This is a genomic window from Aeromonas sp. S11(2024) (assembly GCF_041402345.1).
Lineage (GTDB): Bacteria > Pseudomonadota > Gammaproteobacteria > Enterobacterales > Aeromonadaceae > Aeromonas > Aeromonas veronii.
The window spans coordinates 1-114,356 of sequence record NZ_JBGLRC010000012.1 but is presented as its reverse complement, the minus strand read 5'-3'; the positions used below and the strand labels follow the sequence as shown (position 1 = coordinate 114,356).

Here is a 114,356-nt window from a genome sequence, read left to right as displayed (position 1 = left end):
AGGGATCTCCCACCATGGCAGTGAAGTCACCGATCAGCAGGATCACTTCATGGCCCAGATCCTGGAAGGTCTTCAGCTTGTTGAGGATCACTGTATGACCCAGGTGAATGTCGGGGGCGGTCGGGTCCATGCCCAACTTGATGCGCAGCGGGCGCCCTTCCTTCAACTTGGCGACAAGTTCTTCTTCAACCAGAATTTCTTCCGCTCCGCGCTTGATCTCGGCTAGCGCCACCTCGAGCTGGGACATTTTTTGACTCTCCATCACGATTCCACAGGGCCAAACATATTACTGGAATGGCGGGCCAATTGGAAAGGCTGTAAAATCCGTCCATTCTGCCCGACTTCATCTGCTTCTCATGGTTATTTGGCACGCCTTCAACGCACTCCCCCACTGGCACCGCAAGATGGTGCTGATCTTGAGCATCATGATCATGATGCTGGCTGCCTGGCCAAGTGAACAGGCAGTGGCAACACGGGTCGATGAAAACGGCAACGAGATTGCCCTGCGGGAACCGGCCAACGACAACGTACTGAACGACGAGCTGCCGGCCGAGGCCGCCCAGCCCGTTACCCCGCCCAAGCCGCGCTATATCACCAAGCAGGTGAAGGTACGCCGTGGCGACAACATGGGAGTCATCTTCCAGCGCATTGGCCTGAGCACCACGGATCTGCACCTGATCGATCAGCTCGAGGGCAGCGATCCCCTGCGGATGCTGCAACCGGGACAGGAGCTCACCTTCAAGCTCACCGAGAACGGCGAGCTGCACAGCCTCTATTACCCCCACAGTCTGGAGCAGGCGCTCAAGGTGAGCCGCAAGGAGGAGACCTTTGTCGCCCGCAACGTCAAGATCGCCCTCGACACCCGCGAACAGGTGAGCAAGGGCGAGATCCGCTCCAGCTTCTGGGGCGCCGCGGTGGATGCGGGGATGACCGAAGATCAGATCATGGACTTGGCCGCCATCTTCGGCTGGGACATCGACTTTGCCCAGGACTTGCAGCCGGGGGACAGCTTCCGGGTGGTCTATGAAGACAAGTTCCGCGACGACGAGCGGGTCGCCTCCGGCGATATTCTGGCGGCGGAGTTCGTCAACCAGGGCACCGCCTACCGCGCCGTGCTCAATGAAGATGGCAACTACTACACCCCGGAAGGGAAGGCGATGCGCAAGAGCTTCCTGCGTGCACCGGTCAACTTCAAATACATCAGCTCCAACTTCAACCCGCGCCGCCTCCATCCTGTGACCGGCAAGATCCGCCCCCACAACGGCATCGACTATGTGGCGCCGGTGGGTACCCCCATCATGGCGGCGGGCTCAGGCAGCGTGGTGGCCGCCGGTTACAACCAGTTCAACGGCAACTACGTCTTTATCAAGCATGCCGGCAACTATGTGACCAAGTACCTGCACCTCTCCAAACGCACCGTCAACAAGGGACAGCGGGTGAAGCAGGGGCAGACCATCGGCACTCTGGGTGGCACCGGCCGCGTCACCGGCCCGCACCTGCACTACGAATTCGTGGTGGGCGGCATTCACAAGAACCCGCGCAACCTCACCCTGCCGCAGGCAGAGACCCTGAGCGGACGCGAGCTGGCCAACTTCAAAAAGCTGGCGATGCCGCAACTGGCCAAGCTCGACAACCCCGAGCTGCAGCTGGCCCAGAACAAGCGGGATGGTCGCGGCAACTAAGCCATCAGGGCTGGCAGGGTGAAGGCCCTGCCAGCCCATTTTATTGAGCTCGCGCTAGGTAACCAGATTGAAATGAGTCCGACTTCAGGCATAAGATGAGATGGAACACCGGGAGCGGCATGTGGCACAGGCGTAAGGGCTTATCTATCCTGTCTCTCTCACTCTTTTTCCGGTCCGCATTGAGGATGCCCCATGGTTGAGCGTTATATCGGTCTGATGTCAAAGACCACGCCATGTGGCATGGGATGAAAGCCGTTCCCCTCTTAACCCTCTCTGCACACCGCATTTTCAAGCAGCAATGTAAGGAGACACATGGCTGAACGCTATATCGGTCTGATGTCGGGAACCAGCATGGACGGCATTGATGCCGTGCTGGTGATGATCGCCGGGGATGAACTGCGGGTCGAAGCGGCGCTTTGTCACCCCTGGCCGCAAGAGACCGCCCGCACGCTGCATGCCCTCTGCACCCCGGGCGACAACGAAATCGACCGCATGGGGGTGGCCGATAATCTGGTGGCGCGAGAGTTTGCCGCCGCCACCCACGCGCTGCTGACCAAGGCGAAGCTTGAGCCCAAAGATATTCGCGCCATCGGCAGCCACGGCCAGACCATCCGCCATCGCCCCCAGCTTGGCTTTACCCTGCAGATCGGCAACGCCGCCCTGCTGGCCGCCCAGACCGGCATCGACGTTATCGCCGATTTTCGCACCATGGACATGGCCCTCGGTGGTCAGGGGGCGCCGCTGGTACCCGCCTTCCATCAGGCGCTGTTTGCCAAACCCGGCGCCCTGCGGGTGGTACTGAACCTCGGCGGCATCGCCAATATCTCGGTGCTGCCAGGCAATCCGGGCGGTGTCTATGGTTTTGATACCGGCCCGGCCAATACCCTGCTCGATGGCTGGTATCGCCGCCATCAGCCCCACGGCGGCAGCTATGACGCCGGTGGCAAATGGGCCGCCAGTGGCAAGCCCATCCCGGCCCTGCTGGAGAAACTACTGGCTCACCCCTATTTCGCCGCCCCCGCCCCCAAGAGCACCGGACGGGAGATGTTTACCCTCGATTGGCTCGATGGGGAGCTGGCAGGCACTTCATACGCCCCCGTGGATGTGCAGCGCACCCTGCAGGCGCTCACCTGCCACAGCATCGCCCGCCAACTGCCCGCCCGGCCCGAATCAGTCGGTGCCAGCCAGCCGAAAGCCGAGCTGTTTGTCTGCGGCGGCGGTGCCCATAACGCCCCCTTGCTGAAGGAGCTGGCCAGCCTGCTGCCTGCATGGCGCATCGCCAGCACCGCCGAGCTGGGCCTTGCCCCCGACTGGGTGGAAGGCGCAGCCTTTGCCTGGCTGGCCATGTGCTTTGTTCACCGCAAGCCGGGCAACCTGCCCGCCGTCACCGGTGCCAGCCGTCCGGCTGTGCTGGGGGCACTTTATCCCGCCTGAGTGATGACAAGGGGGCAGCGGATCAGTGTGCCCCCTTGAACAGACGCACAACCTGTTGCCGGATCGGTGCAAACAGCGGGGGCTTTGGCGGCTCCAGATTGATATGGCGCCGCCCGGCACGGGTTTCACAGCGAAGCAGATTCTGGATGTAGTGGTGGTGGGAGCGATGGATCAGCTGTGAAGCCTGATACGCCCACTGTCTGGGAACGCCCCACAGAGTGCTGGCAATCGCCCCGACGATGCAGAAGAAAGCAGGCTCCTGAATTCCCATCCGGCTGGCGTTCTCCAGCGCCTCCTTGAGCGAGTTGGAGTGAGCAATACAGGTCATGATATTGACCATGAAGGCGTCGTAATCATCCTCCCCACCCTTGCCAACACGCGCCGTCAGGGTCGCCGCGGGTTGATAACCAAACTGATGGCCGATATTTTCCAACACCGTATTCCGCTGGCGGATCACCTTGCCATAAAACATCAGCATCACCATGCAGTCGATCGCCTTGCACAGCGCCTCGTAGTGGGGATGGCTCTTCTTGGGACGCGGCGCCGTGGCGAGGGCCAGCTCTTCAGAGATGGCCAGCAGGCCCACAGGTACGGCGGTGCTGACAAACGAGAGATCAATCGACAGCTCCAGCCCCTCCTCCCCTTCCATGCGGGCCACAATCACATGTTCGCCAAACAGCCGACGCTGGCGCTCGATAAAGGCGCCAAAGACCAGATCACGAAACTGCTTTTGCGGATAAGGGGTATCGAGCAGGCTCTCGATGGTCATGATGGCGGCGGATACCCGGCCGCGCAGTCGGTAATCGGCAGGAATGGGAAAGCTCTTTCCCAGGCGAGGAGGTAACCGCTGCCCAGATGTTTGACAATACATATCGCCCAGAACGAAACCCAGCATAAATCCTCCACAGTCAGGTAATGATGATCGCGACGCGATCTCGCTTGCCAATCCTGGGCAATGGCCTGCCGGTGCATCGATGCTCTCCGTCAGGGCTCCTTGACCACCTTATTAATCATACGATTAATAACGATTGAAAAAAGCGACCTGACTCGCAATCACGCCACTAATTAACAGTTTCACCAAGAAACCATAAAAAGCGGTCGATAAATCCATTTTTTTACGCATTTCCTTTTAAAAACAGTACATTAAACTTTATACATGCGAAATCACCTGAGCTGTTTCCGAGCCCTGAAAACCATCCCAATCATCACAACCAGCCACAGATAAGAGGGAGATCAGACAAAGCCGCAAAAAGTGGAAAAACCTATGACGCGGGGCAACCCCACCCATCTAGGGATACAACCGGCGGGAAGAGACGCGGATTGCCACCACCTCCCCTCCCTCATCCAGCGCCACATCTCATCTATCGCCATCTCTTATCGAGCGCCCCCGCTCCTGCACACCGTCACGCCAACACCAACACCAACACCAACACCAACACCAACACCATGCTCCGCACTCCTGTGCAGCCGGGGCAGATCCGCCGTGCAAATTCATGGCATAGAATTTTATGGCGTTAATAACAGATCCCGGCTGCCAGCAAGGTGTCATCGAGTATGCCGGAATCAGCATTAACAGAGAGGAATGCAAAAGCCGTGAATTATATTCCAGAGGTATCTTTAATAAGGTGGATATGCATATCCACGGGAATTTTCATAGCCCCTTAAAAGAGCTGAAAACAGATATCCATGCACCATAATATGTATTATTTGCACATCGGCGCATAATATTAACCCTTTATTCACACTCCAATATCCCGAAGAGGGGGAGAGCAAACCCAGTCAGGGCAAGGCTGTCTGCCGGTTCGGCACCATTTGAGAACAAATTGGCTACGATTTCGGGTGAATTGAATAGCAATATGATTAAATTTGCGCCCATTGAGCCATCTCATAGAAATGCAATCCGCGGTTTGCAACCCCTGATAGCCACTCATAGAATCGCAGCGTCTGAAATATCTACCCTGTCCTCTCTTCCCTTATTCCTCTCAGTAATTGAGTGGATCGCAAATAATAACCGGGGATGCCGCCGCTGGCGCAGTGCCGTGGCGCACAACAAGATGGGGTAAACCTGTACCTGAATGAACAACAAATATTAAAAAGAGGCATATCTATGAGTGGCACCATCATCAAGTCGGCAAGAAATACCCCCCATGCACCCCAGGATCTGGGCCCCTGCACCCAAACGGTGGCGTTTTCTCATTACAACAATATCTCGGCCCAGTTGCCGGTCGATCCCGCCACCGGCAAGATGGTGAGCGGCGATGTCACCGCGCAGGCAAGACAGTGCCTGAGCAACCTCAAGGCAATCATCGAGAGCATCGGCCATGTGATGGACGATATGGTCAAAGCGACCATCTTCCTGAAAGAGATGGCGGATCTGGAGGCGGTCAACGCCGTCTATCGCGAATTCTTCCCGGGCTATCTGCCGACCCGCACCACCCTCGCCGTCGCCGCCCTGCCGCTGGGCGCACTGGTGCAGATCGATGCCATCATCTCCAACGGCGAAGGCACCTTCCCGCAAGATCCTTGCCCGCTGGTGAAGCTCGCCCGCAACAGTGACAAGGCGCCGCACAATCCGCTCTCCACCCATACCGTGGCCTTCTCCCACTACAACAATATCGGCGCCCAGCTGCCGGTCGAGGCCACCTCGGGCCAACTGGTCGCCGGTGGCATCAAGGAGCAGGCGGGCCAGTGCCTGCGCAATATCAAGGCGGTGCTGGAGAGCATCGACGTGCCGTTTGACGATATCGTCAAGGTCACCGTCTATCTGACCGATCTGGCCGATCTGGAGGCCGTCAACGAGGTCTACACCACCTTCTTCCCCGACTCCGCCATCGCCCGCGCCGTCGCCTATCTGCCCGCCCGCTCGGTAGTCAGTGCCGCCGCTCTGCCCATGGGTGCACGGGTGCAGATGGATGCGGTCATCTCCCACGGTGACGGCACCCCGCCGCAACGGGTGGAAGATCGTCACAATCTGGTGATCCGTGCCCGCAATACCGACAAGGCACCGCGCAGCCCGCTCCATTGCCAGACCGTCGCCTTCTCCCACTACAACCATCTCTCTGCGCAGTTACCGATTGACCCCGCCACCGGCAAGATCCTGGCTGGCTGCATCAAGGAGCAGACCGCCCAGTGCCTGAGCAATATCAAAGCGATTGTGGAGAGCATCGGCCATGTGATGGACGATATCGTCAAGGTCAATATCCAGCTCGGTAATATCGCCGATCTGGATGCGGTCAACGCCGTCTACACCAAATATTTCCCGGGTTATCTGCCTGCCCGCAGCGTATTCGGGGTAAGCGAACTGCCCGCTGGCGCCCTGGTGCAAATTGATGCGGTGATGTCCAATGCGGAAAGCACCCCGCCGCAGGCGTAAGGGTTGCGATAAATAAAAAGAGACCGGCTGATAGCCGGTCTCTTTTTATGTAACATGTAGGGCATTATTTTTATGGCATCGTCTTAAAGAACGCGAACGTCCGATTACGCTTCGCTAATCGAACCTACAAGCTCATGCATATAATTGATGTCACTACAGATACTTGGGGATGGTTAGTGATGAGTAAAATTTCAGAAAGAGTAAGACATGTAAAAATCAGAGATGGATATTGTTTGATTTGTGGAGAGTTTGGCACACTCTCGATAGATCATGTTCCTCCGCAGGGTTCAATTACTGTAACTAAGGTTGAACAACGTCATATTATGGAAATGATGGGAGCAGGTGCAAAATCAATAAAAGGCGTACCATCAACCAATGGAAGCAAATTCAGAACGATCTGCAGCAACTGTAACAGTAATATCTTAGGAGGCAATGATGGCGAGGTTGCAGATACAAATAAAAAGCTGACAAGTAAAATTCGTAATTATTTTCAGAATCCAATCTCCCCATATAATACCGTATCTATTGACATAAACCCTATCAAATATGCCAGAGCGATGATAGGTCATATTCTATCTGCAACATCAGTTACCGAGTGTAAAGAGCCACCACAAAAATCACCGTACTTTGACCCACTAAAGAAATTTGTACTAGGGGATGACCATGCTATTACAAAAACCCATGATATATATTATTGGTTTTATCCTTACGATCGTCACTTGAGCGCAAAGTGTGTGAGCTTTTTCAATCAAGGGCATTCGACAGTACTAAGTTTATTGTCATTTTTTCCAATCGCATTTCTCGTAACCCCAAAAGATGAAGGCATATACCCAACGCATGCCGCGCGATTTGATTTCAATTCTAGTAAATTAGTTCTAGATTTATCCAGTTACAACATTCATTTTTCTGACTTTCCTTTTTCAGAACTAAAAGGAAATCAGATGTGTTTACTAAACGATTGTCAGACAATAATAAGTTATCCAATTAAGAACCAAGATATATAGTATATTTCCCGTAACTGTTTTTATTACAATAAAAAAGCGCCTCCCAAGGGAGGCGCTTTTCAGTTCTATACAAAGCAATCAGCTATTACAGGGACTCTGCGGTCGCAACCACGTTTTCCACGGTAAAGCCGAATTCCTTGAACAGCAGCTCGGCCGGTGCGGACTCACCAAAGGTGGTCATACCGATGATCTTGCCGCCGAAACCGACGTACTTGTACCAGTAGTCAGCGATGCCGGCTTCGATGGCCACACGCTTGGTGACGGAGGACGGCAGGACGGACTCTTTGTACTCGGCAGACTGGGCGTCGAACACGTCGGTAGACGGCAGAGAGACCACGCGCACGGCACGGCCCTTGGCAGTCAGCTGCTCATAGGCGGCAACAGCCAGTTCCACTTCGGAACCGGTGGCGATCAGGATCAGCTCCGGAGTACCGGCGCAATCCTTCAGCACGTAGCCACCCTTGGCGGTGTCGGCCAGCTGCTGGGCAGTACGGTCCATCTGGGCCAGGTTCTGACGAGAGAAGATCAGAGAGGTCGGGCCGTCGGTACGCTCGATGGCGTGTTTCCAGGCGATGGCAGATTCAACCTGGTCACACGGACGCCAGGTGCTCATGTTCGGAGTCAGGCGCAGGGAGGCGATCTGCTCAACCGGCTGGTGAGTCGGGCCATCTTCACCCAGACCGATGGAGTCGTGGGTGTAAACGAAGATGGCGCGCTGCTTCATCAGGGCGGCCATGCGCAAGGCGTTGCGAGCGTACTCCATGAACATCAGGAAGGTAGCGCCGTAGGGGATGAAACCACCGTGCAGGGCGATACCGTTCATGATGGCAGACATGCCGAACTCGCGGACACCGTAGTGGATGTAGTTGCCGGAGGCATCGTCGTTGGTCAGAGACTTGGAGCCGGACCACATGGTCAGGTTGGAAGGCGCCAGGTCAGCAGAGCCGCCCATGAACTCCGGCAGCAGCTTGCCGAAGGCTTCCAGAGAGTTCTGGGACGCTTTACGGGTAGCAATCTTGGCCGGGTTGGCTTGCAGGGTTTCGATGATCTTGGCGGATTCGGCAGCCCAGTTGGCCGGCAGTTCGCCAGCGGTACGGCGCTTGAATTCGGCAGCCAGCGTCGGGTGAGCGGCTTCATAGGCAGCGAACTTGGCAGCCCAGTCGGCTTCCAGTGCAGCGCCCTTCTCCTGAGCGTTCCACTCGGCAGCGATATCGGCCGGGATAACGAACGGAGCGTGGTCCCACTTCAGGAATGCGCGAGCCGCGGCGATCTCGTCGTTGCCCAGCGGTGAGCCGTGGCAGTCGTGAGAACCGGATTTGTTCGGGGAGCCGTAACCGATGATGGTGCGGCAGCAAATCAGAGTCGGCTTGCCGGTCTCGGCCTTGGCGGCTTCGATGGCGGCATTGATGGCTTCCGGGTTGTGGCCGTCAACAGCCGGGATAACGTGCCAGCCGTAGGCTTCGAAGCGCTTGACGGTGTCGTCGGTGAACCAGCCTTCTACGTGACCGTCGATGGAGATGCCGTTGTCATCCCAGAACGCGATCAGTTTGCCCAGTTGCAGGGTACCTGCCAGGGAACACGCTTCGTGGGAGATACCTTCCATCAGGCAGCCGTCGCCCATAAAGGCGTAGGTGTAGTGGTCAACGATGTCGTGGCCCGGCTGGTTGAACTGCTCAGCCATGGCTTTCTCGGCGATCGCCATACCAACGGCGTTGGTGATGCCCTGACCCAGCGGGCCAGTGGTGGTTTCAACGCCCGGTGCATAGCCGTACTCCGGGTGACCCGGGGTGCGAGAGTGCAGTTGGCGGAAGTTTTTCAGATCGTCGATGGAGAGGTCATAACCGGAGAGGTGCAGCAGGGAGTACAGCAGCATGGAGCCGTGGCCGTTGGAGAGAATGAAACGGTCGCGGTCGGCCCACTTGGGGTTGTTCGGGTTATGTCTGAGGTGGCTACGCCACAGCACTTCGGCGATATCCGCCATTCCCATGGGGGCGCCCGGGTGACCGGAGTTGGCTTTTTGAACGGCATCCATACTCAATGCACGAATGGCATTGGCAAGCTCTTTACGAGAAGGCATCTGAATCTCCTGCGATTGCTTCATTTGATGGCCAAGATTAAGGCGCGTTATTGTCCCAGCAGGGCGCGCGGCGTGCAAATATTATCTGGATGAATAAAGTGGCTTTGGGAGGACAATCGCTTTTCTTGCCCTCTATTGACCAAAGCAACCAGAGAAAAACGTTTGATTTCCATCCCTTTCGGGATAGGAGAGCACCGCTTGTGACCCATTGGACACTGCGCGACAAAATAGTGCTGGCAATCGGGGGGGGCGCTAATTAAAATAGACGTCCAGATGTAGATACCTCTACACCATCCTATTCATCCGGTTATTGCCGTGGCGATAACCCAGACAAGCTGAGACTCTTATCATGGCAAAGCTGTTTACTTCCGAGTCGGTCTCCGAAGGCCATCCCGACAAGATTGCGGACCAGATCTCCGATGCGGTACTGGACGCCATCCTCAAGCAAGATACCAAGGCACGCGTTGCCTGCGAGACCCTGGTCAAGACCGGTATGGTCATGGTGGCCGGTGAAGTAACCACCTCTGCCTGGGTTGATATCGAAGAGATCGTGCGTGATACCGTACGTGAAATCGGCTACACCCACTCCGACATGGGCTTCGATGCTGACTCCTGCGCCGTGCTGAACGCCATCGGCAAGCAGTCCCCGGATATCAACCAGGGTGTTGACCGCAGCGATCCGCTGGAGCAGGGCGCTGGCGACCAGGGCCTGATGTTCGGCTATGCCACCAACGAAACCGACGTGCTGATGCCGGCCCCCATCACCTACTCTCACCTGCTGGTGAAGCGTCAGGCTGAAGTGCGCAAGAACGGCACCCTGCCGTGGCTGCGTCCGGATGCCAAGAGCCAGCTGACCTTCGCCTACGACGACGCAGGCAAGATCATCGGTGTGGATGCCGTGGTGCTGTCTACCCAGCACGCCGAATCCATCAGCCACAAGGATCTGGTTGAAGCGGTACGCGAAGAGATCATCAAGCCGGTGCTGCCGGCCGAGTGGGTCAACAAGGACACCAAATACTTCATCAACCCGACCGGCCGTTTCGTTATCGGCGGCCCGATGGGTGACTGCGGTCTTACCGGTCGCAAGATCATCGTCGACACCTACGGCGGCATGGCCCGTCACGGTGGTGGCGCCTTCTCCGGCAAGGATCCGTCCAAGGTTGACCGCTCCGCTGCCTACGCCGCCCGCTACGTTGCCAAGAACATCGTTGCCGCCGGTCTGGCCGATCGCTGTGAAATCCAGATCTCCTACGCCATCGGCGTGGCCGAGCCGACCTCCATCAGCGTTGAAACCTTCGGTACTGCCAAGGTCGCCGAGGAGCTGCTGGTCAAGCTGGTTCGCGAGCACTTCGAACTGCGCCCGTATGGTCTGATCGAAATGCTGGATCTGAAGCGCCCGATCTACCAGGCTACCGCTGCCTACGGTCACTTCGGTCGCGACGAGTTCCCTTGGGAGCAGACCGACAAGGCCGAACTGCTGCGTTCCGCCGCTGGCCTGTAAGGCTCGCTGTTGTGATAAAAGGGGAGCCTGGCTCCCCTTTTGCTTATCCGCTATCTGACGAGATGTTGATGTCTGCCACCCCAGCCCAGCTTGTCGCCCTGCTGCAACAACGCGTAGAAGCCTGTTTTGTGCAGGCCGAGGCGCGCCTTGGCCGTACCTTCTCCCGCCCGCAAGTCCATTGCAATATGCGGGGCCGGGCGGCGGGATCGGCGCGGCTGCAAACCTGGGAGCTGCGCTTCAATCCCGCCCTCTATCAGGCCAACCAGCAGGCGTTTCTGGATGAGGTGGTGCCCCACGAGGTGGCCCATCTGCTGGTTTACGCCCTGTGGGGTGACGGGCGCGGCAAAAACCGGGTCTTGCCTCACGGCAGCCAGTGGCAATCGGTGATGCGGGAGGTGTTCGGCCTTGAGCCCAGAACTACCCACAGCTTCGATCTGGCGGTACTGGCCCAGCGCACCGTGCCCTATCGCTGTCACTGCCAGCAGCATCAACTCTCTATTCGCCGCCACAACAAGGTGGTGCGCGGCGAGGCCCGCTATCACTGTCGTCGCTGCAAGCAGCCGCTGGAGCGGGAACGGCCGGAGCCAGAGCAGTAAGCCAACTTGTGTCGCACCCCTGTGGTAGGGTGCCCGCCATCGTTCGTCAATCATCCCGTTTGCAAGGAATTCCATGCGTTTCATCTCCTCCCTCGCCCTGACCCTGCTGGCCGGTTTGCCGCTGCTCAGCGCGCCTCTGCACGCCCAGACCTTTCGCGAAGCCAAGCAGGATCTGGTGAAGCTCTATCGCAGCCAGCCTGCGGTCACCACCTTCTACTGCGGCTGCGACATCGACTATCAGGGCAAGAAAATGAGCCCGGATCTCGCCAGTTGCGGCTATGAGCCGCGCAAGCAGGCCAAGCGTGCCGCCCGCATCGAGTGGGAACACGTGGTCCCCGCCTGGGAGTTCGGCCACCAGCTGCAGTGCTGGCAGGATGGCGGCCGCAAAAACTGCGAGAAGGTGAGCCCCGAGTTCAACAAGATGGAGGGGGACATGCACAACCTCTTCCCCGCCATTGGCGAGGTGAACGGCGATCGGGCCAACTACCGCTTCTCCGACTGGAACGGCAAGCCGGATCAGTACGGTCAGTGCCAGATGCTGGTGGATTTCAAGGATCGTCGGGTGCAGCCGCCCAAGGGCTCGGTACGGGGTCAGATTGCCCGCGCCTACCTCTACATGAGCCAGCAGTATGGGCTGCGTCTGGCAGCGCAACAGCGTAAACTGTTTGAAGCTTGGGACAGGCAGTACCCGGCAGAAGGCTGGGAGTGCGAGCGCAATCGCCGCATCGGCAAGCTGCAGGGCAATACCAATCCCTTTATTGAAAAGCAGTGCCAATAACCCCATTTGAACTGGGAGGGGGATTGCCCCTCCTATCATGAAGCCCTTACCCACTGCCGCGTGAGCCTTGCTCGCCGCAGGATATAAAGGGTTTCCAAGCAAGAGACTGACAATCAGCCATGCGCATTCCACGTATCTATGAACCGGCCACCCTGCAAGTTGGCCAGACCATCGCCCTGTCGGAAGACGGCGCCAACCATATCGGCCGGGTACTGCGCATGCAGCCGGGCCAGCAGCTCGAGCTATTCAACGGCGATGGCAATCAATATCCCGCCACCATCACCAGCGTCGGCAAGAAGTCGGTGGAAGTGACCATCGACAGCTGTGACGCCCAATCGGTGGAGTCACCGCTGGCCATCCACCTCGGTCAGGTGATCAGCCGCGGCGACAAGATGGACTTCACCATCCAGAAATCGGTGGAGCTGGGCGTCACCTGCATCACCCCGCTCTTCTCCGAGCGCTGCGGCGTCAAGCTGCCGGCAGACCGCTTGGAGAAGAAGCGCGAGCAGTGGCAGAAGGTGGTGATCAGCGCCTGCGAACAGTGCGGCCGCAACGTGGTGCCAGAGGTACGCATGCCGATGGAGTTGGACGCCTGGCTGGCGGAAGAGACCAAAGAGCTCAAGCTCAACCTGCACCCGCGCGCCGAGTACAGCATCAACACCCTGCCCGTTCCCGAGCACGGCGTGCGCCTGCTGATTGGCCCGGAAGGGGGCTTGTCGAGCGACGAGATCGCCCGTACCGTGCAGGAAGATTTCAAAGAGATGCTGCTGGGGCCGCGGGTGCTGCGTACCGAAACCGCCGCCCTGACTGCGATAACTGCGCTGCAGTGCCGCTTTGGCGATCTCGCTTGATACTATCGGCCGCATCAATCAGCCCCATGGCTGCATCGACGCAGCCGCAAGCGGCCGATTACGCTGCGCTAATCGACCCTACAACCCTATCGAGCCATTAAAAAGGAACAGCGGATGACCATTAAACTCGGCATCGTGATGGACCCCATCTCGGCCATCAACATCAAGAAAGATTCCAGCTTTGCCATGCTCGAAGAGGCGCAAAAGCGCGGCTATGAGCTCTTCTATCTGGAGATGAAGGATCTCTACATGGAAGCCGGTCGCGCCTTTGGCACCATGCGCCCGCTCACTGTCAAATATGACTATGCCGACTGGTACACGCTGGGCGAGGTGGTGGACCAGCCCCTCTCCAACCTCGATGTGATCCTGATGCGCAAGGATCCGCCGTTCGACACCGAATTTATCTACGCCACCTACATGCTGGAGCGGGCCGAGGATGAGGGTTGCCTCATCGTCAACAAGCCGCAGAGCCTGCGCGACGCCAACGAGAAGCTCTACACCGCCTGGTTTGCCGAGCACACCCCGACCACGCTGGTGACCCGCCGCGCCGACAAGCTGCGCGCCTTCCACGCGAAGCACAAAGACGTGATCTTGAAGCCCTTGGACGGCATGGGCGGCGCCTCCATCTTCCGCATGAAGGAAGATGACGCCAACGTCGGCGTGATTATCGAGACTCTGACCGCCCACGGCAGCCAGTACTGCATGGCGCAGACCTATCTGCCCGCCATCAAGGATGGCGACAAGCGGGTACTGGTAGTGGACGGTGAGCCGGTTCCCTACTGTCTGGCCCGTATTCCGGCGCAGGGGGAAACCCGTGGCAATCTGGCGGCCGGTGGCCGTGGTGAAGCACGTCCCCTGAGCGAAGCCGACTGGACCATCGCCCGCGCAGTGGGCCCGACGTTGAAAGAGAAGGGGCTTATCTTCGTTGGCCTCGATATCATCGGCGACCGCCTGACCGAGATTAACGTCACCAGCCCGACCTGCATTCGCGAGATTGAAGCCGCCTTCGACGTGCACATCACCGGTATGCTGATGGATGCCATCGAGCGTCGGCTGGGCAAATAATCGCCTGGCAGGCTAACCGGCCTGTTCAGGGGTAACCCGCCCCTGACAAGCCCGGAAACAGAGAGGGTGGCCCGGCGCCACCCTCTCTGTTTCAAGGCAATCCGGAAAGGGGCAGGATCTCGCCCAGCCCAAAAAGCGGTTTTTCCCATGGGGATCAACTGCCATAATTGACCTCAAATACCTTTGCACTATTTGGCCTCTATGCAAACACTGCAAAATCACTTCCTGCTTGCCATGCCAAGTCTGACGGATCCCTACTTCGAACGCTCGCTGGTCTATCTGTGCGAGCACAACGAAGAGGGCGCCATGGGCTTGGTCGTCAACATTCCGGTGGAGATGTCGCTGGAAACCATGCTGACCCAGCTCCAGCTCAACCCGCCCAACAACCCGGAGCTCAAACAACCGGTACTGCAAGGGGGGCCGGTTCACGCCGATCGCGGCTTCGTGCTGCACAGCTTCCGCCCCGGCTTCAACTCCACCCTGCAGGTGGGGGATGAGATGATGGTGACCACCTCCAAGGATATTCTGGAAACTCTGGGTACGAGCGAGGCCCCTGCCCATTGGCTGGTGGCCCTTGGCTATGCCGGCTGGAGCGCCGGGCAGCTGGAGCAGGAGCTGGTGGATGGCGCCTGGCTGGTGATCCCTCCCAATCCGGCTCTGGTGTTCAAGACCCCCATTCACAAACGTTGGCAGCAAGCTGCCGCCAGCATAGGGGTGAACCCGGTTCACCTCTCCAGCGATATCGGCCACAGCTGATCGGCTGGCCCGCTCCGCTCTCTATTTCGAGGATTTATCAGTTATGTCATCACGCAGCATCATGGGCTTTGACTATGGCACCAAGAGCATTGGCGTCGCCATCGGTCAGGAGCTGACTGGCACAGCCCAGCCTCTGCGCGCCCTCAAGGCCAACGACGGCATCCCCAACTGGGACGAGATTGAGAAGCTGCTCAAGGAGTGGCAACCGGACCTGCTGGTTGTCGGTCTGCCGCTGAACATGGATGGCACAGATCAGGAGATCACGGTACGGGCCCGCAAATTCGGCAACCGGCTGCATGGCCGTTTCGGCAAGCCGGTGGAGTTCAAGGATGAACGACTCACCACCACAGATGCCCGCGCCCGGCTGTTTGAGCGAGGCGGCTATCGCGCGCTGGAGAAAGGCAGTGTAGACGGGGTATCGGCGCAGCTGATCGTCGAAGCCTGGATGGAAGAGCAGTACAACTAAGCCATCAACAGCAAGGCAAGGGTCGCCGCCCTTGCCCTGTCTCGCACTATCCCCTCATTACGCCTGTGATTGTCCCGCTACCAGCCCTTCGGCCTCTGTCGGGTTCGCATTCATCATCCGGTTCAGCCAGGGCACCATCAGCCCCATCACCACCGCAATCAGCAAGGTCGCCATCCCGATCTTGCCAAATACGCCGGTGTAAATGGGCAAAGTTTGCAGCGGATCCGTCATCCCTTGCGGCACGGCGGTAAAGGTCGCCACATAGCCCCCCAGCAGGGACGCCATCGCCTGAGTCAGGAACCACATTCCGAGAATGAAGCCCATCAGCCGTTGCGGCACCAGCGCAGCCACCATCGCCAGTCCCAGCGCACTGATCATCAGCTCTCCCAGACTCTGGAACAGGTAGATCAGCACCATAAACCAGGGGGAGGTCAGCCCCTGCTCATCGGCAAACCACCAGCCGGATGCCGCCGCCGTCAAAAAGCCCAGCGAGCAGAAGAACATCCCGAGGGTGAACTTGAGCGGCATGGTGAGATCCCGCCCCTTGCTGCCCATTCGGGTATAGATCATCGCGAGTACCGGGCTACCCACCACCACCCAGAAGGGGTTGAGCGCCTGGAAGCTGACCGGGTTGACGCTCATGCCCAGCATCTCGTGGTGCATGTTGTTGATGGCAAAGAAGTTCAGAGACGTCGGCATCTGGGCGTACAGCACATAGAAGAGCACCGCCTCCAGCATCAGCACGAAGGCCACATACATCTTGTTGCGGCCCACTGTGTCGAGCCTGAATGCCTCGCGAAAAAAGAAGACCACCACGGCGATGGTCACCGTCATCAGCACCATGTTGGCGATCACCACGTGGTGCATCAGCCAGGCGCAAAAGAAGACCATGGCTACCGAGCCCAATATAACCAGCAGCAGCTTGCTGTAATTAAGTGGCAGGTGATCCGGCGCGGAGCCAATATCCTTGACCATATTGCGGCAGGCAAAGAAGGTGAACAGCGCAATAATCAGCCCCACCCCACACAGGTTATAGGTCACGGTATAGCCGTAGTGATCGGCAATCACCGGAGCGAGCGAGAGGGAAATAAGGGAGCCAATATTGATCGACATATAGAACAGGGTAAACGCCCCATCCAGCCGCGGATCTTTTGGCTGGTAGCATTTTGACAGCAGGCTGGCCGGATTGGCCTTGAACAGGCAGTTACCGACCGCGATGGTGCCCAGCGCATAGAAAATCAGGTCGGGATTGTAGATAGAGAGGCCGGTCATAAAGTAGCCTATCACCAGCACCACGGCCCCCAGCACCATGGTGCGCTTGGTGCCGAGCACATGGTCGCCGACATAGCCACCAACCGAGATCAGGCCATATACCAGCGCCGAGAAGGCACCGAAGGTAATAAAGGATTGCTCTTGGGAAAAACCCAGTTGCTGCACAAAGAAAACAGCCAGGATTCCCTGCACGCCGTAATAACCGAAGCGCTCCCAGAGTTCGACGAAAAATATCATGAAGAAGGGTTTGGGTTGTTGTAACAACCCGGTCGGTGCTGTTGCTGGACGCATAGTAACCTGCCTTTGCTGAGATTTATTTTTATTAATCTGGTGGTGGCTGCCGCACTATTTTCTCTTCCGTCATTGCCATAACGGGGAGCACAGTCAGCCTGCCAATCTGGCTATTTTCGGGTGCACGGGCCCCGTTCGATGAAAGGTGTTTTTTCATCTAGCCGGTTTCAATTAGGTGTTATCGGGGGATGGTGAGTGGCGTCTCCCGGTACAGTTACTGGCTCCGGGTTCTACCTTTGCTGCATCCCTTTACTCAAGCCAGTTTATCAACCTTGATACTTATTCCCCTCTGCTCCGTCACTCATGGCTGGTGGCCAGATAGCCGGGGCATGGCACGGCCACAGACGACCTGTGGGGCTGGCTCACGCCGCGCTCTACTGGCAGTCACCCTACGCAGGCGCTATCTAACCCCGTCATTCCAAGGGGAGTCATGCTATATCACTGCAAATACAGGAACTTAATGGTCGATCACACTTTAAAAGTGACCACAGGTGAAGTTTTCTAATGAAACCACATGAATTATTTTCGTGAAAAGAGCTTCACTCGAGACGTGTAACCAAGGTCAATATGTGCATAAAGAGAGTTGAATGGCACACAGTTGAACCCGAACTCGGCACTTAAGTCGTGCTAAAGCCCACTCATGCGGGCGATACGACAACAAAAAGCCGGAGCTGATGGCTCCGGCTGATCGGTGGGCACCGTCACGGCCACATTAGCGTGGCGATTCGTCGTTGTAGAGCCGCCGGATCTCGTTGCGCAGCCACATCACCTTGGCATCCTGATTCAACCTTGATACTTATTCCCCTCAGCGCACCGGACCCGACCCCCTGCCAGAAACGGCCGAGGTAGAACTGGGTGATCCCTTCGGCATGACCCGCCACCAGCGAGGCGAGGACAAAAATCAGCGCCCCCCCGAGCACCACCCAGCGCCGCCCGTAGCGATCGGCAATCATCCCGCCCAGCAGCACGGTGGCCGCCATACCGAACAGATAGATAGAGAAGGCGGTGTGGATCTGCGCCTCGCTCGCCTGCAGGGCATCGGCAATCTGGGGCACGGCGACCAGATAGAGCTCGATCCCGACCGGATAGAGAATGATCATCAGAAAAGTGCACAACAGGAATACAGGCATGAACTCTCCATAACAGATTGGCGTGCCGATGCCTGCCAGATCACAGCGACAGGCGAACAGTGGCGGGGCCAAGGTGGTGACAAAGGTAGCAACGCAGCGCGTCGCAATGGGGGCAACTATATGGGCGCCCAGCGCCCTCACCTAGTGAAGAGATGGCGATCGGTACATTCCCATCAGGAAATATTGTATTGAGCTACGTGCCTGATCGGCCATATTGAATCGAGCAGACTCAGCAATACACCGGGTCACCTCCCGCTCATTGCCATCCCTGCGCTGCACTTTACCGCCCGTCTGTTATCTGCCTTCGCCCTTGCGGGCGTATAAGCTGTAGGTGCGACGCAATACAGGGAGTGTGTATGAAGGGAATGAAGAGAGAAGAGCAGATTGCCGGGCTGCTGGCGGCACTGGAGCAAGTCATTCTGGGCAAGCCGCTGCAACTGAAGATCGCGCTGGTGACCCTGCTGGCGCGCGGTCATCTGCTGATCGAGGATCTGCCCGGCATGGGCAAAACCACCCTGGCCCACGCGCTGGCGCAGGTGCTGGGGCTGGCATGCAGGCGGATGCAGTTCACCGCCGATCTGCTCCCCGCCGACCTGCTGGGGCTTCAGATTTTTGACCCCCAGCAACAAACATTTCGCTTTCACCCCGGCCCCATCTTCACCCAGGTGCTGCTGGCGGACGAGATCAACCGTGCCAGCCCCAAAGTGCAGAGCGCCCTGCTGGAGGCGATGGCCGAGGGCAAGGTGAGCATTGAGGGGAATACGCACCCACTCCCCGATCCATTTTTCGTCATCGCCACCCAGAATCCGGCGGATCAGGCGGGCACTTATCCACTGCCGGAATCCCAGCTAGACCGCTTCGCCGTGCGACTCTCGCTGGGTTTTCCGCCGCGAGAGGCGGAGCGCCAGCTACTGCGGGGCCACCAACCGACTGGCCCGTTGCCCGCCATGCTGGATGCTGCCGGACTCGCCACCTTGCAAAGCGAAGGGGATTCCATCCATGTTTCGGATGCCACCCTCGACTACCTGCTGGCACTGGTGCACCAGAGCCGCTTTGATGGGGAGCTGCCACAGCCCCTCTCCCCCCGGGCAGCCCAGACCTTGCTGGCGGTGAGCCGGGCCTGGGCGCTGGTGGCGGGGCGGCGCTTTGTCACGGTGGAGGATGTGCAGGCAGCCTTCCCCTATGTGGCCGAGCATCGGCTGCGGGGCAGCTTTGGCGTACAGCACGGCGAAGCCTGTCCCCTGAGCCAGAGGTTGCTGGCCCGGGTCGATCCGGACAATCCCTGATGAGCAAATTGTTTGACCGTTGGCAGCAGTGGCGAACCCGCTGGCGGCAGCGTTGGCTCGATCGCCGCATTCCCCCTGCCCGCCAAATCACGCTGGGTACCCGCAGCCTCTTTATCCTCCCCACCCGCATGGGGCTGCTCTATCTGCTGGTGCTGCTCGCCATCTATCTGCTAGGCACCAACTACCAGAACAATCTGGTACTGCTGGTGGCCTACTGCCTCGGCAGCCTGTTTATGGCAGCCATGTGGCTCACCCACCGCAACCTGCTGGGGCTGGAGCTGCTGGGTGGCCCGCTGGTGCTGGGGGAAGCGGGTAGCCAGCTTCCTATACGCATCTTGGTGCAGAGCCCGCGCCCGGTGCAGGCGCTCCGGTTTAGCCTCAACGAAGGCACCCTCTGGCTGGCACAGGCCGACGCTGTGCCCAGCTCAGTTATCCTGCCAGTATCTGGCTCGCGCCGTGGACTACTGCCCCTTGGCCGATTGCGGGTCGAGAGCCGCTACCCCCTCGGCCTGTTTCGCTGCTGGTCCCTGCTGGACTTGCAGCTGGAGGGCTGGCTTTCCCCCAAACCGGCATTCGGGGCGCTAAGAGGGGAACATGCGACCGAAAGCGAGGGGAATCAGGGCCAACCCGCTCCGGCCACTCTCGGTGACTTTGATACCCTGCGGACACATCAGGCCGGTGAGCCACTGAGCCGGGTCGCCTGGAAGCAACTTGCCCAAGGGCGCGGCCTGCTGACCAAGCAGTTTCATGAACCTCAGCAGGATGACACTCACCTCACCTTGCAGCGGGTCACGGGTGGGGATCTGGAGCAGCGGCTGGCGGTGCTGGCCTGGTGGTGCGCCGATTACGGCAAGCGGGGCATCCCCTTTACCCTGATGCTGGCAAACCAGACGCTGGGGCCCGATAGTGGTGCCGCCTTTGTGCAGCGCTGCCTGCTGGCACTGGCCCGATTCGATGCCACACCACCGAAGAGCACTCCCGATGCTGCTCGATAACCGCCTGTTGCCACTCATCGCCCTGCAACAGCTGCTGCTGGTCGCGGCGCTCTGGCCCCAACTACAGATCTGGGTAGTGGCGGTGGGCGCCATCACCCTCGGCGTCCGGGCCATGATGCTGTGGCGTGGCTGGCCGCCCCTCCCTGCCAGCGGGTTGGCGCTGTTGGCCATCACAACCGTGATGTTGCTGGGGTTGCAGTGGCGCACATTGGGCACCCTGCCCGCCCTGATCAATCTGCTCTGGCTCGGCTATAGCCTCAAGATGATCGAGGTACGGCGCGAGCGGGATATCGAGCTGGTGCTGCTGCTCGCCTTCTTTCTTATCGCGCTGGCTCTGGTGCAGCGACAGAGCATCGGCTGGACGGCCGGAATGACAGTAGCGCTCTGGCTGGCAGTAACCACGCTGGTGGCCGCCATCGCTTCCGAGCAGAAACGGCCTTGGCGCAGCGCGGGCGGCGCCCTGCTGCTGGCGCTTCCCCTTCTCATTACTCTGTTTCTGCTGCTGCCAAGGCTGCCGCCCCTCTGGCAGATGCCCACCACCAGCCGCGCCCTGTCGGGCCTCTCGGAAGAGCTGGCCCCCGGCGATATCAGCGAACTGGTCAACTCCTCGGAACTGGCCTTTCGGGTCACCTTTGCCGATGGCCCGCCCCCTGTCCGCGAGCGCTATTTTCCGGTGATGCGCCAAGAAGTTTTCGATGGTCAGCGCTGGTTGCTGAGCCCCGAGGTCAAAGCATGGCAACGGACAGTGCCGGTGCAGACCGGGCTCACCCTTCTGGCATCCTCTTCACAAGCCCGTACTCAACTGGCAGATAGTCCGTTACCCGCCGGGAGCTACGAGGTGATCGCCGAGCCCCAGCGCCACCGCTGGGCCTTTGCCCTGAGTGACCCCCGCCTGCTGGCGGGCCCTGTGCTGCTTACCCCTCTCGACACCCTCTATCGGCAGGGGAGCGGCGAGGTGGCGATCCGCTATCGCATTGGCCGCGGCGAAGCACAGATCGAGGATGATAGCCAAGCCGCCCAGCGCAACCAGCAACTGCCAGCCGGAGGCAACCCGAGAGCGCGCGCCCATGGCCAAGGGCTGGCCACACGCCATCCGGATCGCGCAGAGCTGGTCGCCGCCCTGCTCGCGCAGTTTCGCAGCCAATCCTATTACTACACCCTGACCCCGCCACGGCTTGGCAGTGACGGGGTGGATGAGTTCCTGTTCGATACCAGGCAGGGCTTTTGCGGCCACTACGCCATGGCGACCGCTTTCGTACTGCGCGCTGCCGGTATTCCGGCACGGCTGGTCACCGGTTATCTCGGCGGCGAGTGGAATCCCACGGGCAACTATCTGGCGGTACACCAGTTCGATGCTCACGCCTGGGTGGAGTATCTCGATGAAGGAGGAACATGGCGGCGAATCGACCCCACGGCGGCAGTGGCACCGGAGCGCATTGAAGGCGGCGTGAGGGAGGCGCTAAGCGACGAGTTTACCGCCGCCGACCCACTTGCTTTGCAGCGTTATCGCAACTGGGCTCTGCTCAATCAGCTGCGCTGGTGGGGCAACAATATCGACTACCAGTGGAGTCGCTGGGTGATTGGTTACGATGCGGGTCAGCTCTGGCAACAAATCGGCCTGCGCTGGCCCGCACTGGCGGGACATACACCCTGGTTGATCCTCGCCAGCCTGATGCTGGTCGCTCTGCTGGTGAGCCTGCCCCTGCTGTTGCCCGCCCGCCTGCCGCCAGAGCGGCGTATCTGGCAGCCCCTGCTCAAACGGGGCAAACGCAGTGGCTACCCACCCCAGCCCGCCGAGAGCATGGGGACATGGTGCGAGCGGCTGGCACGGCTGCGTCCCGACCTTGCCCACGCCCTGCTAAAGAGTGCGTGGCTCTTTCGTCGCTGGCGTTATGCCCCCCTCAACGACCGGCAACAAGGGCGCTACTGGCGCCAGTTGCAACGGCGTGTCAGACAGCTCGCCCAGTGCTGGGATCAGCCGCCGAAGAGCGGCTCATAAAAGAAGGGGGAGCCACTGGCTCCCCCTTCAGGTTTTAATCAAGAGGTTTGATTCACCGCTTGTTACTTTTTGGTCGAATTGTCCCAGATCCCCTCTTCCAGCTGGGAGCGGATCTCGGGGTATTTGTTGGCATCGAAGGTGGGCACCTTGCCCAGCCGGAGCTGGTCGTTGTAATCCTTCGCCAGCTTGATGGCAACGCTGGAGAGCAGCAGGATCGCCACCAGGTTGACGATGGCCATCAGACCCATGGAGACATCCGCCATCGCCCACACAATCGGCAACTCACCCACGGCACCGAACATCACCATCCCCAGCACGAACACCCGGAACAGCATCAGGCCACCCTTGTGGTTGTGCTCGAGGAACACCAGATTGGTCTCGGCATAGGAGTAGTTCGCCACGATAGAGGTGAAGGCGAAGAAGAAGATGGCCGCCGCAATGAAGATGTTGCCACCGCTGCCAATCTGGGAGGAGAGCGCCCGCTGGGTCAGCTCGACACCGGTCACGCCGGATCCCGGCTCAAACTGACCTGACATCAGGATGATGGCGGCGGTACAGCTGCAGATGACGATGGTGTCCATAAAGACCCCCAGCATCTGCACATAACCCTGGGAGGCCGGGTGCGGCGGATAGGGAGTGGCAGTCGCCGCAGCGTTGGGCGCAGAGCCCATCCCCGCCTCGTTGGAGAAGAGACCGCGTTTGATACCGTTGATCATCGCCTGGGAGATGGCATAACCCAGCGCCCCCGAGCCTGCCTGCTCAATCCCGAAGGCGGACTTGATGATCAGCATGAAGACATGGGGCAACTCGGTGATGTTCATCGCTACAATGACCAGCGCCAGCAGAATGTAGGCCAGCGCCATAAAGGGCACCACCAGCTCGGCAAAACGGGCGATGCCACGAATGCCGCCGAAGATAATCAGGCCGGAGAGCGCCACCAGCGCCAGACCGCTGACCCAGTCAGGAATGCCAAACGCCACCTTCATCGCCAGACTGATGGAGTTGGCCTGCACCGCGTTGAACACCAGACCAAACGCCAGGATCAGGCAGAGCGAGAAGACCACCCCCATCCAGCGCATACCGAGGCCTTTCTCCATGTAGTAGGCCGGGCCACCACGGTAGTTGCCATCCTCATCCTTGACCTTGTAGAGCTGGGCCAGGGTGCTTTCGACGAAGGCGGTCGCCATGCCGATAAAGGCAATCAGCCACATCCAGAAGATGGCGCCGGGGCCACCCAGATAGATGGCGACTGCCACACCGGCCAGGTTGCCGGTGCCGACACGGGCGGCAAGGCTGGTACAGAGGGCCTGGAAGGAGGAGATGCCCGCGTTGTCCGATTTACGGCTGTTTTTCAGCACGGAAAACATGTGGCCAAAATGACGGATCTGGATAAAACCCAGGCGGAAGGTGAAAAAGATACCGACCCCGATGAGCAGGTAGATGAGCACGGCTCCCCACATCAGGTCGTTTAGCATCGCAATCAAGGTGTCCATAATTCTCTCGTTGTTATTCACATCCATGGCCAGTCTGCGCTGACCGTTTTCTGTCTGTCGTTTAATTAGCGTTTCGCTAAAGGGGCGGAATCTAGCACAGCGGGAGAGCCCGGAATAGTGATCCCGGTCACGCGAGACACAAAAAACGAACGGTAAAAGCCCATAAAGCTCCATTTAAATCGCAAACTTTCAACAAACTCAATAATTCAATCAGACAGGCCACCATTAAGCCCCATAAGAGAACCATTTTGATATATCCCTGATGAGCTATCCGAAAACGCAAACGCTTGCATGAAATGGCTTTCAAACGGAGACATTTCGCCAAACGTTTTCGCTGTAATTAAATTTCAAGTACGTAGTGAGATAATTTATGTGATCGACGACACAAATATGGATATTGGCTAAAAAAGTTCAGCTGAAAGCAAACCGGAGCGATGTCGGAACGAAATGTAAAAAACCTTACTAATCATATAGTTTCAAGCCATAAAACGGGATAACTCAACAGCCTGAATGTTTAACAACCAAGCGCCCCTATTGCAGGATGCAGCACATCAGTATTAATTAGGCAGGCAATGACGATGGGCCGCCCCCATCGCGCTTTTCTGAGCCTGAGGCACCAAGATCCTGTAATTTTATTTCAGAACCACCGTCTCAAGCCCGCAACCCAGGGATTACTCCCTCATTAAGAGATGATATTCGCTATGGCCGATAAATTAACCCAGCTGAAAGCCCTGACCACTGTTGTTGCCGACACCGGTGATATCGAAGCCATCAAACGCTATCAGCCCATCGATGCCACCACCAACCCCTCTCTGGTTCTGAAGGCCTCCGAGATCCCCGAGTACGCTCCGCTGATCGAAGACGCCATCAAGTGGGCCAAAGCCCAGAGCCAGGACAAGGCACAGCAAATCATCGATGCGGGCGACAAGCTGGCCGTCAATATCGGTCTGGAAGTGCTGAAGATCGTTCCGGGCCGTATCTCTACCGAAGTGGATGCCCGTCTCTCCTTCGATACCGAAGCCAGCATTGCCAAGGCCCGCAAGCTGATCCGTCTCTACAACGAAGCGGGTATCAGCAACGACCGCATTCTGATCAAGCTGGCCTCCACCTGGGAAGGGATCCGTGCCGCCGAGGTACTGGAGAAAGAGGGTATCCAATGCAACCTGACCCTGCTGTTCTCATTCGCCCAGGCCCGTGCCTGTGCCGAAGCCGGTGCCTTCCTGATCTCCCCGTTCGTGGGTCGCATCCTCGACTGGTACAAGGCCAAGCACAACCGTGACTACACCGCCAGCGAAGATCCGGGCGTGGTCTCCGTCACCTCCATCTACAACTACTACAAGCAGCACGACTACCCGACCGTGGTGATGGGCGCCAGCTTCCGCAACACCGGCGAGATCCTGGAACTGGCAGGCTGCGACCGCCTGACCATCGGCCCGGCCCTGCTGGAAGAGCTGAGCAAAACCGAAGGCGCCGTGGTACGCAAACTGGACTACACCGGTGAGCGCAAGGCCAAACCGACTCCGATGACCGAAGCCGAATTCCGCTGGGAACTGAACCAGGATGCCATGGCTCACGAGAAGCTGGGCGAAGGTATCCGCATGTTCGCCATCGACCAGGGCAAGCTGGAAACCATGCTGGCAAGCCGCCTGTAATCAGTTCTTTTTTCTGATAAAAACCGGGCCCCCACCAAGGGGCCCGGTTTTTTTCATGGGCTTTTTTAGCGCTGTCATAGAGTCGTCACGAAAACGTTTTAATTTCAGATTCGTTATGTTATACGGGTGGTGAAAACAATAAAAACCAAGGAGGGAGCCATGGAAATGTTCAACTTCGATTATGACGAGGTGGTTGAACTCGGTTCGCGTAGCCGCGGGACAACGGGAAAAAAACGTAAATGGCGTGAAATCGAGGCGTTGAAAGACAAACATCGCCTGCAGAAGGAGCTGCAATCCATCGATATCGCCTATGAAGGTCTTACAGACGAGATTGAACTGTAATACCGCCAGACACCTGTAAAAGCGCTCCGCACAGTCGGGGCGCTTTTTTTTGCCGCAATCGGATGAGCAAGCGGCTTGTCATGCCACCGCTAGCGATGCCAAAGGATGCTGCAGGCTAATGACAGTCATCACCAACAGCGTGGCATACCAACCCTGCCCCTCACCCTAGAATACTGACCTGCGCTGTTTCAGGGCGCATTGGGGCAATCACCGCAAGACAAGTCATCAGCAATAAAAAACCCCCGTCGATGACGGGGGCCTGAATACTCGGGGGTGACGGCTGCGCTTAGCAGTAACCGTAGCCCAGCAGACGCTGATAGCGCTGCTCCAGCAGTTGCTCGGTATCGAGCGGACGCAGTGCGTCCAGATCCTGCTTGATGCGGGCCTTGAGGTTTTTGGCCATCTTCTCCACATCGCGGTGGGCACCGCCGAGGGGCTCGTCGATCACGTGGTCGATCAGCTTGAGCTCTTTCAGACGCTGGGCAGTGATACCCATCGCTTCGGCAGCTACGGAGGCCTTGTCGGCACTCTTCCACAGGATGGAGGCACACCCTTCCGGCGAGATGACGGAGTAGGTGGAGTACTGCAGCATGTTGACACGGTCACCCACGCCGATTGCCAGCGCACCACCGGAGCCACCCTCACCGATCACGGTGCAGACCACCGGCACGGTCAGACCGGCCATCACTTTCAGGTTGCGGGCAATCGCTTCGGACTGGCCACGCTCTTCGGCACCGACGCCAGGGTAAGCGCCCGGGGTGTCGATAAAGGTGATGATCGGCATCTTGAAGCGCTCGGCCATCTCCATCAGACGCAGGGCCTTGCGGTACCCTTCCGGACGCGGCATGCCGAAGTTGCGCTTGATCTTCTCTTTGGTCTCGCGACCCTTCTGGTGACCAATCACCATCACCGGCTCGCCGTCGAGACGGGCGATGCCGCCGACGATAGCCTTGTCATCGGCATAGGCGCGATCGCCAGCCAACTCGTCGAAATCGGTGAAGATATGCTCGATATAGTCAAAGGTGTAAGGGCGCTGGGGATGACGCGCCATCTGGGATACCTGCCAGGCACCCAGATCACCGAAGATCTTCTTGGTCAGCTCTTCGTTTTTCTTCTCCAGCCGGCGGATCTCGTCTTTCAGATCCACGGCGTGATTGCCTTCACTCACATGTTTGAGTTCATCAATCTGCGCCTGCAACTCGGCAATCGGCTGTTCAAAATCCAGAAAAAGACTCATAGGGCCTTAGAACCTCTAATCAAAAACCAATTCAACCCGCTCTCGTCCAAGCAGGACTCGCAAGTCATCTATCAGTTGATCGGTGGGCGTCACCCGCCACTCGGTACCGAGCGTCAATCGCACCCGGGAGCCGGGGCGACGATAGTTTACCTGAACCGGACAGACTCCGGCACGGGCGGGCTCCAAAATCTCGCACAAACGCGGGAAAAAGCGATCATCAATCCGCTGTTCATCGAGGGAGATGCGGATTGCTCTGGCAAAACGCTCCCTCGCATCGTTGATATCCAGTAATTCTCGAGCCGACATTTTAAGGCCACCGGAGAAGTCATCAAAGCTGACCTGTCCAGAAACCACCAAAATGCGGTCTTTTTGCATCAATTCTTCATATTTTTCCAGCGCTTCACTGAACAGGGTCACATCGAGGCGACCGGAACGGTCGTCCAGGGTGAAGATCCCCATCTTGTTGCCACGCTTGGTCACCATGCTGCGGGCCGCAATCACCAGCCCCGCCGCCGTGGTCACGGTATCACGGGAGGTGGGATGCAGATCGCACAGGCGACCCGAGGTATAACGACGCAATTCGCTGCTGTACTGGTTGATGGGGTGACCGGTGAGATAGAGCCCGAGGGTCTCGCGCTCCCCTTCCAGCCACACCTTGTCAGGCCAGTGCGGCACGTTGGCAAACGCCTTCTTGACGTCGTCAATCTCTTCGGTAAGCACGCCGAACATGTCGACCTGCCCCACCGCCTGCGCCTTGGCGTGCTGCTCGGCGGCGCGCATCGCCTCCTCAAGGGTCGCCATCAGGGCGGCGCGGTGGGGGCCGAGCCGATCCATGGCACCGGAGAGGATCAGCTTCTCCATCACCCGCTTGTTGAGCTTCTTGATGTCGACCCGGTTACAGAAGTCGAACAGATCGCGGAACGGGCCATCCTGATCCCGGGCGCTCAAGATCGCATCGATTGGCCCTTCACCGACTCCTTTCACCGCCCCGATCCCGTAGACAATATGACCATCTTCGTTGACCGAGAAGCGATAGCGGCCAGTGTTCACATCCGGCGGGATCACGGTGAGCCCCATCCGCTGGCACTCATCCACCAGGGTCACGATCTTGTCGGTGTTGTCCATATCGGCGGTCATCACCGCCGCCATGAACTCGGCCGGGAAGTGGGTCTTGAGCCAGAGGGTCTGGTAGGAGACCAGCGCGTAGGCGGCGGAGTGGGATTTGTTAAAGCCGTAGCCCGCAAACTTCTCCACCAGATCGAAGATCTTCATCGCCAGTTCGCCGTCGACGCCATTCCTGACGGCGCCCTCCTCGAAACCGGCCCGCTGCTTGGCCATCTCCTCGGGCTTTTTCTTACCCATAGCACGGCGCAGCATATCCGCGCCACCCAGCGTATAACCCGCCAGGGTCTGGGCGATCTGCATCACCTGCTCCTGATAGAGGATGATGCCGTAGGTTGGTTCCAGAATCGGTTTCAGGCTCTCGTGCTGCCACTTCTCGTCCGGATAGGAGATCGCTTCATTACCGTGCTTGCGGTCGATGAAGTTATCCACCATGCCTGACTGGAGCGGGCCCGGTCGGAACAGGGCCACCAGTGCGATCATGTCTTCGAAGCAGTCGGGGCGCAGCCGCTTGATGAGATCCTTCATGCCGCGGGATTCCAGCTGGAATACCGCGGTGGTCTCGTAGCGCTGCAGCAGGTCAAACGACTTCTTGTCATCGATGGGGATGGCGGCGATATCGACCGGCGGCTTGCCCTCTTTGGCAAGACGCGGGTTTATCATGCCGAGCGCCCAGTCGATGATGGTGAGGGTCCGCAGACCGAGGAAGTCGAACTTCACCAGACCGGCGTACTCCACGTCGTTCTTGTCGAACTGGGTGACCGGGTGATGGCCTTCGTCATCGCAGTAGAGCGGCGCAAAGTCGGTGATCTTGGTGGGCGCGATCACCACGCCACCGGCGTGTTTACCGGCGTTGCGCACCACCCCTTCGAGACGGCGAGCCATGTCGATGAGGTCTTTGACCTCCTCATCCTGCTCGTAGAGCTCGGGCAGCTTGGGCTCGGCCTCGAACGCCTTGGCAAGCGTCATACCCGGATCCGGCGGGATCAGCTTGGAGATGCGATCCACAAAGCCGTAAGCGTGGCCCAGCACCCGACCCACGTCCCGCACTACTGCCTTGGCCGCCATACTACCGAAGGTGATGATCTGGGAGACCGCATCCCGGCCGTACATGTCGGAGACGTGCTCGATCACCTCATCGCGTCGGTCCATGCAGAAGTCGACGTCGAAGTCGGGCATGGATACCCGCTCGGGGTTCAGGAAACGTTCGAACAGCAGGTCAAATTCCAGCGGGTCGAGGTCGGTGATCTTGAGGGCGTAGGCCACCAGGGAGCCCGCACCCGAGCCCCGGCCCGGGCCAACGGGAATGCCGTTGTCCTTGGACCACTGGATAAACTCCATCACGATGAGGAAGTAACCCGGGAAGCCCATCTGGTTGATCACTTTCAGCTCGACATCGAGACGCTCGTCATACTCGGGACGACGCTCGGCCCGCACTTGCGGATCCGGGAACAGAAACTCGAGACGCTCCTCCAGACCCTCTTTCGACTTGGCCACCAGAAAATCTTCGGTAGTCATGTCACCGGTCGGGAAGTTGGGCAGGAAATATTCGCCGAGACGCACCGTCACGTTGCAGCGCTTGGCGATCTCCACCGTGTTTTCCAGCGCTTCGGGAATGTCGGCAAACAGCTCCGCCATCTCCTCCTGACTGCGCAGGTACTGCTGGGGGCTGTAGCGACGGGGGCGACGTTTGTCCATCAGGGTATAGCCATCGTGGATGGCGACCCGGATCTCGTGGGCGTCGAAGTCATCGGCGTTGAGGAACACCACCTCGTTGGTGGCGACCACCGGCAGCTCGAACTCGGTAGCGATGGCCACCGCCATGTGCAGGTAGACCTCTTCGTCGGGTCGACCGGTACGCAGCAGTTCGAGGTAGTAGGCATCCGGGAAGTGGGTCTGATAGAAGGCGACACACTGCTCGGTCATCTGCCGGTTGCCCTTGAGCAGGAACTTGCCCACATCCCCCTCGCGGCCGCCGGAGAGGACGATCACCCCCTTGGCATGCTCGGCGAGCCAGCTCTTGTCGATAACCGGCCGCCCTTGCACGTGGCCGCGCTGGTAACCGCGGGAAATAAGCAGGGTGATGTTCTGGTAGCCGTCGTTGTCCATGGCAAGCAGGGTGAGGCGGAACTGCTCGTCGCCGAGCTCATCGCTCTGCACCCAGAAGTCGGCCCCGACGATGGGCTTGATCCCCTTGCCGTGGGCGGCACCATAGAAGCGCACCAGACCGCACATGTTCATCTGATCGGTCAGCGCCAGCGCCGGCATGTTGTTGGCCGCCGCCGCCCCGACGATGGGGTTGATCTTCTGCAGGCCATCGACCATGGAGAAGTCGGAGTGGACTCGCAGGTGGATAAAACGGGGTTCAGCCATCGTCATCTCCTCTCGCTGCTCAAACTAAATGGCATGGTCTACTCGATCCCCAGTGCACGGCGCACCGGTTTGAAGCTCTTGCGATATTCGGGCAACGGGCCACGCTCGGCCAGAATGGCGAGGTGCTCAGCGGTCGGATAACCCTTGTGACGGGCAAAACCATATTCGGGATGACGGCTGTCCAGCTCGGTCATCTCCGCATCGCGGGTCACCTTGGCGAGGATCGAAGCGGCACTGATGGCGGCCACCAGACTATCGCCCTTGACCACGGCGCGCGCTTCCATCGGCAGCGCCGGACAGCGGTTGCCATCGATAAAGACCAGCTCGGGGGTGACCTTCAACCCCGCCACGGCGCGCTGCATCGCCAGCATGGTGGCATGCAGGATGTTGAGCTCGTCGATCTCCTCCGGGCTGGCGCGACCGATGGCCCAAGCGAGCGCTTTCTCTTTGATCTCGTCAAACAGGGCGAGGCGCTTCTTCTCGGAGAGCTTCTTGGAGTCAGCCAGCCCGACAATGGGATTGGCGGGATCGAGAATGACCGCAGCGGTGACCACGTCACCCACCAGGGGGCCACGACCCACTTCGTCCACACCGGCAACCAGCTTGTCGTCAGGAATATCGATCATCATCTTGTAGCCTTGAATCAAAACAGGCCCCGTGGGGCCTGACAGGGGTCGACTGGCGCGGCATCACCGCTCGGAAAACGGATTAACGGGCTGTGCGGCGCAATCGACGGTCCGAAATAGCGTTATCTGCCGAGCAGATCCGCCACCGCATCGGCGGCCTGCGAGTCGGCATTGCAGCGGATCAGCTGGTGCAGCTCGGTGAAGGTGTTGACCAGCGCACTGTTGTCGTGCTCGAAATATTTGCTCACCTCTTCCACCAGATTCTCCGGAGTGCACTCGTGCTGGATGAGTTCCGGCACCAGCATGCGCCCAGCCAGCAGGTTGGGCAGAGAGACAAATTCGGTCTTCACCAGTCGCTGGGCCAGCCAATAGCTGAAGGGCTTGAGTTTGTAACCCACCACCATCGGTTTTTTCACCAGCATGGCTTCGAGCGCCGCAGTGCCGGAGGCCAGTATCACCACGTCAGCGGCGATCATCGCCTCGCGGCCCTGCCCTTCCAGCAGCACCATGTCGAGACCCGGCGCTACCTCGGCCTTGATGGCCATAAACTGCTCGCGCCGTTTCTGGTTGACCAGCGGCACGATGAAACCGAGATCCGGATAGCGCACCGTCAGGTGTTTACACGCTTCGAGAAACAGGGGGGACATAAAGCCCACTTCTGCGGTGCGGCTGCCCGGCAGCACCGCCAGCCAGCGGCGATTGGCATCGATACCGAGATTGCGACGCACGGCAGCCTGATCCGGCACCAATGGAATGTCATCCGCCATGGTGTGACCGACAAAACGGCAAGGGGCGTCGAAGCGGTCGTAGAAGGCTTTCTCGAACGGCAGGAAGGCGAGCACCATGTCGGTGGCGGCCTTGATCTTGTGAATGCGGTTCTGGCGCCAGGCCCACACAGAGGGGCTGACATAGTGAACCGTCTTGATGCCGGCGCGGCGCAGTTTCAGCTCCACTCCGATATTGAAATCCGGTGCATCCACGCCGATAAAGATATCGGGCGGATTGGCAATAAAGTGGCGCAGCAGTTCGCGACGAACCTTGAGGATGCGCGGCAGACGGCCCAGCACCTCGGTGATCCCCATGACGGAGAGCTCTTCCATCTCGAACAGGGCCTTGACGCCGAGGGCCTGCATCCGCGGCCCGGCGATCCCTTCGAACTGCGCATCCGGGTAGCGGGCTTGCAGCTCGCGCACCAGACCGGCAGCCAGAATGTCGCCGGAGACTTCTCCGGCGACGATACCGATACGAACCGGATCAGGCACGGATGATCCCGCGCTCGTTATCTTTGAGGAAGTCCACATAGAGCTGGACGGCCGGTTCGGCTTGCGCCATCTCGATCAGCACCGGCAGCACCTCTTCGACGGTCTTGCCGGAGCGGAAGATCTCTTTGTAGGCACGCTTGACGGCAGAGATGGCCTCGGCGCTGAAACCACGGCGACGCAGACCTTCGGAGTTGACCCCGAATGGCTTGGCGTAGTTGCCGGCGGCCATCACGTAAGGCGGCACGTCCTTGTTCAGGGCGGCGCAGCCACCGACGAAGGCGTGGGAACCGACGCGACCGAACTGGTGAATGGCGGAGAGACCACCAAAGATCACGAAGTCACCGATCACCACGTGGCCCGCCAGGGTCGCGTTGTTGGCGAAGATGCAGTTGTCACCGATGATGCAATCGTGGGCAACGTGAACGTTGACCATGAACAGGTTACCGCTGCCCACCTTGGTCAGGCTCTGATCCTGAATGGTACCGCGGTGGAAGGTGCAGTTCTCGCGAATGACGTTGTTGTCGCCAATTTCGAGGAAGGTGCGCTCACCGGCGTACTTCTTGTCCTGGCAATCCTCACCGATGGAGGTGTGCTGGAAGATCTTGTTGCCGCGACCAATCTTGGTCGGGCCCTTGATCACCACATGGGAACCTACCCAGGTGTTGTCACCGATTTCCACCTCGGCGCCGATGACAGAAAAGGGGCCGATTTCAACCCCTTTACCGATCACGGCAGACTCATGGACGATGGCAGTATCGTGAATGATGGCAGTCTGGTCGATCACGTGTGTTAAACCTCGCGTTTGGCGCACATCAGCTCGGCGGTACAGACCACTTCACCGTCGACGGTGGCGACACCGGTGAACTTGGCAATACCGCGACGCTCTTTCAGGAACTCCACGTCCAGCACCAGTTGATCACCGGGGCCGACCGGGCGCTTGAAACGAGCGTTGTCGATTGAGGCAAAATAGTAGAGTTCGTTGGGAGACGGCTTGCCCACCATGGTAAAGGCCAGGATACCGGTGGCCTGTGCCATCGCTTCCAGGATCAGTACGCCCGGGAACACCGGCTTGGCCGGGAAGTGCCCCTGGAAGATCGGCTCGTTGAACGAGACGTTCTTGATGGCACGCAGGGTTTTGCGCTCATCGCTGATCTCGTAGTCGTCTACACGATCCACCATCAGAAACGGATAACGGTGGGGCAGCAGATCCATGATTTCCTGGATACCCAGGCTCTTCTTTTCAGTAGTCAAAACAGTACCCTATACCAATCGTGATTATTCTTGATCCAGCTTCTTCTCAAGCTTGCTTAACCGCTTGTGCATCTCTTCGATACGCATCACCCGGGCGGCGGTCTTGCGCCACTCTTTATTGGTTTGCAGAGGGATGCCGGAAGAGTAGACACCGGGCTCGGTAATGGGTCGCATCACCATGGCCATACCGGTAACGGTGGCCTGGTCGCAGATCTCCATATGCCCGTTAAAGACGGAAGCGCCGCCAATGATACAGTATTTGCCGACCTTGAGACTACCAGCCATCACGGTAGAGCCCGCCACGGCGGTGCCGTAACCGATCTCCACGTTGTGGGCGATCTGGCACTGGTTGTCGATGATGACGTTGTCAGCGATGCGGGTATCTTCCAGCGCACCGCGGTCAATGGTGGTACAGGCACCGATCTCGACCCGGTTGCCAATGGTCACACCGCCGAGCTGGGGGATCTTGATCCACTCGCCACGCTCGTTGGCATAACCGAAACCATCGGCCCCGATCACTGTGCCGGATTGAACCAGACAGTCGGTACCCATGGTCACATTGTGATAGAGGGTGACGTTGGCCCACAGCCGGGAGCGGGCTCCCAGCCGGGTATTTTTGCCAACAAAACAGCCCGGGCCAATGCGTACATCGTCACCCAGCACGACGCCGGATTCGATCACTGCATTGGCGCCGATGGCCACTCTCTCGCCCAGTTGCACGTCAGCCGCGATAACGGCACTCGGATGAATATCCGTGGCCGGCTGCGGGGTGGTGTCCAGCAGTTGGGCTACCCGGGCAAAACCCACATAGGGATCTTTGAGCACCAGGGCATTGGTGGGACAAAATGGCAGATCCGCTTCGGTAATGAGCACGGCGGTCGCCTTGCTCTGCTCCAGATAGTGCCGGTACTTTTTGTTGGACAGGAAGGTGATATCCCCCTCCCCGGCCTTTTCCAGTGTCGCTACCTTGCGGATTTCCAGGGTTCCGTCGCCATGGACCTGGGCCCCCAGTTGCTGGGCCAGCTGTGCGAGAGTGAATGCCATCAATTAGTTGCTCTTGCTTACCTGAGAAATAACCTGGCCGGAGATGTCCAGCTTGCTGGCGGCATACGGGGCGGCATTGCGCTCCAGCACCAGATCGTAACCATTGCTCTTGGCGATGGAATCGATGGCTGCCTGCACCTTGGTCAGGATCTTGTTGCGCTCTTCGGACTGACGGCGACCGTTGTCCTGTTCAAACGCCTGACGCTTCTGGTTGAACTCCATCTGCAGCTTGGCCAGCTTCTCCTGGTTCTGCTTCTTCTGCTCGGCGCTCATGAAGGCTTCATCCTTGCGGAACTTCTCGACCAGCTTCTGGCCTTCCTGTTCCAGCTTCTGCAGCTCACGCATACGCGGCTCGAATTCACCTTTCAGCTTGGCTGCAACGGCTTCACGCTGGGGCAGCTTTTGGAAGACTTCGCCCATATCAACCACGGCGATCTTGGTCTCAGCGAAGGCAGAACCCATGCCGGCAGCCATCAGTGCAAAGCTCAAACCAGCTACTTTCAACGCTTTATTCACACTTACTCCTTGTTCCCTCATGGCGAGGGCTACCTGATTTACCCGATTATGCAAGCGGCGTTAAGACCGTCTTGTTACCTGGTGAGGCACGCATACCGCGCGTCCCATCATTGAAGACCCGCACCGCATGGGTGGGGGCGAAACTCTGCTTAGAAAGTACGACCGATGTTGAAGGAGAAGAACTCGGTGCGATCCCCTTCGTATTTCTTGATCGGCTTGGCCAGGGCGAACACCAGCGGGCCCATCGGCGAGAGCCACTGCAGGGAGACACCGGCAGAGACCCGGATATTGCCCGGACTGGAGTAGTCCTGGCTCACATAGCTACAGTTAGCATTACCGCTAGGATCGCAGGTATAAGCACTGTTGGCAAAATCAGTGCTCCAGACGGTACCGGCATCAATAAATGCGGTGGTACGGATCTGCGGACGATAGGTCTCGGAAACGAACGGGGTCGGGAAGACCAGCTCCAGTGAGGCGACGGCCAGAGCATTGCCACCGACAGAAGTATCCGAGCCCTCGTAATTGCCGGTCTTACAAGGTTGATTGCCAGTACAACCGTTTTTACCTAGAGGGTTATAGGTCGCATAGATAGCCTTGGGGCCTATGGTGTTGCTCTTGAAGCCACGTACTGTATCGAAACCACCCGCATAGTAGTTCTCGAAGAACGGCAACATGGAGTCGTCGCCATAGCCGTTACCGTAGGAGACACGGCCCTTGCCGATCATCACCCAGCTGTGATCCACATCGAGCGGGAAGTAGTGGGCATCTTCGGCGGAGAGCTTGTAGTACTGCAGCTCCATGCCCGGCACAGTCACCTTGGCGTTCACTCGTTGACGCTCACCGGCGGTCGGAAACATCCCCTTGTTCAGGGTTGAACGGGTCCAACCAGCGGTGAGGTCGACTGTCACGAACTCAACACTATCCTCACCCTTGGCATAAAGATCCCAGAACTGATCCATCTGCACTGACTGACGGTTGTCATTCCATTGGTTATAACAATTGTTGTTCTCGTCAACGCCATCAGAACCGATACACTCCTTGAATTTTGCCTCATTAAATGTCGGTCGGCTGAGCTTGGAGCTTTCAATACCGGTACTGAAGTCGAGACGGTTGAACTCGTTGACCGGGAAGCCGCTGGAAAGACGGAAACCGATGGTTTCGTTCTCGTAATCGACGATATCGGCATCATCGGCGCGGAACTGGTTGTAGTAGACCCGACCACCCAGGCTGACACCATCCACGGTGAAGTAGGGGTCGTTGTAGCTCAGGTCAACATTCTTGGAGTAGTCGTTGGTGCTGGCGTTGATGGAGACCTTTTTACCGGTACCCATAAAGTTGTCCTGGGAGATCCCCGCCTGCAGGCTCAAGCCCGATTCGGTACCGTAACCGATACCGGCGTTGATGGAGCCTGCTGGTTGCTCCTTGACCTTGAAGTCGAGGTCGACCAGGTCATCGTTGCCCGGCACCCGTTTGGTGTCCACTTCGACGCTCTCAAAGTAGCCAAGGCGGTTGAGACGGTTCTTGGACTGCTCGATGTTGTCGGAGGAGAGCCAGGTGCCCTCCATCTGACGCATCTCGCGACGCAGCACCTGATCTTCGGTGGTGGAGTTACCGCTGAAGTTGATATTGCGCACATAGACACGGGGGCCCGGCTCAACGTTGACGATCAGCTCCACTTCCTTGGTTTTGTCATTGATCTGCGGGAAGGTGACCACTTTCGGATAGGCGTAGCCGTAACGGCCGAGGAACTTGGAGAGCACCTCTTCGGTATGAGTCACCTGACTGGCAGAGTAGGTGCTGCCGGCAGCGATCGGGATCAACCCCTTCATCTCGCCACCGCGGTCGATCAGGTCACCCTTGAGCTGGACACCGGAGACCTTGTACTGATCCCCTTCCTTGATGTTGAGGGTAACGTAGACGCCCTTCTTGTCGGGGGTCATGGAGACCTGGGTAGACTCCTGCTGGAAGCGGATATAGCCGCGGTCCATGTAGTAGGAGCGTAGGGTCTCGATATCACCGGCCAGTTTCTGCTTCTGATAGCGCTGATCGGCGGTGAAGTTCCACCAGGGCACTTCGTCGCGCAGGGAGAGCTGGGCGATCAGCTTCTCTTCAGGGAAGACGCTGTTGCCGACGATGTTGATCTGCTGGATCTTGGCCGCTTCCCCTTCCACGAAGGTGAACTTGAGGTCGACCCGGTTGCGCGGCAACGGGGTGACGATGGCCTTGACCTTGGCGGAGTATTTACCCACGCCATAGTAGAAATCTTCCAGTCCCTTCTCGAGGGAAGTGAGTACGGTGCGATCCAGCGGATCACCCACACGGATACCGGAGGACTCCAGACTCTGGGTCAGTTGCTCCTCTTTGATATCCTTGTTGCCGGCAAACTCGATGCTGGAGATGGTCGGACGCTCCTTGACCATCACCTGCAGCACCTGGCCGTCACGGTAAACCTTCACATCCTCGAAGTTACCCGAGGCATAGAGCTTTTTGATGGCGCTGGCCAGAGCCACGGAGTCGACGGTATCACCGACCCGGATCGGCAGGTTCAACAGTGCGGCACCCAGGGTCACCCGTTGCAGACCTTCGACCTGGATATCTTGCACCACAAAAGAGGCAGGGGCCGCCTGGGCCAGGAAACTGGCACCCAGCAGGCAACTCAACACCAATGCTTTTTTAACAGCCATTTTGTTCTTATGTGTCCTTGTTGATGCTCTGGCCTCAGAGGCGAGCGAAATCGTTAAACAGCGCAATGCCCATCAATAACATCAGAATGGCGGCGCCGATCCTGAAACCCACTTCCTGTATTTTCTCTGATACCGGCTTGCCGGTGACCGCTTCGATCAGGAAATAGACCAGATGGCCACCATCGAGCACCGGCAGGGGGAACAGATTGATAATTCCCAGGTTGACGCTGATCAGCGCCAGAAAACTCAAGAAATAGACCAGACCATAGTCGGCACTGCTGCCGGCGCCCTTGGCAATGGAGATGGGGCCGCTCAGGTTGTCCAGCGACACGATGCCACCGATCAACTTGCCAATCATGTCAAAGGTGAGCGTGATCAGGCTCCAGGTCTTGTCCGCGCCATGCCACAGCGCCTGCAAAGGCCCATACTGTAACAGAATTCGATATTCATCCGGTAATGGAACCAGTTGCGGCGAGAGACCGACGAATCCTACCAGCTTGCCCTGCACCTTGCGGCTATCCGGGGTCAGGGTCACGTTGAGATCACTGTTGTTGCGCTCAACCACCACTTGCAGGGGTTCGCCCGGAGCCTGCTGCACCAGCTCGACAAACTGGGCCCACGCGGTAATAGGCTGATCGCCGACCTGTTTGATACGGTCACCGACCTGTAGCCCCGCCTTTTCACTGGCACTCTTGGGCACCACGGCAGCCACGACGGGCAGCACTTTGCCACTCAGGGGGACAATCCCCAAGCTGCCGATGGGCGACTCTTTATCCGGATCGAAAGTCCAGCCGGTCAGCGACAAGGTTTTATCGGTGGCATAGCTGGTATTGGGTGCCTGCACCTTGAGAGTCACAGCATCGTCACCCAGATGGCTGATAAGGGCGTAAGTGACGCTCTCCCAGTCACCGGTCTGCTCATCGCCGACCCCGACAATCTCCATCCCCGGCAGCACACCCGCCTCGGCAACTATGGATGCCGGACGCACTTCACCGATCACCGGCTTGACGCTCGGCACCCCGATGATAAACATCAGCCAGAGGGCAAACAGGGCAAACACGAAGTTGGCCATGGGACCTGCGGCAACAATCGCCATCCGCGCCCAGACACTCTTGTGGTTGAAGGCATACTGCTCGTCACCAGGCTTGAGTTCATCGACCCGGCCATCGAGCATCTTGACGTAGCCACCGAGCGGGATCAGCGCCAGCACATATTCGGTGCCATCCTTACCCATCCTGCGCCAGATCGCCTTGCCAAAACCGATGGAGAAACGCTCAACCTTGACGCCACAACGACGGGCCACCCAGAAGTGACCAAACTCGTGCACCGCGACCAGCAGGCCCAGCGCAACAACAAAAGCACCAATATTCCACAACACACCGCCCATCAGCCAAGCTCCTCAATCAAAGTGTGAGCACGGGCTCTTGCCGCACCGTCCAGGGCAAACAGATCATCGAGTGAGCCTACTGTGCTGCTCTCCAGCGCCAGCATCACTGCCTCGTTGATCTGGGCAATATCCATAAAGCCGATGCGCCCGGCTAGGAAGGCGGCAACCGCCTCCTCGTTGGCTGCATTGAGCGCAGTGGTCGCCGCTTGTCCCTTCTGGCAGGCATTGATGGCCAGCGCCAGACAGGGATAACGATCATAATCAGGCCGGATAAAGCTGAACTCTCCGACACTGAAGAAATCCAAAGGTTCCACACCGGAAGGGATGCGATTGGGATAAGCCAGCGCATGGGCGATGGGGGTACACATATCCGGATTGCCAAGCTGAGCCAGCACGGAGCCATCCTTGTACTGCACCATGGAGTGGATCACCGACTGCGGGTGGATCACCACCTGGATCTGCTCGGGCGCAGCATTGAACAGCCAGCGCGCCTCGATGTACTCCAGCCCCTTGTTGATCATGGTGGCGGAGTCGACCGAAATCTTGGCCCCCATCGACCAGTTGGGATGGGCGATGGCCTGCGCCGGTGTCACCTTGGCCAGCTCGCTGATCTCGGTGTAACGGAACGGGCCGCCGGAGCCGGTCAGCAAAATCTTGCTGATCCCCGCCGCAGCCAGATCGCAAAAACCGGGCTGGCGCTGCACGGCAGTCGGCAGACACTGGAAGATGGCATTGTGTTCGCTGTCGATGGGCAGCAGCTCGGCACCATGCTCGCGAACGGCCTCCATGAAGAAAGCACCGGACATCACCAGCGCCTCCTTGTTGGCCAGCAAAATACGCTTGCCGGCACGTACCGCGGCCATGGTCGGGGCCAGTCCGGCCGCACCGACGATGGCGGCCATCACGCTATGGGCGTCGGGGTGAGCGGCAACCTCGCAGAGGGCTGCTGCACCAGACATGACCCGGGTTGTACTACCGTGCGCTTTCAGACGGGCAGCCAGTTCACGGGCGGCATCCTCATCGACCATCACGGCAAAACGGGGGGAGAATTCGAGGCAGTCCCGCAACATGGCATCCACGTTGCGGGCGGCGGTCAACGCCAACACTTGCCAACTACCCGGGTTATGGCGCAGCACTTTCAAGGTACTCTGACCGATGGAGCCGGAGGCTCCCAGAATAACCAGTGACTTGTGCATCAAAACTCCTGACTGAGTAGCAGATAACTGAGCAGAAACACCGGCAGGGCGGCGGTCAGGCTGTCAATCCGGTCGAGAATGCCGCCATGACCAGGCAGCAGGGTGCCGGAGTCCTTGATGCCCGCTTCGCGCTTGAACATGCTCTCGGTCAGATCACCGAGTACGGAAGCAAGCACCGCCAGCAGAGAGCAAAACAGCACGGTGATCATCTTGGCAGGAACAAATCCCATCGACCAAGTAACGCCGATGGCCAGCAGGCTGGCGGTAAAGAGGCCGCCACACATTCCTTCGATGGTTTTGCCCGGACTGACGGCGGGGGCAAGCTTGTGCTTACCGAACGCCTTGCCGAAAAAATACGCGCCAGAATCTGCCGCCCAGACCAGTCCCATCACGAACAACAGGATCCAGGCCCCCATCATGGGGTCATGGTAAAAGTTGTAACCACGGATGGCGACCAGCGACCAGAAGAAGGGAACCAGAGTCACCAGACCAAACAGCGACTTGAGCCAGATAGACTCTTTCCACAGCTTGGCGCTTTGGGGATAGCGCAGCACCAGCAGCAGACCCAGCAGCCACCAGCTTACCGCGGTCCAGAGCACGCCCATCACGAGGGGGTGCAGGTGGGGCGTCCAGAGTTGCTCCACCGGCAGCCAAAAGAGGCTGGCACCGAGCAACAGACAAAATACGATGGGTAACCATTGCTGCGGAGCAGCAGAGACAAACCCGCTCCATTCGCGACTGGCCAACAAAAACACCAGCGCAGCCAACAGGGCAAAAAATTTCAATGGCAGAAAGAAGAGCGCCCCCAACACCAGGGGGATCAACATCAAAGCAGTAATAATTCGTTGTTTTAGCAAAAGAAACCTCTCTCTTGGGAGCGGGGTTTAGCCGGTCTGCTGCTCGGCGATCAATTCCCGTATCTGTTCACCCGTGCAACCGAAGCGACGCTCGCGGGCAACGAAAGAGGCGACCGCCTCACTGAACTCGGCCTCGTTGAAATCGGGCCACAATACCGGGGTAAAATAGAGCTCGGCATAGGCGAGCTGCCATAACACAAAGTTGCTGATGCGATGATCGCCACCGGTGCGGATCAACAGGTCCACGGGTGGCAGATCGGCCATGCAAACCTCACGGGTCAACATGGATTCATCAATGTCGTCAGCGGCCAGTTCACCGGCCGCCACTGCTTTAGCCAGCTTGCGGGCCGCCTGGGCGATATCCCACTGGCCGCCATAGTTGGCCGCAATGTTCAGGGTCAACCCCTTGTTATTGGCGGTCAAGGCTTCCGCCTTGGCGATTTTGGCCTGCAACCGCTCACTAAAGCGAGCAGTATCGCCAATCACCTTGAGCCGGATCCCGTTGTTGTGCAGTTTCTGCACCTCACGACCCAGCACTGTGATGAACAGTTCCATCAAGGCACTGACCTCCCCTTCCGGGCGGCGCCAGTTCTCGCTGGAGAATGCAAACAGGGTCAATGCCTCGATCTTGGCACGCGCAGCAAAGGTAACGGCCTCGCGCACTGACTTGACGCCCGCCTTGTGGCCATAAACCCGCATCTTGCCTCGGTTCTGGGCCCAGCGACCGTTACCATCCATGATGATGGCGACGTGACGGGGTAAAGACGAGTTGGCACAATCACCCAACGCAGCCAAAAGCGACATGTAATTCTCCCACAAAGACAAAAGCGCCGTGCAGGGGCACTACACGGCGCTCGTAATATACCTTTCAGACGGTTAGATTTCCATTAGCTCCTTCTCCTTTACGGCAAGGGCCTCATCGACCAGCTTGATGTAGGAGTCGGTCAGTTTCTGGATCTCTTCCTGGGCGCGACGGTCGTCGTCTTCGGAGATCTCTTTGTCCTTCAGCAGCGCTTTCAGATCGGCGTTGGCGTCACGACGGATGTTGCGCACGGCAACACGGGCGTTTTCCGCTTCGGCACGGACGATCTTGGTCAGGTCACGACGGCGCTCTTCGGTCAGCGGCGGCAGCGGCACACGCAGGGTCTGGCCATTGCTGGACGGGTTCAGGCCCAGATCGGAGGTCAGGATCGCCTTCTCTACCGCCTGGATCATGGAGCGGTCAAAAATGGAGATGGAGAGGGTGCGAGCATCTTCTGCCACGACGTTGGCCAACTGTTTCAGCGGAGTGGCAGCACCGTAATACTCAACCTGGATGCCGTCGAGCAGGCTCGGGTGAGCGCGGCCGGTACGGATCTTGGACATTTGAGTCTTGAGCGCTTCTACGCTCTTGCCCATACGGTCCTTGGCGTCGTTTTTAATCTCGTTGATCACAGTGGTTTTCCTTTTGGCGAACGAGCCGCTACACGGCCCGTGTCTATCTTATTTACTGACGTGATGGATAGGATAAGAGCGCCAGGTGGCTCACTTTTATCTTATTTACCAACGTGGTGGATCAGAGTGCCTTCCGGTTCACCCATGACAACCCGGCGCAGGGCACCCGGTTTGTTCATGTTGAACACGCGGATCGGCAGATCATGGTCACGTGCCAGGGTAAAGGCAGCAAGATCCATCACCTTGAGCTCTTTTTCAAGAACTTCATCATAACTCAGTTCATGATACAGCACGGCATCCGGATTCTTGACCGGATCTTCGTTGTATACACCATCAACCTTGGTGGCTTTGAGCACCACGTCAGCTTCGATCTCGATCCCGCGCAGGCAAGCCGCAGAATCGGTAGTGAAGAAGGGGTTGCCGGTACCGGCAGAGAAGATAACGACTTTGCCAGCACGCAGCTGGCTGATTGCCTCGGCCCAGCTGTAGGAGTCGCAGACGCCTTGCAGGGAGATGGCAGACATCAGACGGGCATTCACATAAGCACGATGCAGGGCATCACGCATGGCCAGACCGTTCATCACGGTTGCCAGCATACCCATGTGGTCGCCCACCACGCGGTTCATGCCCGCTTTGGCAAGACCGGCACCACGGAACAGGTTGCCGCCACCGATGACCAGACCGACCTGAACACCCAACTCAACCAGTTCTTTGATCTCTTGGGCCATCCGCTCCAGCACCGCCGGATCAATGCCGAAACCCTCGGATCCTTGCAGGGCTTCACCACTCAACTTCAGAAGAACACGTCTGTATGCAGGTTTGGGATTGGTACTCATGTCACTGATTCCTGGTCATATAAAGACCGCGACATAAGTCGCGGTCTGGGGAAACGGAAAAACCGGTTCGATTAGGCCTTTTGAGCGGCCGCGATTTGGGCTGCAACTTCAGCAGCGAAATCGGTCTCTTGCTTCTCGATGCCTTCGCCCACTTCGAAACGGGTGAAGGAGACAACGTCAGCGCCTTCTTTCTTCAGCAGCTCGGCAACGGTCATGGAAGGATCTTTCACGAACGGTTGACCAGTCAGGGAAACCTCACCGGTGAACTTCTTCATGCGGCCTTCAACCATCTTCTCGGCGATCTCTTTCGGCTTGCCGGAGTTGATGGCGATGTCGATCTGGATTTCGCGCTCTTTGGCAACGACTTCAGCAGACACGTCTTCAGGCTTGACGAATTGCGGGCTGTTGGCAGCAACGTGCATGGCCAGATCTTTGGCCAGCTCGGCAGAACCACCGGTCAGCTTGGTGATAACACCAATGCGGGAACCGTGAACGTAGGTACCCAGGTTGTCACCTTCAACCAGCATCACGCGACGCAGGTTCATGTTCTCACCGATCTTGGCGATCAGGTTGGTGATGGTCAGCTCGACGGATTCGCCGTTACCGAAGTCAGCGGCTTTCAGCGCGTCAACGTCAGCAATTTTCTGGGTCGCAGCGATGTCAGCGATCTTCTGGCCCATTGCCATGAAGCTGGCATCTTTGGCGACGAAGTCGGTTTCGCTGTTCAGCTCGATCATGACGGCAACGTTGCCTTCGGTGCGAGCAAAGATAACGCCTTCAGCGGCGATACGGCCAGCTTTCTTGGCGGCTTTGGCCTGACCGGATTTGCGCATGTTCTCAATTGCCAGCTCGATATCACCAGCAGCTTCTTCCAGTGCTTTTTTGCAATCCATCATGCCAGCGGCAGTGCGCTCGCGCAGTTCTTTTACCAGGGCGGCAGTAACGTTAGCCATGTCCAGTATCCTCGGTCTTGAATTGACAAGAAACAGGGGCCACAAGGGCCCCTGCTAACCAATTACATCAGCTTGGTTAATAAGGGCTTTACAGTCCTTATCAATTACTCAGCTTCAACGAAGCCATCTTGTTCGGCTTGAACAACGATGTCCTGAGCGCGAGCTTCCAGTACGGTGTCAGCAGCAGCATTCAGGTACAGCTGTACGGCACGGATAGCGTCGTCGTTACCCGGGATGACATAGTCAACGCCGTCCGGGTTGGAGTTGGTATCAACGATGGAAACTACCGGGATACCCAGGTTATTGGCTTCTTTGATAGCGATATGCTCGTGGTCGGCATCGACAACGAACAGAACGTCAGGCAGGCCGCCCATGTTCTTGATACCACCCAGGCTCTTCTCCAGCTTTTCCATTTCGCGAGTACGCATCAGCGCCTCTTTCTTGGTCAGCTTGTCGAAGGTACCGTCTTGGCTCTGGGTTTCCAGATCTTTCAGGCGCTTGATAGACTGACGAACGGTTTTCCAGTTGGTCAGCATACCGCCCAGCCAGCGGTGGTTTACATAGAACTGGTCGCAACGCTCAGCGGCTTCTTTTACGGCTTCAGACGCGGCACGCTTGGTACCAACGAACAGTACCTTGCCTTTCTTGGCAGCTACGGAGCTGATGAAGTTCATGGCATCGTCAAACATCGGAACGGTTTTTTCCAGGTTGATGATGTGAACTTTGCTGCGGGCACCGAAGATGTAGGATTTCATTTTCGGGTTCCAGTAACGAGTCTGGTGACCGAAGTGAACGCCGGCTTGCAGCATGTCGCGCATAGAAACTTTAGCCATTTTATACCTCTGTATTGGGGTTAGGCCTCCACACATCCCATATAACCGACCCGTTAAGGCACCCCGGCATATGTGTCGATGTGTGTGTGTTGTTTAAGTAAGGGTGATGAAATCGGGACGCAAGTTCCCCATTCCGGCGCGCTTTATACCATAACTTTGTTCAGGACACCACCGGCCGACACCCTAAACAGGTGTAAATATGGATCCCGCCAGAGGATGCTGCGACGCTGATTTGACGTTGTGATGACAATCACACTGGAAGTACGCGGGGGTTGCGGATAAAATTTTGCCCTGATTGCAAACGCATCTATTTTTCATTACCTGTCCTGTCTGCCCTCGCAGGCCCAGCGGCAGGCCGCAAGAGAGATCCCATGTCCATTAAAATCAAGACACCGGAAGAGATTGAAAAGATGCGCGTTGCCGGCCAATTGGCCGCCGATGTGCTGGTCATGATTGCGCCCCATGTCAAAGCTGGCGTCACCACTGACGAACTGAACACCCTCTGCCACGACTATATTGTCGACGTACAACAGGCGGTTCCAGCTCCGCTCAACTACCACGGCTTCCCCAAATCCATCTGCACCTCGGTGAACGATGTGATCTGCCACGGTATCCCGAATCACAAGAAGCTGCGCGATGGCGACATCATCAACCTGGATATCACCGTCATCAAGGATGGCTACCACGGTGATACCTCGGCCATGTTCATCGTGGGCGAGACCACCCCGCTGCGCCGCCAGCTCTGCAAGGTTGCGCAAGAGAGCCTCTACGCAGCCATCAAGAAGGTACGTCCGGGAGCCTGCATTACCGAAATTGGCGCCGTCATTCAACCCATCGTCGAGAAGGCCGGTTTCTCCGTGGTGCGTGACTACTGCGGTCACGGCATCGGTGCCGAGTTCCACGAAGAGCCGCAGATCCTCCACTACCGCAACAGCGGCAAGCTGGAGCTGAAAGCAGGCATGTGCTTCACCATCGAGCCCATGGTCAACAGCAAGAAATATCACTGCAAGGTCAATCCGAAGGATGGCTGGACCGTGACCACCAAGGATGGCGGCGACTCCGCCCAGTGGGAGCACACCCTGCTGGTGACCGAGGATGGCTGCGAGGTGCTTACCCTGCGCCCCGATGACACTATCGACCGCTTCATCAAACACAGCTAACATCGAACCCCGGCCCTGAACTTCCAAAGCGCCGGGGTTTTTACTTCTGTTTCAGCCGTTTGCCTGCCACTTGCGTGTGAGATGCCATGGACGCCAGCCTGCTTTCCCCCCATTTGTTACCCGATGACCAGCTCACTCGCGACAACTGCAAAGAGTACCTGAGCCGCTTTCTCGGCTGGCTGCACGCCCGTTTTGATGCCGGCGACAACATCATCGAGCTGGTCGCCACCCGCTCCGAGTACATGGATCAGTTGCTCTGCCGGTTGTGGCAGAAGTTCGGCTTCGACAAGAGCGACCTAACCCTGATCGCGGTAGGCGGTTATGGCCGTGGCGAGCTGCACCCCCACTCCGACATCGACCTGCTGATCCTCTATGATGGCGATGAACTGGACGAGGTGTTGGGACTGCGCATCGGCGAGTTCATCACCTTGCTGTGGGATCTCAAGCTTGAGGTGGGTCAGGCGGTGCGCAACGTGGCGGAGTGCCTCGAGCAGGGGCGCGCTGATATCACGGTCGCAACCAACCTCATTGAGGCCCGCTACATCACCGGTCGCCTGGAGGGCTTCCGGCAACTGAAAGAGGCCACCGGCCCCCAGCACTTCTGGCCGAGCGAAGCCTTCTTTCGCGCCAAGCGCCAGGAGCAGGCGGAGCGGCACCAGCAGTTTCTCGGCACCGCCTACAAGCTGGAGCCAGATCTCAAGAGCAATCCGGGCGGCCTGCGGGATATTCAAACCCTCGCCTGGGTCGCCCGCCGCCACTTTGGCGCCACTACCTTGTTCGAGATGACCAGCCACGGCTTTCTCAACCGCGCCGAGTATCGCGAACTGCTCGACTGCCAGAATTTTCTTTGGAAGGTGCGTTTCGCCCTGCACATGGCCATCAACAAGGGAGATAACCGCCTGCTGTTCGATCGCCAGCGCACCGTAGCCCAAATGTTGGGGTTCGAGGGGGAAGGTAACACCCCGGTCGAGCAGATGATGAAACGCTTCTACCAGACGGTGCGGCGGGTCTCCGAACTCAACGAGATGCTACTGCAGCTGTTTGACGAGGCGATCCTCGGCAACACCGCCATGGATGTGCGCCGCCTCTCCGACGAGTTCCAGCTCCGTGGCCGCCTCATCGATGCAGTGGATGCGGAGCTGTTTAGCCGTGAACCGGCCGCTATCCTGCGCCTCTTCTATCAGATGGCCCAGCATCCCGAGATTGCGGGCATCCACTCGGCCACCTTGCGCCAACTGCGCGAGGCGCGCCGCAAACTCAACTGCTGGTTGCAGGACTTGCCTGACTGCCGTCGCCTCTTTATGGCGCTGCTGCGCCACCCCAACGGCATCGGCCTGCCGCTCACCCTGATGCACAAATACGGCATCCTCGCCGCCTATCTGCCGCAATGGAACCTCATCGTCGGCCAGATGCAGTTCGACATGTTCCACGCCTACACCGTAGATGAGCACACCCACCGGCTGCTCAAGAACATTCACCAGTTTCCCAATCCGGCCAGCCGCCAGAGTCACCCGCTCTGCCACGAGGTCTTCACCCGGCTGCGCAAACCGGAGTTGCTCAGCATCGCCGCCCTGTTCCACGACATCGCCAAGGGGCGGCGCGGCGATCACTCGGAACTTGGCGCCGTCGATGCGCTGGAGTTCTGCCAGCTGCACGGTCTGGATCGCTACGAGAGCCGACTGGTCGCCTGGTTGGTACGCCATCACCTGCTGATGTCGGTCACCGCCCAGCGCCGCGATATCTACGATCCCGACGTGGTCACCGACTTTGCCCAGAAGGTGCGCGACGAGCAGCATCTCGACCTGCTCTACTGCCTCACCGTGGCCGATATCTGCGCCACCAACGATACCCTGTGGAACGACTGGAAGGGCACCCTGCTGCGCGAGCTCTACTTCGCGACCCAGAAGGCGCTGCGTCAGGGGCTGGAGAACCCGCCCGACATGCGGCTGCGCATTCGCGAAAACCAGCGTCAGGCCAAGCAACTGCTTGCGCAACGGGATGTATCGGAAGAGGCAATCAATCAGCTCTGGGGCGACTTCAAGGCCGATTACTTCCTGCGTCACAGCCCGGAACAGATCGCCTGGCACTGCCGCCACATCATCGAGCATGGCGACAATCCGGCACCGCTGGTGATCATCGGCAAACATCCGACCCGCGGCGGCAGCGAGGTGTTTATCTACTGCCGCGATACCCCGAATCTGTTTGCCACCGTCGCCTCGGCGCTGGATCAGAAGAACCTCAACATCCACGACGCCCAGATCATGAACTCGCGCAGCAACTATGTGCTCGATACCTTCGTGGTGTTGGAGCCGAGCGGCGAGCCCATCAGCCCCAACCGCACCGCCACCATCAAGAAAGCGCTGGAGAAAGCGCTGCAAGAGCCGGGCAAGCTGGTGCTGCGCAACAAGCCGCTGTCACGGCGCCACCGCCAGTTCAGCGTGCCAACCAGGGTGGTCTTTTTGCCTCATAAAGGGGAAAGCCGCCACACCCTGATGGAGCTGACAGCCCTCGATACCCCCGGCCTGCTGGCGCGGATCGGTGCCGTATTCCAGCAGTGCGGGCTGTCGCTGCACGCCGCCAAAATCGCCACTTTCGGTGAGAGGGTCGAGGACTTTTTCAGCCTGACCAGCCTCGATGGCGAACCATTGACCGCCGAGCAGCAAAAACAGCTGGAAGAGCGACTGGTACACCAGCTCAATCCCCAGCAGTCGGTGCTGGATTAAGCGAGCCGCGATTCGAAAGAGGCTGATTGTCGGGCGTTTTTTGCCATGCCAAACAACTGGTTGGCACACACCGGATGAAGAAATGGCCGCTGGCCGGAAGAATTCCGGTCAACCCCTTAAAAACAGTCGGAAAAGTGTGATACAACAAACAAAATTTTTTAAAGGAAACCTGTCATGACCGAGTTGCAACAGATCATTGAAGCGGCCTTCGAGCGCCGCGACACCATTACTCCGGGCTCCGTGGATAGCGCCACCAAGTCCGCCATCCTGCAAGCCATCGACCTGCTGGACTCTGGCAAGGCACGGGTTGCCGAGAAGATCGCCGGTGAGTGGGTTGTCCATCAGTGGTTGAAGAAAGCGGTATTGCTCTACTTCCGCATCAACGACAACGGCATCATCAAGGGCGACGATGCCCAGTACTACGACAAGGTTCCCCTCAAGTTCTCCAACTACACCGCCGAGCAGTTCAAGGAAGCGGGTGTGCGCGTGGTGCCGCCGGCAACAGCCCGCAAAGGCTCCTTTATCGCCCCCAATACCGTGCTGATGCCCTCCTATGTCAACATCGGCGCCTTCGTTGACGAAGGTACCATGGTCGATACCTGGGCCACTGTCGGCTCTTGCGCCCAGATCGGTAAAAACGTGCATCTCTCCGGCGGCGTCGGCATCGGTGGCGTACTGGAGCCACTGCAGGCCAACCCGACCATCATCGAAGACAACTGCTTTATCGGTGCCCGATCCGAAGTGGTTGAAGGGGTCATCGTCGAGGAAGGTTCCGTCATCTCCATGGGCGTCTTTATCGGCCAGTCCACCCGCATCTATGACCGTGAAACCGGCGAGATCCACTACGGCCGCGTACCTGCTGGCTCCGTGGTCGTCTCCGGCTCCCTGCCCTCCAAGTGCGGCAAGTACAGCCTCTACGCGGCGGTGATCGTCAAGAAGGTCGATGCCAAAACCCGTGCCAAAGTCGGCATCAACGCCCTGCTGCGCTCCATCGACGAGTAATCAGCATTGCTGTGATGAAAGGGCGCCTGATGGCGCCCTTTTGATTTTGGCGCCCCTGTCACAGGCAAGCCATGAGGCATCGGTTAAGATGGATGGGACAGGATCGTTTCAAACCGAGGAAGCCTGATGTACGAGAATCTGAAGAGCCTGGGGATCCAGGATCCCGCCTCCGTCGACAGCTATACCCTGCGCCAAGAGGCCAACCACGACATCCTCAAGATCTACTTCAAGAAGCAGAAGGGCGAGTTCTTCGCCAAGAGTGTCAAATTCAAGTATCCCCGCCAGCGCAAAACCATGTTGGTCGACTCCGGTACCCATGAGTACAAGGATGTCACCGAGATCAACGCCAACCTCAAGTATGTGGTGGACGAGCTGGACAACCTGACCCAGGGCGTCCATCAGCAGGCCGACCCGGACATCAAGCAGAAGATCCTGCGCGACCTGCGCCATCTGGAAAAAGTGGTACAAAACAAGATCAGCGAAATCGAACGGGATCTGGAGAAACTCTAATCCCCCCGACGCGACAAAAGAGCGCCCTGGTGGCGCTCTTTTTATTGGCTGACTTTATATGGGTTTATCTGGTGATGACGTGCGATAGGGCGCCGCGAGGCACACCAGCAGTTGTGCCGACAGAGGGCATCCCGTTACATATCGCCCCTTGGGCAAAGAGACTCCTGCCGAGCTCGACCTGCTGTGACTCGCACGATCCATAACCAGAAATAGCAAGAGGGAGGCTTTCGCCTCCCTCTTCAAACACGCTGATATTCAGGCAACAGAATTAGTTGCTCTTCATCCAGATGTCCATGTCGGTTTTCAGGTTGTCAGACTTGGTACCGAAGATGGCTTGAACGCCGGAACCAGCCACTACCACACCGGCAGCACCCAGTTTCTTCAAACCAGCCTGGTCAACTTTGGAAACATCTTTCACGCCAACACGCAGACGGGTGATGCAGGCATCCAGAGAAGCGATGTTCTCTTTACCACCGAAGGCGGCAACCAGAGCAGCAGACATCTCGTCTTTGCCTTGGCCAACGGCCTCTTCAGCAGTCTCGTCTTCACGACCCGGGGTTTTCAGGTTCATGGCACGGATAACGAAGCTGAATACGACGTAGTAGATGGCCGCGTAAACCAGACCCAGACCTACCAGCAGCAGCATGTTGTCGGCACGCGGTGATTGCACCACGAAGTCGATGAAGCCGTTGGAGAAGGTGTGACCGTGTACGATACCCAGAGAATTGGTCAGCACATAAGCCAGACCAGCCAGTACAGCGTGGATTGCGTACAGAACCGGAGCGATGAACAGGAAGGAGAATTCAATCGGCTCGGTGATACCGGTCAGGAAAGAGGTCAGGGCTGCAGAGGCCATGATACCAACGATCTTGGCGCGGTTTTCCGGCTTGGCAGCGTGAGCGATGGCGAACGCAGCAGCAGGCAGACCGAACATTTTGAACAGATAGCCACCAGCCAGCTGACCGAAGCCGTTACCGGCAGCGCGGGACGCGTCATCAGCAGTCAGGAAGCAAGTCATGATACCGTGAACAGTTTCACCGGCACCGTTAACGCAAGTACCAGCCTGATAGAAGAACGGTACGTTCCAGATGTGGTGCAGACCGAACGGGATCAGAGAGCGCTCAACCACGCCGTAGATACCGAAGGCCAGTACCGGGTTCTGGTTGGCAGCCCAGTCAGAGAAGGCACCGATGGCGCCACCCACTGGCGGCCAAATCACGGACAGGATCACACCCAGACCGATGGAGAGGAAACCGGTGATGATGGGTACGGCACGTTTGCCCGCGAAGAAACCCAGGTACTCTGGCAGCTGGATCTTGTAGAAACGGTTGAAGGCCCAGGCAGCGATACCACCGGCCAGGATACCACCCAGCACGCCGGTTTCGATGGTTTCAACACCCATCACAGGTGCCATGACCTTCAGGGTTGCGACCATGATGCCGTAGCCAACGATAGCTGACAGACCGGATACACCGTCGTTATTGGTAAAGCCCAGAGCAACACCCACTGCAAACAGCAGGGCCATCTGGCCAAATACGGAACCACCGGCTTGCTCCATCAATTGGGAGACAATTTCCGGCATCCAGCTGAAGTGGGCAGCACCCACCCCCAGCAGAATACCTGCGACTGGCAAGACTGATACTGGCAGCATCAGCGCCTTACCAACCTTTTGCAGATTAGAGAAAGCATTTTTGAACATTGTGTGCGCTCCTGAATGGATTGTCGTCCCTGAACGATCTATCTGGATGAAATAAGGACTGATTCATTCAGATATCTTCGAGTCGGGCTTGTTTATTTTGACCATCAGAATATAACCCAGCGGGTCATAAATTGCTGCTTTCGAAGGCGGGGGAATATTGAATTTGGAGGGAAGATCACAACTTGTTTAGCGGCTAAAAAACGCATCTAATATAAGTTACTAATCCGCATTATCACTCTATTACAAAAACATATAAATAGCAGTTTCACTTTGTAATTTAATAATGCTATTCATATCGAATGGAAACTCATTGTAACTCAATGTAACGGCGTGATTTTTATTTATTACAGTCTACCGATTAAAAAGGCCTCCAACAAGGGAGGCCTCAACAAATATATCTGACCAGCAAACGGTCGTATTACTCTATTTTTGCGAGCGCTTGACCGCATCAATAAACACGCTTTTTGCTTTGGTTGAACCAGCCCGCTCGGCCTCGTTCACCAGCTTCATCGCCTTGTCGATATCCCCCGCCTTGACCGCTTTTTCGATCTGGCTCTGGTAGAAGGCTTCTGTTTCACTCAGCATGGCAGGTGCTGAAGTTGATGCTGGTAACACAATGGCACTTTTGCTATTGCCTACGGTAGGCTGAGGTGAGGGAGTGATGGACTGGTTTTGCACTGCACCTAATGACATTACCTGCCCTGAACTCAAGAGCTGGCCAGATGAACGCACCGACAGAGCTAAATTACCAGACATGCTATGTGAGAACACAGGATCAGCTTCCACCGGCTCGGCCAAGCCAGTCTCCTTTGCCCATTTTCTTGCCGCAGACATTACCTTAGTCTCACCCTGACGACTTTTGGGGTCCGCCTTGATAATCATAAACTCAGCCTGCTGGCCAGATGACGCTTGGTCTAAGGTAATATGGCTATCCAGGGAAATACGACGACCGATGCTGCCATAAACGAGCTGGAATTGCTCAGCATTGACTTCTTTTATAACCCTTAGCTTTTTGTCTAAAAAAAGCACACTTGGCAACATGATGCTATCAGTGAAATAAGACTTAAGCATGATATCTATTTGGCTACGCTGCTTGGGCAGCTGAAAGGCTTTGAAGTAAGATTTGCCATCATTGAAGTCAAATACAGGCGAAGAAGAATCCAAGACTACTTCCAGAGTGCTGTCATCATCTGGCAATGCATCAAGGGGCATCTGAGCAAAATCCGTGCAACATGCGGGAGACGCCATCAAGGTAGCGAATCCAGAATCCGGAATTGACTGTGAGCTATGACTGGCACACCCACCCAACAGCAGAACTCCAGCCACGATCACTGCCACTTTCGTGTTACGTCTCATAATAGCTATTCCTTTAAATCAAGAAGCGACGCATGAACATGCGCCGCTTCTTTTACTGTTAGCTGAGAATCAGCTTAGAACCATACTTCAGCTTCAACCCCGAAGAACACTTGTGAGGTAGACAGCTTGCCGTTGTCTTTGGTGGAGTCAATGCTGATCGCACCAGAGGCATTTTCATCGCTGGATTTCACCCAGGTCACGAAGGGTTTGATCTGTGGACGTCCCCAGTAGTCTGCATCAACAGTGAATGCCGTAGCTACTTCCAAAGCATAGAACTGGGTATTTACATCCGTGCGACCCCACTGTGCTTTACCATTCTGATCTTCAACTTTCTCGTTCGCATAGGAACCGGTAAGGATCAAACGCAGATTGTCATTGACCTTATAGGATGGCTGCAGGGCAAAGATGGTGCGGGCAACGTCGAGATCGCCACCCCAGTTCACATGTTGCGGGGCCCAGTAAGTCAGCTCACTACCAAGCTGCAAGCGAGGAGCCACTTCGGCAACACCATAAGAGGTGAAGAACAGCGCGCTGGAGTCTTTACCAACGGTGCCACCGTTCCAGGAGCCGAAGTTAACCCCACGATTGGAGGCCATACCTTCACCATAAGCGATAGCCGTTTTGGACCAACCTTTAAAACCATAATAATCGCGGTTATAGGCAATAGAGGCACCAACACCGGTGTCTGCATTTTTAGTATATTTTCCGGTAACCGAATCTTTGTTTGATGCGGCATCAGCATCGGTATTGGACTGCTTCATCCCCTTCAAATCGAAGTCGAAAGTGCCACCAAGAGCTTGCAAACCATAATAAAAAACATTCAGTGACGTAGCGGTGCGGTTTTCACCGGTTTTGCCGAAGTCATGGCTATTACGCACTTGGCCTGCATCATCAGCTGATACCACGGCCATACCAAAACCACCATTCTGGAAACCAGCACCGACACCCGAAGATTGCTTCCAGAACTCTTTGGTCAAGATCCCTTGTTCACGGTTCAAATAACGTTGCCCGGCCCAAATCTTGGTATCCTTATCGAGGAAATCAAAACCAGCCAGCTCCACATAGGCTTCTTTCATTTCAAATTGGGCATCATCACGCTTTGTCTGCAGTGAGCCTTCAGAGGAAACAAAATAGCCTGTGTCACCTGCATTCTGGTTACCATATTCGGCACGAGTGACAAACTCACCCTTTACACCATTTTTTCCTTCAAATTTCTTTTTTACAGACAACTCGACCTGGTTGGCATTTTCATCCATAGAGGTCACAGTACGGTAGTCCTGTTTCCCCAAGGTGTTCATTTTGCTGGCGCCATCGCCATTCCATTGACCACCCAGACGACCATAACCATGTACTTCCCAACCATTATCTGCGTCAGCAGCAACAACAACACCGGAAGAGAGCGCCATACTTACTGCGGCAGCTATCGGAAGCCATTTTGCATTCATTGTCATTTTCCTTTTCCCGCTGAGGATGAGTGATGTCCTAATAATCAAGGCTTAGCCAGTAGATATATCCAAGTGACAAGCAGATGCGATTATATGGAGCATGCCAGCTGGGTGATATGACAACACTCACAAAATGAACACCCATTGCCAAACCACAACAAAAAGCACAAAAAAAACCCTCAAAAACAACAAATAAGCAGAAATAAAACCCAAGGCATCAGATTTAAAGCAATAAAAAACCACTTGAAAGCGATACCAACAAAAATATAAGCCATCAAGAAATGTCTCATTAGCTCCACAATTCTTTAAAAACATGATTGAAATCGCTTTCAGCGATTGAACTATTTAGAAAGAACTATGTACATATTTCCATACGAAAGAGGACTCAAAAGAGAAAAATAAAACAACAACAGAGATAATTTATGGGAACATATGAGAAATGACAGTTCACAAATAACAATCCCCTGCCGGTTAAGGGTCAGGGGATTGATATGGCTCTATTTCAGAGAATATTCAGGGCTGAATATCCCACTTTTTCAGCCAGCTGAGTGCCACCTGTTCGGGTTCATCGTGCACGGTAGCATCCAGCTCTAGCGAGGGAATCACTCGCGTGGCGCCCAGCTCTTGCAGCAATCCGTCCAGCCGACGGCCCGCACCACAAAAATGGTCATAGCTGCTGTCCCCCATGGCAATCAAGGCATACCGCAGCCCCTTGAGCCAGGGCGCCTTGTCAGCCAGCTCGCTGGCAAAGGGCTGCAGATTGGGAGGAATGTCCCCCTGCCCTGTGGTAGCACTGACCAGCAATAAAAAACGGCCGGGGTCAATGTCCGCCAGCCGTGCTTCTTCGTGCAGGGTGCAGTGATGCCCCTGGCGTTCCAGCTCATCTGCCAAGGTCTCGGCCACTAGCATGGCTGCGCCATAGACAGTTCCTACCACGATATCGATCTGCGCCATTCTCCTCTCCCTGCTTGAGTCACTCTTTTGAGCAACTCTATCAGCAAGCTGGCGTCAGATGCCACCGGTTCAGGGCTGAGGATCAGGCGCTTAGTAGTCGCTCTCGCTGGCGGGCCAGCCCAGCTCGGCAAACAGGCGCAGCACATCCTGACCGAGTGGCGCCTGGATCCGCATCGGCACCTTGAGCACCGGATGGGTAAAGCTCAGGGTGCGGGCCACCAGCAGCAGCCGTTCGCATCCAAAGTGCTCGCGAAAGAAACGGTTGTGACGACCATCCCCGTGTGTGGTATCCCCGACAATGGGGTGGAACAGGTGATCCATATGGCGGCGCAGCTGATGCTTGCGGCCGGTCTTCGGGAACAATCTGACCAGACTGTAGCGACTGGTGGGGTGCTTCTTGGAGACCGCGTGGGGCAGCTCGACCTGATGCAGGCGACGGAAGGTGGTGACGGCATCCTGCGCCGGGCGATCCGGGTTGCTCATGGCATCGGCAATCTTGTCCAGCTGCTCCTTGAGGGGATAGTCGATCACCCCCTGCTCGGGCGCCCAGCCACGCACCAATGCCAGATACTCCTTGTGCACCTGACGTTGGGTAAAGGCTTCGGTCAGTGCGCGGGCAATCACCGGATCGAGCGCAAACAGCAGCACGCCGGAGGTGGGTCGGTCGAGGCGATGCACCGGATAGACATGGCGACCACCGATGAGATCCCGGGTCATCTGCATGGCAAAACGGGTCTCGCCCTTGTCGAGCCAACTGCGGTGCACCAGCAGACCGGACGGCTTGTTGACCGCCACCAGCCACTCATCCTGATAGAGCAGGGTCAGCTTCAGGTCACTCTCTTCTCGAGTTTGCGCAGGCATCATTGTTCGATCACTTTGCCGGAAAGCAGCAGATCGAAGCGGGCGATCAGGCGCAGCAGCGCTTCTGCCTCGGCCAGATCTTCTTTATAGACTTCGCTGGCCATGGGATAAAGGGAGACGCTGGTCGGCAGCGGAGCCTGCAACATCACCAACTGCTCCATGCGCGGGATCAGCACGAACTGCAGCCACTGATCAAAGCTCAGGGTATCGACACAAAAAGGCAGGGTGCTTGCCAGGGCTTCGTCACCGGGATGGTCAGCTTGCCAGCGCTCGAGGCGCTGCAACTCGGCGGTGAGTTCCCCCAACAGGCCAGCTACCAGCAAATATTGATTCATCTCGCTCTCTTCCTCATAACCACAAATTGATCCGCCGACCCGACAGGGTCAGCCAGGATGCCGATACATTCAGTCGCACAGCACCAGCGATTCAGCCGGCTCGTCGACATACACGGCAGCCAGCGCGGCCTGCCGCCGTTAAAAAAGGGCGATACTATACACCTCCCCCCGCATGGCTGCCATGTTGATATCTGCCGCAACACGCGTCTGCTGCCACTGGCTATCCTCGGCAAGGGCCTTATAATCGGCCCGCATCACCATTAGCCGGATCTCACCATGTCTGCGACGCCTACTGCCATCAATACCTTGACCGAATTTCTGACTCAGGCTGGCACCCAGTTCCAGCTGTTTGACATGGGCCGCCAGGTGCGGCCACTGGCAAGCGATACCTTTGTGCGCATCGAACAGCAGCAAGAGCCCTATCCCTGGCCGCTGCAACAGCACGCTTGGCTGGGTGTGCACTTCTTCCAGCCGAGCGAGTCTCGCCACTACCTCTGGTTCCTCAAGTTTGCCCTCGATGAGCGCGGCCTGCTGATGTCAAATGGCCCCAAGCTGTTCATGGATCAGGTGGTGGAGACCCTGGGCTACAAGCTCACCGGCGATCTGGATGAAGAGAAAGCCCAGCGCTTGGCCGACAATCCCTACACCTTCCGCCCGGCGGAGGCCAAGATGGCCAGTCTGCATGCCAAGCTGGCGCGCCAGCTGGAGCAGGCCCCTTCTGCCTATTACGATGCCCTCTGCCACTATCTGGCCGCCCCCAACGACACCGGTTGGCAGACGCTGGGGCTGCAGGGCTTTGCCGACCTTGCCGAGCGGCTGCATGATGAGCGCAATCTGGCGCTGATCTGCAAGGCGCTGCCCAAACTGCCGCAAGAGCCGCTCTATGCTCTCTGCCAGAGCCTTGAAAACGCCCCGCTGCCGCCGGCAGTACAAGGCGCCCTGCTCGAGCGGATCGGCAAGGAGCAGGAGTGCGCCGCCCCCAACCCGGAGACCCTGGCCTACCTCTGCCGCGCCATGGCCTCCTGCCCCGGCAGCACTTTGCGCACCAACAAGCTGCTGACCCTGCTGCAAACCCAGCCAAGCCCGGCGCTGCTGCTCGCCATTGCGGGCCGGCTCTGGCCCGACCTGAAAGATGCCAATCTGCTCAGCCACTATCTGGAACAACTGGCACTGCAACCGACCCAGTTCTTCAATCAGGTTTTTGCCGAGTTGGTCACTTTACCGGCCCTGCGCAATGATATGCTGGCCAGACTGCGTGACCCCAACCGCAGCGATGCGCTGGGCAAGGCCATCGGCCGTCTGTTTGCCTCGGCCTGATCCCTCGCCTCCCCCTCACGCCACGAGGCAACACGGCGGGAAATAGAAAAGGAGATCGGGAGTGCCGAGCAGGACTCCCGGTTATCGACATCACGATAAGGAAGCCCGCCTATGGGAGAGATGCTCGGAATTTTGTTGCTGATTGCGATTGCCGGCCTGTTCTGGCTGCAACGCCAACAGGCAGAAGTGGCCTGGCAATATATGCGCCGCTACTGCCAGCACCATGACCTGCAACTGCTGTCACTGGCTCGCCATCGGCGGGAGCTGGCACATAATCCCCTGCGGCTGCTGACTCACTATCAGTTTGAATTTTCCAGCGATGGCGAGAGCCACTATCAGGGCACCCTCAAGATGCAGGGGCTGCACGTCGTGGGTGTCGATCTGCCACCCCATCGCATCCCCTCTGCCTGATCCCCAATCTCGTCTCTGCGCCCGATGGCTGTGCCTGTCTATAATCTCAGGGATTAAACAAAGGGAGAGACGAGATGGAACCCCTTGTCCACGATCTGCCAGCCCTGTTTGCCCAGCTTGGGATGGCCAACGACGAGCTGAGCCTGCACCGCTTTGTGCACGACCATCACCTCGACAATGAAACCCTGTTGCCGGAGGCCGGTTTCTGGAACGCCGCCCAGGCCAGCTTTCTGCGCGATGCCCTGTGGAACGACTCCGACTGGTGCGAGGCGATCGACCAGCTCGATGTGATGCTGCGCCAGCCCCGCTAAGCCGCCCGCCCCTTTCCTCCCCTGCCGGCTTTGGTTAAGATCCCGCCCCGATATCGATCCCTCCTTCTCACCCAGAGCATGCTTATGTCCGCCCACGAGATCATCCGAATTGCCAACGAGCTGGCCTCCAAGGGCCTGACGCCCACCACCGCCATGATCAAGGCCCGCCTCACCCAGCCCGTGCCGATGGCCGAGCTGCTGAAAGTGCTGAGCCAGTGGAAGCAGCAGCCCGTCGCGACCGCCGAGAGCGAGATCCTGCCAGAGGCCGTGCCCCAACCTGCACCGGAGCTCACCCTGCAGCAACTCGCCGAACAGCTCGCGCGCATCGAACAGAAGGTGGATCGCCTGACCGACCTGCTCCTCCAGCAGGGGCAAGGCTGAACCATGTATATCGTCGAACTCTGCTTTGAGTGTTACCGCGATACCTCCCTTGGCGACGCCGAGCGGGCCATCGTCAACTACCTCGACATGCTGCGTTATCAGGGCCAGATCCTCGGACGGGAGTTCCCCACCAGCATGCACGACGGTTATTTCGTCAGTCGGGTGGTCTGTCCGGAGCAGGATAGCCTGCACCCCGACAACCAGAGCGAGCAGGTCAAACTGGCCGAGCAGCAGCTCAACCAGGCGGGGCTGCTGGCGCCCAAACTCCAGCTGCAGGGGGCGGATCTGCTCTCCGACAGCACAGATCCTTGCGGCCAGCAGGGCGAGCGGCCGAGCTGGATGCTGCTCTACACCAGCTTCCTGCACACCTGCTCGCCGCTGCGCTGTGGCGACCACTTCGCCCCCATTCCGCTCTACCAACTGCCCGCGGTCGCCAACGGCGATCAGAAGCAGATCATCAAGTGGCAGGAGGATTGGGAGGCGTGCGATCAGTTGCAGATGAACGGCTCCATCGCCGAACATGCGGCGCTGCACGAAATCGGCGAAGTGGGCAGCCGCCTCTACCGGCGCGGCAGCGATCTGGCCAAACGGCTGGAAGTGCTGAGCGGCATCCCCACCTACTACTACCTCTACCGGGTGGGCGGGCTGAGCGCGGCCGAGGAGAGGGTGCGACCCTGCCCCAGCTGTGGCGGTGAGTGGGCGCTGGCAGAGCCGCTGCACGAGATCTTCGACTTCAAGTGCGACAGCTGTCGCTTGGTCTCCAACCTCTCCTGGGATTTCAAGGATTAATCGCGTTCCCTGTACGCGATGCAATAAAAAAGAGCCTTGCCGCATGGCAAGGCTCTTTTCGTTCCGATGGGTAACCATGGCTCGAACAGGTGCTATTGCGGCAACGTCTCCAGCCGTTCCAGAAACGCCGGCAAAGAGGGCGCCAGCGTCAGACGGCGGCCTGAATCGAGCCACTCCAGCCACACCTGACCACTCTCGTTATCCAGCGAGATGAGCGTCATCTCGTTGCGGGTGGTGGCAATAAAGATGGAGGGGGTTCGTTTTAGCTTGCGCAGCATCAGCAAGTGGCCGATGAGGTTCTCCTTGAGCAGGTCAAGATCCGCGTCGTTCCACGGCAGGAGCAATTCAAGGCGCAGCCCCTTGAAAAGGCAGGGGATGGGGCGGCTGAACCAGTGCCCGAACAGGGCAATGGCGCTGGGATGAATCGTCAGCTCGAGGGCATCGGCCATGGCTGTAAAGTCGGCGGGTTCGGGACGATGGTGAAGACGCCAGGCCACCCGACCATCGGCGGGCTCACCAAGCTGGCAGGGGGAACGCCAGTCCGCCTCCCACTCGCACAGGGGCAGGCCTCGTCTGGCCTCGCCATCCCGTTGCCAGCGGGCAAAAAAGTGCTCCAGGGCAGACAAAACTTGATCCGACATCGAAAATCCCCACAATTGCTGGCAAAGTCCGCTATTGCACCACCAAACCCGGTAACAGACAAGGTTGCCAGCCGACCTTGCGACCCGAGAAACAGAACCCGGGATACAGAGAGGCCGACGCCCAAGCCAAACGGCTGCAACCATCCGGCCCTGCAATGGCCCGTTTCATTCCACTCATCATGAGCAGATTACGTGAGCAACCCTGTGAGCAAACAAGATAGATACGCCGGGGCCAGCGCCCTGACCGGCCTGAGCCTGGGCCAGCAATCCGATTACATCAGCCAGTACACCCCCTCCCTGCTGCAACCGGTTCCACGTAGCCTGAACCGGGATGACCTCCAGCTGGGCGATGACCTGCCCTTTAGCGGTTGCGATGTCTGGACCCTCTATGAGCTCTCCTGGCTCAACGCCAAGGGCAAGCCGATGGTAGCGGTGGGGGAAGTGACCATTCCTGCCACCAGTGCGAACCTGATCGAATCCAAATCCTTCAAGCTCTACCTCAACTCCTTCAACCAGACCCGTTGCGACTCTATCGAGGCAGTCGCCGCCATGCTGACCAAGGATCTGAGTGCCTGTGCGGGCGAGACCGTCAAGGTGACCCTGTTCCCCCTAGACAAGGCGCCGCACCAGATTGCCCTGCTGCCCGGCGAGTGTATTGATGAGCAGGATATCGAGGTAGACAATTACGAGTTTGATGCGTCCCTACTGCAAGGGGCAGCCGGTAGCGAGTTGGTCGAGGAGACCCTGCACAGCCACCTGCTCAAATCCAACTGTCTGGTCACCAGCCAGCCCGACTGGGGCTCTGTGGTGATCCGCTACAAGGGGCCGAAACTCGATCGGGAGAAGCTGCTGCGCTACCTCATCTCGTTCCGCCAACACAACGAGTTCCACGAGCAGTGCATCGAGCGCATCTTCATCGACCTCAAGCACTATTGCCAGCCTGAGCAGTTGACCGTCTATGCCCGCTATACCCGCCGCGGCGGCCTCGACATCAACCCGTTCCGCTCCGATTTCGAAGCCGTGCCCGCCAACTTGCGTCTGATCCGCCAATAAAGTCGAGTTGCGACAGAGAGGGCAGTCGCACCGCCCTCCATGACTGGCAAAAGGTTTCGATCGATGCTTTACGCAGCTGTGATAAGGGTGCTGGATAATAAAATCCAGACGAAACCCACTTGCCGGCCACCAGCAAACCACAGTAAACGCTGGACTCGCAGGGGGGGGCTTGGATAACATGCCAACACCTCTGCGCCGTCCTTAATCCAATGAATCAACTGTTTTTTCTGGCCATGATGATGTCCTCCCTGTCAGCTCCGAATCTGGATCTGGACAAGGAGCAACTCTCTATCGATCTGCAACAAGCGCAATCGATGGTACTGACCGATCCTGCCAGATGCGTCCAGATCACCACCGCCTTCCTGACGCGCGCAGCCAATAATCCCCAGCAAATCATCAGTAATCGCCAGGAGTTCGGTTATCGCGAACCCATCCTGAGCTACAGCACGGCGGCCCAGACCATCGGCGCCCATCTGCTCAAAGGGGAGTGTCTGCTGCAACTGGGTCAATATCAAGCCACCCAGCAAGCGCTCGACAAGGCGATGGCGCTGGCAGACAAAGAGCGGCAACCGGAACTCAAGGCCCACGGCCTCTATCTCAAGATCCGCAGTCAGGCCCTCAAACCGGATAACCAGAGCACCAGCCGCGCCCTGATGGATCAACTGGACGAACAGTTGGCCGTCCCCACGCTCAAGCAGAGCCAGCTCCAGATTTATGGCCGCCTGCAACGCACCAGCTACGACATCGAGAACCAGCACTTCGATGATGCCAAGGCCCACTTGGCAGATGCGCGGATCTGGGCCGCCAAGACCCCCAATCCCCTCGCCAGTGCCTGGGTCAGCGCCATCAGCGGCGACCTCTATCGCGCGCTGCAGCAGCCACAGCTGGCGCTGGGGGAATATATCGATGCCCAGCAACAGGCCAAAAGCCTCAACGACCCACTCTTTCTCGGCCTACTGTCGAACCAGATAGTCAAACTCTACCAGCAGGAGCAGGAGCCCCAGAAAGCGCTGCAGTATGCCAATGAGGCGGCCAACTACTTCCACTCCATCGGCAACCCCTCCCTGCTGTGTGACTCCCTGATGGTGCTGGCGCGACTCAACCGCGAGCAGGGCGACCTCAATATGGCGCTGGTCTACTTCTTCAATGCGCTGGATCTGCTCGATGAGGGGAGCAACCGACCACAAGCCTCCCTGCTCAAATACGAAATCGGCAAAACCTACCTGCAAAGCGGCAACCTCTCGCTGGCCAGCAACTACCTCAATGCGGCCCGTCAGTCCCACGAGCTGAGCGATGCCAAAGAGCCGCTGATCGATACCCTGCTACTGCTCGGCGAGCTCTATCTGAAGAAACAGGAGGCCGCCATCGCCATTCTGCAGTTGGAGAACGCCCGCGCGCTGGCCAATCAGCTCGGCGATACCCGCCGTCAGTACGAGGTATTCCGCCTGTTGTCGCTTGCCTACGAGCAGAAGGGGTATCTGCGTCAGGCACTCGACAGCTACAAGCGCTTCCACCGTCTTGGCGAGGAGGTGCGCCAGCAGGAGCAGGCCATGGAGCAGGCGGCGATCCGCGACAACTATGTCCAGGTCGAGCGGGTGCAACATATCAAGGAGCTGGAGCAGCGGCTTAACAACAGCCAGCATCAGCAGGAGCGCTATCTCTGGTCGAGTATCACCACCAGCCTGCTGCTGGCGCTCTTTATCTACCTCTTCTTCACCCTCTGGCTCAAGCTGCGTACTGCCCGCCTGCAACTGAAACGGACCAATGAGGCCCTGCTGATCGAGCCACGCTCGGGTCTGGCCAACTGGCAGCGGCTAATGAACCGCTGGCCGCGGGAGATGGCAAAGCGCCAGCTGAAATCGGATCGCTGGTACCTCAGCGAGCAGCCCTCCAGCGAGTTCGATGACAAGCTGCACTATCTGCTGTTCCGGGTCCCCTTCCTGGTCAATACGCTGGAGCGCCACGGCTATCAGGCCAGCAGAGAAATCGAGCAGGCCTTCGGTGCCTATATGGACACCCTAACCCCGCAAGATGGCCGTATCTATGACTTGCGTGAAGGACACATGCTCTATGTGGTGCCACAGCGTCACGTCACCAACCTGCATCAACTGGCGGGAGACCTGCTGACCGCCATCGCCGCCTTCCCTTGCAACTATCCGCTGGATCGCCAGATCAGCCTCGGGATTGTCAGTCACCCCTTCCTGCCGAAAGCGGCGACCGCGCTCGATCACAATGGCCTGTTTGACCTCTGTTATCTCGCCCTGTCGGGAGCCATTCAGCTCAGTGAAAAATGCCAGCAAAACGCCTGGTTGGAGCTCGCGGCGATCGATTGCCAACAAGCGGCATTTTTTAATGGAGATGTGTGGCAATGCGGCCTGATGGCAATTGACAAGGGACTGGTAAAAGTCAATTCTTCTCATGAAAAGCAATGGGTTAATTGGCCCAGCCTTGCAAGGAAGCCGGCAGCCGATAACCACCAGGAAATAATGTAGATAACAGGCGAGGATCGAAACCAGGTTCGACCACTGTTGCTATCCAACACCAAAAACAATAATGACAACAGGGCGACCTGATAATGAATGACATCGCTGCCGTAGCAGGACAATTGGCAAGACTCAGGGAATCCCTTCAGCAGAAACAGCTGGAACTCGACGGCGTACTGTCGTTTTCCGATGCAGAGCGTGCCCGTGGTATCCAGTTTATCAACAAGTTGATGCTCTCCTGCCGTGGCTTCGACCGCGAACTGGACAATCGCTTCGCCAAGCTCAAGCAGAAACTGGATAACAATCCCGCATTTACCGCGCTAGACGAGGATCTGCTGGCCATTGAAAAATTGCTGCAGCAGCACAGCAATGCGCTGGAAGAGTCGATCACCCTGACTCAAACTGCCATCGATCTTGGTTCCAAACAGCTGAAAACCATCAAGGGCTTCCCGGAAGAGACCCGCAAGTCCCTCAAGGAATTTCTGGCAAGTCCGGTCGGTTACGGCATTGCCGATCACCAGAAGAAGGTGATCAAGCTGCTGGAGTTCTACCAGCAGGCGATCAAGATCCAGCTGCTGCCAAGCCAGCCCCTGTTGACACAGTCAAGTGCAACTCAACAAGAAAGCGATACTGCCAGCAACGATGGCCAGCCCGATGTAGACCCGTTTGATCTAAAGGATCACGCTCGCATCGCCGATGAGCTGCAGCGGCTTATCACCGAACTCGACTTTGCCGGCGCCATCGGCGAGAGCCTGAGCGACATTCGCCGCCAGCTGCTGATCGGGATCAACCCTGCCCTGCTGGCGGAAACCTGCCTGCAGGTGATCGAGCTCATCATCGAAGGCACCCGTGAGGAGCGTAAAGCCTCCCGCGCCTTTCTCAGCTCCCTCAACGAGAGCCTCTCCGCGGTACATGTCGGCTTTACCGAATCCCTCGATGAGGGGCGTGCGCTGCAAAACGAAACCCGCGAGACCCGTGAGGCGCTGGTCAACGAGTTGCAGGCGATCGATCACTCCCTGGCCAGCCATAACTCCATCGATGCGCTCAAGCGCGCCATCTCCGGCCATATGGGCGCCATCAACCTGCTGCTTCAAGAACGGGAAAGTACCGCAGCACGGGAACGTCACCTGCTCACCCGCCTCTCCACCATGGAGTCCAAGCTGCGCTTGATGAAGGAGGAGACCGCCGAGTACAAGAAGCGGCTGACCATTCAAAAACACAAGCTGTTCCTCGACAGCCTGACCCAGGTGCACAACCGGGCCGCCCTCGATGAACGGCTGGAGCAGGAGTACAAACGTTGGCTTCGTTACCGCACTCCGCTCTGCATGGCGATCATCGACATCGATCACTTCAAGAATATCAATGACAACTACGGCCATATGGCGGGTGACAAGGCACTGAAAGTGGTCGCCAAAGCACTGCAGAGTGCACTGCGTGACACCGACTTCATCGCCCGCTTTGGTGGGGAAGAGTTCGTGGTGTTGCTGCCCAACATCAACCCGGACAAGTTCCAGAAGCCGCTGGAGACCCTGCGCCAGACCATCAAGAGCATCCCGTTCCGTTTTCGCGATGCCAAGGTGGAGATCACCATCTCCATCGGTGCAACCCTGTTCAAGGATGGGGACAACCCGTCAGATGTGTTCGAGCGGGCGGACAAGGCGCTCTACCACTCCAAGCACACCGGTCGGGATCAAGTGACACTGGCCTGACAAGCGGCTAAAAAAACAGCGAACAGTCGTCGCCCTATTTCCCTCCACCCTCTGTTACCACTACTATCGATCCCAGGGGATGCAACATAGCGTCCCCTTTTCTCCCCAGGGAAAAACACAACGATAACAAGTGAGTAAAGGGGAACCTATGATTACGCACATCAATCCCGTCGGCAGCATGGATTTGCTGTCACAGCTTGAGGTGGATCGCCTCAAGCAGACTGCCTCCAGCGATATCTATCAACTGTTTCGCAACTGCTCGCTGGCAGTGCTCAATTCCGGTAGCCATACCGACAGCTCCAAGGAGATCCTGGAGCGCTTCAAATCGTTCGATATTCATGTGATCCGGCGCGAGCGCGGGGTCAAGCTGGAACTGTTCAATGCCCCCGAGCACGCCTTTGTCGATGGCGAGATCATTCGCGGCATTCAGGAGCACCTCTTCTCGGTGCTGCGCGACATTCTCTATGTCTCCAATCAGCTCGAGTCCAACCGCCAGGTCAATCTGACCAACTCCACTCATATCTCCAACGTGGTGTTCGCCATTCTGCGCAACGCCAAGGTGATCCTGCCCGGCGCCGATCCCAACCTGATCGTCTGCTGGGGTGGCCACTCCATCAACGAGATCGAGTACCAGTACACCCGCGCCGTGGGCAGCGAGCTGGGCTTGCGTGAGCTGAACATCTGTACCGGCTGTGGCCCTGGCGCCATGGAGGGCCCGATGAAGGGGGCCGCCGTCGGCCATGCCAAACAGCGGGTAAGAAACGGCCGCTACATCGGCCTGACCGAACCCTCCATCATCGCGGCCGAACCGCCCAACCCCATCGTCAACGAGCTGGTGATCCTGCCGGATATCGAGAAACGGCTGGAAGCCTTCGTACGCCTCGGTCACGGCATCATCATCTTCCCGGGCGGGGTCGGCACCGCCGAAGAGCTGCTCTATCTGCTCGGCATCATGATGCATCCGGCCAACGAGCGGCAGCCGATGCCCATCATCCTGACCGGCCCGAAAGAGAGTGCCGACTACTTCCGTGCCATCGACGACTTCATCAAGGCGACCCTCGGTGAACCGGCGACCAAGCTCTACCGGATCATTGTCGGCGATGCACCGGAAGTGGCCCGGGTGATGAAAGAGGCGATGCCAAAAATCCGCGAATACCGCAAATCGGTCGGCGATGCCTACTCCTTCAACTGGTCCCTCAAGATTGAGCCGGAGTTCCAGCTCCCCTTCGAACCGGATCACGCCAGCATGGCCAGTCTGGATCTGCACCGCAACCAGCCACCCCAGTTGCTGGCCGCCAACCTGCGTCGTGCCTTCTCCGGCATCGTCGCCGGCAACGTCAAGGAAGGGGGCATTCGCGCCATCGAGAAGAAGGGCCCCTTCAAGCTGCACGGCGACAAGGAGCTGATGCACCTGATGGACAAGCTGCTGGAGAGCTTCGTCAAGCAGCAGCGGATGAAGCTGCCGGGCAGCCAGTATGTGCCCTGCTACGAAATTGTCCGCTAGGGTACAGATACATCATCGACAGAGGGGCGCATCGGCGCCCCTCTTTATTGGCTCAATGCCTTCCCGACCGCCATCAATCCCCCATAAGGCGAGCGGTTTGTTACAATGGGGCGTCCCGACCGTCAAGAGTGCCCCATGTCAACTATCCGGCCACACCTGCTCATCATCGATGCCCTCAACCTCATTCGCCGTCTGCACGCGGTACAGGCCCAGCAGGCACTGACCCCTGCCCAGGCGCTGGTTGCAACCCGCGCCAACCTTATCAATACCTGCCGCAAGCTGCTGGCCAATAGCGAGCCGACCCATGTCATTGCCGTGTTTGATGGCGAGGTGCATAGCTGGCGCAAGGAGGTCTATCCGGCCTACAAGGAGGGGCGAACTCCCATGCCCCCCGAACTGCGTGAAGGGCTGGCGACCCTGCAGGATGCCTTTTGGGAGTGCGGTGTCGATGCCCTGCTCTCCGAGACAGATGAAGCGGATGACCTTATCGCCACCCTCGCCAGCGGCATCGCCAGCCATGGCCATCAGGCGACCATCATCTCCACCGACAAGGGGTTCTGCCAACTGATCTGCCCGCATATCCGGGTGCGCGACTACTTCAACAAACGCTGGCTGGATGCGGCCTTCGTCCAGCAGCAATATGGGGTAGCCCCTGCTCAGCTGGTCGACTTCTGGGCCCTGACCGGTATCAGCGGTTCCAATATCAAGGGGGTTCCGGGGATCGGCCCCAAGACCGCCACCCAGCTGTTGCAGCAATATGGCAATCTGGCAGCCATGCTCGAAGCCTGCCAGCAAGAGGACGCCGCCAAGCCACTGATCAAACTGCGCCAACATCAGGATGAGGCCCTGCTGGCCCAGCGGCTGGTGCGCTTGCAGCGGGATATTCCGCTGGGATTCAACCTGCGGGACATCCGCTACCCGCCCCAGCCAGACTGAAGTGCCGAACAAAAATGCAGGCAAGGGCGTGAACCATGACGAGACTCACCCTCGCTGTTGATAAAAGTGAGTAGAATGTAAAGGAATGTGGTTGGTTTGCTGAGTAAATGCTATAAAGCAGCCCCATCCTCCCCTATACCCTGGAAGTGGAACCCTCTCATGTCCAAAAGAAAAATTACCGTGATCCCCGGCGACGGCATCGGCCCCAGCATCATTGAATCAGCCATCCAGATCCTGACCCATGCGGGCTGTGACTTTGAGTACGAATACGCTGATGCGGGTCTGGTTGCCCTCGAGAAGCATGGCGAGCTGCTGCCCCAGGCTACCCTGGATCTGATTGAGAAGAACAAGGTGAGCCTGAAAGGACCATTGACCACACCGGTCGGCGGCGGTTTTACCTCCATTAACGTCTCCCTGCGCAAGAAGTTCAACCTCTACGCCAACGTGCGTCCGGTCATCTCCTTCAAGGGCACCAGAAGCCGTTACGACAACATCGACATCATCACGGTGCGTGAAAACACCGAAGGGATGTACTCGGGTGCAGGTCAGAAGCGCAGTGATGACAACAAGAGTGCCGAGGCAATGAGCATCATCACCCGCGAAGGGGCCGAGCGCATCGTCAAGTTCGCCTTCGAGCTGGCCCGTCAGGAAGGGCGCAAGAAGGTCACCATCATCCACAAGGCGAACATCCTCAAGTCGACCTCCGGCCTGTTCCTCGAAGTGGCCCGTGAAATCGCCAGCCACTACCCGGATATCCAGAGCGAAGAGATGATCGTCGATGCCGCCTGCATGAATCTGGTGATGTACCCGGAGCGTTTCGATGTCATGGTCACCACCAACCTGTTCGGCGACATCCTCTCGGATCTTTGCGCCGGTCTGGTTGGCGGCCTTGGCATGGCGCCCGGCGCCAACATCGGCGATGGCGCGGCCATCTTCGAAGCGGTCCACGGCTCTGCCCCTGACATTGCAGGCAAGAACATTGCCAACCCGACCTCGGTGATCCTCGCCTCCATCCAGATGCTGGAGTACCTCGGCATGCAGGATAAAGCAGAGCGGATACGCGAAGCAGTACGAGCCACCATCGAATCCGGTGAGCGGGTCACTCGCGATCTGGGTGGAACGGCTTCCACCAGCGAATTCACCCAAGCTATCATCGATCGCCTGTGAGTTAATTCATTGATTTTAAAAGGGAGCTTCGGCTCCCTTTTTTATGTTTCCGAATCCTTTGCCACTCCCTAAACAGCAACTATGTTCAATAGAGAAAAAGAACAGGGAGTGTTTTTCATGAAGGGATACGGGTGCTATCTGGTGTCGGGCCTGATGCTAGTGTGTGGTACTGCCAGTGCTTTCGAGCAGGATCAACAGACCCAAACCGCCAAACTGCCACAGCAGGAAAAACGGACTGCCACCGAGGTATGGCGCTCGAGCCTGAATACCAACGACCTGCTCAAGGCACCCAAACCCCTGTCGTTTGGTATTGAAGTCTCCACCGACAACTTTGGCAATCAAAAGATCACCTCCTACCCGCAGCTCAATCTGACCCCGGAAAAGAGCGTCAGTCTGTCGGTCGAACGCTTCAGACCCAAGGTCAAGTTCAAGGCTGGCGGAATGAACACCGCCCTCAGGCTGAGAGGAGACGGGATAAAGATGCAATTCAATCCGGTCGACAAAACCATCCCGCTGCAGATAGAGATCAAGGTGACCGACGACGAATCCTCCCTGCGCCTCGATTACCGTTTCTGATATTTTCCGGCAGCCGAATAGCAAAAGGCCGACAGGTTTCCCTGTCGGCCTTGGTATTTATCGTACGGGCAGAACTGCTACATCACGCCTTGGGCTCGAGTTTGGAGACCCAGTACTTGTTGTAAACATGTACGGTGATCTCTTCTCGATCGTGATAGAGCTGCTTGGCCTGGATCACGAACGCGTTGTCGATCTCCTTGAGCATCTCGCGCAATACCTCGATATTGTGCACCGACTCGGCATAACGCTTCTTCATCGGCAGCTTGAGGTTGAACATCGCCTCCTGGCAGTCACCCTCACGGAACCAGTCCGCAATCATGTGAACGACCCGCGCCGGTTTATCGACCATGTCGCACACCAGCCAGTAGGTGTTCTTCTTGCTCGGACGCCAGACGAAACCGTCATCCCGGATATGCTTGACCTGACCGGTATCCATCAGGGATTGGGCCATCATGCCGTTGTCGACCGCCGTCACCATCATGCCACGACGCACCAGCTGATAGGTCCAGCCACCCGGGCAGGCGCCCAGATCCACCGCCTTCATGCCTGAGCAGAGACGCACATCCCACTCTTCCCGCGGCAAGAACACGTAAAACGCCTCCTCCAGCTTGAGGCTGGAGCGGCTCGGCGCATCGGCCGGGAAGCGCAGGCGCGGGATCCCCATGTGGAATCCGGAGTTGTTGAACGAATAGGAGTAGCCCAGCAACACGTGATCATTGGCCATAAAGAAGGCGTGGAACACCGGACGGTTTGGCGTCTCCTTCTTGGTCAGGATCTCGTTGCTGCGCAGCGCCTGACGCAGCGGCACGGTGAACTTGCGGCAGAAGGCCGACAGCTCTTTCGCTTCGTTGGTATCCGCAGTTTCGACCCGCAGATCGCCACAAATGGTGTAGTCACTCACCGCCTCAAGGATCGGGGAGATCCTGTCCGCGACATCCAGATCCTTCAGCTCATGGGTGACCACCAGCATCTGGCGGATGAAGATGAGCTCCCGGAACGGCAGCTTGCGAGCCAGCAGGTCCGCCTGCTCCTCGTCATACAGTTCGAAGATCACATAACCGCTGTCGTCCTTGACCCGGGCGAAACCGTAGCACTGCATGTTACCGGCACGCTCGGTGATCTCTGCAGCCGCCTCTTTCTCAAAACCGGGGCGGCAATAAAGCAGCAGATTATTCATTTTTTCCTCCAAGACGACAGCCAGCCCAGATCAGGGCCGCCCATCCCAACATAAAACAGAGGCCACCGGCCGGAGTAATCAACCCCAGCCCCTTGCTGCCAAGCAGCACCATGGCGTAAATACTGCCGGAGAATCCGATGATCCCCAGCACAAAAGCGGTGCCAGCCAGGTGGATCACCCTGCTGCGCACACCACACCAGCCCAGAACCAGCAGGGCCAATGCGTGAAAAAACTGATATTGCACGGCGGTATTGAACGCCGCCAGACGCTCGGGCGTAATGCCGGTCGCCGCCAATCCATGGGCGCCATAAGCCCCCAGCATGGTGGCCGTCAACCCGAAGAGACCGGCCAGTATCAGCCAATGTCGATGGATCTGCATCCTCACACTCCCTCTCTCATCACGGCTGGCAATCAAACCAACCCTCTCGTGCTATCCATGTCGGGCCACAAAATGGCTGATGGCCGCCGCTGCATGCTGCATATTCTCCTGCTCACTCACGCCACTGGCTTTACGCGGTTTGAAACCATGATCACCATCGGTCAACCAATGGACCGATACGGCGGGTGAGAAGGGGAAATCGGCCAGTTCGGCGCGACTACCGAAGGTATCGCGCTCCCCCTGCAACAGCAGAGTTGGCACTGCAATATGCTTGAGTACCTCGCCTCGCCAGCTGTCGGGCTTGGCCGGAGGGTGGAAAGGATACCCGAGAATGAGCAATCCTGCAGCATTCATCTCACCCTCGCCTTCACGATAGAGTTCTGCCGCCATCCGCCCCCCCATCGACTTGCCCGCCAGAAACAGCCGTGGATGGGCAAACTCGCGGATCATGTCGCGCCAATGGGCGAACAGCACAGGCGCTCTGTCCGGCGGGCGGCGCTTGCCATCCTGTGCACGCTTTGTCATGTAGGGAAAGTTGAAGCGCACCACTTCGATGTCGGGGCCAGCCAGCAGGCGTGACAACTCGGCAAGAAAAACATGATTCATCCCCGCGCCTGCCCCGTGGGCCAGCAAAATGCGAACGGGGGCATCAACTGCCCCCTCGAGGATCACATCAGGCATCGGCGAGCCTTGCCCTGCGACGCGCCTCTTCCTGCTCCACCAGCTCCAGCATCCAGTCGCGGAAGGCAACGATCTTGCCCTGATCCGACTGTTGTTCCTGGCACACCAGATAGAAAGCATTTTTGCTCACCAGCACCTGCTCGAACGGGCAGATAAGGCGGCCGGCCTCAATCTCCGGTTGTGCCAGCACGCTGTGGCCAAGCGCCACCCCCTGGCCGTGGATCGCCGCCTGGATCACCATGGTGGAGTGGCTGAAGATGGGCCCCTGATTGACGTTGGGGGCATCGATATCGAGCTGGCGGAACCAGGCCTTCCAGTCGCGGCGGGAGGTATCGTGCAGCAGGGTATGAAGAGTCAAATCTTGCGGCGTACGCAGCGGTTTGGGCCCGGTCAGCAGCAAGGGGGAGCAGACCGGGATCAGGTATTCGGTATGCAGCTTGTCCGAGCGCAGACCCGGCCAGTTGCCGCGCCCGTAGTAGATGGCCACATCCACATCGTCGGTGAGCGACCCTTCGTCAAGGTCGACCGCCTTGATCCGTACATCGATATCAGGATGACGCTCGCTGAATTTGACCAACCGCGGCACCAGCCACTGGATGGCGAAACTCGGCTGCAAACTGACAGTCAATGCCCCCTTGGCACTGCGGGCCAGCAGCTTGTCGGTCGCCTCTGAGATGGAGGCAAAGATGTCCTTGATATCCAGGAAATAGCCCTGCCCCTCTTCGGTCAGCAACAAGGAGCGATTTTTGCGGCGGAACAGCTTGATGCCAAGATACTCCTCCAGCGCCTTGATCTGGTGACTGATGGCAGCCTGAGTCACAAACAACTCTTCTGCTGCGCGGGTAAAGCTTAAGTGACGAGCCGCTGCTTCAAAGGCCTTGAGGGCATTGAGCGGGGGTAGACGACGAGACATGACACCAGCCGACGATGAGTTTTTCTAATGGGGCGCATTATAATTTGTCGGTTGCGGGTCGACCAGTGAATAAACATAATTCGCCCAGCAATCAGTCGTCATATGGCTCACATTTTCTACTACGTGTTGGTTTACATGTGTTTTTAGTGAGTCTTTCGACTGCGATTGTGGTGTTGTGTTTCTTCCTCTGCGGGAAGAGGGGCTCAAATCTCACCGGTTTGACCCAGTCTGTCATCTGAATGTGTTTGGCGCCTCCAGCTGGATGGCGCCTTTTTTCATCTCTTCTATACCTTGAACTGCCCCACCAGCTGCTGCTGTTTGTCAGCCAGCGCAGAGAGCTCGCGACCATTTTCGGCGGAGGTCGCCGCCTCGGCCCGTATGGTGTGGCTCACATCGCGAATGTTGCTGACGTTGCGGTTGATCTCGTCCGCCACCCGGCTCTGCTCCTGCGCCGCCCGGGCAATCTGCTCGTTCATCTGATGGATGGTGGAGACCGACTGGATAATCTGCTCCAGCACCTGCACCGAGAGATCCACCTTGGCGAGCGTCTCGTCAGCCTGACCATGACCATCGCGGATCGCCTTGACCACGGCGCCGGTACCGGATTGCAGTTGGCTGATCAGGGTCTGTATCTCGACGATGGCATTCTGGGTGCGACCCGCCAGATTGCGCACCTCATCAGCCACCACGGCAAAGCCACGGCCCTGCTCACCGGCCCGCGCCGCTTCAATAGCCGCATTCAGCGCCAGCAAGTTGGTCTGCTCGGCAATCCCCTGGATCACGATAAGAATGTCATTAATGTTGTCGCTGTTGGCCGAGAGCCGCTCCACCACCGGCTGAGCATCGTTGATGATGGTCATCAGCTTGCGCATCGCCTCCTGGGTGTCGGCAACGACATATTTGCCCTCTTGCGCCGCGGCGTCAGTGGTGTTGGCAGCCGCCACCGCCGAGCCGGCATTACCGGAGACCTGCAACGCCGTGGCGCTCAGCTCTTCAAATGCCGTCGCCACCAGATCGATCTCCTGATACTGGGCCTGCATGCCGCTGCTGGTGCGCTCGGCCACCTGCGCAGCTCGCTCGGCACTGTTACGCGTACCGGAGACGGTATCAATCACCTGACTGATGGTGGATTGCAACTTGTTGAGGAAGCTGTTGAACCACTTGGCCAGTTCGCCGATCTCGTCTTGCCGCTGGATCTCGATACGCTGGGTCAAATCCCCCTCGCCGCTGGCGATATCCTTGAGACGGGCAACTACAGCGCGGATGGGCGCCACAATCTGGCGCGCCATCAACCAGATAAAGCTCAGGGCCACCAGCGAGATCAGCACTCCAATCGACAACTGCGAGACCACGCTGCGATTGGCCTCACTGGCCAGCTCATCTTGCAGTTGCTGGGCCGAAGCCAGCACTACGGCCCGTGGCAATTCAATGTAGATGCCCCATTTACGGTCGGTGCCACGCATGGATACCGGGACAAAGGTCTGCAACAAGGTGCCATCGCTGCTCCAGCGAGTCAGCTCCTGCCCCTGACTGAGCCAGCCTTTCAGCTCGCTGGCCAGCCCCTGATACTTCTGATCCAACCCGCGCCCCATGGTCACATCGAACTCATCGGCTCCCGCCACGCGCCCCTCGTGACTGACCAGCAATATTCTGCCCTTGCCCTCATAGAGCTCCTTGTCCATGGTGCTGACCAGACTCTGCAAAGTGGCCAGCGAGATATCGACCCCGACCATCCCCAGCAAGGTCTCCTGCTCCAGCAGCGGGACCGTCACCGAGGTCATCAATATCTGTTTATCGCCCACATCGTCCAGATAGGGCTCCAGCAGGCAGAGGGCACGGGTGCGAATACTGCAGCGATACCACTCGTTTTCGATTCCACCCGCCTCGGTCGGGCTCTCATCGGCCAGTACATCCTCATTCTGCACTTCCGGCTCAATCTTGCCGTTGTCATAGGCCCAGTAACTGGAAAAACGCCCCTTGTCGTTGGAACCCAGCGCCGTTGAGCCCTGATAGTTGCTGTCTTCCCCATCCAGCTGATCAGGCTCGAACACCGCGTAGACACCAAGCAGATTGGTCGATGAGGCAACGGCATCGTGCAGTTGCTGATTGACGGCGCTGCGCAGCGCCTCCGAATGGACAAAGTTCTCGGCCGCATTCTTGCGCTGGAACAACACGCTCTCCGCCAGCAAACTGGCGCGGAAATAGGCCTCATCGAGATAGCTGGTCACCTTGGCCGCCTGCTCCGAGCCCATCGCCTTCATCCAGTTCTCGGCCGACTGCTGCGCCTCATGCATGGTGGCTTGCCGCACCTGCTGTTGCATCTTGTTCGCGTTGTAAATCGAAGAGGCAACCAGAGCGGCGGCTGTCACCAACAGACAGCAACCGGCGATCAGGGTAATCCGACCCTGGACAGAAAGAGCGCTCATGCCAATATTCCTACGTCATACAGATATGGATAGATTATCGACTTTATAAACAAAAACTTAACTCTCTCACAGCAAATCCAGCGAGAGTTGATTAACTTCACCCTCTTTTGGCAAACCCACCACCAAGCCCAGCAGGCGAACCGAACGCCCTTGCGCCCGCTGTAACCCCTCTTTGAGCAGGGGAACGAACAAGGCTGGCTGATAGCCACCCTGACTGCGATAGACAGTGGTCTGGTGGAAATCGGCAAACTTGAGCTTGATTCCCTGCCCCATCACCTGCTCGGCAGGGCACGCCAGCTGAAATCGCCGCTCAAGCTCCGGCAGCAGTTGCTGCAAGACCGTCAGGCAGGCGGCTTCGTCACAAACATCGCTCGCCAGGGTGGTCTCCACCCCGATGGTTTTGCGGATCCGGTGCGCCTGCACCGGCTGTTCATCCAGCCCCCAGATCCGGGTCGTCAGCATCTCCCCCAGCTTGCCAAAACGGCTGCACAGTTCTTGTGCCGACAAGGCCCGCGCATCCTCACAGGTGTAGAGCCCCTGAGCCTCCAGCCGCTCGGCGGTCTTGCGCCCCACCCCGGGCAGTTTGCCAAGTGGCAACTGGCAGACAAATTCGGCCACTTCGTCGGGACGAATGACAAACAGACCATCAGGCTTGCGCTGCTCCGAGGCGAGCTTGGCGAGAAACTTGTTGGGGGCCACTCCGGCCGAGGCGGTCAACCCCAGTTCGGTGACGATGGCTTGCCGGATCTCTTGTGCCATCAGGGTGGCGCTGCCGCCACAGCAACGACTGTGGGTCACATCGAGGTAAGCTTCGTCCAGTGACAGCGGTTCAACCTGATCGGTATAGCGGAGGAAAATGGCCCTGAGCTGACGGGAGATATCCTTGTACACCGCCATTCGCCCCGGGATCAGTACCAGCGGCGGGCAGAGTTTTTTCGCCAGCGCGCTTGGCATGGCGGAGCGCACCCCGAACCGGCGCGCCACATAGTTGCAGGTCGAGATGACACCGCGCCGCTCGGAGGCCCCACCGATGGCGAGCGGCACCTCCCGCAACGCCGGATTGTCCCGCATCTCCACCGCGGCAAAAAAGCAGTCCATGTCGATATGGATGATCTTGCGCATACCACTGTATAAATAAACAGACATGGCATCATCTTACCCCAAGGATAACCGCGGCTCTATCTCTCTCGTTGCGGCTAAAATAGTAGACTCCAAGGAGACCTTTACCACCACAATGACAAGGAGCGTTCGGGATGAAATATCTTTGGCTGGGACTCTGTTTGCTGCCGTTGACCGGCATCGGCAAGAACAACCCGACAGCAGAGTGCCGCTGGCTGTACGACCGGATTGAGATACTGGAACAGGCTATCAAGAAAGGGGACAAGCTCGGCACAGAGCAAGAGTTGTCACGCTGGCGTGAAGAGTTTCGCAAGAAGGAGTGCAAACAGTACGACTACTGAGCCGGACAAGATGGCGTGACCGACAACGGCAGATAACAAGCGGGCCCCGATCAAGATGACCGGGGCCCGTTTTCAAAGCATGGCCAGCTTGATTCTGCAGCAGAGTGCGCTCAAGGCTGCACCATAGGGCCAGCCACGGCGGTAGCCACGTCATCACCGCGCAGCACCCGAACCAGTTCAAGGGCAAACTCGATGGCACTGCCCGGCCCCTGACTGGTGATAAGGCGATGAGCCTCATCCCTGACGACCCGCTCACGTGACAGCTGCGATGTCGGTAGTCGGGACTGAAAGCCGGGATGACAGGTGACGATGGCACCATCCAGCAGGCCGTGATGTTGCAACACCACCACAGGGGCGGCGCAGATGGCAGCGCGCCAGCGACCAAGAGCGGCCTGCTCTTTGAGCAGATCGATGGCCAGCGGGGTATCGCGGATCACTTCGCTGCCGGGCAAACCACCGGGTACCACGATGGCTTCAAAGTCCCGACGAGTCAGCTCGTCGATATGACAATCAGCCACCAGCTGCACCCCGCGCGATGCCTTCACCTGCCGAGATCCGGCAGGGCAACAAGAAGCCAGCACCACCTCGATACTGGCGCGCACCAGGGTATCGACAATCGCGACCGTCTCTATCTCTTCCGACCCGGGGGCCACCAGCACCAGTACACTCACGTTCGCCTCCTTGCAGCTTGCTCTGCCATGTAAAAGATCAGACGGCCTGACTCTTCTCTTTGATCGCCTGATAGAGACCCTGATTGACTGGCACGGCGATGCCATGCCGGGCTGCCTTGGACAACAGGAAGCCGGTGATGGCCTCAATCTCGGTCTCGCGTCCCAGCTCCATATCCTGATGCATGGAGGAGTAATTGTCAGCGGTCAGTTCCACCACTGTCAGCACCCGGCGTTGCAACTCATCTGCCGTGGTCGCAACTCCTTCGGCACACATCACATCCGCCACTTCCACACAGATCTGCTGCAGGGCATCGGCAAAACGGGGGCCAGCCAGCTCGCCATTTTTCAGCTTGTAGAGGGCCGTCAGGGGATTGATGGCACAGTTGATGGCCAGCTTTTGCCACTGGCGCGTCAATACCTGCTCATCCCAACCAGCCTGCCCCAGTGCCAGCGCCAGCTCATCCGCGAGCGCGGCGTGGGCCTTGGCTGCGTCGTTGATCGGGCCAAGCCAGGTTTCACCCTTGCCAGTATGACGGAAGACAAAATGGCCGCACTGCATGGCGCCATGGCTGGTGACACCGGCAATCACCGGATTGTGCGGGAACATCTCGACCACCTGCTCGGCAATGCCCATCCCGTTGTGCAGCAGCACGATCGGCACGCCGGCATCCAGATTGCCCACCAGCGGCGTCAGTGCGGCAATCACCTGACTGGCCTTGGTCATCACCAGCAGACGCTGGATCTTGCCGGGTTTGCTGACAAATCCGCGCTCAATATTGAGCAGCTGGACATGTCCCTCCAGCGAGGTGAAATCGATCCCCGGATGGAGCGTGGACTTATGATGTTCGCGCAACAAGACACGGGTAGATTGACCACTCTGGGTCAGCAGGGAGGCAAAAACGCCGCCGAGGGCGCCACAACCCAACAGTGACCACTTCGGAGTAACGGGTGGAATAACGGGCTGTCGGGAATTTTTTAATCCGCTTGGCATGGTGTGACTCTGTCAGGGTAAGGGTTGCAATCCTCTCAACCTGTTACCGGGGATAAGTGAAGATGTCGCTGATGGACACTAACGGGTCCACCTGTCCTGTGCGCAGGGGATTCTAGCAGAGCAACCCCATCAAAATCAGCAAATTTGCCCGTTTTCTGGTAGATTTGCCCCCCGATAACGCAACATGAGGAGCTCCGGCTATGCCGTCATTCGATATTGTCTCTGAAGTCAAAATGAACGAGGTGTTGAACGCAGTCGACAACGCCAATCGTGAACTGGCCACCCGTTTCGATTTTCGTGGGGTAGAAGCCAGCTTCGAGTTGAACAAGGAAGAGGTAAAGCTGGAAGCCGATGCCGATTTCCAGCTCAAGCAGATGGTAGAAATCCTGCGCGGTGCCCTGCTCAAGCGCAACATCGAAAACAGCTCCATGGAAGTGGGTGACTCCGTTCACTCCGGCAAACGCTTCCACCTGACCGTCAAGTTCAAGCAGGGGATCGAGAAAGAGATCGCCAAGAAGCTGGTCAAGCTGATCAAGGACTCCAAGATCAAGGTACAGGTCGCCATCCAGGGTGATGAAGTACGTGTCACCGGCAAGAAGCGTGACGATCTGCAAGAGACCATGGCACTGGTCCGTGGCGCCGAACTGGGTCAACCGATGCAGTTCCAGAACTTCCGCGACTGATTTATCCACTCAGCCGTGGCGCACTTGATGACTCGCGCCACGCTATCTAAATCGCGGCCATAAAAAAACCGGAGCAGATGCTCCGGTTTTTTGTACCCCAAGTTTTATTAGAACTTGTAGGTAACAGAGAAGTAGTGGCCGAAACCGGTAGTCTTCAGGTGATTCTTACCGTCGAAAGAGTGACCATTATCGATACCGTAGATTTCGTTGAAGTACTTCAGACCGTAACCAACCGCGTAGCGATCGGAGTGCCAGTAGATACCGTGGAAGGTACCCAGACCGTCAGAGTGAGTAGACTCTTTCATGCCCCAGGTGTAATCCAGATAGCCTTGGTAAGAGACGAAGCTGCCATTGGAGAAGGTGTAGAAAGGTTTGAACCAGTTCATGGAGAACTGCTGACCGTTCCAACCTTCACCGCCAGTGAATACTTTCTCACCGTCATCATTGATGCTGCCAGATTCGTTGACATGGCGTTTGTACAGGTTCATACCAACCTTGCCAAACCACGGTACCTGTACGTCAGTACCCAGACCAACCATGGACTCAAACAATCCATGCGGACCACCCACGTTAAAGAGAGTAGCAACATAGACTTCCTGAACTGGGCCAAAAGAGAGATCCTGACCAGTCAGCGCATCCAGAGAAACACGGGGAGCAAACTTCATGTAGAGGTTGTCGCCGTTGTGCTTGTCGCTGTGCTTGGAGTCAAAAATATCAAAAACGTCGACATAACCATACAGGTCAAAAATACCGGAACGACCACCAAACTCCATTTCCAGATAAGTGTCGTTATAGCCACCGGTTTCGTTGCTATAAGGCATCTGGTCAATCGTATGCATTACGTTGAACTGATACCACTTGTAATCATTCTTGTGGATATCACCGCTGTAGTCAGCAGCGAAGGCCGGGGTAGCGGCAGCAGCCAGCAGACCGGCAGCGATCAGAGTCTTGGTAAATTTGGCCATTTTATTGGTCTCTTGTGCGTTAGTTGAGGTTTTCCGTAGCCTGCCCACAAGGAGCGAGAGGGATTCTAATCAAATAAAATTGGGGGTGAAACAACTTCTCGGGAACTTTATCCGGAAGTGTGAATCTAATCACCCCCGATTCTACGCAAACGCTTGCTATTTGTCAGCCGTTGAGAGCAACTCACTCCCTTTTCTGGCGACAAGCACAATCAACAACAACACTGGCAAGCCCAATAAACTGGTTCCGACAAAGAAGGCACTGTAGCCAATCTGCTCCACAACCTGCCCGGAAAAACCGGCCAGCAACTTGGGTAGCAGCAACATTACCGAGCTGAACAGGGCGTACTGAGTGGCCGAAAATGCCACATTGGTCAGGCTGGAGAGATAGGTCACAAAGGCCGCAGTAGCGATACCGGCACTGAGGTTATCCAGCGAGATGATCAGGGTCAGCAGTTCCAGGTTGTGACCAACCTGATTGAGCAGAGCAAACAGCAGGTTGGTGCTGGCAGTGAGCAGCGCCCCCAAGAACAGGATGCGCAGCGTACCGAAGCGCATCACCAGCACGCCCCCCAGCGCAGCCCCCACTAGCGTCATGATGACGCCAAACACCTTGGTAATAGTGGCAACCTCAGTCTTGCTGAACTGCATATCCACATAGAAGCTGTTGGACATCACCCCCATCACCACATCGGCAACCCGATAGCAGGCGATCAGAGCCAGGATCAGCAGCGCCGAGCTGCCATAGCGACGAAAGAAGTCGGCAAACGGACACCAGATCGCCTCATAAGCCCAGGCCCCCGCACTCGCCAGCAGCGCAGGCCACCCTTTTTCCAGGAGCTGCGCCTTGCGTTCGGCCTGTTGTTTGCCCTGCTCGGCCAGATCGATATCCGGCTCGTGGCAAAACAGCGTGGTGATGACCCCGAGTGACATCAGACCCGCCATCACCAGATAGGTAATCTGCCAGCCACGATAGTCATAGCCACTATTGCTGCCAAACCACGCCGCCAGCGCCAGCGCACCGGCGCCCGCCATGATCATCGCCAGTCGGTAACCGGTCATGTAAGAAGCAGCCATCGCCGCCTGTAGCCGCTCGGGGGCGGATTCGATGCGATAGGCGTCGATGACGATATCCTGCGTGGCCGAGGCAAAGGCCACCAGCAGGGCAAACATCGCCAGCTGGGCCAGCTCGGTCTTGGGATCGCAGAACGCCATGCCTACCAGCGCGGCGGCAATCAGCAGCTGGGAGAAGAACATCCAGCTGCGGCGACGCCCCAGCAGCGTGGAGAGCAACGGCAGCGGCATGCGATCCACCAGCGGCGACCACAACCACTTAAAGCCATAGGCAAGCGCCACCCAGCTCATATAGCCGATATCGGTCAGGCTGACATCGGCCTCGCGCAACCAGAATGAGAGGGTACCGAACACCAGCAGCAGCGGCAGACCCGATGAAAAACCCATGGCAAAGAGAATAAACACCCGAAATTCTAGATAGACGGCGAGGGACTCTCTCCAGCTTGGTTTGCGGATCATGTTCAACTACCTGACGACTTTGGAAAAGTGCGTCATTTTGGCAGGTTGATGGCAGATAGCCAAGGCAAGCAAAGAGATAGACAAAAGAAGCCCGGATAGAGAAAAGGCCCATCCCGAACGGGATGAGCCTTGTATTGTGATCTGACGAGGCGAGGTGACGAACCGCGTCCGGCGAGGATTACTTGCCCGCTTTCTTGTCGACTTTCTTGTCTGCCGGAGTTTCTGCCAGCAAGAACACCTTCTTCAGAATGATGGGACTGGTCGGCACATCGTTGGCACGCAGAATGGGGCTGTAACCGGTCTGTACCTGAGCAAGCTTGTCCAACACCTCCATCCCCTGCACCACCTGACCGAACACGGTATAACCCGCGGCGCCACCGGCGTTGAGGTTATTGTTGTCGACCAGATTGAAGTAGAACTGGCGAGTAGCGCTGTCGACCGCCTGGGTGCGAGCCATAGCGATGGAGCCACGCTTGTTGGGCAGACCGCCGCGCGACTCGTTGACCACAGGCTCATAAGTCGGCAGTTGCTGGAACTGCTGGTTGTAGCCCCCACCCTGCACCACGAAATCCTGGATCACCCGGTGGAAGATGCTGCCGTCATAGCTGCCATCAGCCACGTAACGCAGGAAGTTCTTCACCGTCTGGGGCGCCTGCTTGGACGCCAGCTCCACCACGATATTGCCGTGGTTGGTCTCCATTCTGACTTTCGGGCCCGCGAACGCCAGCGGGGCGATCAGCATGGCCAGCAACCAAAGTTTTTTCATCATCAGACCCCTGCACCGTTCGGTTGACCTTTCAGGTAACCGCGCAGCGCATCATCGGCCATGATCTGCTGCAGCACGCTACCCAGTTGCAGGTTCAGTGTAGACTCCAGATCGGCCATGCTTGGCTCGCTCGGGCTCTCCTTGCTGGAGGACATGTTGAACTGCTTGGTCAGACGGTTGCCCTGGAAATCGGCGATCACCTGCAGGCTGACGCGGGACTTGGTGACATAGGTAAAGGTCTTCTCTTCCACATTGACTGCGGCGTTGGATATCACCAGCGTCAGGTTGGTGGTGCCACTGTTGCCCACTTCCAGACCCTGGCTGCGCAGCCCTTCGGCCAGCCGCTCGGCCATCAGCAGGTTGAGCGGACGCTCACTGTTGACCAGCACGGGCGCTTTCTCTTTATGTTTGATGGAAAAGACGTAGGCAGCCTCACGCTTGTCTACCCCTTCCATGGTGATGCGATTGCCAGAGTAGTATTGCTGGTTGGCGGGGATCACCTGCGGATTGAGCAGCGCCGTCTCCGGCCAATGAGTGGCACACCCGCCCAGCATCAGGGCGGCCAGCAGCAAGAGTGACTTTTTCATCATGGTTTCCTTTGGCTTTAGCGTTTGATGGCTTTCAAAATAACGAATTTGCTGTTCGACGCAACGACTTGTGCGTTGGCAAACAAGCGCTTGAGTTTGTTGTGATAGTCCAGATGACGGTTGCCTACTATCCAGAGTTCACCCCCTTGAGGCAACACCCGGTGCGCATCGCTGAACATCTGCCAGGCGATATGATCGGTGATCGCCTGTAGCTGATGGAAAGGAGGGTTGCAGAGGATCCGATCCGCCGAGCCGACCGCCACCCCGTCGAGACAGTTATTGACCATAAAGCGGGCGCGCGGCAGTGCATCAGGCAGATTGTGCTCAACGTTGAGCTGTGCCGAGGCAACGGCCATATAGGATTCATCGATAAAGGTCACCTCCACCTCGCTGTCTTTGGCGAGCAGCGACAGACCCAGCACCCCGTTGCCACAGCCCAGATCGATCACCTTGCGGGCACTGTGGATGGGCAGGTTGTCCAGCATAAAGCGAGCACCAATATCGAGACTGGTGCGCGAGAAGACATTGGCATGGTTGTGGATATGCATGCCACTCCCCTCCAGCGGCCAGACAGTCGGGAAGGGGTTGGCCAGCGCGGGACGTTCTGCCTGCGGCTCGCAGTGAATGAGGCGCGCCTTCTTCCAGGCCAGCGAGGTACGGGTAGGCCCCAGATACTTCTCGAACAACTTGAGGGTGGAGGTATGAATATCCTTCGCCTTGCCGGCAGCGATAACGCGGGTTGCCGGTGTCACCACCTCCCGCAGCACCAGCAGTTGCTGCTCCAGCAGTGCCTGATATTTGGAGACCTTGATCACCACCAGCGCAGGGGCATCGGGCAGCGGCGCCAGCGCATCCTGCAAGCGGATACCACCCGCATCCAGTCCGTTTTCGGCCAGATTGGCCAGGGTCGCCCGCTCACTGATGTAGGAGTCGGTGACGCAGCAGGGGGAGTGCGGATGCAGATAGGCGGCGAGCGCGCCAAAACCGTCATTCATGATGATGACGGGGCCCGCCTGCTCGAGGGGAGACTCCGCCAGGGTGTTGATCAGGTATTCGTCAGCCGCATCCCAGGCTTGCAGGGTCTCCTGACTCTGGCGCGGATAGCGGTAGAGCGTGAGCTGGCAATGGGGAGTGTCGAGAAGGGTTTGCATAGGAAGAGTCCAACCTCGGCTTGATTCGTGTATACAGGCGCCAGGGGCGACGCAAAGTGGCGCTATTCTAGCGAGGAGCAGGAATTTCACCAGTTCGATGCGCATCAAGGGGGCAACTGACGGGTGATTTCCCTCTTATGGGGGCTTATTCCATCCCGCGACTGCCGATAGAATGGCCCGACATTCACTCTGGAAGCCGATCCGATGACCATCCAACAACTGATTGAAGCCAAGCTGACCGCCGCCCTCTCCCCCACCGTGCTGGAGGTGATCAACGAGAGCCACATGCACCGTGTGGAACCGGGATCTGAGAGCCACTTCAAGGTGGTGATCGTCAGCGAGCAATTTGCAGGGCAGCGGCTGCTGGCCCGTCATCGTCAGGTCAATGCGGTGCTGGCCGATGAGCTGGCCGGTGCCGTTCATGCACTGGCGTTGCATACCTACACAGAGACCGAGTGGCAGGAAAAAGGCCACGCCCCGCGCACCCCGAGCTGCGTTGGCAAACCGTCACTCTCCTGAAACCGGTTGTACCACAGGATTTCCCTCGAGAACCTGCTAACAAAAATTAAACATATTTCCCCCATTGGCCCCGAAAAGGCTACATCCAAGGGGGTATATTTCGGCATCAAGGCTTTTTGCTGATAGTGGAGACAACGGCAAATACCCCCATCGAGGTATCGAAATAAAAAAACCTTTAAAACCACTACTTACAAGGTGTCGGGGGCTTATTCATTGCAGGTTAATTTTGTGATGGCACGGGGATTTTGCCCATTTGGCATGGCAGAAAATGCACCTTAAGTGGTAAACTCAAGCGCTTTTGAGTGAGCCTGCATGTTGAATAATTGTTGAGCCTGCCCACCTGGCACAACCACAACATCGACTCATTCAACCACCCGTCGTGATGTATTTCTCGGCGCTAACCAACCTCTCCCGTAACGGTAGTGCAAGTAAGTATGATTACAATCAAAAGAGGACTGGACATCCCCGTGCTGGGTGCGCCAGAGCAAGTAATCTACGATGGCCCCGCCATCACCCGTGTTGCGACACTGGGCGAGGAGTTTGTGGGGATGCGACCTACTATGTTCGTCAAAGTAGGTGATCGCGTCATCAAAGGTCAGGATCTTTTTGAAGACAAGAAGAATCCGGGCGTTAAATTCACAGCTCCTGCCACCGGTGTGGTTTCAGAGATCAACCGTGGTGCCAAACGTGTTCTCCAGTCTGTGGTCATCGACCTCGACGGTTCCGATGAACAGGTGACGTTTGAGCATTTTGCCTCTGCCGAGCTGGCCAAGCTCGAGCGCAGCAAGGTGCAAGAGATCCTGGTCGCATCAGGTCAGTGGACTGCGTTGCGTACCCGTCCGTTCAGCAAAGTCCCCGCGGTAGCGTCTGCCCCGCGCGCCATCTTTGTGACTGCAATGGACACCAACCCGCTGGCAGCCGATGCCGAGCTGATTATCAAGGAACAGCCGCAGGCCTTCCTCGATGGTCTGGCCGTATTGACCCGTCTGACCGACGGCGCCGTCTACGTCTGTAAAGGCGAAGGCAGTCTGCCCCACTCTCCGCTGGCTCAGGTCAAGGAAGAGATTTTCGTTGGTCCGCACCCTGCCGGTCTGCCGGGTACCCATATCCACTTCCTGGATCCGGTCAGCAGCACCAAGGTGCAGTGGCACATCAACTATCAGGATGTGATCGCATTCGGCAAGCTGTTCACCACCGGTCAGATCTTCACTGACAAGGTGATCGCGCTGGCTGGCCCGAACGTGCTCAAGCCGCGTCTGTTGCGTACCCGTCTGGGCGCCTGCATCAGCCAGCTCACCAACAATGAGCTGCGTGCCGACGAAAACCGTATCATCTCCGGTTCTATCCTGAGTGGTGCCAAAGCCGAAGGTGTTCACGACTACCTGGGCCGCTACCACAATCAGGTTTGCGTGCTGGGTGAAGGTCGCGAGAAAGAGTTCCTGGGCTGGATCAACCCCAGCGCCAACAAGTTCTCTATCACCCGTACCACCCTCTCTCATCTGATGAAGGGCAAGCTGATCAACTTCACCACCACTACCAACGGTAGTGACCGTTCCATGGTGCCTATCGGCAACTATGAGCGGGTGATGCCACTCGACATCCTGCCGACCCTGCTGCTGCGGGACATGGTCTCCGGCGATACCGACGGTGCGCAAGCACTGGGCTGCCTGGAGCTGGATGAGGAAGATTTGGCGCTCTGTACCTTTGTCTGCCCCGGCAAGACAGAGTACGGCCCGATCTTGCGTGAGTGCCTGACCAAGATTGAACTGGAAGGTTAAGCGATGAGTTTCAAGCAACTTCTTGAAAATATGGAACACCACTTCGAACCGGGTGGAAAGTACGCCAAGTACTATGCCCTGTTCGAAGCGGCGTACACCCTGTTCTACACCCCGGGTAGCGTTACCCGCAACGCCTCCCACGTTCGTGATGCGCTCGATCTGAAGCGCATGATGATCATGGTGTGGCTGGCCGTGTTCCCGGCCATGTTCTGGGGCATGTACAACGTTGGTAACCAGGCGATTGCCGCCATTGCCCACATGGGCTCGGCTGCTGGTGCCAGCAGCTGGCAATATGCCCTGGCTACCATGCTGGGCGCCTCCCTCGATCCGGCTGTAGCCGGTATCGGCAGCAAGATGCTGATTGGCGCCACCCACTTCTTCCCGATCTACATGACCGTCTTCTTTGTCGGTGGTTTCTGGGAAGTGCTGTTCGCCATGGTGCGCAAACACGAGATCAACGAAGGCTTCTTCGTGACCTCCATTCTGTTTGCCCTGATCGTGCCGCCCGAGCTGCCCCTGTGGCAAGCTGCGCTGGGTATCACCTTCGGTGTGGTGATGGCCAAAGAGGTGTTCGGTGGTACCGGCAAGAACTTCCTGAACCCGGCGCTGGCTGGTCGTGCGTTCCTGTTCTTCGCCTACCCGGGCCAGATTTCCGGTGACGCCGTGTGGGTTGCCGTTGACGGCTTCTCCGGCGCGACTGCCCTGAGCCAGTGGGCCCAAGGCGGCCAGATGGCACTGATCAACGGTGCAACCGGCCAGGCTATCAGCTGGATGGACGCTTTCCTGGGTAACCTGCCGGGTTCCATCGGTGAAGTCTCTACCCTGATGATCCTGCTGGGTGCGGCCATGATCGTCTACATGCGCATCGCCTCCTGGCGCATCATCGCCGGCGTGATGATCGGTATGATCGCCACCTCCCTGCTGTTCAACGTCATCGGTTCCGATACCAACCCCATGTTCAACATGCCGTGGCACTGGCATCTGGTACTGGGTGGCTTCGCCTTCGGTATGGCCTTCATGGCGACCGACCCTGTCTCCGCAGCCTTTACCAACAAAGGCAAGTGGTGGTATGGCGCCCTGATCGGCGTAATGGTCGTGCTGGTTCGCGTGGTTAACCCTGCGTTCCCGGAAGGCATGATGCTGGCCATTCTGTTTGCGAACCTGTTTGCTCCCCTGTTTGACCACTTCGTCGCTCAGGCAAACATCAAGCGGAGGATTGCTCGTGGCGTTTAATAAAGATTCAACCCTCGGCACCGTCAGCGTGGTCACCGGCCTGTGTCTGGCCTGTTCCATCGTGGTATCCGTTGCCGCCGTGGGCCTGCGTTCTACCCAGCAGGAAAACAAGGCGCTGGACAAGCAGAGCAACATTCTCGCCGTAGCCGGTGTGGATGTGAGCGAAGTGGCCAAACGCGACCTGGCCAAACTGTACGGCGAGAAGATCGAAGCGCGTCTGGTGGATCTGGCAACCGGTGACTTTGTTGACGGCGATGCCGACAACTTCGACACCAAGCTGGCAGCCAAAGATCCGGCCCGCAGCATCCGTCTTGCCGCCGCTGACGACAAGGCCAGCCTGCGTCAGATCTCCAAGCAGATCCCGGTATTCTTCGCCAAGGATGCCGAAGGCAAGATCGACAGTATCATCCTGCCCATCTACGGTCAGGGTCTGTGGTCGACCATGTATGCCTTCGTCGCCGTTGCCGCTGATGGCCAGACCATCAAGGGCATCACCTACTATGACCACGGTGAAACACCGGGTCTGGGTGGCGAGATCGAAAACCCGGCCTGGCAGGCGCTGTTCAAGGACAAGAAACTGTTCGACCAGAATGGCATGCCGGCGCTGCGCGTCATCAAGGGCCATGCTCCGGCGGGCTCCGAGCACGAGATCGATGGTCTCTCCGGTGCCACCCTGACCGGTAACGGCGTACAGCATACCTTCGACTTCTGGATGGGTCCCAAGGGCTTCGGTCCTTTCCTGGCCAAGGTTCGTGCAGGAGAAATCAACAATGGCTGACAAGAGCGAAATGAAGAAGTTGCTGTTGACGCCTGTGCTGGGCAACAACCCCATCGCCTTGCAGGTGCTGGGCGTCTGTTCTGCACTGGCGGTTACCAGCCAGATGAAAACTGCGTTTGTAATGACCCTCGCGGTCATGGCGGTCACCGCCTTCTCAAACCTGTTCATCTCCCTGATCCGCAACCAGATCCCGAACAGCGTCCGGATTATCGTACAGATGGCGATCATCGCCTCACTGGTTATCGTGGTTGACCAGGTGCTCAAGGCGTACGCCTATGACATCTCCAAGCAACTGTCGGTCTTCGTGGGTCTGATCATCACCAACTGTATCGTAATGGGCCGCGCTGAAGCATACGCCATGAAGAGTGCACCGCTGCCCTCCTTCCTGGATGGTATCGGCAACGGTCTGGGCTATGGCGCCATTCTGCTGAGCGTCGCGACCGTGCGTGAACTGCTGGGCTCCGGCACCTGGTTCGGCATCGAGCTGCTGCCGCTGGTGAACAATGGTGGCTGGTATGTGCCCAACGGCCTGCTGCTGCTGCCGCCGAGTGCATTCTTCATCATTGGTCTGATCATTTGGGGCGTGCGCACCAAGGATCCCAAGCAGGTGGAGGCGAAGGATTAAGGTATGGAACACTATCTGAGTCTGTTGATTAAATCGATCTTCATCGAAAACCTGGCACTCTCCTTCTTCCTGGGGATGTGTACCTTCCTGGCGGTGTCCAAGAAGGTAAAGACCTCCATGGGTCTGGGTATTGCCGTTATTGTGGTGCAGACCATCGCGGTTCCTGCCAACAACCTGATCTACAACTACGTGCTTAAAGATGGCGCTCTGGTATCCGGTCTGGATCTGAGCTTCCTGAGCTTCATCACCTTCATCGGTGTGATTGCAGCACTGGTACAGATCCTGGAGATGGCGCTGGACAAGTACTTCCCGGCACTCTACAACGCGCTGGGTATCTTCCTGCCGCTCATCACCGTGAACTGCGCCATCTTCGGTGGCGTCTCTTTCATGGTGCAGCGTGACTACAACTTCATGGAGTCTGTGGTCTACGGTGTGGGTTCAGGGGCAGGCTGGATGCTGGCGATCGTTGCGCTGGCAGGTATCCGCGAGAAGATGAAGTACTCCGATGTTCCGGAAGGCCTGCGCGGTCTGGGCATCACCTTCATCACCGCCGGTCTGATGGCGCTGGGCTTCATGTCCTTCTCTGGTATCTCCCTGTAATCGGCTTTCCTGCAATCAGAAAGGAACGATAGATGGAAATTATTTTGGGTGTGGTCATGTTTACCGTGATCCTGCTGGCACTGGTGGCAGTCATTCTGTTCGCCAAGTCCAAGCTGGTGACCGCGGGCGACGTGACAATCAGCATCAATGGTGACCCGGCCAAGGCTGTGACCAGCCCGGCCGGTGGCAAGCTGCTCGGCGTGCTGGCTGGCAGCGGTATCTTCGTCTCCTCCGCCTGTGGCGGCGGTGGCTCCTGCGGCCAGTGCAAGGTACGGGTGAAATCCGGTGGCGGCGACATTCTGCCGACCGAACTGGATCACATCAGCAAGGGCGAAGCCCGTCATGGCGAGCGTCTGGCCTGTCAGGTTACCGTTCGCTCCGACATGGATATCGAACTGCCGGAAGAGATCTTCGGGGTGAAGAAGTGGGAATGTACTGTTATCTCCAACGATAACAAGGCCACCTTCATCAAGGAGCTCAAGCTGCAGATCCCCGATGGCGAGAGCGTGCCGTTCCGCGCCGGTGGTTATATCCAGATTGAAGCCCCGGCTCACCACGTGCACTACAAGAACTTCGATATTCCCGAGGAGTATCGCGGTGACTGGGATCGCTTCAAGATTTTTGAGCTGGAGTCCAAGGTCGATGAGCCGATCATCCGTGCCTACTCCATGGCCAACTATCCGGAAGAGTTCGGCATCATCATGCTGAACGTGCGTATCGCGACCCCGCCGCCCAGCAACTGGACTGCCCCTCCGGGACAGATGTCCTCCTACATCTTCAGCCTGAAGGCTGGCGACAAGGTGACTATCTCCGGTCCGTTCGGTGAGTTCTTCGCCAAAGACACCGATGCCGAAATGGTATTCATCGGTGGTGGTGCAGGTATGGCGCCGATGCGTTCCCATATCTTCGACCAGCTGCGTCGCCTGAAGTCCAAGCGCAAGATGAGCTTCTGGTACGGTGCCCGTTCCAAGCGCGAAATGTTCTATGTCGAAGACTTTGACATGCTCGCCGCCGAGAACGAGAACTTCACCTGGAACGTCGCCCTGTCTGATCCGCAACCGGAAGACAACTGGGACGGCTACACCGGCTTCATCCACAACGTGCTCTACGAGAACTATCTCAAGAACCACGAAGCACCGGAAGATTGCGAGTTCTACATGTGTGGACCTCCGGTGATGAACGCTGCCGTCATCAACATGCTCAAAGACTTGGGCGTTGAAGACGAAAACATCCTGTTGGATGACTTTGGTGGTTAATCCATGCACAGTGTTGTAAAGACCTGGCTAGCCTTCGGGCTAGCCTTTTTCTTGACTGGGTGCGGTCAGGAGACGGTCCAATCCAAACCGGAGATCCACATCACCGGCAGCACCATGGGCACTTATTACTCCATCAAGGTGGCGGACAGCGCCATCAGCGATCCGGCCAAGCTTCAAGCTGAGGTGGATGTGTTGCTGGAGCGGGTCAACGATCAGATGTCGACCTATCGCCCCGATTCCGAGCTGTCGCGCTTCAACCAGAGCCGTGACAACAAACCGGTAGTGGTCTCCCGCGATACCGCACGGGTCGTCACAGAGGCCATTCACATTGGCCGTGAGAGCCAGGGGGCGCTGGACGTCACCGTTGGCCCCTTGGTCAATCTGTGGGGCTTTGGCCCGGACAAGAAGCCGACCAAGGTCCCCTCCGACGAGCTGATCACCCAGACTCGCCAGAAGACCGGTCTGGGCAACCTGCACGTCATCACCTCGGTGGATGCCGATACCCTGCAAAAAGACATTCCGGATCTTTACGTCGATCTCTCTGCCATCGCCAAAGGCTTTGGTGTGGACAAGGTAGCCGAGTATCTGGAGTCACTGGGTGCGCGTAACTATCTGGTGGAGATTGGCGGCGAGCTGCGGATCAATGGCATCAACGGCAAGGGTCACCCCTGGCGCGTGGCCATCGAGAAGCCCACCGCAGGCACCGGCACGGTGCAAGAGGTGATCGTGCCCGGTGACAACGGGGTGGCCACCTCCGGCGATTACCGCAACTACTATGAACTGGATGGTCAGCGCTTCTCCCACACCATAGATCCGCGCAGCGGCAAGCCGATCCAGCACCGTCTGGTGTCGGTCACCGTGATCCACCCCTCCTGCATGACTGCAGACGGGTTGGCCACCGTGTTTATGGTGATGGGGACCGAGAAAAGCCTGGCCTATGCCAACGAGCGCGGCCTGGCGATCTTCGTGATCACCAAGACGGACAATGGCTTTGAAGAGGCTTACTCCGATGCCTTCAAGCCCTATCTGGTCAAGAAGTAAGAGGTAGAGATGCAGATTTTTCTGATCACCTTCGGGGTATTCATGCTGGTGATAGCCGCCATGGCTATCGGTTACATCTTCCAGAAGAAGACCATCTCCGGCTCCTGTGGCGGTCTGGGTAGTGTCGGCATCGAGAAAGAGTGCGATTGCCCGGAACCCTGTGACAACCGCAAGAAGAAGATGGCCAAGGAAGAGGCCCGTCGCAAGATGCTGGAAGAGAACCGCATCATCTGATGACTCTGGTTTTTCGGTAAACAAAAGCGCGCCATCGGCGCGCTTTTTACTGGTCGTTATCTTGCGTTAACGGTCAGGGCTGACGTTCGATATAGAGGATCACCTCGCCAAGATGGATACCGAACTTGCTGATCTCGGCACGATTGATCAGACGCTCTTCGTCCAGCAGGTACATCCAGTCATCGAAGCTCACCCGCACTACCTCGCCATCCGGCAGCGCCAGATCAAGCTGATAACGCCAGTTGAGGGCGAACCCTTCGCTTTTACCCACCGCCTCTCCCACCACATCGGAAGCAGTACCTCGCCAATGACCATCATCGCCCTTGCTCAGATACCAGGTACGGGTCTGCTGGCGGCCATCATCAAAGTAGAACTGCTCGAACAGCTCGCCCTTGCCGTCCTTCCAACGACCCACCATCTCGACCCGAAAGCGACTGGTCACTTCGCCGCTGCGGTCGGTCACCAGGCCGTGAGCCACCAGTTTGCCGTTGAAGAAACGGGCGAGATCCCAATTTGGCCCCTGCCCCCGATAGTCATCGAGACTGGCACCACAGCCACTCAGCAGCAAAAAGGGGAGCAACAGCAACCAGCGGTATGCACGATAGAAAGACATCAGAGACTCCATGTTCAGGGTTGGCCACGCAGGCGGCGGGTAAGAGCGGGATCGCGGCTGTTGTCAGCCAGCCAGATGGCGAGAAAAGCGGCCGAGAATTGCGGATCGGCCAGAGTCCCGAGGGGTTTTTCCTGCCACCAGAAGTGGCCTGCCCCGCCCTTATCGACATAGAAGGTGAGCTTGTCACCTGCCTGCACATCGGGCCAGAGTGCAGCGAGCTGGCCGAGCCAGCGCTGACGCTCGGCGTCGGAACCAAGACCGAGCCGCTGCCACTCGGCGGCAGTAGCGCTCAGCAGGTCTTCCCGCTCGATGGATCTGGCATAGGTGAGGGTCAGGGCCTGCGGATAGTGACCGGGCTGATAGCGCCCGCTCGCACTGTAGAGGGTGGCATCGTAGAGCTTGAACCAGAGCCAGTTCATCTCCCCCTGCCCGACCGGGCGCAGCTGCTGCCAGGGGGCGGCAGAAGCCTGCACCGCTGTTGCAGCCAAGAGCGTAAACGCCAGCAGCAGCGGGTTAATTCCACCCCATATGCCAGTGGTTGGGGTCTTCCAGTTCATGCCAGTCCATCTCCTGTTCCTGCAGGGTATTGATATCCTGCATCACCACCTGCACCAGTTGCCCCTGCGCATCCCGCTGACAGGCAACCACCAGATAGAAGCGATCAGTCAGCTCATGCTGGCTCTCTTTGGTCCATTTGGAAAAAAGCAACGAGTCGGTCGAAAAGGTGTTTGTCATGACTCACCCTCCAGCTTGACCATTACCCACAGGAGTACGGGTAACCACCACATCCAGATCACAGCCAGCAGCGCCGTGCTGATCCAGATGCCCCAGGGTAAGTTTACTGCCCCCATGGCAGCCCCCGCCACATAGGAGGAGGCACCGCCAAATACGCCAAACAGCGCCTGCTGCCAGCGAGGCAAGCGCAGCAGCCAGCGCATACCGTGGGCCAGCGTCAGGGCAAAACCGAGCCAGAGCAGCACCAACCAGAGGGGAAAACCGGACGGGAACCGGAACAGGCCGAGCTGCCAGAGCAGGACATCCAGCAGACAGCCAGCAACCGCGATGGGGATCAGCCGCCAGTCACGCAGGCGGCTGGGTGAGAAGAGAAAGTGCAGCAGCAACATGGCCAGCAGCGGGCCCGGCTGCTGCCACTTCACCGCCAGCAACCAGTAGAGGTTAAACCCCAGCAGGTGAGCCCACTGCCACATGGTCAGTGACCGCTTACTGGCACATCACCCGACCAGCCAGCAGGCCCCGGCTTGGCGGCCTCCAGCTGTACCAGACTGATGGTGCGCTCCCAGAATCCCCCCTCGCAATAGACAAAGTAGAAGTGCCACAACCGGATGAAATCCTGGCTGTAACCGAGCTTGGGCAGCTCGGGCGCCAGCGCCAGAAAGCGCTCGCACCAGTGAGCCAGGGTGCGCGCATAGTGATGACCATGATCGTGCAACCGCACCAGCTGCATGTCGGTCTCCCGCGCCAGCAGCCCCGCCATCTGGGAGACGCTCGGCAGGCAGCCACCGGGGAAGATGTAGCGCTGGATGAAATCGACTCCGCGCAGATACTGGGCGTGGCGCTGATCGGCGATGGTGATGGCCTGAATCAGCAGGCGGCCACCGGGCTTGAGCAGCCGCGACAACTGGCGGAAATAGTCGGGCAGGAAGGCGTGACCCACCGCCTCGATCATCTCGATGGAGACCAGCTTGTCATAGGTCCCCTCCAGCTTGCGGTAATCCTCCAGCAGCAAGGTGATGCGATCCCCCAGCCCCTCCCGCGCAATCCACTCCTTGGCATAGTCGTGCTGGGCCCGGGAGATGGTGGTGGTGGTCACCCGGCAGCCATAGTGGCGGGCGGCATAGACAGCGAGGCCGCCCCAGCCGGTGCCGATCTCCAGCAGATGATCGTCAGGCCCCAGCTCCAGCCGCTCGCAGATGGTGCGCAACTTGGCCTGCTGCCCCTCTTCCAGAGTGGCGTCGGCGCTCGGATAGATGGCGCTCGAGTACTGCATATGGCTGTCGAGAAACCCCTGATAGAGGGTATTGCCGAGATCGTAGTGGGCGGCAATGTTGGAGCGTGAACCGGTCAGAGTATTGCGATTGAGCCAGTGGCGCACCTTGTTGAACGGGAAACTGAGCCAGCCGAGGCGCCGCTCGAGGGAGTCGAGCAGGGTCAGGTTGCGGGCCAGCAGCCGCACCAGCGCCACCGGATCCGGGCTGGTCCAGAGCCCCTCCACCCAGGTTTCTCCGGCGGCAATGCTGCCCCCCAGCAACAGGCGACGATAGAAGGCCGGATCCTGCACCACCAGTTCGGCATGCAGATCGGTGCCCGCGACGCCAAAGCTGTGGCGCTCACCGCCATCCCGTAGCAGCAGCTGGCCATGTTCAAGGCGCCCCAGCAGATTGAGCAGCAGTTGTCTTGCCCCCTTGTCGATGAAAGAGGCAGAGAGGGTTGATTGAGCAAGTTCCATTAGCGGCTCTCCGGATGGGTAAAAATCGGGGTTCGTTTGATAAATAGACGCAGGGCCTGCCAGTAGATCCCGAGCAGCACCTTCATGGTCATCCAGGGCCAGCGGGCCAGCAGGGTCACCAGCCCCTTGCGCGACAAGGGTTCGCGAGTGAGCGCCAGGGTTGCGTCAAACAGCTTGGCTTCACCGGATACGGGATGACTCTCGATATGGATCAGAGTCTCCTGCGCGGGCGGCCTGATCCGCCAGTGATAACGCATCGCCAGCCCCATAAAGGGGGAGACGTGAAAATCCTTGTCATGGGGCGCCAGCGCCGCCAGATCGAGCAGGTAGTAGTGACGCTCGTTCCAGGGGGTGTTCGACACCTCTGCCAGCAGATAGCGCGCCTCGCCCTGCCGGTAGCAGAAGTAGAAGTTGACCGGGCTGAAGTAGAAGCCCAGACAGCGCACATTGCCGAGCAGCAGTACCCGCCCATCGGGCTCGGCATCGCCACCCAGCTCGCTCACCTTCTGCCACACCGCCTGCTTGAGGCTTCCCTCACTCCCCTTGAGATAGTCATGGCGGTGAAACGAGAGCAGCCCCGAGCGCTCCACACCGAACCAGCGCCCCTGATCGAGCTGCGGCAGTTCGTCGAGATCCAGTCCCAGCATAAAGAGGTTGTAGGAGAAGGCGTGAGCCCGCGGTGCAAAACGGCGGTGGCGCACCGAGCCCTGCCAGATGGCGCTGGTGACGCCAGCCAGTTCGTCGGCACGCTCATGTTCGGTGGCCACGGTGGCGCCGTTCATAGCTCGGCTCCGAAGCGCCTGGCGACATCCAGCGCGCTGCGCACCCCATCCTCATGGAAGCCGTTGTACCAGTAGGCACCACAGAAGTGGGTGTGCTGCTGGCCGCAGATCTCCGCTCGCCGCTGCTGGGCGGCAATAGAGGCCTGATTGAACACTGGATGGTGGTAGACGAAGCGGCGCAGTACCTTGCTCTCATCCACCTTGCCCTTGGGGTTGAGGCTGACGCAGAAGGGCTCCGGCGAGTTCACCCCCTGCAGGATGTTCATGTTGTAGCTCACCAGCGGCCGCGCCTCGTCGTTGCCATCGAGCTGATAGTTCCAGCTAGCCCATGCCTTGCGGCGGGTGGGCAGGCAGCGAGCATCGGTATGGAGCCAGACATCGTTGGCCTGATAGGGCATGTCGCCGAGGATGGCCTGCTCCCGCTCGCCGGGATCCGCCAGCAGCGCCAGCGCCTGATCGCTGTGGCAGGCGAAGATCACCTCATCAAACCGCTCCTCGCCGTAACCGCTCTGGATCACCACGCCATCCGCGTCCCGCCGCACGCTCTGCACCGGACAGGCGAGGCGGATCTGCGACTGCCAACCCGCGGTAAGGGGGCCGATATATTCCCGCGAGCCACCCGGGATCACGTACCACTGGGGGCGATTGGCCACATCCAGCAGGCCGTGGTTGGCAAAAAAGCGCAGGAAGAAGCCAAGGGGGAAGGCGCGCATATCGGCCAGGGTCGATGACCAGATTGCCGCCCCCATCGGCAAGATGTAGTGGCGGGCGAAGTAGTCGCTAAACTCCCCCGCCAGCAAAAAATCCCCCAGCGTCAGCTCGGGGCCAGCCCCCTGATGTTGACCATCTGCCAGCCAGGCCCGTGCCTCTCGGTTGAACCGCAAAATCTCGGCGACAAAGCCGTAGAAGCGCGGACTCAGCAGATTGCTGCGCTGGGCAAACAGGGTATCGAGGTTGTGGCCGTTATACTCCAGCCCCTCCGGGCTCTTCACCGAAAAGCTCATCTCGGCCGGTTGCCGTGCCATGCCGATCCGCGCCAGCAACTTCAAGAAGTTGGGATAGGTGCGATCATTGAAGACGATAAAGCCGGTGTCGATGGCATAGCTGCGGCCAGCCTGATTCACATCGACGGTCGCAGTATGGCCGCCCAGGGTCGGCGCCGCCTCGAACAGGGTGATGTCATGGAGTTTGTGGAGCAGAAAACCGGCGGTAAGCCCCGAGATCCCTGAACCGACGATGGCGATCTTTTTCTTCATGAATGGCTTCCTTTCGATACGAGTGCGCGGCCAAGGCGCAGCCAGAGCCCCACCGGCAGCGCACCAAGCAGGCGCAGCAACCAGATGAAACGGCGGGGAAAGTGGATCTGGTGACGACCAGCGGTCAGCCCGTCCATGATGGCGCGGGAGGCCTGCTCCACCGTCACCAGACAGGGCATGGGAAAATCATTTTTGGCGGTGAGCGGCGTCTGGACAAAGCCGGGGCGGATCAGGGTTACTCCGATCCCTTTGCTGGCCAAATCGAGGCGCAAGGTATCCGCCAGATAGTCGAGGGCCGCCTTGGAGGCGCCATAGGCCTCGGCTCGCGGCAGCGGCAGCCAGCTCACCGACGAGCTGACGATGGCCAGCCGTGACCCAGCCCCGAGCAACGGCAAGAAGGCGGCCAAAGCATGGCCGGTGGCGGTCAGATTGGTGTCGATGACACGGGCAAACAGCTCGCTGTCAAACCCCTCCGCCACATCCATGTACTCGCAGTTGCCTGCGTTGAGGATCAGCAGATCGAGAGATGGCAGCGTAGCAGCCACCCCGCTCATTGCGGCCAGATCCCGGGCATCGAACTGCAGCGGCGTGACGCCGTGCAGCCCCAGCGCCTGCAGCCGTTCACCATCGCGGCCACAGCCCCACACCAGCCAGCCTGCCCGCCGGTAATCCAGCGCCAACTGGCGACCGATGCCGGAAGTCGCGCCTGTAATAAGCACCCGGCCGCTCATGCGCCAAGCCTCATCTTGATGGTGCGCACCACGGGCCCGAGCAGCGGCAACTGCTCGTAGAGCATGGCGCCCAGGTCAAAATAGTCCCTGTGCTGGCACACCTTGCCCGCCTCATCGAATTCGAGGCGGGTGGCCCCCTCCACCGTCACCGGCTCACCACCACGCAATCTGGGGTGAGAAAAGGTCATGGTCCAGCCGAGCCAGGCCTGCTGCCCTTGTTGCTGCTGACTGGTGATGACGAAACGGCAGTAGGCGAGGCGCTGATAGAGGGCGGCAAAATAGTCGCCAAGGGCCACCAGCCCCTCAATGCGGTGAGCCGGGTCGATAAAGACCACCTGTTCGGCATAGACCTCGGGCAAGCGGTGCAACTGCTGTTTGTCCAGTTGCTGATAGAGGCCAATAAAGCGGGCCAGCGGCTCGTTCATCCTATTTCTCCAGAGAGCGAAACATCTCGATGGCTCTCACCCGGGCAACGGCGTGATCCACCATGGGTGCCGGATAATCCTGTCGCCCCTTGAGCCGCAGCCAGTCGTGGGGCTGATGCACATAAGCGGCGGGAATATCGGCAAGTTCAGTTACCCAGGTACGGATAAACTCCCCTTGTGGATCAAATCGTTGCCCCTGAGTGGTGGGGTTGAACACCCGAAAATAGGGCGCCGCATCGGCGCCGGTGCCCGCTGCCCACTGCCAGCCGCCATTGTTGGCCGCCAGATCCCCATCGATCAGCCGACTCATGAAGTAATCCTCCCCGAGCCGCCAGTGGATATGGAGATCCTTGGTGAGAAAGCTGGCCACTATCATTCGCAGCCGGTTGTGCATCCAACCGGTGGCGTTGAGGCAGCGCATCGCTGCATCGACGATGGGGTAGCCGGTACGGCCCCCGCACCAGGCAGCGAAGGCATCCGGGTCCCAGCTCCACGGCAAGGCTGCCGTCTCGGGTTTGAAGGGACGATTCATGGAGAGGGTCGGGATTAGCACCAGCAGGTGGCGATAGAACTCACGCCAAATGAGCTCATTGAGCCAGACAAAGCCGGGCTGGGCCTTGGACTGGGGCCGATAGCCAAGCCGCTGCTGAAGCGCCGCCACACACTGACGAGGACTGATGATGCCCGCCGCCAGATAGGGGGAAAGCACAGAGGTGCCCGCGATGGCAGGAAAATCCCGGGTCTCGCCATAGTCGAGCACCGCCTGCTCCAGAAAAATGTTCAAACGACGCAGAGCTTCCACCTCGCCCACAGGCCAGCGGGGGTCTGCCGTCAGTTCGCCAAGGGCGGCATCGACGAAGTCCCGCTCGGCCAGCGGCTGCCACGGCAGCGGCTCACCACGAGCAGTGGGCGCGCGATGAATGACAAACCCCTCCTCGTCGAGGGCCTTGAGCCAGGCACGGCTAAAAGGAGTGAAGACCTTGAACATCTCACCCGAGCCGGTCAGCACCCGCCCCGGCGGCAATACGCAACAGCCGTTGAGCCAGTGACAACTCACCGCCTGTTCTGCCAGCGCGGCGCTGACAGCGTGGTCGCGACGCTGCTCGTCGATCTCGATAGCCTGATTGGCATAGAGCTGGGTCACCCCCTGCTCGCGGCATAGGTCTGCCAACGCAGCGGGCGCCTCGGCAAAAGTCTCCACTCGCAGCAGATGGAGCGGGATGCCGAGGGCCGCCAGCTCGCGGCCCAGCACATCGACCTGCGCTAACATAAAGCGCTGACGAATCGGGGCCATTTTGTGCTGCCGCCACTGGGTGGGAGAGATGATAAAGAGCGCGGCCACCGGCTCATCACCGGCGCAGGCATGCCGTAGCGCCGGGTTGTCGGCAAGGCGCAGATCGTTGCGCAACCAGACCAGCTTCATGATTTTTTCCTCCCGCGTCCGCTGGCACCAGCCGCAGCAGGTGCGTCCACCATCAGCTCGGCAAGGCTCGCCTGCCAGCCGTGGGTTTTAAGCCACTCATCGTCGTAGAGGCGCCCCAACTCGCCAAACAGACGCGTACCGACGGGCCATCCGGCGGCCAGCTCCTGTTTGCCAAGACCAGCTCCCAGCAGCACCAGCCAGGGGGTAACGGCACGTCCTTCCAGCAGGCTGACATGGCGAGGTTCGACAGCCCCCAGCAGTTGCACCTCATAGCCCTGACCGATCAGCTCGTAGGCGGCCCAGACCAGATCGAGGGGGCCCACCTGTCCCCAGCTCGCCAGCGTGATCGGCACGCCCTTCTCCTGCTCGATCAGGTGGCGGGCGAAGCGGGTATGCAGCCAGCCCAGCCACACCTGTTGCAACAACTCGCCATCGGGCCGCTCGCGCCACAGCCCCAACAGCCGCTCCACCAGCGGTTGCAGTACCCGGCTGCGCACCAGCTCGAACGGGTAACTCGCCAGCAGGTCGTTAAGCTCGGACTCCGCCTTGCGCTGGTTGAAGGCAAGCAGCGCCTGACTGAACTGCTCCAGAGTTTGCTGCCAGTGATCGCTCACCGGCGCGGAATGGGGTTCGCTCAAGAGCCCCTTCACCTGCCCGATACTCACTCCCCGCTCCAGCCAGCTCAGGATCTCGCCGATTTGGCGGATATCCTGCTCGCTGTAGAGGCGGTGGCCCTTTTCGGTGCGGGCCGGCTGTACCAAACCGTAGCGGCGCTGCCAGGCGCGCAGGGTCACGGCGTTAACGCCGGTGAGACGGGAGACCTCGCGAATGGGGTAGATCCCCTCATCAGCCAGAGGAGCAACTTCTTGCGGTAAATCAGACATGACAACGTCCATCAAACAGAGGGGTAAGGCTCCCCGGCGCAAACCATGCGCCGGGGCAACAGCACGGATTCAGAGCCCGTAACGCAACTTGAGCGTATCGGGGTGCGGATTGAGATAAACCTGCTCGGCGAGATAGGGATTGGGGTACTCGCGCAGGTAGTGACGGATCAGGGTGAGCGGCACCAGCAAGGGGAAGATGCCGGTGCGGTACTTGTCGATGGTATCGGCAAGCTCCTGCTTCTGGGCCGGGGTCAGCACCCGCTTGAAGTAGCCCTGCAGGTGCATCAGCACATTGGTGTGGCTGCGACGGTTGGCCCGCAGGGTCAGCGCGGTCATCAATCCCTTGATGTAGTTGTCGGCCACCTCCTGCAAATTGGTGGACTTGCCCAGATTGCCGAGCAGCTTGCCGAGGATGCGGTAGTGGGTGGTGGCATGGGAGAGCACCAGATACTTGTAACGGGAGTGGAAGCGGATTAGCGCAGAGGCGGTAATGCCGCGGGCGCAGAGCTGCTGCCAGTCGTGGTAAGCGAAGACCCGCAGCACGAAGTTCTCGCGCAGGATGGGGTCGCACAGGCGGCCATCCTCTTCCACCGGCAACAGGGGATTGGCCTCCATCAACGCCTTGGCAAACAAGCCAATCCCCTCCTTGGCACTCCCCTCGTTGTTGGCGCCATAGACCTTGACCCGCTCCATGCCACAGCTGGGTGATTTGGCACAGAGGATATAACCGGAGATAAAGTCGAGCTGGCGCGCTTTCTGCTCGCTAAAGGCAATCAGCTTTTCGGTGACATCGAAGCTACCGTTGCTCGCCTCGGCGCGGATCTCGCCGTTGCGCTTGACCAGCCGGATGGCGGCGCGAGGCGCCCCTAAACCAATGGCCATCTCGGGACAGACGGGGTGGTAGTCAAAGTGAGCGCCAAGATCCCGTTCGCAGAAGCTGGAGCGCTTGTGGCCCCCATCGAAACGCACCTCTTGTCCCAGCAGGCAGGCACTGATACCGACTTTAATCTTGTACATGATGACGCTCCTTGTATAAGCATTGATTCAGTTATAGCAGTTATACAAAAAAATGAAAGTTGTATAACTATTTGCGACTGATACGACACAAGGAGAAAAAAGGGATCACCGGAAAAAGAAAAAACCCATGGCGAACGCCATGGGTAAAAATCAAGACACTACGGACTACGGGAAGGAAAATTAGAAGCTGTACTTCACACCCAGGCTGGAGATGGAACCTTTTTGCAGATCCCAGTTGCGATAGGTGTAATCGGCAGTCAGCGCCCAGTTCTGGTTGAGCTTGTAGGCACCGCCCACCTTGAAGTCGTGCATATCGTCGGTCATGTTGGCGTAGCGGTAGGCAGTGGAGAGCTCGACATTGCCGATGTCGTAGCGCAGACCCACTTCACCGTACATGCTGCCGCTATCTTTGCGAGCAACAGCATCCCACCCTTTGTTAGCGATATCGCTGGCAAGTTCACGCTCCAGCATGTAGCCGGTCACACCGGTTTCACCGTAGAGGTTCAGACCCGTGCTCAGCGGAGTAAAGACACCGACACCGATGCTGGAGATCGACATACTGTCGTTGCCGTTGCTGCGAGAGGTGTATTCAGTGCTGCCGCGACCATAGAAATTGGAACCGAAGCTCTTGGAGAGATCCAGGCTCAGACCGCCAAAATCACGGGTTCCTTTACTGTCATTGCTGAAGGTACCGCTGAGATAGTCGGATTTGGTGTGCGCCCAGGTGGCGGAACCCTTGGCGTAGCTGAAGGCATCCTGCGCCATGACGGAAGTAGAGGCAAACCCGGCCAGAACCAGAAGAGAGACAGTTGTTTTTTTCATGATGATAACTCCATGTGATTGGGCCCGTTGCTAGCGAGCTGGTATGGAGTCATTGTGCGATCAGGTTCCCGGCTTGCCGAGCTGCAAGCTGTTGCAGAACCATGTCAGATGTAAGCAGATATTGCAGGGGGTGTCAGCGGTAACAAGTTGCTGGCCCAAGCGGTTTGCATGGGCCGGAACAACGCCAAATCAGCGGAAGACCACCTCGTCAATTTCGACCCGCACCAGCGGCTGACCAGTCAATCCGGCAGGACGGGGGATCTCGAGGGCCAGCGACGGACGGGCTTGCCCCTTGCGCAGATAAGTCTCCGGCAGACGATTCTCGGCAACCCAGAAGCGGGCCTCTTGACGGCTCAACTGCACCCCGTCAGCACTGAACAGGGTCACCATGCCACGCACCCCGACTACATTGCGGGTGCCGGTATTGCTCACCATAAAGGTCAGCACCAGCGGGTCAGATCCCTCGATCTTGTCCAGCTTGACCACCACACCGTCACGCGCCATCTGGGCAAGCAGTTCCGGATTGGCCTTGGCCTGATCGGTCAGCACCGGAGCAGCGACGGCCACCACGGCCCCAGCCTTCCCATCAGCAGCCACGCCCTGTACGGACTCGGCCGGTTTGACCACCAGATACTCCCAGGTGAAGTCGTCGTTGAGCTGAACCTGCCGACCATCGGGCAGCGTCACCTGAGAAAGAGGGGCAGCCTGCGCCAGTACGGGGGAGAGGCACAGGGCAATCAGCAGACGGGAGAAGGGTTTCATAGGGCGAAGCTCGGTAACGGGTGAAAGGGCGACAGTATAAACAGTCCCGTCGCCCCTTGCCTATGACAGCACTCACGTTCTGGTACCCGCATCGCTTGCCCGCAGGCTAGATGGCGACATCGTGTCGCTCTTTTTGTGCCATATCCAGGGTTACCAGATCGAACTTGCTCCCCTTGAGGGCAGACAAAATATCCGATTGCATATCAAAGGCCTGCGCACGCTGATGTTCGGGCAGACGCACCCGGGCCAGGGTGGTGGAGCAGTCGCACAGGGTATGGAAAAAGACCTGTGCCTCGTCCAGCCCCATGTCGGCCAGCATCTGCTCTGCCTGATCCACCATTCGCAGATAACGCTGCTCAAGCTGCCGTGGATTGATGAAGCGATTGCTGAGGCAACCGTTGCTCCCCTTGCCCCAACGACCGAGCTGACGCTTGTTGAAGCCGTAACGATAATCGCGGCGCATCAATCCGTTTTCGGCAAAAAACCAGATTGAGTTGGCAGGCAGAGACCCGAACTGGGCAAGATAATCATCACGCTCCTCCACCGCTGCCGGAACCAGCAACGGCAGATGAGTCCACTCCGGACGAGTCTGCACATACTCACCAATGCGGCGAACCGGGTCGATCAGCCCTTCAATATTTGGCAGGCGATCGCAAAAGACGATCTCGTCACTCTTGATGACCCAGTGATCGATGCCATAACGCTGGCAATAACGGCGGGCTCGGGCCACTTCGCTGCGACTGCGAGTCGGATTATCGAGGGTAATTGCGTGGATTTTCACACCGGCAGCGCGGCACAGCTCGATGCTGTAGCAGGATTCCAACCGTCCCGAAAAAGAGACAACCAGCTCGTCAAAACTTGCCAGTCGCTCAATCAGCAGCTGTTCCCTGGCTTGAAAAGAGTGATCATATCCCTGATTCAGTACAACTACATTGGCACCCATTAAACAGCTCCGGATGATGAACAGGTGCAGTATTGTGCGGCAAACAAACTGAATAGACCCTTAAAGAGTCTGGTTAAAATTAAAACTTGATGATTATTTCCTGTGATTCTGCTGCTAAATCTTCATTTTGGGCGTCATAAATTCGTAATCTTGCTTGGTGAACCCGATGGGCTCGCAAGAAACCCTGCGCCTGATCCAGCGAGGTGAAAGTCAGGCGCCCTCCCTCGCTGTCGGTCAGGCAGAGGCACTCCCCTTCTGCCTCAACACAAAGCTGATAACCGCTGCCATCCTTGCAGGCGATGATCAGGGTCGCCTCGGGATAATGACTGAGCCAATTGCGAAACCGGCCATGCTCCATAGTGCTCCTAGAGGGGCATCACCCCCTGCCGGTGGCGGGCAAACAGCCCAGCTCACCCAGTTGCTGGCGGCAACTCGCCGCGTCGGTAAAGACGATTCCCCTGATACCGAGGGCCTCGGCGGCCGCAATGTTGGCGGGACTGTCATCGATGAAGAGACACTCTGCCGGTTTCAGATCGAACGACACCAGCAGATAGCGATAGATATCCGGCTCCGGCTTCATCATCCGCACCCACGCCGACACCACCTTGCCGCTAAAGAAGCGCCAGAAATCCTGATGCTGCTCCAGCCAGTCGATGCTGGCATGACCCATGTTGGAGAGGGCATACAGGGTGTGCCCCGCCCCGTGCAGCTCGGCTATCAGGGTTAGCATAGCGGGATCTGGCAGCAGGGAAGCGGGAACTGCCTGTAAAATGGCCAGATTTTCCGCCGTCGAGAGGCCAGTGCGCGCTTGCGCTTCCCGGGCCATGGTGTGGAGCGACATGGTGCCTCTGTCCACCTCCAGCCAGTCCGGGTGGTTAAAGAGCTGCTCGGCCAACTGTTCGGCCCCTTGCGGGCCACGCACGGAACGTACGATGCCTACCGGATCCCAGCTCACCACCACCCGCCCCAGATCGAAAATAATCGCCATCGTCTTTACCTCCCCCACTGGGTTTCAGTCATCAAAACAGAGTCAATAGAACATCATTCATACGCCATTTTCTTAACCGGATACCCTGCCCCCATCCCCGCCCGCGGGCAAGTTTTACTTGCATCAGACCGGCAAATCCCTTAATGGTTATGACGTTACTTCAAGGACACACCTATGCACGCACCATTCTTCTTTGCTTTCTCGTTTATCCGGCCCGCTTGAGGGAAGGCCTGTCGTCGTGTGAACAGAAAGCAAAGACGAATCAAGCCTCCCCTAGCGGAGGCTTTTTTTTGCATTAATATCAATCGATTACTTGGATAGGGAACAATCATGGCAACGCTCGACGAGATCAGACAAGACATCACCCGGTTGGATCAGGAGCTGCTTGCCCTGCTGGCGAAACGCAAGACCCTCAGCATCGAGGTCGCCCGTGCCAAGCAAGCCAACCCGCGCCCCATCCGTGACCACCAGCGGGAGCAGGAGCTGCTGGTCGCCCTGATCCAGAAAGGGCGCGTGCTGGGGCTAGATGCCCAGTACATCACTCGCATCTATCACACCATCATCGAAGACTCTGTGCTCTCCCAGCAGGCCTATCTGCAGAGCCTGCTCAACCCGGAGCAGCAGGAGCCGATGACCAGCGTCGCCTATCTTGGGCCGCGCGGTTCCTATTCAAGCCTCGCCGCACGCAAATATCTGGCGCGCTACAAGGATCAGGTGATCGAGGTGAACTGCCAGAACTTCCGCGAAGTACTGGATGCGGTGGAGTCGGGTCGCGCCGCCTTTGGCGTGCTGCCCATCGAGAACACCAGCTCGGGCTCCATCAACGAAGTCTATGATGTGATGCAGCACACCAGCCTCTCCATCGTCGGCGAGCTCACCTACCCCATTGAGCACTGCATCCTCACTGCCGTACCGACCGAGCTTGGCCGCATCAAGACCTTCTATGCCCACCCGCAGGTGTTTCAGCAGTGCTCCCACTATCTGAGCAAGCTGGAAGGAGCCCGTCACGAGATCTGCGACTCCTCCTCCAGTGCCATGATGAAGGTGAAAGAACTGGCCAGCCCGGAGGCCGCCGCCATCGGCAGCGCCGCCGGTGGTGAACTGTATGGCTTGGACGTGCTGGCCGAGCAGCTCGCCAACCAGAAAGAGAACTACAGCCGCTTCATCGTGGTGGCGCGCAAGCCCATCGACGTGGCGCCGCAGATCCCGGCCAAGACCACCCTCATCATGTCCACCTCCCAGAAGCCGGGTTCGCTGGTCGAGGCGCTGCTGGTACTGCGCAGCCACGAGATCAACATGACCAAGCTGGAATCCCGTCCGGTGCAGGGCAACCCGTGGGAAGAGATGTTCTATCTGGATGTCTCCGCCAACCTGCAGACCTCGGCGATGCAGGCCGCACTGGTGGAGCTGACCAAGATCACCCGCTATATCAAGGTGCTTGGCTGCTACCCGAGCGAGGATGTGAAACCCACCGCAGTGCCGCCGGTGCTGATGGGGAGCTAACCAGCCCACAACGACAAAAGGCGAGCACCCTGCTCGCCTTTTGTTTTGATGCCTGTTTTCAGGTCAGGCAATCAACTCAGAACTGACCCGCCATCAACTGATTGATGTTGTAGAGAGCACGGGTATCGAGCTCCATCTCGGTGGCATAGGTATTGCCGCGCGGATAAGAGGCAACCACCCGGGCACCACGCACCACACCAGCGACCGACACATCCAGCGAGTTGGAGGTCTGGGTCAAGTCGCGGTAGCTGCTCTGACCGCGCACCTGCTGACCATTGAGCTGCTCTGCCAGCTCGCGATAAGCATCCATCTTGGAAGCGCGAATGGCTTGCAGCATCTTCTCCGACTGGGAGGGGCCAGGCTGGATGTCGATCACCGCATAGCCCACCGCCTTGAGCACCGGAAAATCATCGGGCTTGCCACCCTGGGTGTAATCCACCACCCGGTTGTAGCTGCAACCGGTGAGCAAGAGTGCCAACAGGCAACCAAACAGGATCTTCATGACTCGCTCCTCACGGGGTCAGGTTGACCAGATGACCGCCCGGCCGGGCCTGACTGTCACGCATCAGATAACCGCGATTGATCGATGCCCGACCAAACGAATTGTTGGCACCGAACAGATATTTTTGCGGGATCAGGCTCTGGGCAGTGGTCTCCACCATCTTGGTGCGCATGTCGATAACGCGGGCGTTGACCAGGATCCCCTTGTTATTGCGGCTGAAGGTGCCGACCAGAATGCGGGAGATCGGCAAACGGGAAGAGAGCTCCTTGTAGTTGCGGCTCAGCACGAAGTCCCCCTGCGGCGTCACCTTGATGCTACCGGTCAGCTTGAAGTCCACCACCACCTCGCCGCGGCGGTTGAGCTCGTAGATAAAGCTCTCCTCAATCTGCTGCCCCATCCAGTTGGTATCCTGCAGGGTGTCGAGATCAACGAAAGAGGCCACCGCGATGGGCTCGGTCAGGGTGGTCAGCGATTTGCGCTCCATCAGCTGATCGGTCATGCGCGCCACCAGCCAGTTGAGCTCCATCCCCTGCGCCGCCTGGCGGGGGTCACCCTGATCCCGATTGATAGGGTCGGAGCCGCACCCGGTCAATGCCAGGGCAAGCGCCAACGCCGTGATGAGTTTGTTCATGGATACCTTTCCTGTATCTGCACCTGACTTATTATCGGACGCGCCGGACAAAGCTTGAGCCGGGAATGAGGCATGATTCTTGCTTTTTAATGGTCATCGTCAGCGCCAACGTGCGCTGCCACTTGGAACGTGTTGTGATCCATGTCGGCCAGCAGGCGCCATTTCCTCAAAATGGCTCGGCTGCCCGCCAACTCAAGGTATCTGCTATGAAATTACCGCTGCTGTTGACCCTGCTGCTGGCCAGCCTGAGCGCCCGCGCCGAGCTTATCGAAGCGCAGGGCAGCGCCGCCATTCTGGGGGGCGATGAGGTCTATGCCCGCGAGCAGGCGACCCGCGACGCCCTGCGTCAGGCGCTGCTGGCCAGCGGCGCGGCCGTTTCCAGCGTCCAGCGTCTGGAAAATGGCAGCCTGCGATCCGAGCAGATCCAGATCCGCTCCGGCGGCGACATTCGCCAGTACCGGCTCAAGCGGGAAGAGGTGCGCAACGGCCGCATGTATATCACCTTAGTGGCCGACATTCAGGCCGAGCGCCAGATCTGCCAGACCCAGCACTTCGCCAAGGATTTGACACTGGTCAGGCTGCGGATGCGCTATCCGGACCAAGCCAGCTACGGCGCCATGGACGACATGCCGGAAAACCTCTCGCGCCGGCTATTCGAAACTCTCGCCAATGCGCCGCAAGGGGTCGCGGTGCGCCAGTGGCTGGATGAAAACCTGCGCATCGATCCGCTCCATCTGCAACAGGGGGATCGCAGTGCTCTGGAAGAGATCAAGGCGCTCAGCCTGCGTACCGACAGCCAATATCTGGTGCTTGGCAGCATCGACGATCTCTCCATAGAGCCGCAGGGCAACCAGCTGACCAGCTGGTATGAGGATCCGGTGCGCAACTTTCGCATGCAGCTCTACCTGTTCGATGGCATCAACGGCAGTCTGGTCAACCGCAAGGTCTACGAAGGACGTGCCACCTGGACCTTTGGCAAGCGGGAACAGGTGGGCAGCAGCAGCGGCCAGTTCTGGCAATCGAGCTATGGCCAGGAGGTCAACTACCAGTTGCAGCAGGCCGCTCAGGATCTGGTGGCCCAGCTTACCTGCGCCCCGGTCACCGCCCGGGTGGTAGGCCAGAACGAACGTGGCCCCTACATCAATCTGGGGCGGCGCAACGGCGTCAAACTCGGCGATCAGTTCCGCATCCAGCACAACGCCGACTTCATCGACCCCTACGGCAAATCGCGCATGATGCGCAACCCGGCCGACGGACTCTTCGAAGTGGTGCAGGTGTTCGACGATGGCGCCATCATCAGCAGCCAGAACAAATATTCGCCGTTTAACATCCAGAATGGGGATTTGGCAGTATTGGAATAAGAATCAAGGGTTTAAAAGGGAGTTGCTTCTTGTATAATGCCCGCCACACAGCTCCCGTAGCTCAGCAGGATAGAGCGGTCCCCTCCTAAGGGACAGGCCACTGGTTCGACTCCAGTCGGGAGCGCCATATAAAACAAGGGGTTGGCATCGCCATGATGCCAACCCCTTGGTCGTTTTTGGCCCCGTACCCCTCTCCGTACCCCTCCAATGCAGTTCATTGCACAACACCATCATGCTGTAACGCCACTCTTAAAAAATGAGAATTGAATGGTAAATACATCCTATTCAATAAACTTTCAAACCTATATCACCCCCATGAGTTAGCAGGCTGAATGTCTGCATTTCACTATTCCTGGAGGAGATATGGCTCACCTGATTGACACCATGGCCTACACCGGCCAAACCCCTTGGCATGGCCTTGGCAATGTCTTACCCCCGCAACAATCTCTCGATATCTGGCTGCAGGCAGCCGGGATGGATTGGACCATCGAGCAGAGCGACGTGATGTTTAACGTCGCCTCCGATGCACTACATATCCGCCCCTACAGCGACAGCAAGGTACTTTATCGCTCCGATACCCTTGCCCCCCTGTCGGTGGTCTCTCAGCGTTACAACGTGGTACTGCCTCAAGAGGTACTGCACTTCTATCAAGACCTAGTGGAAGCCGGTGGCTTTAAGCTAGAAACAGCAGGCTCGCTCAAAGGTGGCCGCAAGCTGTGGGCACTGGCTAAGACCGGCCAGGATCTCAAACTCAAAGGCAATGACTTGGTAAAGTCCTATCTACTGCTGGCAACCAGCTGCGACGGCACGCTCTGCACCACGGCACAGTTCACCTCGCTGCGAGTGGTCTGCAACAACACCCTGCAGATGGCACTGCGTGGCGCTACCGGAGCCATCAAGGTGCCCCACTCCACTCAGTTCGATGCCGCTGCCGTCAAAGAGTCGCTTGGGCTCGGGCTGTCTCATTGGGATGAGTTCAAGACGCAGACCAAGGCGTTGGCACAACGGCCCGTAGCCCCTGAAGAGGCACTGCGCTTTTTCAGCGACCTGTTGGCGCAACCGCTGGATGAGGAGAGCATCATTCTCACCAAGCCGGTACAACGGCTGCATGAGCTCTATCAGGGCGCGGGTATGGGCTCAGAGCTTGCCAGTTCCCGTCATACCGCCTGGGGGCTGGTCAATGCGGTCACCGAATACGTGGATCACCACCGGCGTGCCCGCAGCCAAGATCACCGGCTTGATTCCGCCTGGTTTGGTCAGGGCGCCCAACTCAAATCCCAAGCCCTGAATCAGGCACTCACTCTGCTGCAGTAACTCCTCTTCCCTATTCAAACTGCATAACGACCTCACCCGGACTGGCGCAAGCCAAACCGGGCGTCGCCATTTATGCCGTCAACAAGGACTAGTCATGAAAGCAAAAGCAAAATATGGCCAAGCCCTACGGCTGGCCTCCACTACCCAATTAACCCGCGAGCAGTGGCTCGCTATCCGCAAACTTGGCATTGGCTCCTCCGATGCCGCAGTGGCAGTGGGACTATCCCCCTACAAATGCCCGCTCAGCCTGTGGCTGGAGAAGACCGGCCGCAAGGAGCCAGAGGATATCTCCCATAAGGAAGCTGTGCTGTGGGGCATCGAGCTCGAACCTGTGCTGGCGCAGGTCTACGCCAAACGCACCGGCTTTCGTGTACGCCGAGTCAATGCAGTACTGCAACATCCCGAGCAACCCTTCATGCTCGCCAACCTCGACCGGGAGGTAGTCGGCCATCCCGATGGGCCGGGCATTCTGGAGATCAAGACCGCCAGCTATCACAGCGCCCCCCAGTGGGAGGAAGGGGTGCCGGTGGCTTACCAGTGTCAGGTACTCCATCAACTGGCCGTCACCGGCCATGCCTGGGCCGAAGTGGCTGTGCTGATCGGTGGCCAGGATTTTCGGATTTACCGCATCGAGCGTGATGAGGAGAAGATCCAAGATCTCACCGAGCGGGAAGCGCAGTTCTGGCAGATGGTGCAACAAGATCAGCAGCCAGAGCCTGACGGCTCGAGTGATGCTGCCAATGCTCTGAGCTGGCTGTTTCCACGTGATGATGGCCAGACGCTGGATCTCTCCGATTCCCCCGAGTTCAACCAGCTGTTTGGCGAACTGCTGCGCTTGCGACAGCAGAAGGAAGCCGTCGAGCTGCAGGAGTCACAAATCAAACAGCGGCTGCAAGCGACCTTGGGTGAAGCGACAGCCGGGCTGTTTGCCGATGGCAAGATCACCTGGAAGCGCAGCAAAGACCGGCTGGCGCCGGATCTGGATAAGCTCGGTCAGGATCATCCCGACCTGCTCACCCGTTACGTCAAACCGGTGCCCGGCGTGCGCCGTTTCACCATTCAACCCTTGAGGCAAACACCATGATCAAAGGACTGGCGATCACCCCGCCCGTGATCGGGCGGATCTGCATCGGCAAGCTGGTGCAAAAACAGGATAAATGGGTACCGGAGAAGGACGACAGCTTCACCCTCACCACCCAGATACAGCAAAAGGGGGAATGGTTGCTCCATCCCCTGCATCAACACTACTCATCGCAGAAAAGTGGCCAAGGGCAGGAGCAAACCAAGATCCGCGCCATTCCGGTGCGAGTGTTATTCAACGACAGCGACCTGAATCTGCGGGCGGAATACAGCGCGTTTGACCGGCAAACCGGCAGGCCGCTCTGTGTCGGGAATGGGGAGGTGGCAAGACGCGTGGGGGCACAAGGCATGGAGGAGGTCTGCTGCCCTGGACCCGAGCGCTGCGCCTTTGGCGGGCAACAGGGCTGCAAGCTGTACGGACGACTGAACCTGTTTGTGGAGGGGCAAGGGGATGAGCTGGGCAGTTTTATCTTCCGCACCACCGGCTACAACTCGGTACGCACCCTGGCGGCTCGACTGAAGTACCTGGAGGCAGTGAGCGGGGGCCATACCCGCTATCTGCCGCTCACCCTGCGGTTGCGAGCCAAGAGCACCACCCAGTCGTACCGCACACCGGTCTACTACGTGGATTTGACCTTGCGGGAAGAAACCAACCTGACTGAGGCAGTCAGGCAAGCACAAGAGGCCGCCCGGCGTGATCAAGAGGCGGGGCTCGCCATCGACCAGATGGAGCATGCCGCGCGTGAATTGCTGCGTAACGGCCAGTTTGAAGATATCGATGAAGAGGTGCCGATGCTGTTGGAGGAGTTCTATCCCGAAGCAAACAGCGACGAGACGGCGAATGATAACGCTGGTGTGGAAGCGACAACCTCGCATGCCGCACCACAGAGCCAAGCAACCAGAACGACACAGAGGCCACAACCAAGAAGGAGTCCACTCACCAACAAATTGGGGAAAGGGAGCCCATCCCCTTCCCCCGGTTAACTGCTGATGTCCTCTGGAATGGGCAAGCGGTTCTACTGAATCATGAGGCCCTCCCTATAGGGCCCATTTCACGACCTCCAGTCCGATTGCATTCGCAAATCGATATCCACGGCAATCACAGAACGGCTCATTACTGGATCCAACTGCTAGCGCCGGGTCAATAGCTCAGGCCCTAGTGACATGCACGAATACGCACTAAAAAGGCACTGTTTTCAAGTCAATAGGGTTGGTTTCAGGCTTTTGACTTGTGCCGTCATTGTACCCTGCCCTATTGACCAGGAGGAGACCATGGCACTGGTGGGTTATGCACGCGTGAGTACCGTCGGGCAGAGCCTGGACACCCAGCTTCAGGCACTGGCTGAGTGCAGCACGATTTTTCAGGAGAAAGTCAGTGGGGCAAGGGACGACCGCCCCCAATTGGCTCAGTTACTCAACTTTGTGCGTGAG

At 58.2% G+C, this 114,356-nt stretch carries 110 protein-coding genes, 1 tRNA gene, 1 pseudogene and 1 other annotated feature (1 of these 113 running past the window's edge); of the genes and pseudogenes, 50 read left to right on the top strand and 62 right to left on the bottom strand.

All coding sequences use genetic code 11. The features are described from left to right. A protein-coding gene (tyrS, locus tag ACB040_RS12205) for a tyrosine--tRNA ligase (protein ID WP_005347884.1) crosses the window boundary here: on the bottom strand, positions 1-247 show its beginning. It extends 953 nt beyond the left edge of the window; only the first 247 of its 1,200 coding nucleotides appear in the window; its start codon is at positions 245-247; its stop codon lies beyond the left edge, outside the window. 109 nt (positions 248-356) lie between these two features. Here tyrS and ACB040_RS12200 point away from each other — a divergent pair, with 109 nt between their 5' ends. Then, on the top strand, positions 357-1,682 hold the full coding sequence (locus tag ACB040_RS12200) for a peptidoglycan DD-metalloendopeptidase family protein (protein WP_371154935.1): 1,326 nt from the start codon (positions 357-359) through the stop codon (positions 1,680-1,682). Between the two features lie 312 nt (positions 1,683-1,994). Then, positions 1,995-3,116 (top strand): anhydro-N-acetylmuramic acid kinase, encoded by a 1,122-nt coding sequence (locus ACB040_RS12195; protein WP_204477593.1) that lies wholly within the window; start codon positions 1,995-1,997, stop codon positions 3,114-3,116. A 22-nt stretch (positions 3,117-3,138) separates the two neighbouring features. Here ACB040_RS12195 and ACB040_RS12190 read toward each other — a convergent pair whose 3' ends face one another. After that, positions 3,139-4,011 carry a hypothetical protein gene (locus ACB040_RS12190; protein ID WP_005338512.1) on the bottom strand — a complete coding sequence of 291 codons (873 nt, stop codon included), beginning with the start codon at positions 4,009-4,011 and terminating at the stop codon, positions 3,139-3,141. A gap of 1,212 nt (positions 4,012-5,223) precedes the next feature. On the opposite strand from ACB040_RS12190, the gene ACB040_RS12185 reads away from it, so the two are divergent. Continuing rightward, a complete protein-coding gene (locus ACB040_RS12185) occupies positions 5,224-6,489 on the top strand; it encodes a RidA family protein (RefSeq protein ID WP_371154932.1) in 1,266 nt (421 codons plus the stop codon). A gap of 179 nt (positions 6,490-6,668) precedes the next feature. Beyond that, complete coding sequence (locus tag ACB040_RS12180; protein ID WP_335838611.1) at positions 6,669-7,493, top strand: hypothetical protein; 825 nt, start codon at positions 6,669-6,671, stop codon at positions 7,491-7,493. Between the two features lie 85 nt (positions 7,494-7,578). Here ACB040_RS12180 and tkt read toward each other — a convergent pair whose 3' ends face one another. Beyond that, positions 7,579-9,570 carry a transketolase gene (gene tkt / locus ACB040_RS12175; protein ID WP_139464133.1) on the bottom strand — a complete coding sequence of 664 codons (1,992 nt, stop codon included), beginning with the start codon at positions 9,568-9,570 and terminating at the stop codon, positions 7,579-7,581. Between the two features lie 349 nt (positions 9,571-9,919). Here tkt and metK point away from each other — a divergent pair, with 349 nt between their 5' ends. The 7 genes from metK to ruvX all read left to right on the top strand — a co-directional run bounded on the left by metK (position 9,920) and on the right by ruvX (position 15,583). After that, positions 9,920-11,071, top strand: coding sequence for a methionine adenosyltransferase (gene metK / locus ACB040_RS12170; protein ID WP_005338519.1), 1,152 nt, complete (start codon positions 9,920-9,922; stop codon positions 11,069-11,071). Positions 11,072-11,139: 68 nt separating this feature from the next. Beyond that, the gene (locus ACB040_RS12165; RefSeq protein WP_371154928.1) at positions 11,140-11,667 is read left to right on the top strand and encodes a SprT family zinc-dependent metalloprotease; all 528 of its coding nucleotides are present in this window, start codon (positions 11,140-11,142) and stop codon (positions 11,665-11,667) included. 73 nt (positions 11,668-11,740) lie between these two features. Next, entirely contained in the window at positions 11,741-12,445 is a 705-nt protein-coding gene (locus ACB040_RS12160; RefSeq protein WP_088869945.1) for an endonuclease, read from the top strand. Between the two features lie 119 nt (positions 12,446-12,564). Then, the gene (rsmE, locus tag ACB040_RS12155; RefSeq protein WP_199415333.1) at positions 12,565-13,296 is read left to right on the top strand and encodes a 16S rRNA (uracil(1498)-N(3))-methyltransferase; all 732 of its coding nucleotides are present in this window, start codon (positions 12,565-12,567) and stop codon (positions 13,294-13,296) included. Positions 13,297-13,410: 114 nt separating this feature from the next. Continuing rightward, positions 13,411-14,361, top strand: coding sequence for a glutathione synthase (gene gshB / locus ACB040_RS12150; protein WP_371154926.1), 951 nt, complete (start codon positions 13,411-13,413; stop codon positions 14,359-14,361). Positions 14,362-14,562: 201 nt separating this feature from the next. Continuing rightward, positions 14,563-15,117: a YqgE/AlgH family protein gene (locus ACB040_RS12145; protein WP_005349793.1), complete on the top strand. Its 555-nt coding sequence runs from the start codon at positions 14,563-14,565 to the stop codon at positions 15,115-15,117. Positions 15,118-15,160: 43 nt separating this feature from the next. Further along, the gene (gene ruvX, locus ACB040_RS12140) at positions 15,161-15,583 is read left to right on the top strand and encodes a Holliday junction resolvase RuvX (RefSeq protein WP_005343821.1); all 423 of its coding nucleotides are present in this window, start codon (positions 15,161-15,163) and stop codon (positions 15,581-15,583) included. A gap of 57 nt (positions 15,584-15,640) precedes the next feature. Here ruvX and dtpB read toward each other — a convergent pair whose 3' ends face one another. Then, complete coding sequence (dtpB, locus tag ACB040_RS12135) at positions 15,641-17,146, bottom strand: dipeptide/tripeptide permease DtpB (protein ID WP_371154923.1); 1,506 nt, start codon at positions 17,144-17,146, stop codon at positions 15,641-15,643. 806 nt (positions 17,147-17,952) lie between these two features. Continuing rightward, a pseudogene (locus ACB040_RS12130) lies at positions 17,953-18,276 on the bottom strand (MFS transporter); the annotation flags it as partial. Positions 18,277-18,632: 356 nt separating this feature from the next. Between ACB040_RS12130 and ACB040_RS12125 the strand changes: the two are divergent. From ACB040_RS12125 to ACB040_RS12115, 3 genes are read left to right on the top strand one after another with little or no spacing between them, the layout of a single operon-like run. Then, positions 18,633-19,562: an AAA family ATPase gene (locus ACB040_RS12125; RefSeq protein WP_371154921.1), complete on the top strand. Its 930-nt coding sequence runs from the start codon at positions 18,633-18,635 to the stop codon at positions 19,560-19,562. Further along, complete coding sequence (locus tag ACB040_RS12120) at positions 19,562-20,557, top strand: DUF58 domain-containing protein (RefSeq protein ID WP_371154919.1); 996 nt, start codon at positions 19,562-19,564, stop codon at positions 20,555-20,557. Before ACB040_RS12125 ends, ACB040_RS12120 begins: the two co-directional genes overlap by 1 nt. Further along, entirely contained in the window at positions 20,544-22,556 is a 2,013-nt protein-coding gene (locus ACB040_RS12115; protein WP_371154917.1) for a DUF3488 and DUF4129 domain-containing transglutaminase family protein, read from the top strand. Before ACB040_RS12120 ends, ACB040_RS12115 begins: the two co-directional genes overlap by 14 nt. Before the next feature lie 62 nt (positions 22,557-22,618). Here the strand turns inward: ACB040_RS12115 and ACB040_RS12110 are convergent, their stop codons facing one another. Next, positions 22,619-24,049: a sodium:alanine symporter family protein gene (locus ACB040_RS12110; RefSeq protein WP_257123521.1), complete on the bottom strand. Its 1,431-nt coding sequence runs from the start codon at positions 24,047-24,049 to the stop codon at positions 22,619-22,621. Positions 24,050-24,750: 701 nt separating this feature from the next. Between ACB040_RS12110 and tal the strand changes: the two genes are divergently transcribed. After that, a complete protein-coding gene (gene tal / locus ACB040_RS12105) occupies positions 24,751-25,701 on the top strand; it encodes a transaldolase (protein ID WP_139443195.1) in 951 nt (316 codons plus the stop codon). A 159-nt stretch (positions 25,702-25,860) separates the two neighbouring features. Next, complete coding sequence (locus ACB040_RS12100; protein WP_005338547.1) at positions 25,861-26,043, top strand: DUF3545 family protein; 183 nt, start codon at positions 25,861-25,863, stop codon at positions 26,041-26,043. Positions 26,044-26,329: 286 nt separating this feature from the next. On the opposite strand, the gene accA is transcribed toward ACB040_RS12100, so the two are convergent. The 17 genes from accA to rpsB all read right to left on the bottom strand — a co-directional run bounded on the left by accA (position 26,330) and on the right by rpsB (position 45,654). Beyond that, positions 26,330-27,280, bottom strand: a complete 951-nt coding sequence (gene accA / locus ACB040_RS12095; RefSeq protein ID WP_005338549.1) for an acetyl-CoA carboxylase carboxyl transferase subunit alpha — start codon at positions 27,278-27,280, stop codon at positions 26,330-26,332. A 15-nt stretch (positions 27,281-27,295) separates the two neighbouring features. Then, positions 27,296-30,775, bottom strand: coding sequence for a DNA polymerase III subunit alpha (gene dnaE, locus ACB040_RS12090; protein ID WP_371154913.1), 3,480 nt, complete (start codon positions 30,773-30,775; stop codon positions 27,296-27,298). Positions 30,776-30,813: 38 nt separating this feature from the next. After that, positions 30,814-31,404: a ribonuclease HII gene (gene rnhB, locus ACB040_RS12085; protein WP_150390376.1), complete on the bottom strand. Its 591-nt coding sequence runs from the start codon at positions 31,402-31,404 to the stop codon at positions 30,814-30,816. Positions 31,405-31,523: 119 nt separating this feature from the next. Beyond that, entirely contained in the window at positions 31,524-32,663 is a 1,140-nt protein-coding gene (gene lpxB, locus ACB040_RS12080) for a lipid-A-disaccharide synthase (protein WP_279460938.1), read from the bottom strand. Further along, positions 32,656-33,447, bottom strand: a complete 792-nt coding sequence (gene lpxA, locus ACB040_RS12075) for an acyl-ACP--UDP-N-acetylglucosamine O-acyltransferase (protein WP_199427477.1) — start codon at positions 33,445-33,447, stop codon at positions 32,656-32,658. Before lpxA ends, lpxB begins: the two co-directional genes overlap by 8 nt. A 5-nt stretch (positions 33,448-33,452) precedes the next feature. Next, positions 33,453-33,914 (bottom strand): 3-hydroxyacyl-ACP dehydratase FabZ, encoded by a 462-nt coding sequence (fabZ, locus tag ACB040_RS12070; protein ID WP_005338559.1) that lies wholly within the window; start codon positions 33,912-33,914, stop codon positions 33,453-33,455. Positions 33,915-33,938: 24 nt separating this feature from the next. Next, complete coding sequence (lpxD, locus tag ACB040_RS12065) at positions 33,939-34,958, bottom strand: UDP-3-O-(3-hydroxymyristoyl)glucosamine N-acyltransferase (protein WP_005338561.1); 1,020 nt, start codon at positions 34,956-34,958, stop codon at positions 33,939-33,941. A 3-nt stretch (positions 34,959-34,961) separates the two neighbouring features. Then, on the bottom strand, positions 34,962-35,474 hold the full coding sequence (locus ACB040_RS12060; RefSeq protein WP_005338563.1) for an OmpH family outer membrane protein: 513 nt from the start codon (positions 35,472-35,474) through the stop codon (positions 34,962-34,964). A gap of 149 nt (positions 35,475-35,623) precedes the next feature. Next, entirely contained in the window at positions 35,624-38,158 is a 2,535-nt protein-coding gene (gene bamA / locus ACB040_RS12055; protein ID WP_371154909.1) for an outer membrane protein assembly factor BamA, read from the bottom strand. A 34-nt stretch (positions 38,159-38,192) separates the two neighbouring features. Then, a complete protein-coding gene (gene rseP, locus ACB040_RS12050; RefSeq protein WP_058058902.1) occupies positions 38,193-39,545 on the bottom strand; it encodes a sigma E protease regulator RseP in 1,353 nt (450 codons plus the stop codon). Beyond that, complete coding sequence (gene ispC, locus ACB040_RS12045; protein WP_338774057.1) at positions 39,545-40,741, bottom strand: 1-deoxy-D-xylulose-5-phosphate reductoisomerase; 1,197 nt, start codon at positions 40,739-40,741, stop codon at positions 39,545-39,547. Before ispC ends, rseP begins: the two co-directional genes overlap by 1 nt. Continuing rightward, positions 40,741-41,598, bottom strand: coding sequence for a phosphatidate cytidylyltransferase (locus ACB040_RS12040; protein ID WP_026034918.1), 858 nt, complete (start codon positions 41,596-41,598; stop codon positions 40,741-40,743). Before ACB040_RS12040 ends, ispC begins: the two co-directional genes overlap by 1 nt. 27 nt (positions 41,599-41,625) lie before the next feature. Beyond that, the gene (uppS, locus tag ACB040_RS12035) at positions 41,626-42,402 is read right to left on the bottom strand and encodes a polyprenyl diphosphate synthase (RefSeq protein WP_005338574.1); all 777 of its coding nucleotides are present in this window, start codon (positions 42,400-42,402) and stop codon (positions 41,626-41,628) included. A gap of 72 nt (positions 42,403-42,474) precedes the next feature. Next, positions 42,475-43,032, bottom strand: a complete 558-nt coding sequence (gene frr, locus ACB040_RS12030) for a ribosome recycling factor (RefSeq protein ID WP_005338576.1) — start codon at positions 43,030-43,032, stop codon at positions 42,475-42,477. A 101-nt stretch (positions 43,033-43,133) separates the two neighbouring features. After that, positions 43,134-43,868, bottom strand: coding sequence for a UMP kinase (pyrH, locus tag ACB040_RS12025; RefSeq protein ID WP_005338577.1), 735 nt, complete (start codon positions 43,866-43,868; stop codon positions 43,134-43,136). 71 nt (positions 43,869-43,939) lie between these two features. Next, positions 43,940-44,821: a translation elongation factor Ts gene (gene tsf / locus ACB040_RS12020; RefSeq protein WP_005338578.1), complete on the bottom strand. Its 882-nt coding sequence runs from the start codon at positions 44,819-44,821 to the stop codon at positions 43,940-43,942. A 104-nt stretch (positions 44,822-44,925) separates the two neighbouring features. Then, positions 44,926-45,654 (bottom strand): 30S ribosomal protein S2, encoded by a 729-nt coding sequence (gene rpsB / locus ACB040_RS12015; protein ID WP_005303470.1) that lies wholly within the window; start codon positions 45,652-45,654, stop codon positions 44,926-44,928. A 371-nt stretch (positions 45,655-46,025) separates the two neighbouring features. On the opposite strand from rpsB, the gene map reads away from it, so the two are divergent. The 4 genes from map to ACB040_RS11995 all read left to right on the top strand — a co-directional run bounded on the left by map (position 46,026) and on the right by ACB040_RS11995 (position 51,049). Then, positions 46,026-46,814 (top strand): type I methionyl aminopeptidase, encoded by a 789-nt coding sequence (gene map / locus ACB040_RS12010; protein ID WP_005338579.1) that lies wholly within the window; start codon positions 46,026-46,028, stop codon positions 46,812-46,814. An 86-nt stretch (positions 46,815-46,900) separates the two neighbouring features. Next, a complete protein-coding gene (gene glnD, locus ACB040_RS12005; RefSeq protein WP_338774055.1) occupies positions 46,901-49,537 on the top strand; it encodes a bifunctional uridylyltransferase/uridylyl-removing protein GlnD in 2,637 nt (878 codons plus the stop codon). A gap of 174 nt (positions 49,538-49,711) precedes the next feature. Further along, complete coding sequence (gene dapD / locus ACB040_RS12000; RefSeq protein ID WP_005338581.1) at positions 49,712-50,539, top strand: 2,3,4,5-tetrahydropyridine-2,6-dicarboxylate N-succinyltransferase; 828 nt, start codon at positions 49,712-49,714, stop codon at positions 50,537-50,539. Between the two features lie 126 nt (positions 50,540-50,665). Next, positions 50,666-51,049 carry a DUF3461 family protein gene (locus ACB040_RS11995; protein WP_005338583.1) on the top strand — a complete coding sequence of 128 codons (384 nt, stop codon included), beginning with the start codon at positions 50,666-50,668 and terminating at the stop codon, positions 51,047-51,049. Positions 51,050-51,317: 268 nt separating this feature from the next. Here ACB040_RS11995 and ptsG read toward each other — a convergent pair whose 3' ends face one another. The 6 genes from ptsG to ACB040_RS11965 all read right to left on the bottom strand — a co-directional run bounded on the left by ptsG (position 51,318) and on the right by ACB040_RS11965 (position 57,699). Further along, positions 51,318-52,748, bottom strand: coding sequence for a PTS glucose transporter subunit IIBC (gene ptsG, locus ACB040_RS11990; RefSeq protein ID WP_338774053.1), 1,431 nt, complete (start codon positions 52,746-52,748; stop codon positions 51,318-51,320). Positions 52,749-53,171: 423 nt separating this feature from the next. Further along, positions 53,172-54,104, bottom strand: a complete 933-nt coding sequence (locus tag ACB040_RS11985) for a MalM family protein (RefSeq protein WP_302246394.1) — start codon at positions 54,102-54,104, stop codon at positions 53,172-53,174. A 74-nt stretch (positions 54,105-54,178) separates the two neighbouring features. Then, entirely contained in the window at positions 54,179-55,549 is a 1,371-nt protein-coding gene (locus ACB040_RS11980; protein ID WP_338774048.1) for a carbohydrate porin, read from the bottom strand. 513 nt (positions 55,550-56,062) lie between these two features. Next, on the bottom strand, positions 56,063-56,503 hold the full coding sequence (locus ACB040_RS11975) for a flavodoxin (RefSeq protein WP_167557788.1): 441 nt from the start codon (positions 56,501-56,503) through the stop codon (positions 56,063-56,065). Positions 56,504-56,593: 90 nt separating this feature from the next. Further along, positions 56,594-57,367 (bottom strand): tRNA pseudouridine(65) synthase TruC, encoded by a 774-nt coding sequence (truC, locus tag ACB040_RS11970; protein ID WP_019445213.1) that lies wholly within the window; start codon positions 57,365-57,367, stop codon positions 56,594-56,596. Then, positions 57,364-57,699, bottom strand: coding sequence for a YqcC family protein (locus ACB040_RS11965; protein WP_005338596.1), 336 nt, complete (start codon positions 57,697-57,699; stop codon positions 57,364-57,366). The genes truC and ACB040_RS11965 overlap by 4 nt, the downstream gene beginning before the upstream one ends. A 276-nt stretch (positions 57,700-57,975) precedes the next feature. Here ACB040_RS11965 and ACB040_RS11960 point away from each other — a divergent pair, with 276 nt between their 5' ends. The 5 genes from ACB040_RS11960 to ACB040_RS11940 all read left to right on the top strand — a co-directional run bounded on the left by ACB040_RS11960 (position 57,976) and on the right by ACB040_RS11940 (position 60,908). Next, positions 57,976-59,016, top strand: a complete 1,041-nt coding sequence (locus tag ACB040_RS11960; RefSeq protein WP_113738991.1) for a DUF3549 family protein — start codon at positions 57,976-57,978, stop codon at positions 59,014-59,016. A 111-nt stretch (positions 59,017-59,127) separates the two neighbouring features. Next, positions 59,128-59,427, top strand: a complete 300-nt coding sequence (locus tag ACB040_RS11955) for a DUF3301 domain-containing protein (RefSeq protein WP_005349738.1) — start codon at positions 59,128-59,130, stop codon at positions 59,425-59,427. 74 nt (positions 59,428-59,501) lie between these two features. Further along, on the top strand, positions 59,502-59,738 hold the full coding sequence (locus tag ACB040_RS11950) for a DUF2789 family protein (protein WP_005338602.1): 237 nt from the start codon (positions 59,502-59,504) through the stop codon (positions 59,736-59,738). Positions 59,739-59,822: 84 nt separating this feature from the next. Beyond that, positions 59,823-60,119 (top strand): DNA-binding protein, encoded by a 297-nt coding sequence (locus ACB040_RS11945; protein WP_204481184.1) that lies wholly within the window; start codon positions 59,823-59,825, stop codon positions 60,117-60,119. Positions 60,120-60,122: 3 nt separating this feature from the next. After that, positions 60,123-60,908, top strand: coding sequence for a Zn-ribbon-containing protein (locus ACB040_RS11940; protein WP_219295998.1), 786 nt, complete (start codon positions 60,123-60,125; stop codon positions 60,906-60,908). A gap of 92 nt (positions 60,909-61,000) precedes the next feature. Here ACB040_RS11940 and syd read toward each other — a convergent pair whose 3' ends face one another. Then, complete coding sequence (gene syd, locus ACB040_RS11935) at positions 61,001-61,549, bottom strand: SecY-interacting protein (protein ID WP_219295997.1); 549 nt, start codon at positions 61,547-61,549, stop codon at positions 61,001-61,003. Positions 61,550-61,753: 204 nt separating this feature from the next. Between syd and queF the strand changes: the two genes are divergently transcribed. The 7 genes from queF (at position 61,754) to ACB040_RS11900 (ending at position 70,977) form a co-directional block, all read left to right on the top strand. Then, complete coding sequence (gene queF / locus ACB040_RS11930; protein ID WP_139437260.1) at positions 61,754-62,602, top strand: NADPH-dependent 7-cyano-7-deazaguanine reductase QueF; 849 nt, start codon at positions 61,754-61,756, stop codon at positions 62,600-62,602. Between the two features lie 209 nt (positions 62,603-62,811). Beyond that, positions 62,812-65,094 (top strand): hypothetical protein, encoded by a 2,283-nt coding sequence (locus ACB040_RS11925; RefSeq protein WP_005338609.1) that lies wholly within the window; start codon positions 62,812-62,814, stop codon positions 65,092-65,094. An 83-nt stretch (positions 65,095-65,177) separates the two neighbouring features. Further along, positions 65,178-66,794: a diguanylate cyclase gene (locus tag ACB040_RS11920; RefSeq protein WP_103251876.1), complete on the top strand. Its 1,617-nt coding sequence runs from the start codon at positions 65,178-65,180 to the stop codon at positions 66,792-66,794. A 148-nt stretch (positions 66,795-66,942) separates the two neighbouring features. Beyond that, positions 66,943-68,298, top strand: a complete 1,356-nt coding sequence (gene ppnN / locus ACB040_RS11915; protein ID WP_005338611.1) for a nucleotide 5'-monophosphate nucleosidase PpnN — start codon at positions 66,943-66,945, stop codon at positions 68,296-68,298. 135 nt (positions 68,299-68,433) lie between these two features. Next, positions 68,434-69,234, top strand: coding sequence for a flap endonuclease Xni (xni, locus tag ACB040_RS11910; protein WP_040068493.1), 801 nt, complete (start codon positions 68,434-68,436; stop codon positions 69,232-69,234). A gap of 159 nt (positions 69,235-69,393) precedes the next feature. Further along, positions 69,394-70,401, top strand: coding sequence for an isocitrate dehydrogenase (locus tag ACB040_RS11905; protein WP_267516976.1), 1,008 nt, complete (start codon positions 69,394-69,396; stop codon positions 70,399-70,401). Between the two features lie 117 nt (positions 70,402-70,518). Next, positions 70,519-70,977 carry a hypothetical protein gene (locus ACB040_RS11900; RefSeq protein ID WP_005349721.1) on the top strand — a complete coding sequence of 153 codons (459 nt, stop codon included), beginning with the start codon at positions 70,519-70,521 and terminating at the stop codon, positions 70,975-70,977. Positions 70,978-71,059: 82 nt separating this feature from the next. Here ACB040_RS11900 and rlmM read toward each other — a convergent pair whose 3' ends face one another. The 6 genes from rlmM to dinB form a co-directional block, all read right to left on the bottom strand. Beyond that, complete coding sequence (gene rlmM, locus ACB040_RS11895) at positions 71,060-72,154, bottom strand: 23S rRNA (cytidine(2498)-2'-O)-methyltransferase RlmM (RefSeq protein WP_338774038.1); 1,095 nt, start codon at positions 72,152-72,154, stop codon at positions 71,060-71,062. Next, complete coding sequence (locus ACB040_RS11890) at positions 72,147-72,533, bottom strand: DUF423 domain-containing protein (protein WP_005358623.1); 387 nt, start codon at positions 72,531-72,533, stop codon at positions 72,147-72,149. Before ACB040_RS11890 ends, rlmM begins: the two co-directional genes overlap by 8 nt. Before the next feature lie 51 nt (positions 72,534-72,584). Continuing rightward, positions 72,585-73,214, bottom strand: coding sequence for an alpha/beta family hydrolase (locus ACB040_RS11885; protein ID WP_338774034.1), 630 nt, complete (start codon positions 73,212-73,214; stop codon positions 72,585-72,587). After that, positions 73,207-74,127, bottom strand: coding sequence for a transcriptional regulator GcvA (locus ACB040_RS11880; RefSeq protein ID WP_005338622.1), 921 nt, complete (start codon positions 74,125-74,127; stop codon positions 73,207-73,209). Before ACB040_RS11880 ends, ACB040_RS11885 begins: the two co-directional genes overlap by 8 nt. A 284-nt stretch (positions 74,128-74,411) precedes the next feature. Beyond that, a complete protein-coding gene (locus tag ACB040_RS11875; protein WP_204385168.1) occupies positions 74,412-76,553 on the bottom strand; it encodes a methyl-accepting chemotaxis protein in 2,142 nt (713 codons plus the stop codon). Between the two features lie 66 nt (positions 76,554-76,619). Then, on the bottom strand, positions 76,620-77,675 hold the full coding sequence (gene dinB / locus ACB040_RS11870) for a DNA polymerase IV (RefSeq protein ID WP_031227617.1): 1,056 nt from the start codon (positions 77,673-77,675) through the stop codon (positions 76,620-76,622). A 131-nt stretch (positions 77,676-77,806) separates the two neighbouring features. Here dinB and ACB040_RS11865 point away from each other — a divergent pair, with 131 nt between their 5' ends. Next, a complete protein-coding gene (locus ACB040_RS11865) occupies positions 77,807-78,013 on the top strand; it encodes a hypothetical protein (RefSeq protein ID WP_058058255.1) in 207 nt (68 codons plus the stop codon). Positions 78,014-78,123: 110 nt separating this feature from the next. On the opposite strand, the gene ACB040_RS11860 is transcribed toward ACB040_RS11865, so the two are convergent. Beyond that, positions 78,124-78,684 (bottom strand): DJ-1 family glyoxalase III, encoded by a 561-nt coding sequence (locus ACB040_RS11860; RefSeq protein ID WP_088869978.1) that lies wholly within the window; start codon positions 78,682-78,684, stop codon positions 78,124-78,126. Positions 78,685-78,721: 37 nt separating this feature from the next. Continuing rightward, positions 78,722-79,675, bottom strand: a complete 954-nt coding sequence (locus ACB040_RS11855) for a ketopantoate reductase family protein (RefSeq protein ID WP_371154892.1) — start codon at positions 79,673-79,675, stop codon at positions 78,722-78,724. Positions 79,676-79,875: 200 nt separating this feature from the next. On the opposite strand from ACB040_RS11855, the gene ACB040_RS11850 reads away from it, so the two are divergent. Beyond that, positions 79,876-80,358: a YajQ family cyclic di-GMP-binding protein gene (locus tag ACB040_RS11850; RefSeq protein ID WP_005338634.1), complete on the top strand. Its 483-nt coding sequence runs from the start codon at positions 79,876-79,878 to the stop codon at positions 80,356-80,358. Between the two features lie 107 nt (positions 80,359-80,465). On the opposite strand, the gene ACB040_RS11845 is transcribed toward ACB040_RS11850, so the two are convergent. The 5 genes from ACB040_RS11845 to ACB040_RS11825 all read right to left on the bottom strand — a co-directional run bounded on the left by ACB040_RS11845 (position 80,466) and on the right by ACB040_RS11825 (position 85,357). After that, positions 80,466-81,323: an outer membrane protein OmpK gene (locus tag ACB040_RS11845; RefSeq protein ID WP_201937321.1), complete on the bottom strand. Its 858-nt coding sequence runs from the start codon at positions 81,321-81,323 to the stop codon at positions 80,466-80,468. Between the two features lie 156 nt (positions 81,324-81,479). After that, entirely contained in the window at positions 81,480-82,859 is a 1,380-nt protein-coding gene (locus tag ACB040_RS11840; protein WP_371154889.1) for an MFS transporter, read from the bottom strand. A 172-nt stretch (positions 82,860-83,031) separates the two neighbouring features. Then, a complete protein-coding gene (locus ACB040_RS11835) occupies positions 83,032-83,619 on the bottom strand; it encodes a peptidylprolyl isomerase (RefSeq protein WP_201932827.1) in 588 nt (195 codons plus the stop codon). A gap of 2 nt (positions 83,620-83,621) precedes the next feature. Next, the gene (locus ACB040_RS11830; protein WP_005349692.1) at positions 83,622-84,206 is read right to left on the bottom strand and encodes a YajG family lipoprotein; all 585 of its coding nucleotides are present in this window, start codon (positions 84,204-84,206) and stop codon (positions 83,622-83,624) included. A gap of 17 nt (positions 84,207-84,223) precedes the next feature. After that, positions 84,224-85,357: a methyltransferase gene (locus ACB040_RS11825; RefSeq protein WP_371154887.1), complete on the bottom strand. Its 1,134-nt coding sequence runs from the start codon at positions 85,355-85,357 to the stop codon at positions 84,224-84,226. A gap of 204 nt (positions 85,358-85,561) precedes the next feature. On the opposite strand from ACB040_RS11825, the gene ACB040_RS11820 reads away from it, so the two are divergent. The 9 genes from ACB040_RS11820 to nqrM all read left to right on the top strand — a co-directional run bounded on the left by ACB040_RS11820 (position 85,562) and on the right by nqrM (position 93,421). After that, a complete protein-coding gene (locus ACB040_RS11820; RefSeq protein WP_005349687.1) occupies positions 85,562-85,876 on the top strand; it encodes a BolA family transcriptional regulator in 315 nt (104 codons plus the stop codon). Between the two features lie 434 nt (positions 85,877-86,310). Further along, the gene (locus ACB040_RS11815; protein WP_005349684.1) at positions 86,311-87,654 is read left to right on the top strand and encodes a Na(+)-translocating NADH-quinone reductase subunit A; all 1,344 of its coding nucleotides are present in this window, start codon (positions 86,311-86,313) and stop codon (positions 87,652-87,654) included. A gap of 3 nt (positions 87,655-87,657) precedes the next feature. Next, entirely contained in the window at positions 87,658-88,887 is a 1,230-nt protein-coding gene (locus tag ACB040_RS11810) for an NADH:ubiquinone reductase (Na(+)-transporting) subunit B (RefSeq protein ID WP_069554298.1), read from the top strand. Further along, positions 88,877-89,665, top strand: a complete 789-nt coding sequence (locus ACB040_RS11805) for a Na(+)-translocating NADH-quinone reductase subunit C (protein WP_005349682.1) — start codon at positions 88,877-88,879, stop codon at positions 89,663-89,665. The genes ACB040_RS11810 and ACB040_RS11805 overlap by 11 nt, the downstream gene beginning before the upstream one ends. Beyond that, complete coding sequence (locus tag ACB040_RS11800) at positions 89,658-90,290, top strand: NADH:ubiquinone reductase (Na(+)-transporting) subunit D (protein ID WP_005338644.1); 633 nt, start codon at positions 89,658-89,660, stop codon at positions 90,288-90,290. The genes ACB040_RS11805 and ACB040_RS11800 overlap by 8 nt, the downstream gene beginning before the upstream one ends. 3 nt (positions 90,291-90,293) lie before the next feature. Beyond that, entirely contained in the window at positions 90,294-90,890 is a 597-nt protein-coding gene (gene nqrE / locus ACB040_RS11795) for an NADH:ubiquinone reductase (Na(+)-transporting) subunit E (protein WP_005338645.1), read from the top strand. Positions 90,891-90,922: 32 nt separating this feature from the next. Then, entirely contained in the window at positions 90,923-92,146 is a 1,224-nt protein-coding gene (nqrF, locus tag ACB040_RS11790; protein ID WP_005338656.1) for an NADH:ubiquinone reductase (Na(+)-transporting) subunit F, read from the top strand. A 3-nt stretch (positions 92,147-92,149) separates the two neighbouring features. Continuing rightward, positions 92,150-93,187 (top strand): FAD:protein FMN transferase, encoded by a 1,038-nt coding sequence (locus ACB040_RS11785; protein ID WP_371154882.1) that lies wholly within the window; start codon positions 92,150-92,152, stop codon positions 93,185-93,187. 9 nt (positions 93,188-93,196) lie between these two features. Continuing rightward, a complete protein-coding gene (nqrM, locus tag ACB040_RS11780) occupies positions 93,197-93,421 on the top strand; it encodes a (Na+)-NQR maturation NqrM (RefSeq protein ID WP_005338668.1) in 225 nt (74 codons plus the stop codon). A 73-nt stretch (positions 93,422-93,494) separates the two neighbouring features. Here the strand turns inward: nqrM and ACB040_RS11775 are convergent, their stop codons facing one another. From ACB040_RS11775 to ACB040_RS11695, 17 genes are all read right to left on the bottom strand, one after another. Further along, positions 93,495-94,034, bottom strand: a complete 540-nt coding sequence (locus tag ACB040_RS11775; protein WP_371154879.1) for a DUF3833 domain-containing protein — start codon at positions 94,032-94,034, stop codon at positions 93,495-93,497. 14 nt (positions 94,035-94,048) lie between these two features. Beyond that, positions 94,049-94,591, bottom strand: a complete 543-nt coding sequence (locus ACB040_RS11770) for a chalcone isomerase family protein (protein ID WP_201904755.1) — start codon at positions 94,589-94,591, stop codon at positions 94,049-94,051. Next, a complete protein-coding gene (locus ACB040_RS11765; protein WP_005338671.1) occupies positions 94,548-94,769 on the bottom strand; it encodes a TIGR02450 family Trp-rich protein in 222 nt (73 codons plus the stop codon). Before ACB040_RS11765 ends, ACB040_RS11770 begins: the two co-directional genes overlap by 44 nt. Then, on the bottom strand, positions 94,766-95,242 hold the full coding sequence (locus ACB040_RS11760; RefSeq protein WP_371154876.1) for a DUF2878 domain-containing protein: 477 nt from the start codon (positions 95,240-95,242) through the stop codon (positions 94,766-94,768). The genes ACB040_RS11765 and ACB040_RS11760 overlap by 4 nt, the downstream gene beginning before the upstream one ends. A 2-nt stretch (positions 95,243-95,244) precedes the next feature. After that, positions 95,245-96,501: a class I SAM-dependent methyltransferase gene (locus tag ACB040_RS11755; protein ID WP_371154874.1), complete on the bottom strand. Its 1,257-nt coding sequence runs from the start codon at positions 96,499-96,501 to the stop codon at positions 95,245-95,247. Then, positions 96,501-97,283, bottom strand: coding sequence for a DUF1365 domain-containing protein (locus ACB040_RS11750; RefSeq protein WP_371154872.1), 783 nt, complete (start codon positions 97,281-97,283; stop codon positions 96,501-96,503). The genes ACB040_RS11755 and ACB040_RS11750 overlap by 1 nt, the downstream gene beginning before the upstream one ends. After that, complete coding sequence (locus ACB040_RS11745; RefSeq protein ID WP_139460083.1) at positions 97,280-98,539, bottom strand: NAD(P)/FAD-dependent oxidoreductase; 1,260 nt, start codon at positions 98,537-98,539, stop codon at positions 97,280-97,282. Before ACB040_RS11745 ends, ACB040_RS11750 begins: the two co-directional genes overlap by 4 nt. Then, on the bottom strand, positions 98,536-99,270 hold the full coding sequence (locus ACB040_RS11740; protein WP_371154869.1) for an SDR family NAD(P)-dependent oxidoreductase: 735 nt from the start codon (positions 99,268-99,270) through the stop codon (positions 98,536-98,538). The genes ACB040_RS11745 and ACB040_RS11740 overlap by 4 nt, the downstream gene beginning before the upstream one ends. Further along, positions 99,267-99,695, bottom strand: a complete 429-nt coding sequence (locus tag ACB040_RS11735; protein WP_139460085.1) for a nuclear transport factor 2 family protein — start codon at positions 99,693-99,695, stop codon at positions 99,267-99,269. The genes ACB040_RS11740 and ACB040_RS11735 overlap by 4 nt, the downstream gene beginning before the upstream one ends. A gap of 1 nt (position 99,696) precedes the next feature. Then, on the bottom strand, positions 99,697-101,118 hold the full coding sequence (phrB, locus tag ACB040_RS11730) for a deoxyribodipyrimidine photo-lyase (RefSeq protein ID WP_371154867.1): 1,422 nt from the start codon (positions 101,116-101,118) through the stop codon (positions 99,697-99,699). Beyond that, positions 101,115-102,002, bottom strand: coding sequence for a MerR family transcriptional regulator (locus tag ACB040_RS11725; protein ID WP_371154865.1), 888 nt, complete (start codon positions 102,000-102,002; stop codon positions 101,115-101,117). Before ACB040_RS11725 ends, phrB begins: the two co-directional genes overlap by 4 nt. A 69-nt stretch (positions 102,003-102,071) precedes the next feature. Beyond that, complete coding sequence (locus ACB040_RS11720; RefSeq protein ID WP_005338692.1) at positions 102,072-103,019, bottom strand: DUF523 and DUF1722 domain-containing protein; 948 nt, start codon at positions 103,017-103,019, stop codon at positions 102,072-102,074. A 180-nt stretch (positions 103,020-103,199) separates the two neighbouring features. Continuing rightward, on the bottom strand, positions 103,200-103,841 hold the full coding sequence (locus ACB040_RS11715) for an autotransporter (RefSeq protein WP_371154862.1): 642 nt from the start codon (positions 103,839-103,841) through the stop codon (positions 103,200-103,202). 189 nt (positions 103,842-104,030) lie between these two features. Then, positions 104,031-104,603 carry a DUF3157 family protein gene (locus ACB040_RS11710; protein WP_058057847.1) on the bottom strand — a complete coding sequence of 191 codons (573 nt, stop codon included), beginning with the start codon at positions 104,601-104,603 and terminating at the stop codon, positions 104,031-104,033. Between the two features lie 106 nt (positions 104,604-104,709). After that, positions 104,710-105,546 carry a hypothetical protein gene (locus ACB040_RS11705; RefSeq protein ID WP_371154860.1) on the bottom strand — a complete coding sequence of 279 codons (837 nt, stop codon included), beginning with the start codon at positions 105,544-105,546 and terminating at the stop codon, positions 104,710-104,712. Positions 105,547-105,625: 79 nt separating this feature from the next. Further along, positions 105,626-105,904: a DUF6482 family protein gene (locus tag ACB040_RS11700; protein ID WP_005338699.1), complete on the bottom strand. Its 279-nt coding sequence runs from the start codon at positions 105,902-105,904 to the stop codon at positions 105,626-105,628. Between the two features lie 18 nt (positions 105,905-105,922). Further along, a complete protein-coding gene (locus ACB040_RS11695) occupies positions 105,923-106,534 on the bottom strand; it encodes an HAD family hydrolase (RefSeq protein ID WP_371154858.1) in 612 nt (203 codons plus the stop codon). Positions 106,535-106,704: 170 nt separating this feature from the next. Next, positions 106,705-106,826: a sequence feature (Phe leader region), on the top strand. Between the two features lie 38 nt (positions 106,827-106,864). On the opposite strand from ACB040_RS11695, the gene pheA reads away from it, so the two are divergent. Then, positions 106,865-108,037: a prephenate dehydratase gene (pheA, locus tag ACB040_RS11690; protein WP_236381281.1), complete on the top strand. Its 1,173-nt coding sequence runs from the start codon at positions 106,865-106,867 to the stop codon at positions 108,035-108,037. A gap of 76 nt (positions 108,038-108,113) precedes the next feature. Here pheA and ACB040_RS11685 read toward each other — a convergent pair whose 3' ends face one another. Next, positions 108,114-108,539, bottom strand: a complete 426-nt coding sequence (locus ACB040_RS11685) for an LPP20 family lipoprotein (protein WP_005349622.1) — start codon at positions 108,537-108,539, stop codon at positions 108,114-108,116. A 10-nt stretch (positions 108,540-108,549) separates the two neighbouring features. Then, entirely contained in the window at positions 108,550-109,170 is a 621-nt protein-coding gene (locus ACB040_RS11680; protein WP_139741875.1) for a FlgO family outer membrane protein, read from the bottom strand. Between the two features lie 206 nt (positions 109,171-109,376). On the opposite strand from ACB040_RS11680, the gene ACB040_RS11675 reads away from it, so the two are divergent. The 6 genes from ACB040_RS11675 to ACB040_RS11650 all read left to right on the top strand — a co-directional run. Beyond that, complete coding sequence (locus ACB040_RS11675) at positions 109,377-110,531, top strand: flagellar assembly protein FlgT (RefSeq protein ID WP_019446850.1); 1,155 nt, start codon at positions 109,377-109,379, stop codon at positions 110,529-110,531. 50 nt (positions 110,532-110,581) lie between these two features. Beyond that, a tRNA-Arg gene (locus ACB040_RS11670) sits at positions 110,582-110,658 on the top strand. Between the two features lie 236 nt (positions 110,659-110,894). Beyond that, entirely contained in the window at positions 110,895-111,845 is a 951-nt protein-coding gene (locus tag ACB040_RS11665; RefSeq protein ID WP_371154854.1) for a DUF932 domain-containing protein, read from the top strand. 94 nt (positions 111,846-111,939) lie between these two features. After that, the gene (locus ACB040_RS11660) at positions 111,940-112,929 is read left to right on the top strand and encodes a lambda-exonuclease family protein (RefSeq protein ID WP_338773991.1); all 990 of its coding nucleotides are present in this window, start codon (positions 111,940-111,942) and stop codon (positions 112,927-112,929) included. Continuing rightward, the gene (locus ACB040_RS11655; RefSeq protein WP_338773990.1) at positions 112,926-113,909 is read left to right on the top strand and encodes a hypothetical protein; all 984 of its coding nucleotides are present in this window, start codon (positions 112,926-112,928) and stop codon (positions 113,907-113,909) included. The genes ACB040_RS11660 and ACB040_RS11655 overlap by 4 nt, the downstream gene beginning before the upstream one ends. A gap of 288 nt (positions 113,910-114,197) precedes the next feature. After that, the coding region (locus tag ACB040_RS11650) for a recombinase family protein (protein WP_371154943.1) at positions 114,198-114,356 on the top strand (159 nt) is incomplete at its 3' end.

What these genes read in the sequence shown, in the direction of transcription:
- ACB040_RS12200 (WP_371154935.1), top strand. Translation starts at nt 357, where the DNA reads ATGGTTATTTGGCACGCCTTCAACGCACTCCCCCACTGGCACCGCAAG.
- ACB040_RS12195 (WP_204477593.1), top strand. Translation starts at nt 1,995, where the DNA reads ATGGCTGAACGCTATATCGGTCTGATGTCGGGAACCAGCATGGACGGC.
- ACB040_RS12190 (WP_005338512.1), bottom strand. Translation starts at nt 4,011, where the DNA reads ATGCTGGGTTTCGTTCTGGGCGATATGTATTGTCAAACATCTGGGCAG.
- ACB040_RS12185 (WP_371154932.1), top strand. Translation starts at nt 5,224, where the DNA reads ATGAGTGGCACCATCATCAAGTCGGCAAGAAATACCCCCCATGCACCC.
- ACB040_RS12180 (WP_335838611.1), top strand. Translation starts at nt 6,669, where the DNA reads ATGAGTAAAATTTCAGAAAGAGTAAGACATGTAAAAATCAGAGATGGA.
- tkt (WP_139464133.1), bottom strand. Translation starts at nt 9,570, where the DNA reads ATGCCTTCTCGTAAAGAGCTTGCCAATGCCATTCGTGCATTGAGTATG.
- metK (WP_005338519.1), top strand. Translation starts at nt 9,920, where the DNA reads ATGGCAAAGCTGTTTACTTCCGAGTCGGTCTCCGAAGGCCATCCCGAC.
- ACB040_RS12165 (WP_371154928.1), top strand. Translation starts at nt 11,140, where the DNA reads ATGTCTGCCACCCCAGCCCAGCTTGTCGCCCTGCTGCAACAACGCGTA.
- ACB040_RS12160 (WP_088869945.1), top strand. Translation starts at nt 11,741, where the DNA reads ATGCGTTTCATCTCCTCCCTCGCCCTGACCCTGCTGGCCGGTTTGCCG.
- rsmE (WP_199415333.1), top strand. Translation starts at nt 12,565, where the DNA reads ATGCGCATTCCACGTATCTATGAACCGGCCACCCTGCAAGTTGGCCAG.
- gshB (WP_371154926.1), top strand. Translation starts at nt 13,411, where the DNA reads ATGACCATTAAACTCGGCATCGTGATGGACCCCATCTCGGCCATCAAC.
- ACB040_RS12145 (WP_005349793.1), top strand. Translation starts at nt 14,563, where the DNA reads ATGCAAACACTGCAAAATCACTTCCTGCTTGCCATGCCAAGTCTGACG.
- ruvX (WP_005343821.1), top strand. Translation starts at nt 15,161, where the DNA reads ATGTCATCACGCAGCATCATGGGCTTTGACTATGGCACCAAGAGCATT.
- dtpB (WP_371154923.1), bottom strand. Translation starts at nt 17,146, where the DNA reads ATGCGTCCAGCAACAGCACCGACCGGGTTGTTACAACAACCCAAACCC.
- ACB040_RS12125 (WP_371154921.1), top strand. Translation starts at nt 18,633, where the DNA reads ATGAAGGGAATGAAGAGAGAAGAGCAGATTGCCGGGCTGCTGGCGGCA.
- ACB040_RS12120 (WP_371154919.1), top strand. Translation starts at nt 19,562, where the DNA reads ATGAGCAAATTGTTTGACCGTTGGCAGCAGTGGCGAACCCGCTGGCGG.
- ACB040_RS12115 (WP_371154917.1), top strand. Translation starts at nt 20,544, where the DNA reads ATGCTGCTCGATAACCGCCTGTTGCCACTCATCGCCCTGCAACAGCTG.
- ACB040_RS12110 (WP_257123521.1), bottom strand. Translation starts at nt 24,049, where the DNA reads ATGGACACCTTGATTGCGATGCTAAACGACCTGATGTGGGGAGCCGTG.
- tal (WP_139443195.1), top strand. Translation starts at nt 24,751, where the DNA reads ATGGCCGATAAATTAACCCAGCTGAAAGCCCTGACCACTGTTGTTGCC.
- ACB040_RS12100 (WP_005338547.1), top strand. Translation starts at nt 25,861, where the DNA reads ATGGAAATGTTCAACTTCGATTATGACGAGGTGGTTGAACTCGGTTCG.
- accA (WP_005338549.1), bottom strand. Translation starts at nt 27,280, where the DNA reads ATGAGTCTTTTTCTGGATTTTGAACAGCCGATTGCCGAGTTGCAGGCG.
- dnaE (WP_371154913.1), bottom strand. Translation starts at nt 30,775, where the DNA reads ATGGCTGAACCCCGTTTTATCCACCTGCGAGTCCACTCCGACTTCTCC.
- rnhB (WP_150390376.1), bottom strand. Translation starts at nt 31,404, where the DNA reads ATGATGATCGATATTCCTGACGACAAGCTGGTTGCCGGTGTGGACGAA.
- lpxD (WP_005338561.1), bottom strand. Translation starts at nt 34,958, where the DNA reads ATGGCATTCACTCTCGCACAGCTGGCCCAGCAACTGGGGGCCCAGGTC.
- bamA (WP_371154909.1), bottom strand. Translation starts at nt 38,158, where the DNA reads ATGGCTGTTAAAAAAGCATTGGTGTTGAGTTGCCTGCTGGGTGCCAGT.
- rseP (WP_058058902.1), bottom strand. Translation starts at nt 39,545, where the DNA reads ATGGGCGGTGTGTTGTGGAATATTGGTGCTTTTGTTGTTGCGCTGGGC.
- ispC (WP_338774057.1), bottom strand. Translation starts at nt 40,741, where the DNA reads ATGCACAAGTCACTGGTTATTCTGGGAGCCTCCGGCTCCATCGGTCAG.
- uppS (WP_005338574.1), bottom strand. Translation starts at nt 42,402, where the DNA reads ATGTCGCTTTTGGCTGCGTTGGGTGATTGTGCCAACTCGTCTTTACCC.
- pyrH (WP_005338577.1), bottom strand. Translation starts at nt 43,868, where the DNA reads ATGAGTACCAATCCCAAACCTGCATACAGACGTGTTCTTCTGAAGTTG.
- tsf (WP_005338578.1), bottom strand. Translation starts at nt 44,821, where the DNA reads ATGGCTAACGTTACTGCCGCCCTGGTAAAAGAACTGCGCGAGCGCACT.
- rpsB (WP_005303470.1), bottom strand. Translation starts at nt 45,654, where the DNA reads ATGGCTAAAGTTTCTATGCGCGACATGCTGCAAGCCGGCGTTCACTTC.
- map (WP_005338579.1), top strand. Translation starts at nt 46,026, where the DNA reads ATGTCCATTAAAATCAAGACACCGGAAGAGATTGAAAAGATGCGCGTT.
- glnD (WP_338774055.1), top strand. Translation starts at nt 46,901, where the DNA reads ATGGACGCCAGCCTGCTTTCCCCCCATTTGTTACCCGATGACCAGCTC.
- dapD (WP_005338581.1), top strand. Translation starts at nt 49,712, where the DNA reads ATGACCGAGTTGCAACAGATCATTGAAGCGGCCTTCGAGCGCCGCGAC.
- ACB040_RS11995 (WP_005338583.1), top strand. Translation starts at nt 50,666, where the DNA reads ATGTACGAGAATCTGAAGAGCCTGGGGATCCAGGATCCCGCCTCCGTC.
- ptsG (WP_338774053.1), bottom strand. Translation starts at nt 52,748, where the DNA reads ATGTTCAAAAATGCTTTCTCTAATCTGCAAAAGGTTGGTAAGGCGCTG.
- ACB040_RS11985 (WP_302246394.1), bottom strand. Translation starts at nt 54,104, where the DNA reads ATGAGACGTAACACGAAAGTGGCAGTGATCGTGGCTGGAGTTCTGCTG.
- ACB040_RS11980 (WP_338774048.1), bottom strand. Translation starts at nt 55,549, where the DNA reads ATGAATGCAAAATGGCTTCCGATAGCTGCCGCAGTAAGTATGGCGCTC.
- ACB040_RS11975 (WP_167557788.1), bottom strand. Translation starts at nt 56,503, where the DNA reads ATGGCGCAGATCGATATCGTGGTAGGAACTGTCTATGGCGCAGCCATG.
- truC (WP_019445213.1), bottom strand. Translation starts at nt 57,367, where the DNA reads ATGATGCCTGCGCAAACTCGAGAAGAGAGTGACCTGAAGCTGACCCTG.
- ACB040_RS11965 (WP_005338596.1), bottom strand. Translation starts at nt 57,699, where the DNA reads ATGAATCAATATTTGCTGGTAGCTGGCCTGTTGGGGGAACTCACCGCC.
- ACB040_RS11960 (WP_113738991.1), top strand. Translation starts at nt 57,976, where the DNA reads ATGTCTGCGACGCCTACTGCCATCAATACCTTGACCGAATTTCTGACT.
- ACB040_RS11955 (WP_005349738.1), top strand. Translation starts at nt 59,128, where the DNA reads ATGGGAGAGATGCTCGGAATTTTGTTGCTGATTGCGATTGCCGGCCTG.
- ACB040_RS11950 (WP_005338602.1), top strand. Translation starts at nt 59,502, where the DNA reads ATGGAACCCCTTGTCCACGATCTGCCAGCCCTGTTTGCCCAGCTTGGG.
- ACB040_RS11945 (WP_204481184.1), top strand. Translation starts at nt 59,823, where the DNA reads ATGTCCGCCCACGAGATCATCCGAATTGCCAACGAGCTGGCCTCCAAG.
- ACB040_RS11940 (WP_219295998.1), top strand. Translation starts at nt 60,123, where the DNA reads ATGTATATCGTCGAACTCTGCTTTGAGTGTTACCGCGATACCTCCCTT.
- syd (WP_219295997.1), bottom strand. Translation starts at nt 61,549, where the DNA reads ATGTCGGATCAAGTTTTGTCTGCCCTGGAGCACTTTTTTGCCCGCTGG.
- ACB040_RS11925 (WP_005338609.1), top strand. Translation starts at nt 62,812, where the DNA reads ATGAATCAACTGTTTTTTCTGGCCATGATGATGTCCTCCCTGTCAGCT.
- ACB040_RS11920 (WP_103251876.1), top strand. Translation starts at nt 65,178, where the DNA reads ATGAATGACATCGCTGCCGTAGCAGGACAATTGGCAAGACTCAGGGAA.
- ppnN (WP_005338611.1), top strand. Translation starts at nt 66,943, where the DNA reads ATGATTACGCACATCAATCCCGTCGGCAGCATGGATTTGCTGTCACAG.
- xni (WP_040068493.1), top strand. Translation starts at nt 68,434, where the DNA reads ATGTCAACTATCCGGCCACACCTGCTCATCATCGATGCCCTCAACCTC.
- ACB040_RS11905 (WP_267516976.1), top strand. Translation starts at nt 69,394, where the DNA reads ATGTCCAAAAGAAAAATTACCGTGATCCCCGGCGACGGCATCGGCCCC.
- ACB040_RS11900 (WP_005349721.1), top strand. Translation starts at nt 70,519, where the DNA reads ATGAAGGGATACGGGTGCTATCTGGTGTCGGGCCTGATGCTAGTGTGT.
- rlmM (WP_338774038.1), bottom strand. Translation starts at nt 72,154, where the DNA reads ATGAATAATCTGCTGCTTTATTGCCGCCCCGGTTTTGAGAAAGAGGCG.
- ACB040_RS11890 (WP_005358623.1), bottom strand. Translation starts at nt 72,533, where the DNA reads ATGCAGATCCATCGACATTGGCTGATACTGGCCGGTCTCTTCGGGTTG.
- ACB040_RS11885 (WP_338774034.1), bottom strand. Translation starts at nt 73,214, where the DNA reads ATGCCTGATGTGATCCTCGAGGGGGCAGTTGATGCCCCCGTTCGCATT.
- ACB040_RS11880 (WP_005338622.1), bottom strand. Translation starts at nt 74,127, where the DNA reads ATGTCTCGTCGTCTACCCCCGCTCAATGCCCTCAAGGCCTTTGAAGCA.
- ACB040_RS11875 (WP_204385168.1), bottom strand. Translation starts at nt 76,553, where the DNA reads ATGAGCGCTCTTTCTGTCCAGGGTCGGATTACCCTGATCGCCGGTTGC.
- dinB (WP_031227617.1), bottom strand. Translation starts at nt 77,675, where the DNA reads ATGCGCAAGATCATCCATATCGACATGGACTGCTTTTTTGCCGCGGTG.
- ACB040_RS11865 (WP_058058255.1), top strand. Translation starts at nt 77,807, where the DNA reads ATGAAATATCTTTGGCTGGGACTCTGTTTGCTGCCGTTGACCGGCATC.
- ACB040_RS11855 (WP_371154892.1), bottom strand. Translation starts at nt 79,675, where the DNA reads ATGCCAAGCGGATTAAAAAATTCCCGACAGCCCGTTATTCCACCCGTT.
- ACB040_RS11850 (WP_005338634.1), top strand. Translation starts at nt 79,876, where the DNA reads ATGCCGTCATTCGATATTGTCTCTGAAGTCAAAATGAACGAGGTGTTG.
- ACB040_RS11845 (WP_201937321.1), bottom strand. Translation starts at nt 81,323, where the DNA reads ATGGCCAAATTTACCAAGACTCTGATCGCTGCCGGTCTGCTGGCTGCT.
- ACB040_RS11835 (WP_201932827.1), bottom strand. Translation starts at nt 83,619, where the DNA reads ATGAAAAAACTTTGGTTGCTGGCCATGCTGATCGCCCCGCTGGCGTTC.
- ACB040_RS11830 (WP_005349692.1), bottom strand. Translation starts at nt 84,206, where the DNA reads ATGAAAAAGTCACTCTTGCTGCTGGCCGCCCTGATGCTGGGCGGGTGT.
- ACB040_RS11825 (WP_371154887.1), bottom strand. Translation starts at nt 85,357, where the DNA reads ATGCAAACCCTTCTCGACACTCCCCATTGCCAGCTCACGCTCTACCGC.
- ACB040_RS11820 (WP_005349687.1), top strand. Translation starts at nt 85,562, where the DNA reads ATGACCATCCAACAACTGATTGAAGCCAAGCTGACCGCCGCCCTCTCC.
- ACB040_RS11815 (WP_005349684.1), top strand. Translation starts at nt 86,311, where the DNA reads ATGATTACAATCAAAAGAGGACTGGACATCCCCGTGCTGGGTGCGCCA.
- ACB040_RS11810 (WP_069554298.1), top strand. Translation starts at nt 87,658, where the DNA reads ATGAGTTTCAAGCAACTTCTTGAAAATATGGAACACCACTTCGAACCG.
- ACB040_RS11800 (WP_005338644.1), top strand. Translation starts at nt 89,658, where the DNA reads ATGGCTGACAAGAGCGAAATGAAGAAGTTGCTGTTGACGCCTGTGCTG.
- nqrE (WP_005338645.1), top strand. Translation starts at nt 90,294, where the DNA reads ATGGAACACTATCTGAGTCTGTTGATTAAATCGATCTTCATCGAAAAC.
- nqrF (WP_005338656.1), top strand. Translation starts at nt 90,923, where the DNA reads ATGGAAATTATTTTGGGTGTGGTCATGTTTACCGTGATCCTGCTGGCA.
- ACB040_RS11785 (WP_371154882.1), top strand. Translation starts at nt 92,150, where the DNA reads ATGCACAGTGTTGTAAAGACCTGGCTAGCCTTCGGGCTAGCCTTTTTC.
- nqrM (WP_005338668.1), top strand. Translation starts at nt 93,197, where the DNA reads ATGCAGATTTTTCTGATCACCTTCGGGGTATTCATGCTGGTGATAGCC.
- ACB040_RS11775 (WP_371154879.1), bottom strand. Translation starts at nt 94,034, where the DNA reads ATGTCTTTCTATCGTGCATACCGCTGGTTGCTGTTGCTCCCCTTTTTG.
- ACB040_RS11770 (WP_201904755.1), bottom strand. Translation starts at nt 94,591, where the DNA reads ATGAACTGGAAGACCCCAACCACTGGCATATGGGGTGGAATTAACCCG.
- ACB040_RS11765 (WP_005338671.1), bottom strand. Translation starts at nt 94,769, where the DNA reads ATGACAAACACCTTTTCGACCGACTCGTTGCTTTTTTCCAAATGGACC.
- ACB040_RS11760 (WP_371154876.1), bottom strand. Translation starts at nt 95,242, where the DNA reads ATGTGGCAGTGGGCTCACCTGCTGGGGTTTAACCTCTACTGGTTGCTG.
- ACB040_RS11755 (WP_371154874.1), bottom strand. Translation starts at nt 96,501, where the DNA reads ATGGAACTTGCTCAATCAACCCTCTCTGCCTCTTTCATCGACAAGGGG.
- ACB040_RS11750 (WP_371154872.1), bottom strand. Translation starts at nt 97,283, where the DNA reads ATGAACGGCGCCACCGTGGCCACCGAACATGAGCGTGCCGACGAACTG.
- ACB040_RS11745 (WP_139460083.1), bottom strand. Translation starts at nt 98,539, where the DNA reads ATGAAGAAAAAGATCGCCATCGTCGGTTCAGGGATCTCGGGGCTTACC.
- ACB040_RS11740 (WP_371154869.1), bottom strand. Translation starts at nt 99,270, where the DNA reads ATGAGCGGCCGGGTGCTTATTACAGGCGCGACTTCCGGCATCGGTCGC.
- ACB040_RS11735 (WP_139460085.1), bottom strand. Translation starts at nt 99,695, where the DNA reads ATGAACGAGCCGCTGGCCCGCTTTATTGGCCTCTATCAGCAACTGGAC.
- phrB (WP_371154867.1), bottom strand. Translation starts at nt 101,118, where the DNA reads ATGAAGCTGGTCTGGTTGCGCAACGATCTGCGCCTTGCCGACAACCCG.
- ACB040_RS11725 (WP_371154865.1), bottom strand. Translation starts at nt 102,002, where the DNA reads ATGTCTGATTTACCGCAAGAAGTTGCTCCTCTGGCTGATGAGGGGATC.
- ACB040_RS11720 (WP_005338692.1), bottom strand. Translation starts at nt 103,019, where the DNA reads ATGTACAAGATTAAAGTCGGTATCAGTGCCTGCCTGCTGGGACAAGAG.
- ACB040_RS11715 (WP_371154862.1), bottom strand. Translation starts at nt 103,841, where the DNA reads ATGAAAAAAACAACTGTCTCTCTTCTGGTTCTGGCCGGGTTTGCCTCT.
- ACB040_RS11710 (WP_058057847.1), bottom strand. Translation starts at nt 104,603, where the DNA reads ATGAAACCCTTCTCCCGTCTGCTGATTGCCCTGTGCCTCTCCCCCGTA.
- ACB040_RS11705 (WP_371154860.1), bottom strand. Translation starts at nt 105,546, where the DNA reads ATGGGTGCCAATGTAGTTGTACTGAATCAGGGATATGATCACTCTTTT.
- ACB040_RS11700 (WP_005338699.1), bottom strand. Translation starts at nt 105,904, where the DNA reads ATGGAGCATGGCCGGTTTCGCAATTGGCTCAGTCATTATCCCGAGGCG.
- ACB040_RS11695 (WP_371154858.1), bottom strand. Translation starts at nt 106,534, where the DNA reads ATGGCGATTATTTTCGATCTGGGGCGGGTGGTGGTGAGCTGGGATCCG.
- pheA (WP_236381281.1), top strand. Translation starts at nt 106,865, where the DNA reads ATGGCAACGCTCGACGAGATCAGACAAGACATCACCCGGTTGGATCAG.
- ACB040_RS11685 (WP_005349622.1), bottom strand. Translation starts at nt 108,539, where the DNA reads ATGAAGATCCTGTTTGGTTGCCTGTTGGCACTCTTGCTCACCGGTTGC.
- ACB040_RS11680 (WP_139741875.1), bottom strand. Translation starts at nt 109,170, where the DNA reads ATGAACAAACTCATCACGGCGTTGGCGCTTGCCCTGGCATTGACCGGG.
- ACB040_RS11675 (WP_019446850.1), top strand. Translation starts at nt 109,377, where the DNA reads ATGAAATTACCGCTGCTGTTGACCCTGCTGCTGGCCAGCCTGAGCGCC.
- ACB040_RS11665 (WP_371154854.1), top strand. Translation starts at nt 110,895, where the DNA reads ATGGCTCACCTGATTGACACCATGGCCTACACCGGCCAAACCCCTTGG.
- ACB040_RS11660 (WP_338773991.1), top strand. Translation starts at nt 111,940, where the DNA reads ATGAAAGCAAAAGCAAAATATGGCCAAGCCCTACGGCTGGCCTCCACT.
- ACB040_RS11655 (WP_338773990.1), top strand. Translation starts at nt 112,926, where the DNA reads ATGATCAAAGGACTGGCGATCACCCCGCCCGTGATCGGGCGGATCTGC.